Annotated in this window: 101 protein-coding genes (1 of these 101 running past the window's edge); 33 read left to right on the forward strand and 68 right to left on the reverse strand. The window is 41.9% G+C overall.

Features of this window, described 5'->3' with window-relative positions; translation table 11 throughout:
- Window positions 1-684: 684 nt before the first annotated feature.
- The 7 genes from ACO6S0_RS08370 to ACO6S0_RS08400 all read right to left on the reverse strand — a co-directional run bounded on the left by ACO6S0_RS08370 (window position 685) and on the right by ACO6S0_RS08400 (window position 9,236).
- Window positions 685-1,344, reverse strand: a complete 660-nt coding sequence (locus tag ACO6S0_RS08370; RefSeq protein ID WP_422351529.1) for a DUF5675 family protein — start codon at window positions 1,342-1,344, stop codon at window positions 685-687.
- 317 nt (window positions 1,345-1,661) lie between these two features.
- Window positions 1,662-1,847 carry a hypothetical protein gene (locus tag ACO6S0_RS08375; protein ID WP_422351530.1) on the reverse strand — a complete coding sequence of 62 codons (186 nt, stop codon included), beginning with the start codon at window positions 1,845-1,847 and terminating at the stop codon, window positions 1,662-1,664.
- 13 nt (window positions 1,848-1,860) lie between these two features.
- Window positions 1,861-3,813, reverse strand: coding sequence for an AAA family ATPase (locus ACO6S0_RS08380; protein ID WP_422351531.1), 1,953 nt, complete (start codon window positions 3,811-3,813; stop codon window positions 1,861-1,863).
- 228 nt (window positions 3,814-4,041) lie between these two features.
- Window positions 4,042-4,344 carry a hypothetical protein gene (locus ACO6S0_RS08385; protein ID WP_422351532.1) on the reverse strand — a complete coding sequence of 101 codons (303 nt, stop codon included), beginning with the start codon at window positions 4,342-4,344 and terminating at the stop codon, window positions 4,042-4,044.
- 668 nt (window positions 4,345-5,012) lie between these two features.
- Window positions 5,013-6,080, reverse strand: coding sequence for a serine hydrolase domain-containing protein (locus tag ACO6S0_RS08390; RefSeq protein WP_422351533.1), 1,068 nt, complete (start codon window positions 6,078-6,080; stop codon window positions 5,013-5,015).
- Window positions 6,081-6,166: 86 nt separating this feature from the next.
- On the reverse strand, window positions 6,167-6,967 hold the full coding sequence (locus tag ACO6S0_RS08395; RefSeq protein ID WP_422351534.1) for a helix-turn-helix domain-containing protein: 801 nt from the start codon (window positions 6,965-6,967) through the stop codon (window positions 6,167-6,169).
- 286 nt (window positions 6,968-7,253) lie between these two features.
- A complete protein-coding gene (locus tag ACO6S0_RS08400) occupies window positions 7,254-9,236 on the reverse strand; it encodes an alpha/beta hydrolase-fold protein (RefSeq protein ID WP_422351535.1) in 1,983 nt (660 codons plus the stop codon).
- A gap of 228 nt (window positions 9,237-9,464) precedes the next feature.
- Here ACO6S0_RS08400 and ACO6S0_RS08405 point away from each other — a divergent pair, with 228 nt between their 5' ends.
- Both ACO6S0_RS08405 and ACO6S0_RS08410 read left to right on the forward strand, forming a co-directional pair.
- Complete coding sequence (locus tag ACO6S0_RS08405) at window positions 9,465-10,460, forward strand: sensor histidine kinase (protein WP_422351536.1); 996 nt, start codon at window positions 9,465-9,467, stop codon at window positions 10,458-10,460.
- Between the two features lie 6 nt (window positions 10,461-10,466).
- Window positions 10,467-11,165: a LytR/AlgR family response regulator transcription factor gene (locus ACO6S0_RS08410; RefSeq protein WP_422351537.1), complete on the forward strand. Its 699-nt coding sequence runs from the start codon at window positions 10,467-10,469 to the stop codon at window positions 11,163-11,165.
- A gap of 143 nt (window positions 11,166-11,308) precedes the next feature.
- Here ACO6S0_RS08410 and ACO6S0_RS08415 read toward each other — a convergent pair whose 3' ends face one another.
- From ACO6S0_RS08415 to ACO6S0_RS08425, 3 genes are all read right to left on the reverse strand, one after another.
- On the reverse strand, window positions 11,309-11,764 hold the full coding sequence (locus tag ACO6S0_RS08415) for a cold-shock protein (protein ID WP_422351538.1): 456 nt from the start codon (window positions 11,762-11,764) through the stop codon (window positions 11,309-11,311).
- A gap of 111 nt (window positions 11,765-11,875) precedes the next feature.
- A complete protein-coding gene (locus tag ACO6S0_RS08420) occupies window positions 11,876-12,067 on the reverse strand; it encodes a cold-shock protein (protein ID WP_422351539.1) in 192 nt (63 codons plus the stop codon).
- Window positions 12,068-12,367: 300 nt separating this feature from the next.
- Window positions 12,368-13,801, reverse strand: a complete 1,434-nt coding sequence (locus tag ACO6S0_RS08425) for a PQQ-dependent sugar dehydrogenase (protein ID WP_422351540.1) — start codon at window positions 13,799-13,801, stop codon at window positions 12,368-12,370.
- A gap of 443 nt (window positions 13,802-14,244) precedes the next feature.
- Between ACO6S0_RS08425 and ACO6S0_RS08430 the strand changes: the two genes are divergently transcribed.
- The 5 genes from ACO6S0_RS08430 to ACO6S0_RS08450 all read left to right on the forward strand — a co-directional run bounded on the left by ACO6S0_RS08430 (window position 14,245) and on the right by ACO6S0_RS08450 (window position 25,329).
- A complete protein-coding gene (locus tag ACO6S0_RS08430) occupies window positions 14,245-18,237 on the forward strand; it encodes a hybrid sensor histidine kinase/response regulator transcription factor (protein ID WP_422351541.1) in 3,993 nt (1,330 codons plus the stop codon).
- 123 nt (window positions 18,238-18,360) lie between these two features.
- Window positions 18,361-19,419 carry a 6-bladed beta-propeller gene (locus ACO6S0_RS08435; protein ID WP_422351542.1) on the forward strand — a complete coding sequence of 353 codons (1,059 nt, stop codon included), beginning with the start codon at window positions 18,361-18,363 and terminating at the stop codon, window positions 19,417-19,419.
- Window positions 19,420-21,735 carry a PSD1 and planctomycete cytochrome C domain-containing protein gene (locus tag ACO6S0_RS08440; RefSeq protein WP_422351543.1) on the forward strand — a complete coding sequence of 772 codons (2,316 nt, stop codon included), beginning with the start codon at window positions 19,420-19,422 and terminating at the stop codon, window positions 21,733-21,735.
- 9 nt (window positions 21,736-21,744) lie between these two features.
- A complete protein-coding gene (locus ACO6S0_RS08445) occupies window positions 21,745-23,199 on the forward strand; it encodes a DUF1501 domain-containing protein (protein WP_422351544.1) in 1,455 nt (484 codons plus the stop codon).
- Complete coding sequence (locus ACO6S0_RS08450) at window positions 23,200-25,329, forward strand: chitobiase/beta-hexosaminidase C-terminal domain-containing protein (RefSeq protein WP_422351545.1); 2,130 nt, start codon at window positions 23,200-23,202, stop codon at window positions 25,327-25,329. It abuts the gene before it with no gap.
- Between the two features lie 118 nt (window positions 25,330-25,447).
- On the opposite strand, the gene ACO6S0_RS08455 is transcribed toward ACO6S0_RS08450, so the two are convergent.
- Window positions 25,448-26,773: a hypothetical protein gene (locus ACO6S0_RS08455; protein WP_422351546.1), complete on the reverse strand. Its 1,326-nt coding sequence runs from the start codon at window positions 26,771-26,773 to the stop codon at window positions 25,448-25,450.
- Window positions 26,774-27,176: 403 nt separating this feature from the next.
- On the opposite strand from ACO6S0_RS08455, the gene ACO6S0_RS08460 reads away from it, so the two are divergent.
- From ACO6S0_RS08460 to ACO6S0_RS08470, 3 genes are all read left to right on the forward strand, one after another.
- Window positions 27,177-27,950, forward strand: a complete 774-nt coding sequence (locus ACO6S0_RS08460; RefSeq protein ID WP_422351547.1) for a 3-keto-disaccharide hydrolase — start codon at window positions 27,177-27,179, stop codon at window positions 27,948-27,950.
- A gap of 302 nt (window positions 27,951-28,252) precedes the next feature.
- The gene (locus tag ACO6S0_RS08465) at window positions 28,253-28,708 is read left to right on the forward strand and encodes a hypothetical protein (protein WP_422351548.1); all 456 of its coding nucleotides are present in this window, start codon (window positions 28,253-28,255) and stop codon (window positions 28,706-28,708) included.
- A gap of 12 nt (window positions 28,709-28,720) precedes the next feature.
- Window positions 28,721-29,131, forward strand: coding sequence for a hypothetical protein (locus ACO6S0_RS08470; protein WP_422351549.1), 411 nt, complete (start codon window positions 28,721-28,723; stop codon window positions 29,129-29,131).
- A 99-nt stretch (window positions 29,132-29,230) separates the two neighbouring features.
- Here ACO6S0_RS08470 and ACO6S0_RS08475 read toward each other — a convergent pair whose 3' ends face one another.
- From ACO6S0_RS08475 to ACO6S0_RS08500, 6 genes are all read right to left on the reverse strand, one after another.
- Window positions 29,231-29,395, reverse strand: coding sequence for a hypothetical protein (locus ACO6S0_RS08475; protein ID WP_422351550.1), 165 nt, complete (start codon window positions 29,393-29,395; stop codon window positions 29,231-29,233).
- A 56-nt stretch (window positions 29,396-29,451) separates the two neighbouring features.
- The gene (fabD, locus tag ACO6S0_RS08480) at window positions 29,452-30,345 is read right to left on the reverse strand and encodes an ACP S-malonyltransferase (RefSeq protein ID WP_422351551.1); all 894 of its coding nucleotides are present in this window, start codon (window positions 30,343-30,345) and stop codon (window positions 29,452-29,454) included.
- Window positions 30,346-30,521: 176 nt separating this feature from the next.
- Window positions 30,522-32,726 (reverse strand): DUF5916 domain-containing protein, encoded by a 2,205-nt coding sequence (locus tag ACO6S0_RS08485; protein WP_422351552.1) that lies wholly within the window; start codon window positions 32,724-32,726, stop codon window positions 30,522-30,524.
- A gap of 175 nt (window positions 32,727-32,901) precedes the next feature.
- Window positions 32,902-33,732 carry a dienelactone hydrolase family protein gene (locus ACO6S0_RS08490; protein WP_422351553.1) on the reverse strand — a complete coding sequence of 277 codons (831 nt, stop codon included), beginning with the start codon at window positions 33,730-33,732 and terminating at the stop codon, window positions 32,902-32,904.
- A gap of 171 nt (window positions 33,733-33,903) precedes the next feature.
- Window positions 33,904-34,650, reverse strand: coding sequence for a LytR/AlgR family response regulator transcription factor (locus ACO6S0_RS08495; RefSeq protein ID WP_422351554.1), 747 nt, complete (start codon window positions 34,648-34,650; stop codon window positions 33,904-33,906).
- A complete protein-coding gene (locus ACO6S0_RS08500) occupies window positions 34,647-35,699 on the reverse strand; it encodes a sensor histidine kinase (RefSeq protein WP_422351555.1) in 1,053 nt (350 codons plus the stop codon). Before ACO6S0_RS08500 ends, ACO6S0_RS08495 begins: the two co-directional genes overlap by 4 nt.
- 213 nt (window positions 35,700-35,912) lie before the next feature.
- Between ACO6S0_RS08500 and ACO6S0_RS08505 the strand changes: the two genes are divergently transcribed.
- Window positions 35,913-36,578 carry a heparan-alpha-glucosaminide N-acetyltransferase domain-containing protein gene (locus tag ACO6S0_RS08505; protein ID WP_422351556.1) on the forward strand — a complete coding sequence of 222 codons (666 nt, stop codon included), beginning with the start codon at window positions 35,913-35,915 and terminating at the stop codon, window positions 36,576-36,578.
- Entirely contained in the window at window positions 36,562-37,086 is a 525-nt protein-coding gene (locus ACO6S0_RS08510) for a hypothetical protein (protein WP_422351557.1), read from the forward strand. The genes ACO6S0_RS08505 and ACO6S0_RS08510 overlap by 17 nt, the downstream gene beginning before the upstream one ends.
- A 35-nt stretch (window positions 37,087-37,121) precedes the next feature.
- On the opposite strand, the gene ACO6S0_RS08515 is transcribed toward ACO6S0_RS08510, so the two are convergent.
- Entirely contained in the window at window positions 37,122-38,525 is a 1,404-nt protein-coding gene (locus ACO6S0_RS08515) for a Gfo/Idh/MocA family oxidoreductase (protein WP_422351558.1), read from the reverse strand.
- A 214-nt stretch (window positions 38,526-38,739) separates the two neighbouring features.
- Between ACO6S0_RS08515 and ACO6S0_RS08520 the strand changes: the two genes are divergently transcribed.
- Window positions 38,740-39,750 carry a LacI family DNA-binding transcriptional regulator gene (locus ACO6S0_RS08520; RefSeq protein WP_422351559.1) on the forward strand — a complete coding sequence of 337 codons (1,011 nt, stop codon included), beginning with the start codon at window positions 38,740-38,742 and terminating at the stop codon, window positions 39,748-39,750.
- Between the two features lie 3 nt (window positions 39,751-39,753).
- Here the strand turns inward: ACO6S0_RS08520 and ACO6S0_RS08525 are convergent, their stop codons facing one another.
- The 3 genes from ACO6S0_RS08525 to ACO6S0_RS08535 form a co-directional block, all read right to left on the reverse strand.
- Complete coding sequence (locus tag ACO6S0_RS08525) at window positions 39,754-40,809, reverse strand: helix-turn-helix domain-containing protein (RefSeq protein WP_422351560.1); 1,056 nt, start codon at window positions 40,807-40,809, stop codon at window positions 39,754-39,756.
- 22 nt (window positions 40,810-40,831) lie between these two features.
- A complete protein-coding gene (locus ACO6S0_RS08530; RefSeq protein ID WP_422351561.1) occupies window positions 40,832-41,938 on the reverse strand; it encodes a type 1 glutamine amidotransferase domain-containing protein in 1,107 nt (368 codons plus the stop codon).
- A gap of 140 nt (window positions 41,939-42,078) precedes the next feature.
- Complete coding sequence (locus tag ACO6S0_RS08535) at window positions 42,079-43,230, reverse strand: helix-turn-helix domain-containing protein (protein ID WP_422351562.1); 1,152 nt, start codon at window positions 43,228-43,230, stop codon at window positions 42,079-42,081.
- Window positions 43,231-43,377: 147 nt separating this feature from the next.
- On the opposite strand from ACO6S0_RS08535, the gene ACO6S0_RS08540 reads away from it, so the two are divergent.
- On the forward strand, window positions 43,378-43,782 hold the full coding sequence (locus ACO6S0_RS08540) for a hypothetical protein (RefSeq protein WP_422351563.1): 405 nt from the start codon (window positions 43,378-43,380) through the stop codon (window positions 43,780-43,782).
- 28 nt (window positions 43,783-43,810) lie between these two features.
- Here the strand turns inward: ACO6S0_RS08540 and ACO6S0_RS08545 are convergent, their stop codons facing one another.
- Entirely contained in the window at window positions 43,811-44,833 is a 1,023-nt protein-coding gene (locus ACO6S0_RS08545) for a helix-turn-helix domain-containing protein (RefSeq protein WP_422351564.1), read from the reverse strand.
- 89 nt (window positions 44,834-44,922) lie between these two features.
- Here ACO6S0_RS08545 and ACO6S0_RS08550 point away from each other — a divergent pair, with 89 nt between their 5' ends.
- From ACO6S0_RS08550 to ACO6S0_RS08585, 8 genes are all read left to right on the forward strand, one after another.
- A complete protein-coding gene (locus ACO6S0_RS08550; protein WP_422351565.1) occupies window positions 44,923-45,309 on the forward strand; it encodes a transmembrane 220 family protein in 387 nt (128 codons plus the stop codon).
- 38 nt (window positions 45,310-45,347) lie between these two features.
- Entirely contained in the window at window positions 45,348-46,154 is an 807-nt protein-coding gene (locus ACO6S0_RS08555; protein WP_422351566.1) for an EboA domain-containing protein, read from the forward strand.
- Window positions 46,154-47,059: a TatD family hydrolase gene (locus tag ACO6S0_RS08560; RefSeq protein ID WP_422351567.1), complete on the forward strand. Its 906-nt coding sequence runs from the start codon at window positions 46,154-46,156 to the stop codon at window positions 47,057-47,059. The genes ACO6S0_RS08555 and ACO6S0_RS08560 overlap by 1 nt, the downstream gene beginning before the upstream one ends.
- A 3-nt stretch (window positions 47,060-47,062) precedes the next feature.
- Window positions 47,063-47,953: a UbiA-like protein EboC gene (gene eboC, locus ACO6S0_RS08565; RefSeq protein ID WP_422351568.1), complete on the forward strand. Its 891-nt coding sequence runs from the start codon at window positions 47,063-47,065 to the stop codon at window positions 47,951-47,953.
- Between the two features lie 6 nt (window positions 47,954-47,959).
- The gene (locus ACO6S0_RS08570) at window positions 47,960-49,135 is read left to right on the forward strand and encodes a 3-dehydroquinate synthase (protein ID WP_422351569.1); all 1,176 of its coding nucleotides are present in this window, start codon (window positions 47,960-47,962) and stop codon (window positions 49,133-49,135) included.
- Window positions 49,135-50,346 carry a metabolite traffic protein EboE gene (eboE, locus tag ACO6S0_RS08575; protein ID WP_422351570.1) on the forward strand — a complete coding sequence of 404 codons (1,212 nt, stop codon included), beginning with the start codon at window positions 49,135-49,137 and terminating at the stop codon, window positions 50,344-50,346. Before ACO6S0_RS08570 ends, eboE begins: the two co-directional genes overlap by 1 nt.
- Before the next feature lie 13 nt (window positions 50,347-50,359).
- Window positions 50,360-51,745 carry an alkaline phosphatase family protein gene (locus ACO6S0_RS08580; protein WP_422351571.1) on the forward strand — a complete coding sequence of 462 codons (1,386 nt, stop codon included), beginning with the start codon at window positions 50,360-50,362 and terminating at the stop codon, window positions 51,743-51,745.
- Between the two features lie 130 nt (window positions 51,746-51,875).
- Complete coding sequence (locus tag ACO6S0_RS08585) at window positions 51,876-55,226, forward strand: ThuA domain-containing protein (protein ID WP_422351572.1); 3,351 nt, start codon at window positions 51,876-51,878, stop codon at window positions 55,224-55,226.
- Between the two features lie 57 nt (window positions 55,227-55,283).
- Here ACO6S0_RS08585 and ACO6S0_RS08590 read toward each other — a convergent pair whose 3' ends face one another.
- From ACO6S0_RS08590 to ACO6S0_RS08600, 3 genes are all read right to left on the reverse strand, one after another.
- Window positions 55,284-57,386: an elongation factor G gene (locus tag ACO6S0_RS08590; protein WP_422351573.1), complete on the reverse strand. Its 2,103-nt coding sequence runs from the start codon at window positions 57,384-57,386 to the stop codon at window positions 55,284-55,286.
- 284 nt (window positions 57,387-57,670) lie between these two features.
- Window positions 57,671-59,680 carry a serine hydrolase gene (locus ACO6S0_RS08595; protein ID WP_422351574.1) on the reverse strand — a complete coding sequence of 670 codons (2,010 nt, stop codon included), beginning with the start codon at window positions 59,678-59,680 and terminating at the stop codon, window positions 57,671-57,673.
- A gap of 146 nt (window positions 59,681-59,826) precedes the next feature.
- A complete protein-coding gene (locus tag ACO6S0_RS08600; protein ID WP_422351575.1) occupies window positions 59,827-60,732 on the reverse strand; it encodes a hypothetical protein in 906 nt (301 codons plus the stop codon).
- A 512-nt stretch (window positions 60,733-61,244) separates the two neighbouring features.
- Here ACO6S0_RS08600 and ACO6S0_RS08605 point away from each other — a divergent pair.
- Window positions 61,245-61,865, forward strand: a complete 621-nt coding sequence (locus ACO6S0_RS08605; protein WP_422351576.1) for a JAB domain-containing protein — start codon at window positions 61,245-61,247, stop codon at window positions 61,863-61,865.
- A gap of 6 nt (window positions 61,866-61,871) precedes the next feature.
- Here ACO6S0_RS08605 and ACO6S0_RS08610 read toward each other — a convergent pair whose 3' ends face one another.
- The 4 genes from ACO6S0_RS08610 to ACO6S0_RS08625 form a co-directional block, all read right to left on the reverse strand.
- Window positions 61,872-62,048, reverse strand: a complete 177-nt coding sequence (locus tag ACO6S0_RS08610; RefSeq protein WP_422351577.1) for a hypothetical protein — start codon at window positions 62,046-62,048, stop codon at window positions 61,872-61,874.
- 369 nt (window positions 62,049-62,417) lie between these two features.
- On the reverse strand, window positions 62,418-62,696 hold the full coding sequence (locus ACO6S0_RS08615) for a Txe/YoeB family addiction module toxin (protein ID WP_422351578.1): 279 nt from the start codon (window positions 62,694-62,696) through the stop codon (window positions 62,418-62,420).
- Window positions 62,693-62,965, reverse strand: coding sequence for a type II toxin-antitoxin system Phd/YefM family antitoxin (locus tag ACO6S0_RS08620; protein WP_422351579.1), 273 nt, complete (start codon window positions 62,963-62,965; stop codon window positions 62,693-62,695). Before ACO6S0_RS08620 ends, ACO6S0_RS08615 begins: the two co-directional genes overlap by 4 nt.
- Before the next feature lie 105 nt (window positions 62,966-63,070).
- The gene (locus ACO6S0_RS08625; protein WP_422351580.1) at window positions 63,071-63,997 is read right to left on the reverse strand and encodes a ketopantoate reductase family protein; all 927 of its coding nucleotides are present in this window, start codon (window positions 63,995-63,997) and stop codon (window positions 63,071-63,073) included.
- Window positions 63,998-64,124: 127 nt separating this feature from the next.
- Here ACO6S0_RS08625 and ACO6S0_RS08630 point away from each other — a divergent pair, with 127 nt between their 5' ends.
- Window positions 64,125-65,714 carry a hypothetical protein gene (locus ACO6S0_RS08630; protein WP_422351581.1) on the forward strand — a complete coding sequence of 530 codons (1,590 nt, stop codon included), beginning with the start codon at window positions 64,125-64,127 and terminating at the stop codon, window positions 65,712-65,714.
- Between the two features lie 12 nt (window positions 65,715-65,726).
- On the opposite strand, the gene ACO6S0_RS08635 is transcribed toward ACO6S0_RS08630, so the two are convergent.
- The 9 genes from ACO6S0_RS08635 to ACO6S0_RS08675 form a co-directional block, all read right to left on the reverse strand.
- Window positions 65,727-66,218, reverse strand: coding sequence for a DinB family protein (locus ACO6S0_RS08635; RefSeq protein ID WP_422351582.1), 492 nt, complete (start codon window positions 66,216-66,218; stop codon window positions 65,727-65,729).
- Window positions 66,219-66,297: 79 nt separating this feature from the next.
- The gene (locus ACO6S0_RS08640; protein ID WP_422351583.1) at window positions 66,298-67,482 is read right to left on the reverse strand and encodes an exo-beta-N-acetylmuramidase NamZ family protein; all 1,185 of its coding nucleotides are present in this window, start codon (window positions 67,480-67,482) and stop codon (window positions 66,298-66,300) included.
- 111 nt (window positions 67,483-67,593) lie between these two features.
- Window positions 67,594-68,940, reverse strand: a complete 1,347-nt coding sequence (locus tag ACO6S0_RS08645; protein WP_422351584.1) for a RagB/SusD family nutrient uptake outer membrane protein — start codon at window positions 68,938-68,940, stop codon at window positions 67,594-67,596.
- Window positions 68,941-68,956: 16 nt separating this feature from the next.
- A complete protein-coding gene (locus ACO6S0_RS08650) occupies window positions 68,957-72,211 on the reverse strand; it encodes a SusC/RagA family TonB-linked outer membrane protein (protein WP_422351585.1) in 3,255 nt (1,084 codons plus the stop codon).
- Between the two features lie 221 nt (window positions 72,212-72,432).
- Window positions 72,433-73,659 (reverse strand): FecR family protein, encoded by a 1,227-nt coding sequence (locus tag ACO6S0_RS08655; protein WP_422351586.1) that lies wholly within the window; start codon window positions 73,657-73,659, stop codon window positions 72,433-72,435.
- Window positions 73,660-73,834: 175 nt separating this feature from the next.
- On the reverse strand, window positions 73,835-74,434 hold the full coding sequence (locus ACO6S0_RS08660; protein ID WP_422351587.1) for an RNA polymerase sigma factor: 600 nt from the start codon (window positions 74,432-74,434) through the stop codon (window positions 73,835-73,837).
- Between the two features lie 177 nt (window positions 74,435-74,611).
- Entirely contained in the window at window positions 74,612-75,304 is a 693-nt protein-coding gene (locus ACO6S0_RS08665; protein WP_422351588.1) for a protein-L-isoaspartate(D-aspartate) O-methyltransferase, read from the reverse strand.
- A 38-nt stretch (window positions 75,305-75,342) separates the two neighbouring features.
- Window positions 75,343-76,413, reverse strand: a complete 1,071-nt coding sequence (locus tag ACO6S0_RS08670; RefSeq protein WP_422351589.1) for a DUF2911 domain-containing protein — start codon at window positions 76,411-76,413, stop codon at window positions 75,343-75,345.
- A 225-nt stretch (window positions 76,414-76,638) separates the two neighbouring features.
- Entirely contained in the window at window positions 76,639-77,742 is a 1,104-nt protein-coding gene (locus ACO6S0_RS08675; protein ID WP_422351590.1) for a hypothetical protein, read from the reverse strand.
- 129 nt (window positions 77,743-77,871) lie between these two features.
- Here ACO6S0_RS08675 and ACO6S0_RS08680 point away from each other — a divergent pair, with 129 nt between their 5' ends.
- Window positions 77,872-79,116 carry a hypothetical protein gene (locus ACO6S0_RS08680; RefSeq protein ID WP_422351591.1) on the forward strand — a complete coding sequence of 415 codons (1,245 nt, stop codon included), beginning with the start codon at window positions 77,872-77,874 and terminating at the stop codon, window positions 79,114-79,116.
- On the opposite strand, the gene ACO6S0_RS08685 is transcribed toward ACO6S0_RS08680, so the two are convergent.
- A complete protein-coding gene (locus ACO6S0_RS08685; RefSeq protein ID WP_422351592.1) occupies window positions 79,108-79,851 on the reverse strand; it encodes a slipin family protein in 744 nt (247 codons plus the stop codon). The two genes, ACO6S0_RS08680 and ACO6S0_RS08685, sit on opposite strands and share 9 nt — an antisense overlap.
- 145 nt (window positions 79,852-79,996) lie before the next feature.
- Between ACO6S0_RS08685 and ACO6S0_RS08690 the strand changes: the two genes are divergently transcribed.
- On the forward strand, window positions 79,997-80,803 hold the full coding sequence (locus tag ACO6S0_RS08690) for a DUF6597 domain-containing transcriptional factor (RefSeq protein WP_422351593.1): 807 nt from the start codon (window positions 79,997-79,999) through the stop codon (window positions 80,801-80,803).
- Window positions 80,804-80,876: 73 nt separating this feature from the next.
- Entirely contained in the window at window positions 80,877-81,818 is a 942-nt protein-coding gene (locus tag ACO6S0_RS08695) for a nitrilase family protein (protein ID WP_422351594.1), read from the forward strand.
- Between the two features lie 92 nt (window positions 81,819-81,910).
- On the opposite strand, the gene ACO6S0_RS08700 is transcribed toward ACO6S0_RS08695, so the two are convergent.
- The 13 genes from ACO6S0_RS08700 to ACO6S0_RS08760 form a co-directional block, all read right to left on the reverse strand.
- Window positions 81,911-82,774, reverse strand: a complete 864-nt coding sequence (locus ACO6S0_RS08700) for a hypothetical protein (RefSeq protein ID WP_422351595.1) — start codon at window positions 82,772-82,774, stop codon at window positions 81,911-81,913.
- 34 nt (window positions 82,775-82,808) lie between these two features.
- Window positions 82,809-83,630: a DUF2490 domain-containing protein gene (locus ACO6S0_RS08705; protein WP_422351596.1), complete on the reverse strand. Its 822-nt coding sequence runs from the start codon at window positions 83,628-83,630 to the stop codon at window positions 82,809-82,811.
- 1 nt (window position 83,631) lies between these two features.
- Window positions 83,632-85,536, reverse strand: a complete 1,905-nt coding sequence (locus tag ACO6S0_RS08710) for a hypothetical protein (RefSeq protein ID WP_422351597.1) — start codon at window positions 85,534-85,536, stop codon at window positions 83,632-83,634.
- A gap of 130 nt (window positions 85,537-85,666) precedes the next feature.
- On the reverse strand, window positions 85,667-86,800 hold the full coding sequence (locus ACO6S0_RS08715) for an MBL fold metallo-hydrolase (RefSeq protein WP_422351598.1): 1,134 nt from the start codon (window positions 86,798-86,800) through the stop codon (window positions 85,667-85,669).
- Between the two features lie 10 nt (window positions 86,801-86,810).
- Window positions 86,811-87,479 carry an epimerase gene (locus ACO6S0_RS08720; protein WP_422351599.1) on the reverse strand — a complete coding sequence of 223 codons (669 nt, stop codon included), beginning with the start codon at window positions 87,477-87,479 and terminating at the stop codon, window positions 86,811-86,813.
- A gap of 4 nt (window positions 87,480-87,483) precedes the next feature.
- A complete protein-coding gene (locus tag ACO6S0_RS08725; RefSeq protein WP_422351600.1) occupies window positions 87,484-88,392 on the reverse strand; it encodes a helix-turn-helix domain-containing protein in 909 nt (302 codons plus the stop codon).
- 97 nt (window positions 88,393-88,489) lie between these two features.
- Window positions 88,490-89,323, reverse strand: coding sequence for an oxidoreductase (locus ACO6S0_RS08730; RefSeq protein ID WP_422351601.1), 834 nt, complete (start codon window positions 89,321-89,323; stop codon window positions 88,490-88,492).
- Window positions 89,324-89,563: 240 nt separating this feature from the next.
- Window positions 89,564-90,616, reverse strand: coding sequence for a hypothetical protein (locus ACO6S0_RS08735; protein WP_422351602.1), 1,053 nt, complete (start codon window positions 90,614-90,616; stop codon window positions 89,564-89,566).
- Between the two features lie 9 nt (window positions 90,617-90,625).
- Window positions 90,626-91,423 (reverse strand): HNH endonuclease, encoded by a 798-nt coding sequence (locus ACO6S0_RS08740; RefSeq protein WP_422351603.1) that lies wholly within the window; start codon window positions 91,421-91,423, stop codon window positions 90,626-90,628.
- Window positions 91,424-91,733: 310 nt separating this feature from the next.
- A complete protein-coding gene (locus ACO6S0_RS08745) occupies window positions 91,734-93,068 on the reverse strand; it encodes a DUF1302 family protein (protein WP_422351604.1) in 1,335 nt (444 codons plus the stop codon).
- A gap of 2 nt (window positions 93,069-93,070) precedes the next feature.
- Window positions 93,071-93,868, reverse strand: coding sequence for an outer membrane lipoprotein-sorting protein (locus ACO6S0_RS08750; protein ID WP_422351605.1), 798 nt, complete (start codon window positions 93,866-93,868; stop codon window positions 93,071-93,073).
- A 5-nt stretch (window positions 93,869-93,873) separates the two neighbouring features.
- The gene (locus ACO6S0_RS08755; protein ID WP_422351606.1) at window positions 93,874-96,201 is read right to left on the reverse strand and encodes an efflux RND transporter permease subunit; all 2,328 of its coding nucleotides are present in this window, start codon (window positions 96,199-96,201) and stop codon (window positions 93,874-93,876) included.
- A gap of 45 nt (window positions 96,202-96,246) precedes the next feature.
- A complete protein-coding gene (locus ACO6S0_RS08760) occupies window positions 96,247-96,651 on the reverse strand; it encodes a MarR family winged helix-turn-helix transcriptional regulator (RefSeq protein ID WP_422351607.1) in 405 nt (134 codons plus the stop codon).
- Window positions 96,652-96,837: 186 nt separating this feature from the next.
- On the opposite strand from ACO6S0_RS08760, the gene ACO6S0_RS08765 reads away from it, so the two are divergent.
- Window positions 96,838-97,344: a hypothetical protein gene (locus ACO6S0_RS08765; protein WP_422351608.1), complete on the forward strand. Its 507-nt coding sequence runs from the start codon at window positions 96,838-96,840 to the stop codon at window positions 97,342-97,344.
- 59 nt (window positions 97,345-97,403) lie between these two features.
- On the opposite strand, the gene ACO6S0_RS08770 is transcribed toward ACO6S0_RS08765, so the two are convergent.
- On the reverse strand, window positions 97,404-98,582 hold the full coding sequence (locus tag ACO6S0_RS08770) for a PQQ-dependent sugar dehydrogenase (RefSeq protein ID WP_422351609.1): 1,179 nt from the start codon (window positions 98,580-98,582) through the stop codon (window positions 97,404-97,406).
- A gap of 383 nt (window positions 98,583-98,965) precedes the next feature.
- Here ACO6S0_RS08770 and ACO6S0_RS08775 point away from each other — a divergent pair, with 383 nt between their 5' ends.
- Together ACO6S0_RS08775 and ACO6S0_RS08780 are read left to right on the forward strand one after the other, a co-directional pair.
- Window positions 98,966-99,475 (forward strand): hypothetical protein, encoded by a 510-nt coding sequence (locus tag ACO6S0_RS08775; RefSeq protein ID WP_422351610.1) that lies wholly within the window; start codon window positions 98,966-98,968, stop codon window positions 99,473-99,475.
- Window positions 99,476-99,557: 82 nt separating this feature from the next.
- Window positions 99,558-100,292, forward strand: coding sequence for a LytTR family transcriptional regulator DNA-binding domain-containing protein (locus ACO6S0_RS08780; protein WP_422351611.1), 735 nt, complete (start codon window positions 99,558-99,560; stop codon window positions 100,290-100,292).
- 80 nt (window positions 100,293-100,372) lie between these two features.
- Here the strand turns inward: ACO6S0_RS08780 and ACO6S0_RS08785 are convergent, their stop codons facing one another.
- Complete coding sequence (locus ACO6S0_RS08785) at window positions 100,373-100,945, reverse strand: DUF4251 domain-containing protein (RefSeq protein WP_422351612.1); 573 nt, start codon at window positions 100,943-100,945, stop codon at window positions 100,373-100,375.
- A gap of 112 nt (window positions 100,946-101,057) precedes the next feature.
- On the opposite strand from ACO6S0_RS08785, the gene ACO6S0_RS08790 reads away from it, so the two are divergent.
- Window positions 101,058-103,286, forward strand: coding sequence for a DUF5916 domain-containing protein (locus ACO6S0_RS08790; protein WP_422351613.1), 2,229 nt, complete (start codon window positions 101,058-101,060; stop codon window positions 103,284-103,286).
- Between the two features lie 17 nt (window positions 103,287-103,303).
- Here ACO6S0_RS08790 and ACO6S0_RS08795 read toward each other — a convergent pair whose 3' ends face one another.
- On the reverse strand, window positions 103,304-104,494 hold the full coding sequence (locus ACO6S0_RS08795; protein ID WP_422351614.1) for an MFS transporter: 1,191 nt from the start codon (window positions 104,492-104,494) through the stop codon (window positions 103,304-103,306).
- A gap of 80 nt (window positions 104,495-104,574) precedes the next feature.
- Here ACO6S0_RS08795 and ACO6S0_RS08800 point away from each other — a divergent pair, with 80 nt between their 5' ends.
- Window positions 104,575-105,153 (forward strand): Crp/Fnr family transcriptional regulator, encoded by a 579-nt coding sequence (locus ACO6S0_RS08800; protein ID WP_422351615.1) that lies wholly within the window; start codon window positions 104,575-104,577, stop codon window positions 105,151-105,153.
- On the opposite strand, the gene ACO6S0_RS08805 is transcribed toward ACO6S0_RS08800, so the two are convergent.
- Complete coding sequence (locus ACO6S0_RS08805; RefSeq protein ID WP_422351616.1) at window positions 105,150-106,067, reverse strand: EamA family transporter; 918 nt, start codon at window positions 106,065-106,067, stop codon at window positions 105,150-105,152. The genes ACO6S0_RS08800 and ACO6S0_RS08805 overlap by 4 nt on opposite strands.
- A 120-nt stretch (window positions 106,068-106,187) precedes the next feature.
- Window positions 106,188-106,517, reverse strand: coding sequence for a hypothetical protein (locus ACO6S0_RS08810; protein ID WP_422351617.1), 330 nt, complete (start codon window positions 106,515-106,517; stop codon window positions 106,188-106,190).
- Window positions 106,518-106,712: 195 nt separating this feature from the next.
- Between ACO6S0_RS08810 and ACO6S0_RS08815 the strand changes: the two genes are divergently transcribed.
- A complete protein-coding gene (locus ACO6S0_RS08815; protein WP_422351618.1) occupies window positions 106,713-107,225 on the forward strand; it encodes a YceI family protein in 513 nt (170 codons plus the stop codon).
- Window positions 107,226-107,490: 265 nt separating this feature from the next.
- On the opposite strand, the gene ACO6S0_RS08820 is transcribed toward ACO6S0_RS08815, so the two are convergent.
- From ACO6S0_RS08820 to ACO6S0_RS08870, 11 genes are all read right to left on the reverse strand, one after another.
- Window positions 107,491-107,922 (reverse strand): hypothetical protein, encoded by a 432-nt coding sequence (locus ACO6S0_RS08820; protein ID WP_422351619.1) that lies wholly within the window; start codon window positions 107,920-107,922, stop codon window positions 107,491-107,493.
- A 1-nt stretch (window position 107,923) separates the two neighbouring features.
- Window positions 107,924-108,175, reverse strand: a complete 252-nt coding sequence (locus ACO6S0_RS08825; protein ID WP_422351620.1) for an acyl carrier protein — start codon at window positions 108,173-108,175, stop codon at window positions 107,924-107,926.
- A 5-nt stretch (window positions 108,176-108,180) separates the two neighbouring features.
- Window positions 108,181-109,452 (reverse strand): beta-ketoacyl-[acyl-carrier-protein] synthase family protein, encoded by a 1,272-nt coding sequence (locus tag ACO6S0_RS08830; protein ID WP_422351621.1) that lies wholly within the window; start codon window positions 109,450-109,452, stop codon window positions 108,181-108,183.
- Window positions 109,442-109,900 (reverse strand): 3-hydroxyacyl-ACP dehydratase FabZ family protein, encoded by a 459-nt coding sequence (locus ACO6S0_RS08835; protein WP_422351622.1) that lies wholly within the window; start codon window positions 109,898-109,900, stop codon window positions 109,442-109,444. The genes ACO6S0_RS08830 and ACO6S0_RS08835 overlap by 11 nt, the downstream gene beginning before the upstream one ends.
- Before the next feature lie 2 nt (window positions 109,901-109,902).
- Window positions 109,903-110,685: an SDR family oxidoreductase gene (locus tag ACO6S0_RS08840; RefSeq protein WP_422351623.1), complete on the reverse strand. Its 783-nt coding sequence runs from the start codon at window positions 110,683-110,685 to the stop codon at window positions 109,903-109,905.
- Between the two features lie 10 nt (window positions 110,686-110,695).
- Window positions 110,696-111,751: a type III polyketide synthase gene (locus tag ACO6S0_RS08845; RefSeq protein WP_422351624.1), complete on the reverse strand. Its 1,056-nt coding sequence runs from the start codon at window positions 111,749-111,751 to the stop codon at window positions 110,696-110,698.
- Window positions 111,751-112,464, reverse strand: a complete 714-nt coding sequence (locus tag ACO6S0_RS08850; RefSeq protein ID WP_422351625.1) for a methyltransferase domain-containing protein — start codon at window positions 112,462-112,464, stop codon at window positions 111,751-111,753. Before ACO6S0_RS08850 ends, ACO6S0_RS08845 begins: the two co-directional genes overlap by 1 nt.
- Window positions 112,464-113,591: an NAD(P)/FAD-dependent oxidoreductase gene (locus tag ACO6S0_RS08855; protein ID WP_422351626.1), complete on the reverse strand. Its 1,128-nt coding sequence runs from the start codon at window positions 113,589-113,591 to the stop codon at window positions 112,464-112,466. Before ACO6S0_RS08855 ends, ACO6S0_RS08850 begins: the two co-directional genes overlap by 1 nt.
- A gap of 73 nt (window positions 113,592-113,664) precedes the next feature.
- Window positions 113,665-114,360, reverse strand: a complete 696-nt coding sequence (locus tag ACO6S0_RS08860) for an OmpA family protein (protein WP_422351627.1) — start codon at window positions 114,358-114,360, stop codon at window positions 113,665-113,667.
- Between the two features lie 4 nt (window positions 114,361-114,364).
- Complete coding sequence (locus ACO6S0_RS08865; RefSeq protein WP_422351628.1) at window positions 114,365-114,850, reverse strand: lipocalin family protein; 486 nt, start codon at window positions 114,848-114,850, stop codon at window positions 114,365-114,367.
- Window positions 114,851-114,936: 86 nt separating this feature from the next.
- On the reverse strand, window positions 114,937-115,343 hold the 3' end of the coding sequence (locus ACO6S0_RS08870; RefSeq protein ID WP_422351629.1) for an alpha-ketoacid dehydrogenase subunit alpha/beta. The gene runs 1,570 nt beyond the window's last position; the window shows 407 of its 1,977 coding nt (coding positions 1,571-1,977); its start codon lies beyond the right edge, outside the window; its stop codon occupies window positions 114,937-114,939.

Consider the following 115,343-nt stretch of genomic DNA (forward strand, 5'->3'; position numbering starts at 1 on the left):
AAAATAGTATTCATTACATTTTTTAAAAGGATGTTTTTAGCTCAACTTTTCAGGAAATTTGAGGAAGTAAGCTTTGCTTATACCTAAGCAAAGAAACATAACGCGAGAACATTATAGTACAAATGTATTGTTTTGCTTTTGTAGCGGTTTATCCATTTGATAGCTATAATTCTATTATGTAAAATATCCCTCAACATTTCGTCATCTATGGGAATTACGAACAGGGTCGTGAAACTTTTCTTAGCGGTCGGCTGCGCCGCATCTTTTCATTTACTCACGCACTAATTATTTTACGGGTGTTCGTGAATGCTTCGCATTTGTACCTATAATTTGCCGTTATGTAAAATAGCCGCTCGGCCAACAGCACATTGCTTTCATAAAAAGTAAATGCCCTTTCATTTATTTTTATACGCAATTATTCATGCCATATCTATTTTTTAAATCGGTATTCATCAATGCTTCGCATGTCTCAGCCACTTGGCCAGCGCCATTAAAAGCTCAGCTTTTCGTTCTTATTGAAACCTCTGGTTTATTTGAAAATTTGGAAAAGAAAAATTTCAGGAACTTTTCGTCAGCTTGTCGCAAAAGCTAAAATTTTCTCTACGAGCAAAATTCTTAGCACTTGCTAAACTTAATTTTGTACTGAATAATGCCTAGGATAGATGATTAAATTGACCAATATAGTTAATTCTCCCTTCGAAATTTACCTCCTTTTTCCCATGGACCATCGAAATACTTATATTCCTTGACGCCTCCAAACAAAGGAAACCTCTGATGCATATCCTTGTCGATTGACAGCAAATAAATATGTTTGAGGTCTCTATCATATTCAGTATACTTATGTGGTGTATAGGTATCTAACCAATTTTCCCCATCTTGATGCTCCCAAATACTACCTCTCTCACTTATGAACTTTGTTCTACCATGGTTGTATTCAATTTGGACTTTTATTTTAACGTCTGGTGTGGAGTTTGGACTATCAGTACCATAAAAAGCTCTTTTAATTTTGTTATAGGCCTGGGCACTATTTGCCAAACTATTCTTAGCGTTATAAACTTTTTCTCCAACTAAAACGCATCCTTGAATTTGGGATGGATAATTCCCTATGTGAATTTGAATCCCTGTTCTGTTTGGAACATTTTTAAGTTGTAATCGCCATTTGTCATTTTTATCATATCGCAAAAAAGCATCGTATATTCCCGATGGAATTGAACTTATGTAACTTCTATTTTGTTGCCATGGAAGTTCCAAAGTGTGACATATGAACATATTCTTAATAAAAAGCTCTCCTGTCACAGAATTAGTATTATAAGAGGTTCTTTTAATTTTCAGTACCCAGTTCATATAAATTTTTTAATTTTAAGTTTTTACTTCTATTTTCTTTTTTCTTGACCTTGCGTCGCCGAAGCTTTGCGAAGGCACGTAAAAAAGAAACAAAAAATCCATCGGCCGCCAAAGGCTTGCCGACGGCGTGGCAAGAAGAAAATATGCTTCACTTCTCTCTTTGTGTTCTGCGGCTTCACCGCTAAAATGCTACGCATTTAAACACAAAGCCCAGGGCAATGGCTCTTTGTGTTACCCACAAATTCACTCCCCTGCCGGCCCGCATTTTCTTCCCTCATAAGCCTCTGAATTACTCTTAACTACATAAAAACCAATAACTAAACTTTAGATATTTCATAAGTCATGTGACCACTTTGTTCCTTAACAGAAATGGTCCCTTCTTTAAGCAGCATTTCATATATTTCTAAAGGCACAAATTCCTTTACACCTTCAAGAGTTGTCCTACCTTCTTGTATTGAAGCTCCATTAAGAGAGTTATCCACTATTTTATAATTGTACATCATTGACAGCTAAATCTTAATCATAAAGTTTATTTATTTCAACAAATACTTTTTCAAAATTGTCTAAAGTATCAGACGAGAAAAATTCTTTTTTGACACCAAGTTTTAAAAGTTCATTTGCAGGGCGATAATGATTAAACCTATCCTTCCCTATTTGCTTATTTATTTGCATAATAATTGTAGGGAGGGCGCCATCTAAATCTGAAACTTTGATATCCTTATGTTCTGAAAAAGCAGAATTAAAAAGATTTAAATAGTCTTGTTTGAAAAATAAATCTTCCAAATCAGCCTGCTTATAACCTTCTAAGAACTCATTGAAAAATCTAATTTTACTTTTATGAATAATTTTCAAAGCAATCATCTTATCCAATTTCGCTTTTCCTTTTGGATCTGTATAAGAATCTAAAAGACAGGCTATTTCTAGTTTAGAACCTCGTAATAGCGATATAAATGTCGCTACCTTATCTAAGCCCCCAGTAGGAACTACAGTTATGTTGCTTTTTAAGTGTTCTCTGCCTTCTTTTTCTAGAATTCCAGATATTGCGGTAAGAATGATTAAATCTGAAACTCCCTCAACGAGTAAATTCTTCTTACTAATGAATAAGTTTTGAGCAATATCATATCCTAGTGCTGCTTGCAATGGAAAAAGCGTATTAGGGTCTTTCTCCTGGATGCTATCTGATATTACGGACCCATTTTCGGTTTCAAGCACCGTCCTAATTCTTTCCAGTTTATCTGAAGGTATTGAGAATGGAGAGTGAGTTGTATAGATAATTTGATAATTTTCAGATAGGTCTTCAATAAACTTCAACATATCACTTTGAGCAGACGCATGTAAGTTTAAACCTGGTTCATCCAGGAGTAATATGTATTGTGAATCCTTATCTTCTTGGATTTTCTTAAACCATACCAAGAATGAAAAGAACCAATTAAATCCCCTGCTCCGATTCTTGAGAGGTAAGGAAACCCTAGTTCTTTGATTTTTCACCCTAATATCAAGAATGTGCTCGACTATTTTTACATCTAGGATTTCCTCTTGTTGATTACGATTAATAATGGTTCGTTTTTCCGTTTCTTCTTTAGCTTCAATTTTGAATTCAATTCCCAAGTTATTATTCGTCGACCAATATTTAAATAGTTCATCACTAATTATTGCTTCCGTAGCTTCTAATTCCGCTACATAGTCTTCGAAAGAGGTTGCGTCTAAAATATCTTGTGCGTTTAAATCAGCTAATTCCAAAAGTGCTTTTGCCGTTTTAAATTCTTCCTCTTCAATTTCTTCTTTTTCAAGTTTTTCTATGACAATTCTTGACGGTAAAGCATAGTACTCGTCGTAATAAAGGAATTTAGGGAGTGCAGGTTTTATTATTATCCTAGCGATATATTCCGCTATTGGATTATTCCATTCCCATTTATTACTCACATATGGTTTTAATTTTTCTAATCCAGATTTAATTCCATCATCTTTATATTCATTAATGATAGCATCCAAATCTTTGGTATTTTTTACTTTAATCAACTTGTCGTTTAAGGTCTTACTACCAATTCCTAACTCTTTTGTTTTATTCTCAATAAACACAGAGTTGTTGGCTTTCATATTATTCCAATAATCGGTGTTTTTATAATCAGTAGTCAGCGATACTTCCTTTATTGTAAAAACCCCTTCTCCTACTTCTAAATCAATCTTCTTGGATAGTTCATTATCGATTGAATAAATACAGTTTACAGCATTTGGCATTACACCACTTTTATCCATTTTCTTTTTTTCCCTTCTTGGATAGTCGTGGGTCTTATTAAATTTGAACTTCTTGTCATTTTGAAAATAGTTGGTTTTAGCTATGGATTCCAAAACAGAAGTCTTTCCAGATTCGTTCATCCCTACCAAAATTGTTATGTCATCCTCGACCTTGAATGTTTGATTAGATTCAAAGCTCTTGTATTTATGTACGGTTACTTCTTTTAATTTCATTTGACTTATTTTCTGACTACTATTTTTTTTGGGGGAGATAAACGTAGGAAGTCAATTCTTTGGAGTTCTTAAATATAGAGATTGGGGTTCAAAACACACTATATAAAAACCTTAGAAATTCTGGGGTTTTTCCGCAATTTTAAATCAAAAGAAATAATTTTTGAATTCAAACAAAAAGTCCTTCCAAGATAAATTAGAAGGACTTTTGATTGTTTTAATAGTGATATGTCAGGCTTTGAGTACAGAAAGTCTAGAAGACAATCTCAATAAAAAATTCACATGAACACCTGTTTGAGATACACAATCGAAAATTTGCCTTTTGGATAAACCCAAGACTTCGTTTTCGATACTGCCTGATAGCATGCCATGCAAACCATCTATATGGCCTTCCAAAGAATTTACATCGAAATAGTCATCAATTGTGGCAATGATTTCAAGAATTGCCTTCTTCTGTTTTGAATTTGCTAGGGAGAGTTCCTTTTGTAATTGTTGGTACCATTCTTCATGGTTTTTGTTTTTTCTTGTAGACATAAAGAAAATTTTAAAAGCGGAGCCACCCCGTCAGCCCTGTCTACACAGTCTAGGACTGGAAGCGGTACTTTCGCGGCCGCTGGACTTGTAAGCGACTCCTTATCGATAAATAATTGTTTTAGAATTTTCCTAAAACTGTGTAGACGCAATAAATATACAAATGTTTATCATAAACAGTAGCACTTCTTATCCATTCCATACACTTTCACCTCCCCCACTCTCCTACTTCGCTTTTCAAGCTTCGAAGGATTCGTTTACGGTTCGGCAAAACAGTATTCCATTACCTTTTAAAAGAATAATTTAGAAGAACTTTTATGAGGTTTTGAGGAGTAAGCTTTGCTTTTCCAAAGCAAAGAAACATAACGCAAGAACATTATAGTACAAATGCCTTTGAATTGTTTTTAGCGGTTGGCATTCGATAGCTATAATTCTATTATGTAAAATATCCCTTGTGTCTGCGTCCTGTAGCGAATTCTCAACAGGGTCATGAAACATTGCCCAGCGGTCGGCTACGCGGCATGTTTTCATTCCAGCTATGCATTCCATACACCTGCCTACCGGTTTATGTGCCTTTGGCACGCAAGCAGGCTTTTACCTCCCCACTCCCCTTCTTCGCGCTGCGAACTTCGAAGGATTCGTTTGCGGGTTCGGCAAAATGGTATGTCCTTTTATTCCGTTAGGGTTTCAATTGCAGGAACTATAAACGCATTTAGGATTTCATCTGAATAATCATGCGCATTTCTATTCCCGTAGTTTGTGGTTGTTATAACCACGGTCAATCCCAATTCTGGGTTAACCAAAACCCTGTTTCCGCCATTCCCGGACATAAAGTAGGATTTGTATTTTTTGTCCTTACCAAAGTTTTTTATCCAAAATAGGTATCCATATTCAGCATCATAGGCTTCAAGTTTGGTAGTTGTTGCTTTTTCCATCCAAGCCGATGAAATCAGTTGCTTCCCATTCCATTGGCCTTTGTTTAGGCATAGTTGGGCCAATTTCAACAAATCCCGGCTCCTGTATTCGCTGCCCCCAGCAGTATTTAATACGCCCAATGGGGTGTAGTGCAAGTTATAATCGGTAATATCCAATGGTTTTAAAAGGTTTTCCACTGCAAAATCAGCCAAATTACTTTTTAGGGCACTTTGCAAAATCTCGGCAACCAAAGCAGATCCAGCGCTACAATAGCTAAAGGCACGTTCATAAGGTCGGTCTTTGGGCTTTGGCCCCCAAGGATACGAATACACTGGAAGGTCCAAATAAAATTTAGCCCAATCTTCTATGATGTACATGCGTTCTTCATTGCCCCTGGAGAAGCGATTGCTATCATTACATTCCACAATGGAACTCATGGTCAAGAGGTCTTCAATAGTGATTGCTTCTTTGCGTTTGTCTGGGTTTTGTGCGGGTAGTTTGTGTTGCAAATAATCGAAAATCTTATCGGTTTCTGAAGTGATATGCCCTTTATCTATGGCGATGCCAGTTAATAAAGTGGCCATGGTTTTGGTGACAGAACGCGTGTTATGCTTGGAATTGACATGATGATCGTTGTAATAGTTTTCAAATATGACATTGCCATCTTTGGCTACCAATATGCTGGTAATACGTTCAAACTTACCGGAAGCGACCGTACTATCCATTTCATGGAACAGGGTGCTATTGGTGTTGGAGAAATTGAGTTGTGCGTTACCGTGAATAACGCATAAAAGGGAAACTACGGTTACTAGTGTATATTTCATTATCGCATTTTTTAATTAATGAATCATCAAACATAGCGCATGCGATACTTCCATAATAGAATGAAATTAACATTGTAAATTTTGGTTCATTTTTTTCGATATGCGCTTGGACTCGTATTGAAGAAGGCCTTAAATACGCGGTTAAAATGACTCTGGTCGGAAAAACCTGTTTGGTGTGCTATTTCTGTCAATGAATTGTTTGAATCTAGAAGCAATGGCATGGCTTTTTTGATTTTATGCAGCCTAATATATTCGCCCAGGCTCATGGAAAGGTATTTTGAAGCAGCTCGTGAGATATGCACGGGATGAATGCTAAGCTCATTTGATAAATATTCAAGGCTAAGATTGGACGTATCATAGTGTAGCAATTCTTTTAAATCTTCTACCCAGTGCGGGCTGGTCTTAGCATTAATTTCCTTTAAATCCGATAACGATTCACAGATTTGAAGGACCAAAACTTCCACAGACAAATCACTATAAGCATCTGTAATTAAAAATTCATGGTACAGTTTTGCAAAAAGTAAATGCAGTTTTGGATTTTCAATACGCTGACTGCCTTCCAATAAATGTATTCCTATTCCATTTTCCTTGAGCCATTTTCGTTCAAACTCCAGATGAAAACCACCGGCTTCAGTAGAATGCTTGGAGCCATAGTGGGCCTCTTGCCAATTATTGAACATTAGGCTTCCGGCAGGACACAGGGAGTTTACTTTTTTATTGGTATCCATCATGTTACCATGCAGTACATACATGAAATAAGGATTTTCATGATAGTGCCAATCTGTACGCTTGTCCGTATTATAATTGTATTGGGAGAGTAGAATCCCATTGTATGAAACCTCTAAATCTTTGCTACCATAATAATTGCCTTTGGCCAATATTTTCATGCTGAGTGTTTAGCGTTACTCCTATAAAGACTTGATTTTATTTCCGTAGTGACAATATCTTACTTTCTATCCTTTAATCACCTAATATTTCGGTGGTTTCCAAGTAAATATAGGACTCTTTCCATTGCATTATGGCCTATTTGCCCTTTAAATCCCCTTCATCTCCCCTACGTGCCTTCTTCACTTTACAAACTTTAACGCCTTGGGAATTCTACTAAAAAAAAGACCCCAGAACAGGTCTAGGGTCGTTGGCATCATTTTGGATTATGTATCTAGAAAGTACAGTTCACTCTTTGGCAAATGCAGGTACAATGGTTTCAAAAATGGGCTGCATAATTTTGTCATCATCTCTATCAAAACCTGAGATGACCATGGTCAAATCCAGTTCTTCCACGACCATAACACGTTGTCCACCCCCGCCCCAGGCCAAGGTCATATCATAACTTTTGTTTCCTACCTGTACCGGAGTATAGTACCAGAAGTAACCGTAGCGGTAATTTTTGGGCATCCAATCTAGTGCAGGGTCTACAACATCGCTGGTGGCTTTTTTCAAATATGCTTCAGAAATAAACTGTTCCCCATTTAATTTCCCTTTGTGTTGCACTAAATATCCAAACTTGAGCATGTCACGGGGCATAATTTGGGCTTGCCATCCCGCCTGCGGTAAACCACTGACATGATTGGACCATTCGTAATTGGTAATACCGAGTTTGTCCAGAAATTCATTTTTGATGAAATCCTCCGCAGTACCCGGTACCACCGCATCAATAACGGTCATCACCATCATGGGGTTAAAATTGCCGTATAAATAGGTTTGCGTTTCATCGGTAATTGGGGCACTATGTTCCAGAAGTGTCTGCACCAATCCCTGCCCTTTTAGTTTTATCGTATCATTTTCGACTTCTTCCCATGCTTCTTCATCAATGGTCAATCCCCCATGCATGGTCAAAGCTTTATGAAGGGTGATTTTCTCCGCTCCCTTTATAAATTTAGTAGAATCTAGATCTTTCAAGAAATGAACCAAAGGTTTGTCTAGGTCTTCCATGGTCAGATACCCAAGTTGTATCGCTCTTCCCAAAATCAAGCTCGTATATCCTTTTACGGCAGAAGCTTGTCCGTGCGCCAAATTAATACGTCCTTTTTTATAATAGGATTCAAAAACAAGTTGGTCTTTGTGCGAAATAAGTAAGGCATCGTAGTCGCCATAATTGTCGTTGAAAATTTCTTGGGCGACCTTTAGTATGGCGTTCTTTTTCTCAGCAGTTAATGCTAATTCGCCCACAGCTATACCATCATTTCTGTCTTCAGGAGCTGTGCTCACAAAGGGATTGTTAAGCTGGGGCATATCCCAAAAAGAGACCTCATAGTTGTCCTCCGCAATATGGGACATTGCCGATGCCAACCAAGCGACACTTTCCACGGCAATCCTAGGAAACGCGGTTTGGTGATCCCCTTTAATGGTTCTATTATCAAATTCTACCACCAATTGCTTTCGTTCATCCAATAAGGCCTTAAATTCCTCCGTAGTCACTTCTCTTTCATCTTCTAAAGTACCGTGGGCAATAAATACATTGGCATGTGATTTTTCGCTTTTATCGGCTTCAGCTGCTACCAGTTTAGCGTTGATTGTAGCTAGATGGGGCATGGTGCTTTTGCTCAATGGACTGCCAAGAATATAGTTGTCAAAGGTATCGGGCTGTGTGAGCAGAATATACGCCCCGAATCCTCCGCCAAGCGAATAACCAAAGTAACTACGGCTGTTGGGATCGGTGCGGTAGTTTTTATCCACATACTTGATTACATCGTTCTGTATAAATTTCAAATGGCTTTCGGCTTGGCCAAATTTTAGTTTGGGGTGATTGGCGTTCGTGGTTTCCCAAAAAGAATAATCTGCAAATCGGCTAACGTGCGCACCATATTGTTTCCTTAAATCTGCTGCGGCGTCCTTCTGCCAAGAAATACCTACCAGAATAACATCCTCCAACAAATACTCTGTGGCTCCTGATAACATTTCAAGATGCCAAATGGCATCTGTATAATAAAGAACAGGATATGTTTTAGAGGTATTCTCGGCATAGTCTTCGGGCACTTCTATATAAAGTTCGTAGTTCTTTTCTGAGTTGGTATCTTTTATGAGGACAACCTGTATCTGTGATGATACGAAGGAAGTACTGTTTTTTGGTTTAGTAGTTTTTCCGCCATTCTGCTGGGCAGTGGCAGAATTTACAAGTATTATTACTGTAAGCGCAAATAATCTAATGACTTTCATGTTCTTATTCATTTTGTTGATGATGTAAACTAACCTTTAGCAAACAGCTAAATCGCCTTTAAAATTAAGTTTTAGCCCATCTTTGTTCTTAAGAATTGTGTCAACGGATCAATTAAATGATGAAATCATTTCATCATTGATATGCAGCATTTATACAGAATTTATGAAAGCTTGGGTTTCAAGGGAGTATCTTTATTCCGTAATTAAATGTCTGCCAAAAGGATACTAATGAAAAAGTCTTTGCGGAATACCCTACTTATTAACATCGGTGCCTTTGTATTGGTGCTCATCCTTGAGCTATTAGGTGGATGGATGCTCGTAGATAAACATGACTCGCTTTATTCCTTTTATTTATGGGGGCTTGGTTTTACCATTAGTATTATGACCGTTATATGGATCAATCATTTTATTCTTATCCCCTATTTTTTTGATAAGAAAAAATATCTTTTATATGGACTCCTGCTTATTGGAGCCATATTTCTTGGAGTCAGTCTAAAAATATATCCGAAATTTAATTGGATTGGTATTACTAAAATGTCTTCTTTTCTTATTTATACTACAGGTACTGGTATGGCGGCTTTCTTTTTAAGGAGAAGTGTGCTCATGCAAAGACAAAAGGAAGAAAAGGAAAATTTACAAAAAGACATGGAACTCACTTATTTAAAGGAACAGGTGAACCCACATTTTTTGTTTAATTCCTTGAATAGCATTTACGCCCTTTCAAGGCAGCAATCCACAGAAACTCCTGAGGTGGTCATGCAGCTTTCAGAATTAATGCGATATCAATTGGAAAGTGCTAAAAAAGACACCGTGCTACTAAAGGAAGAACTAGAATTTATAGAGAACTATTTACTGCTTGAAGAAAAAAGATTGAGTAAACGCTGTACTATTGAGTTTTCTATTGATGGGGATGTATTGGGGTTGAAGATGGCGCCGATGTTGCTCATCCCTTTTGTGGAAAATGCTATTAAACATGGCGCCCAGAGCACGAATGAGCAAAGTATGATTGCAGTTTCTGCCTTAATCAAAACGAATACGCTTTATTTTCAAATCACGAATTCCAAGCCGAAAATGCAGGTCGCGACTAAAAGAAAAGGTCTAGGATTGGAAAATGTCAAGAGGCGTTTAAAGCTGTTATATCCCAACTCCCATAGTTTGGAAATTAGGGATGTGGAAAAAGCATATCATGTAAATTTATCCATTCAACTAAAAAACGCCCAGTAGCAACGAATGATAAAAATTGGTATCATAGATGACGAAGTACTTGCCCGTAAGGTGTTGGAAGAGTATTGTTCCAAAATCAACAACTTCCAACTGGTATTAAGTACTGGTAATCCATTGGAGTTTATCAATTTCCTACAGCAAAACGAGGTGGACCTTATCTTTCTTGATATTGAGATGCCAGAACTTAACGGCATGGAGATCTTGCGTTCAATGATAAATCCGCCTAAAGTCATATTGACCACTGCTTATTCGGAGTATGCATTGGAAAGTTATAATTATGGGGTGGTGGATTATTTATTAAAACCCATAAAAATTGAACGGTTTTTAAAGGCAATACATAAGATAGAGTCTTCAAAGCTAAAGGAGTTTAAAAAGAACAACTCCACGGAAGAACTTCAAATAAAACATGACGGAGTGCCCGTGAACATTTCATTTAAATCCATTCTGTACATCCAGAGTTTTGGAAACTATTTAAAAATCTTTACCGATTCAAGAATGTACCTGATTTCTGAAACACTGATCAATATCACTACCCTATTATCTGACAATTTCCAACGTACGCATAAATCGTACATCGCCAATTTGGGTAGAGTTACCAAGGCAACACGGAGCTATGTACTAATTGAAGATCATAAAGTTCCCGTAAGTGCAATGTACAAGATCGTTGTTTTTAAAAAATTGGAAGTTTTGAACAAAAACGTATGATGAGCAGGTTCCTTATCGTAAAGTTACTTGGCGGTAGATTGGAGATTACGCATCCTCTAAATTGGACAACAAGTTTAAATATTGCTATTTATAAAACTCTGCTTACTTAAAGCTGACTGGTGTAAGCGAAAATCGGCCATAGCCTAGGATTGCAAACTAACACGTACCGCATTCATTCCTTTTAGTCCTTTTTCCAATTCAAAGGTGACCTTGTCGTTTTCTTTAATCTCATCTATTAAACCAGACACGTGCACAAAATGTTTTTCTTGGGTTTCAACGTCCATTATGAATCCAAAACCCTTGGAATCATCAAAAAAAGCAACTTTACCTTTACGAACTGAATCAAATTCTTCTTCCGATTCCTCTTTTTGCGGAATACCCAGTACAATATCTTCTGCATTGATTTCCTCTTTTTCAGAAGGCTCAGTTGGTGTATCGGTAAGATTGCCATATTGATCCACATAAGCAAACGGAATCCCTCCTTCTCCTTCTTTGGATTCGGTTTTACGAGCTTCCTTCCTCTTTTGTTTTTCCTCGCGTTTTTTTTGCCGTTTCTTTTCTTTTTCCCGTTTACTGAATGTTTGTTGAGATTTTGCCATGTATAGGTTTATTCCTTTAATTTAATCGTTTTAATTATTAAAGACGCATTTTTTTGAAATAAAAAAGCCCATCTATTACAGATGGGCTTTAAAACTTTAGATTTTATGAATTTAGATGACCTTTACGTTTACTGCATTCAATCCTTTTCTTCCTTGCTCTAAATCAAACTCAACTTGGTCACCTTCGCGAATTTCGTCGATTAACCCAGAAACATGTACAAAGTGCTCTTTGTCTGCACCTTCTTCGTTAATGAAACCAAAACCTTTGGTGTCGTTGAAGAACTTTACTGTTCCGTTACTCATTACTATTATTTAAAAATTAAGGTACAAAGGTGGGGCTAATTACCCAGTAAACAGTAATTTATCTCAAATTCTTACTTGGATTTAATGCTACAATACAACTGGATGCCTCAGAATTCTTGATGAATCGCATACTTTTTTACAACCGTTTTCAGCTTATTTAGGTCTTGTCCAAGACAAATTCGATAACTAAAAACCAAAACAATCGTTTTGTCTTTTCCATTTGGCCTAATTCATTTCTTCTTATTTAATCAAGAATACATTATTGTTAATGGAACTAGATGATCACAATAGTTAAAATAATTACTGCTCCGGTACCAGACGTATAAGTCTACCAGGGCCCTCTACCGCTACGTACAGATAGCCGTCTGTTCCCATTTGTACATCTCGCACCCTACCTATACCTTCCAACAGTTGTTCATGGCCTACCACCTCGTTGCCATTCATTTGCAAACGATGGAGATATTCAAATTTGAGCGAGCTAACGAACAGATCATTTTTCCAGTTTCCATAAAACTCGCTGGACACAAATGTCATTCCACAGGGAGCAATGGATGGAGTCCAGTAGTATACGGGTTGTTCCATACCCGCTAGCTCGGTAAGGTCAGTGAATGTGGTTCCGTCGTAATTTATGCCATATGAAATAACCGGCCAACCATTGTTTTCACCCGCTTCCAAAATATTGATCTCATCACCACCCTGGGGTCCATGCTCGCCCTCCCAAAGCGCTCCTGTCTCCGGATGCAGGGTCATCCCCTGGGGATTGCGCGTTCCGTAGGTAAATATTGAAGTGATCGCTCCGGAGGTATTATAAAAAGGGTTGTCCGTTGGGATTTGACCATCGTCATGGATGCGGTGTATTTTCCCGTGGGCATTGTCCAATTCTTGGGGGTAAGCGTCCCTATTTCCACGATCGCCAACGGAAACATATAGGTAACCGTTGTTATCAAATACCAATCTTGATCCATAATGATGGGAACTATTGATATACGGAAGTGCCGTAAATATGTTTTCCACATCAACCAAGTTGTTGCCCTCCAACCTACCTCTTGCCACGGCGGTGGTCCGCTCGGAGACATTAGATGGGTTAATGCGCGAATAGGACAGATACACTAAGGCATTACTTTCAAAATCAGGGTGTATAATCACATCCAACAATCCACCCTGCCCTTGCGAAGCAACAGAAGGGGCACCACTAATTTCTATCAATTGCTTATCATTAGTTACCAAATACAGTCCTCCCCCGCGTTCGGTCACCAATATTTCACCATTGGGCAATTGCTCTATACCCCAAGGAATACCGGGAATCTCGTCCGTTAGGGTCTCCAACCGAAAAGTTAGGTCATCGGAAGTGATCACGCCCGATAAATCGGGGTTTTCTTCCTCCAACATTGCTTTGGTTTTTCCGTCAATCTCTGTAAGGATATAGTTGGATAAATCCTCAATTTGTTGCGCACTTAGAGCAGATCCATAAGCTGGCATGCCATTGTCTTCATATCCATCAGCTATGGATTCCATGACATCTTCCACCGCATTGCCATAGGTCCAATCGCGTTCCACAAATGAGCCTAGGTCTTGTCCGTGGCATCCACCACATTGATTTCGGTAAATAAGGGCTGTATCCCCCTCAATTGCTTCATTGTCCGAATCGTTATTTTCTTCTTCGGGCAATACAGGTTCCAGTGAGTTGTTACAGCTCAACAACATGGACAAAAAAAGCAAAAACAGCAATGTCATTGATGTTGTGAAGCATTTGTAAAGGAACTTTAATTTGAAAGTTAGGTCAGAAAAGCGATTCGAGGTGATTGAGGCCATAATTATCCATTTAAATGGGGTGATATGAAAATTTATAGCTTGAATTACCAAAGACAGGGCTAATTTATAGTGTCCTAGTAATTAGCGCATTAACGTTACATTATATGTAACGTCGTTAATGACAATAAAGTATTGGGATGATACACCAAAAAGTGCTTATTACTAGCAGATTACGGTAAAGTGCTTGTGAAATTTCAGTATAAAATAGCCATTCACATTATAAACGCAATAACGCTTGAGTGAACCAACCCCAACCTTAAACATGAGCCTGGTTTCTTTATAAATTGGTATTTTAACCGGTCGATAGCTTAAAGCCCAAACGCTTTCTATGCTATGGCGCCCGAATGGGATCAACAACCTTTTAAATGAACTTTTTCGCATACTTTCTGGACAAATTCCTGATTGGAGACCACTTCAAAAAAGCAGTTTTTGAACTTCTTTCGAACAAGAACCTCAAGATATGTATCCCGTTTTTTCTGTTCTTATGTCTTGGTTCTGTTTCTGCCCAAAAGTTTGTGGGGGATTTTGAAGTCACCCACTTTAAATTACCCATTGAGACTTCTACAAATGCAATCTTGGAAGACTCTTATGGTTTCGTATGGATAAGTTCAACCAACGGCTTATGGCGCTATGATGGGAGTACGTATAAAAACTACATAAAAAACGAAAATGACCATACGAGTATCACGGATAACCATATTTCATATCTGTACGAAGACCAGCAAAAAACGCTGTGGATAGGCACCTACGGCGGCGGGCTGTTAAAATACGATCGTAACTGTGATTGTTTTCAGCGGTTTATACACAATGAGCAAAACCCAAAAAGCCTAAGTTTCAATGAAATAAAGGTCATCTATGAAACTAGGGACAATGATTTTTATGTTGGGACAGATGGTGGTGGCCTTAACCTTATGGATCGCTCAACAAACACTTTCAAATCCTATCAGTATAGCGCAACGGACTCCTTGACCATAAGCCACAACAATGTACTGGCCCTAGAGGAGGACACGGAAGGGAATCTTTTTGTAGGTACATGGAAAGGGCTGAACATTTTTAATAAAGACACCCAAAAGGTTAGACGTATTTTCAATGACACCCCAAAAGAATCCCAAAATCACTTTGAGTTGGCCTTCTTTAATGGCAAACTAATTACCACATATAATGGGGGTTCCATTTATGAAGCTGAAAACAATTTCTCCCGAATCAACCTATCCAACAACTGGTTAAGCAGAGTCAAAAAGGAGAATAATGGGATATGCTGGTTTACCAGTGGTGACCGCGTCCATATTACCGACCCCAATTTTGATGTGCTCCAAACCTTGGACTTGGGCAATTTGTTTTATCCCGAGGGAGATTTTGCCCTGAACAACATTTACCATAAAAAAAATAAGAACGTAACCTGGGTTTTGGATGCTTCGGGGAATTTTTTCCTTATCGAGAAAAAAACCACTGCTTTTAAACCGTTCGCAAAAGAAGTCACACAAGCTTCCGTAGCCAAAACCAGTATAAATTATTGGTTCACCCAAGGCGATAACATTTTCATCTTCAATTCGGAAAATGGGGAACTGAAAAGATTGCAAACAAAATTCAGTGGTAGGCCCATTGTTGCAACCAATCAAAATCAAAATGTATGGGTTGTCGACCCCAAAAACTATTATCAGTTCTCCCCTATGGGTGACTTGGTCCAACAAAAACCAAGAAAGTCGATGCCCAGTGCTGCCTTATTATCAAACAAAGGTGAGTTATGGGTCGGGGAAATTTTGGGGGTTACCCACTACCTTCCCGATTCCGACAAGATGATCCATTTTGAATGTGACCCAAACATTCCCAGTGGGATTGGCTATTTTCATCATGCTTCGATCATATTTGAAGATTCAAAGGGGGACATCTGGATAGGGACACAGGGAGATGGATTGAAAAAATACAATCCAGACAGGAATGAGTTTGTTCACTATAGGCACAAAATTGGTGACAAATCTACCGTCAGCAACAATTTTGTCAATGAAATCTTTGAGGACAACAAAAATACCCTTTGGATTGGAACGAGTGCCGGGTTATGCAAATTGGATCATACCGCCAACACCTTCACGCAAATTGAAAATCCACTGATCAAGGATAAAATCATCAATTCAATTGAACAGGATTCTCAAGGAAATTTTTGGGTCGGCACGCTAAATGGCTTGGTCAAATACAACGAAGCCAACAACGAAGTCCGCATCTTAAACGAACAGGACGGACTTCTTTCCCATAAAATATTGTCTTCAAGTTTGGCATTGGATTCTGGAGAGCTCATTTTCTCCACCAATAAAGGCACAATGATATTCGACCCTGAAAAAGTGAAGGCCAGTAGTGTGGAATCTCCACTATATATCTCAAAACTGTGGGTAAACAATGAGCTGGTCAAACCCCATAGCAAATACATCACCAAAAATATTGAGGTGGAGGAAAGAATCGAATTGAACTATGATGATAGGAAATTCGAATTTGAATTTCAGGTCATCAACTACAACAACAATGGGCGCTGTAAGTTTGCCTATAAATTAGATGGTTATGACGAGGATTGGACCCAAGCCCATACGAATCAAAAGGCCACCTACACGAATATTCCATCCGGCAGCTATTCGTTTTTGGTCAAAGCAAGCAATGAAGATGGTATTTGGAGTGACAGCACCACCAAAATTGACGTCTTAATAAAACCTCCGTTTTGGGAATTGTTATGGGTACGGGTGCTGGGATCCATCCTCCTTCTATCCCTTTTTGGTATTATGATATGGCTCATTATCAAAAGAGAACGGACCCGATCTAAATTTGAAATAGAAAAACAGCGCGTTTTGCAATTTGAAGAAGTTGCAAAAATGAAATTGAAATTTTTCACCAACATCTCCCATGAATTGCGCACCCCGTTAACACTAATAGCATCTCCTCTGGACAAATACATCAGGGAAAAAACAAAACCGAACAACAATGTTCTGGAGATGATGTACCGCAACAGCACCCGTCTTTTGGAGCTTGTGAATCAGATTCTTGATTTTAGAAAATTGGAAAACAATCAAAAGCTTCATATTTCCCCTCAAAAGGATCTTTCCGTTTTCAACAACATAAATGTATCCTCTGCTTATTGGTCCAAAGAGAAAAAAATCAACTACGAGTACTTGCACCCAACAGATTTTGGAACCTTGTTTTTTGATATCGATATCATTGAAAAAGTAGCGACCAACCTTCTTTCCAATGCATTTAAATACACCCCTGAGGGAGGCACGATTAAGTTATCCATAAGATTGGTTGACGTGAATACTGATTCAGAAGGGAAAGTGACTTCGGGCGACATGGAAATCAACGTCATCGACAATGGAATTGGAATACCCTTGGAGTATCGGGATAAAGTATTTGAGCGATTTTATCAATTGGATGAAAACCCAGAATTTGGATATAGCAGTGGAATTGGACTGGCCCTTACAGCAGAACTGGTAAAGCTCCATAAAGGTTCCATACACCTATTGGATGGTACAGAAAAGGGCTGTCATTTCAGGGTAAAAATCCCAGTGGGATACAAGAATTACGAAACGGAAAATTCGATACTTACCAATGGCCTTTCCCATATTGATTCCAGTAAAACACTGATATTAATTGTTGAGGACAATCAGGACATTAGAAAATATATAAAGGACGAACTAAAAGAACAATATCAGATTCTTGAGGCCACAAATGGTAAAGAAGGGTTGCAAATGGCCATAGCCACCTTACCGGATATTATTATTAGTGATATCATGATGCCGGAAACCGATGGCATTCAACTGGCGAATCAACTAAAGAGTAATGAGTTAACGGCCCATATTCCCTTTTTATTCTTGACCGCAAAAACAGGCGCGGAAAATAAAATTACGGGCTTATCAACTGGGGCGGACGACTACATCCAAAAACCATTCTATATTTCAGAAATACAACTTAAAATCAAAAATCTACTGGAGGGTAGAAAGCTGTTGCTCAAAAAACTTAAGAAAGACCTTGCCAACAATTCAGAACCTGAATATGACAGGCAGGATAGATATCTGGATAAGGTCAACTCCATAATTGATGAAAACATGGAGGACGCCAATTTTTCGGTGGACCGACTTAGTGCTGAACTGGGCATTGGGCGCTCCCAATTATATCGAAAAATCCAGGCTATAACCGGCAAATCCATCATTGAATACATCAACTTCCACAAGCTATCCACCGCCATGAATTTGATTAAAGAGGGCGATTATTCTTTGAAAGAAATCTCATTTAGAGTAGGTTACAATGATAACCGATATTTCAGCAAATCGTTTAAGAAGGAGTTTGGGAACCCTCCTTCGCATTTCCTTCCCAAAAAATAAAAATACCCCGGAGAGGCATTTTTTCCACCACTTTGGACAATAATTCCACCCCAAAACATGGAATGCTCAATAACTTGGGCGGTAAAATAATACCATACCCATACTTTTTAAGAACCACTTAAAATGAAGCATTCAAGAAGGTCTTTTATAAAAACAACTGCATTGTCCACCGCGGCACTTTCAATTCCAACACAAGGGTTTACCATTTTGTCAAAACCTGAGTTGCATGAACAGATAATTGGTCACGGAGATTTTAAGTATAGGGTTCATAAATCATGGGGGAACTTGGACCCCAATACCACACCCGTCCTAAACTGCCATGAAATGGTTTTGGACTCCAAAGGGAGGTTGATCATGATCACGGATGAGACCAAAAACAATATCATTATATATGATAAATCTGGCAAACTGCTAAAAACGTGGGGGCATGAATACAAGTCAGGACATGGATTGACGCTTTTTAAAGAAGGTGCTGAAGATGTGTTGTTCATAACGGACCCAAGTAGCGGCAGAGTCTCGAAAACCACCGTGGATGGTACTTTTTTGATGGAATTGCCAGACCCTAGAAAAATTGGTGTTTACAAAGAAAAGGACAACTACCGCCCTACTGAAACGGCGATTGCTCCCAACGGGGATATTTATGTGTCCGATGGCTATGGATCCGATTGGATTTTACAATTTGACCACAAAGGGGAGTTTATTAGAAAATTTGGTGGAAATGGCCATAATGACGAACAATTGAACAATGCACACGGGGTGGCCATAGATGATAGAGATCCAAACAATATCACCTTACTGTGCACCTCTAGAATGCATAATTCCTTTAAGAGATTCACATTGGATGGAAAATACTTGTCAACCATCTTTCTTCCGGGGGCCTATGTGTGCAGACCAGTAATTGATGGGGAAAATATCTACTCTGGGGTATGCTGGTCCAGATTAAAGTATTTGGAGCGGATGCCAGATTCTGGCTTTGTAACCATCTTGGATAAACAGGACAAAGTGGTGTCCAACCCTGGAGGCACAAAACCGGTTTATAAAAACGGAGCACTCGAAATGATCCTTCAGGACACGCCTCTTTTCAACCACTGTCATGATGTGTGCGTGGATGAGGATAAAAACTTATATATCTGTCAGTGGAACGCAAACAAATCTTATCCCATTAAACTAGAGCGAATATAAATGAAGACCCAGAATTTTATAGGTGTATTGTTACTATTGGCTATCTATACTTCCTGCAGGGACAATGCCTCGGACTATGGCAGTGTTGCCGAGAAGAAAATTCCCAAGGTAATTGACTACAATTTTGATATACGCCCCATACTTTCAGATAAATGTTTTGCCTGCCATGGACCAGATGCGAATAAAAGGGAAGCAGATTTAAGATTGGACACAAAAGAAGGGGCCTATGCGGCCCTAAAAGACCACGCCAACAAATTTGCCATCGTCAGTGGAAAACCGGAAGAATCTGAAGTGTATTTAAGAATCATCTCGCCAGATTCTACCCAATTGATGCCTCCTTTGGAAACCAACCTGAAGCTTAACGATCATGAATTGCAGCTCATCAAAAAATGGATTGAACAAGGGGCCGAATATAAAAGGCATTGGGCATTTACACCACCAACACTTCCTGAAAAACCAGCAGTAAAAAATAGTGAGTGGCCAACATCCGATCTGGATTTTTTCGTCTTAAAAAAAATAGAGGACCTTGGGCTCAAACCCAATGAACGTGCAGATAAAGCACGTCTTTTAAAAAGGTTGTCATTTGATTTAATTGGCCTCCCCCCTACTTTGGAAATGCAGGATGCGTTCTTAAATGACAGTTCAGCGGATGCTTATGAAAAAATGGTAGATCAGCTTTTGAGCAACAAGCATTATGGCGAAAAAATGGCCGTGCATTGGTTGGACATTGCACGGTATGCAGACTCGCATGGCTACCAAGATGATGGTTTGAGAACCATGTGGCCTTGGAGAGATTGGGTGATACACGCATTCAACGAGAACTATTCATTTGACACTTTTTTAACTTGGCAATTGGCTGGAGATTTACTTCCGGAAAAAAACATTGAGGCCATTTTGGCCACTGGATTTAATAGAAACCATAAAATTACCCAAGAAGGCGGGGTCATAGATGAAGAATATCGAATTGAATATGTCACGGACCGCACAAATACCTTTGGTAAGGCCTTTTTGGGACTCACTTTTGAATGCGCTAAATGCCATGACCACAAATACGATCCTATTTCCCAAAAGGACTATTACAGTACATTCGCCTTTTTTGACAAAGTACCTGAAAAAGGACTTTATGGTACCATTGATGCCTCGTTTGCAGACCCTCCTAACATGAAGATCACCAACAAATTGATTGACAGTGTTCTTTCGTTTGTAAACAATAAGTCTCCCTATCCTGTTGATGTCATGGTCATGAAGGATTCAGTAGGTATTAGAACCACCCACATTCTAGACCGTGGGGTTTATGATGCCAAGGGAGAGGAGGTTTCCTTTGATACGCCAGAATCGATATTGGCATTTGACACAAAAAAATACGACCCGAACAGACTGGGATTGACCCAATGGTTATTGAGCCCGGAACATCCCCTGACCAGCCGTGTCTTTGTAAACAGGATTTGGCAAGAGTTTTTCGGAAAGGGAATCGTTAAAACCTCGGGAGATTTTGGTATGCAAGGAGACCTACCCACCCATCCCGAACTTTTGGACTGGTTGGCTGTGGATTTTCAGAAGGACTGGGATGTTAAAAGATTAGTGAAGAACATTGTAATGTCTTCCACCTATACACAATCCACAGTTGTTTCCAATAAGAAATTAAGGAAGGACCCCGAAAACAAATTCTATTCCCGCATGTCCCGGTTACGGTTAAATGCTGAAATGAGTCGCGATATGGTTTTGGCCAGTAGCGGCTTATTGAACACCGAAATCGGTGGGGAAAGTGTAAAACCTTACCAACCTGAAGGAATATGGGAACAGGCAACATCAGGGAGGGGATTGCTTCGGGAGTATGTTCAAGATCACAATGAGGCCATATATCGCAGGGGAATGTACACCTTTGTCAAACGCACGGTACCACCGCCAACTATGCTAACATTTGATGCCTCAAATAGGGATCAATGCGAGGTTAGAAGGTTAACCACAAGTACCCCTTTGCAAGCTTTGATCATTTTAAATGACCCTACTGTGCTCGAATCTGCAAGGGTGCTGGCCGAAAAATTGAGCAAGCTGGAACTCAGCGAAGAAAAAAAGATAACACAAGCGTTCAAGCGCGTTGTTTGCAGAATGCCCAAAAATGAGGAACGGGAATTATTGGTGGACTACCTGAAAGAACAAAAGGAGCATTTTACCAAAAATCCGGCACTTGCAGAGGAATTTATAAACGTTGGGGAATACCCTGCCCAAAAAAATAGGGATGCCATCTATGTGGCTTCCTTAATGCAGGTTATCCATACCATGTACAACTTGGAAGAAACAATGACCAGAAGTTAATTCGCTGAAATGGAAAAAGAATTTTTTGAAAACAGACTAAATATCAATCGCAGGCACTTTCTCGGAAAAACAGCTTTAGGTCTGGGAAGTGCGGCACTGGGCTCTTTATTGCTTCCGGATTTGTTCAAAGGCGGGCAGAATGATTCAGATGAACTGCCCTTGGGCATCAAACACTTTGCCTCCAAAGCAAAGCGGATTATCATGCTTACCCAAAATGGGGCACCTTCACAATTGGAAAGCTTTGATTATAAGCCTTTGCTCAATAAGATGTTCAATGAGGACTTACCGGATTCCATCCGAAAAGGGCAAAGAGTTACAGGGATGACATCCAACCAGGAGCGGTTCCCTTTAGTTGGATCAAAGTTTAAATTCCAACAGTACGGTAAGGCTGGAACATGGGTTAGTGAGATATTTCCACATATTGGAGAGATAGCTGACGATATCTGCGTGATCAAGACCATGCATACCGAGGCAATAAACCATGATCCCGCGTTGACCTTCATCCAAACGGGTGCACAACAGGGCAACAGGCCCAGCATGGGCGCATGGATGAGTTACGGTCTGGGAAGTGAAAACCAAAACCTTCCCGCATATTGTGTGCTATTATCCAGAGGTAAAGGAAATGGCCAAGGCGTATACTCCAAACTATGGTCCAACGGTTTTCTGGATAGTATCCATCAAGGGGTGCAGTTCAGTGCAAGTGAGGATCCCATACTTTACCTGAACAACCCTGACGGAATCGATATGAAAAGTCGGCGAACTATGTTAGATCATTTGGCGGCTTTAAATGAACAAGGATATCAAGAGTTTGGCGATCCGGAGATTCACACAAAAATTAAGCAGTATGAAATGGCCTATCGCATGCAAACTGCGGTTCCAGAGGTGACCGACATGTCCAAAGAACCAGATCACATTATAAAAATGTATGGCTCGGATTGTATGATTCCGGGAACTTATGCCGCCAACTGTCTTCTAGCTCGAAAATTATCAGAGTCCGGGGTTCGGTTTGTACAGCTGTACCATCAGGGTTGGGATCAGCACGGAAATCTTCCCAATGAAATGGCCATTCAAGCTAAGGATGTTGACCAAGCATCCGCAGCACTGATCAAAGATTTGAAACAAAGAGGACTATTGGATGAAACCTTGGTAATTTGGGGCGGTGAGTTCGGTAGAACCAATTATTGCCAAGGAAAACTTACCGAGGACAATTATGGACGGGACCACCATCCAAGATGTTTCAGTATTTGGATGGCAGGTGGAGGCGTGAAATCTGGGATTACCCATGGAGAAACTGACGAATTTGGTTATAACATCATCAAAGACCCAGTCCATGTGCACGACCTTCAGGCCACAATTTTACATCTCATGGGAATCAACCACGAAAAGCTTACCTATAAATATTTGGGTCGAAGGTTTAGATTGACCGATGTTCATGGCCACGTTGTTAACGATATAATTGCATAAATGCTAAGATTTAAAAGAATAAGCAGGGCAATAGTTTTTAGCCTATTGACCTTGACCACAATATTGCTGATTTTTGAGAAGCATGTGGTGATTCCCTATTGGTTGGAACCTTTGGGCCGATTACATCCATTGACCCTACACTTTCCTGTTGCCTTTATTGTTCTTCTGGTGATTTTAAATCTACTCAAAAAAAGCTTGGATAAATCATCGTTTGAAAAAATGCATGCGTTTTTACTGTCGGTAACAGCATTGACCACCGCCATTGCAGTTATCATGGGCTTCTTTTTGCATTTGGAAGGTTATGGGTCCACATCCATGGCCATACACAAATGGACCGGGCTTGCCCTGGGCTATTTATGCTATGTCCTGTTATTGACCGATTATAGCACTTGGCTACATAAAGGCGTACTTTACATCTCCTTTGTAACGGTAATCGTAGCTGGTCATTATGGGGCCAATCTAACCCATGGTTCAGATTTTATTACCCAACCGCTCGCAGAAGCCAAAGAGCAGGAATTTGATGCCACCCAACCCTTATTCTCCAACATGGTTCAACCGATATTAAAATCTAAATGTGTCAGTTGCCATAACCCGGATAAACATAAAGGTGGACTGGACCTGTCTTCGTTGGCAAGTATAGAAAAAGGTGGTGACAATGGCCCACTGTGGTTGGCCAATAATGTTGATGAAAGTGCTATTATTCAACGAGCGTTGCTCCCAATTGAACATGAGGATCATATGCCTCCTGAAGGCAAAAAGCAACTGAGTGCGCAAGATCTTGCTTTGTTAAAGGCTTGGATAGCCCATGGGGCAAATCCAGAAGTTGCACTAGCAGAAATTTCGGATCAGGACAGCCTTCACGTGGTTGCTTCCCATATTATTGAAAAATTCAATAGCGGGCCCAAGTATAATTTTGGTTTTGCCGACAAGAAAACCCTTGAACAATTGAACAGCCCTTTTAGAAACGTGATTCAAAAATCGATTTCCTCACCAGCGGTTGAGGCTACCATTTTTGGAAGAAGTACGTTCAAAATTGATTATTTAAAGGAGCTATCAAAAATCAAAGAGCAGTTGACCCATCTAAACTTATCCAATTTACCCATATCGGATAATGATTTAAAGCACATTGCCCAATTTGAGAATTTGGAACATCTTAATTTGAACAATACAGACATTACCAATGAAAGTATTCAGCTCTTTTCGTCATTCAAAAATCTCGCTTCGCTTTCACTATCCGGTACTTCCATAAATGGGGAAGTTTTGGACGATTTAAAGTCCATAGAAACTTTGAGCAAGGTTTATTTGTGGAACACTTCCATTACAGATACCATGTTGGTTCCATACAGGGAGAGCATGCCAGAAATAAATTTTGAGTTAGGGTATGTTCCTTCAGCGGAGGACAAAAGCAAGCTTACCCCACCTATGTTACCCGAGAAAAAACACTATGTAGTGGACAATGAAAAAATAATTCTTGAACATAAGTTTAAAGGCGTGCAGGTGAGATACACTACGGATGGGTCTGAACCAGATAGCTTATCCACAGTTTATTCAGGACCATTTCCCTTAGGGGATTCAAAAATCGTAAAGACCTACGCACATAAAGAAGGTTGGGAAGACAGTGAGGTGCAAACTTTTGAATTTATCAATAAAGGGCATGTTCCGGTAGATGTAAAATTAAAGTATAATCCACCCCCTAATTTATCTGGGAAAGGAGCTTTAACGCTCATAGATGACATTAAGGGAAATGACTGGATTGATCCTCTTCAATGGATCGGGTTCAGTGAAAAACCCCTACATGCCACTATGGATTTTGGAGCTAACCCACCAGAAACCGAAAAAATTGTTGTCAGCTATGGAGTAAGAGAGTATGGGGAGATAGTACCTCCTAAAAATATTGAGGTTTGGTCTGGAAACAATAAAGACTCCTTGACACTTCTACTGAAAAAAAATGTGTCTTTTGTAAAAAGTGATGCCAAGGGAAGAAAGCTGAAATCTGTAGAGCTTTCCTTCAAAAAAGTTTCCCATAGGTTTTATGCCATAAAAGTGGAAGCTTACGACAAGTTGCCCAATTGGCACAAAAAAAATGGAAAACCTGGATGGGTAGCTGTAGATCAGATACTTTTCCATTGAAACTCTTTTTTAGAGTGCATAATCTTTGTAAAGAAATCAACCGAACAACATTCTAAAGTATACTTGTTTTGTTTTTATACCTGTTTTCCACCCATGTATTTTTTTGTCTTGATGCCTATCATTGCTTAACAATAGGTTGAAAAAAATCTCCTATTTTTTTGAAATTAAATGCTTTGGATAGAGTGGCAACAAAAAAAGGCCTTGGATTAATCGCCGTATTTGTAACTTCAGCTTGTAATGTAATACCAGTTTTCGAATCAGTTACCCATGCTCTGCCAGAAAAAAACAAGTCACTGTGTTGTTGAATTGTAGAACTTGTTAATCCAGGTTCGAAAATTCTGTTATAATTGGAAGAATAGCCAACGGAACCATGCACTCTTACACTAATTTTCTCATTTTCTAATGACAGGAACAATCCCAAAATTCCAGCATTAAATGAATATTCATTAAAAGTTTGCGTAAATAAGGGTCTTATTGGACCCCTAATCCCCTCTTCGCCATCGAATCTTTCATCAATTATTTCTTGAAAACTTTTGCCAATAACCAAAGAATCAACCGTTCCCATATTTAGGTTTTCAAAACTTAAAGTTGACCGCCTATAAACGAACTCTAAGGAAGGTGAATAATATAAATTTACATTGCGTTCTTTGTTTTTGGATTGAAACCACCTCATTTTAATCAACGGGCTTATATACGCACCTATATTATCCGTAACTCTTTTATTTGTGTAAAAATCTGTTTTCAAAACCCGGAGAGTTGTTGTATCGGTAAGAGCTTCGAATTTTTTTTCTCTTCTTATGGTTCCAGCAGAATCTGTTTGCGTAAATGCCCTATTGCCATAGATGCTCAGATAAAAACCAACATTTCGATTTTTACCTGCCTCTGGTTCCGAATAAATGTTGGTAGCAAAAAACAAATCTTTTGCTTTAATCCCTTCAACTAAATCAAAATTTGTTCCAACATATGCTAAGTACTTGTAGCCATCCAATGCTTCTTCAAAAGAATCCAATTGTATCTCTAGTTGTTGATTTTTTGCGTTATTAACTTTTGTAAGAACAGTATCGTTCTTGGATATTTCAATATTCAAAAACAACTTTCGTTGTCTATCTGGAATAGTATCCTTTAGTATTCTGAGAAAAATTTCTTTGCCCTTTTCCATATTGGAAAGTTTAAGCTTCTCAAAATATAGTTTATACCCAGATTCAATGATAGTTGTTTTTTCCTTGTCAACCTTAATGTCAAACACATATGCTTTCAAACTATCTGTTTTTAGATTTTTTGTTTCAAACTCTAATTTTAAGGGTATTATCAAATCCTTTTCCGCTCTTCTAACATCAATACGGGACGTATCAAAACCAACTTTCAATTTAATTTCTTGACCGATTAAATGATGTGACAAAAAAAAGCTGCTTAACAGTAAAAAAGTTATAAGGCATCTTCTCATAATTATATAGATTTAGTTAATCCAATCTTATAGTAGTTTTAAATCGAAAGCTTAAAGTGACTGGCATCTAAATAGGGATATAGGAGTTTATATGGATTCATTAACTACAGAAAGGGAGAAAGTGAATACGAAAGCCTTTTTAGAAAACTTTGAAACCAACCACTTTATACATCGACTTCCCTTAATATTTTCCTATGCTAAACCTGAATAACCTGTCACTAATAACTGTGATAAAATAAAGGGTCTTAAACCTGCAATTGAATACCCACTTATAGGTATTTTTTGGGATAAGAACTGCAAATATTTGGTATCAAGCAGTAGGGAGCTTCGGAGCAGAACAAAAAAGTGGGAATTTGTGAACGGAGATCATAAGCGGAATTCATACATTTAGAAAAACAAAAAAATGATTCGCAACGCCTTCATAGTTTTCCTACTCTTCTTACTCTGTTTAGTTTCCTGCAAAACCGAGAGAAAAACTGAAAACTCCACTTGGCGGACAAAAAAGTTGGCTGCTGAAAACCAGGTGCACAATCAATTGTTGAATGTGGAAAAAGAACAGGGTTGGGAACTACTTTTTGATGGCAAGACCTTGGAGGGGTGGCATCTTTATAACAAGGCCGACTCCACCCAATATTCCGCTTGGGAAGTACGTGATGGCAATCTTTTTTGCAACGCCACGGATGAAAGCAAAGTCTTTGGGGATTTGGTGACGGATAAAGCATACGAAAACTACGAATTGGTATTTGACTGGCAAATGGCCCTAAGAGGTAATGGTGGGGTGTTCATCAATGTGCAAGAGACTCCTGAATATACGGCCACCTATCAGACTGGACCGGAATATCAACTATTGGAACCTGCTCATATGGACACCAAAACTCCCCTCAAAAGGCCGGGTTGTCTATGGAGTTTATCCCCCCAAATAAATAAGGTGGAAGCCAATCCTGTAGGACAGTGGAATACTGCCAGAATTGTTCAACAAGATGGCAGACTAGAGTTCTATCTAAACGGAAAACTCACAGCCAAAGAAGATTTGACCTCCCAGAACTGGAAAAACAAGGTAGCCGAATCAAGATTTAAGAATGTCCCTGGTTTTGGCAAAGCTACCAGCGGAAAGATTGCCCTACAAAATTGGTATTTTGAGGCCTGGTTCCGCAATATGAAGATTCGAGAGCTTTAAGAACCAGTGATTACGTAAAATAGACAGCGATATTTCTGCTAAACCTCTTTGCACACCGCCAGCTACAAATGACAGCTTTTTTAAATAGTTTTTTCCGTATCACTAGCTGGTAACCAGACTGATTGAGGAGGTTTGAATAAACTCTGATGGTCGAAACGTGAACTATTTCGATTGCAAATGTAGTACTTTTCCTTCTTTTTTGTATATTGAACACTCCCCCCGACCCTACAAGGTGTCAAATTATCCCCCAAAACCTTGTTACCCCCCATTAACAAATTGGATAACCAACAAAAATCAATTAAATGGCATTATCAATTAAATTCATCAATCTTTCGAAAACAGATTTTAATCGCTCCCTGTACGGGGAGGATTTGGCTGACTTTGTAAACAATGTTAAACTACCGGACACGGTAATGAAGCACGGCTCCACCCAAATCATGGAAATAGATAATGATATGGGCTTTGCCGGTCATTTTTATTCCAAATTTTGGTGCTGTTGGATCGATCCTACCACTGGGGCTAGATTTGGGGTTCACATTGGTTGTGGCGGGCAGCCTTTCAACGTTGGTTGGCAACCGGTATGGCAGGTTATGGGGGATCATTCCTCCAGCAATGCCCCGGCACGGTGGGTTGCTTCAGGCAAAGACCCTGCTGAACCGTACAACTGGCCAACTTCCATAGGCTATAACATTGGCGGAAGTCCAGTGGCAAGTCACACTGCCCTTGCAGTTACAGTAACCATCCAATCACTCACCTAAAACCAGCATCTTATGCCACCACCAACATTATTTATGGCTGTTATTCCGGGAGGTCCCAATGGCAGCAAAGATTATGTATTGCGTATTCTGAATATTCAGAATCCAGAAAAATATAAATTCGATTTTGCCGGCGCATCAGAAACGGAGCAATATGCAAACATGGAACTTTTTGCACAGTCCATGGAGGACGGTGTAGACGTTCTTAGAAGTAAACTTTTTGATTTGGTTGAAATAGATAAGGAGAATTGGCCGGAATGGGATGCGTCAGATTTTATTCAACTGTTTTTTAATGAAACGGAACAACTGGTTTATCAAACCACCATTGTTGCTGGCGAAGTAGGTGGCATAGTGGATATTGAGGAAGGAGAATCGGTCCTTGATGTACTTACGGCTGCTGGAGAGGCGTTGCTGACCTTATTGTAAGCGTTTTTAGAATGTTCCCCTGTTGATGGATTTCAAAAAAATCTATAAATCATTGTATCCCAACTTCAGATTGGAATTAAATTCTTGTGATACATATGCTTAGCTTGCCGCCAAACAATCCAATAAGGTTACAAAATGTTCGGATGGCTCGTTAAGTCCCAAATGTCCATTCCTGCCCAATCCCAAAATACATAAGTCAATGGGGCCTTGCTTGTCCAAAATGGTTTGTATTCGCAAACACTCTTCTTCCAAGTTCTCTGCCAAAGGCAAATTGGACTACTAAATAAAAAGTAAGAAGAATAGCTGTAGTAAGCAGAAATTTAAAGGACAGGTTCCTTTGCGACAGTAGGGTTTGTTTTTACTTTCTTATCAATTTGGTGAACAAGGCCGCTTAAAAATTTGCCCGGCCCGATTTCTGTAAATTCTGTGGCACCGTCCTCAATCATGTGAAGGATACCATGTCGCCACATTACAGGAGAAGTCAGTTGGTCTATGAGGTTTTTCTTTATTTCCACTATGCTGCTCACTGGGCGACCCGCAATGTTCTGGTAGACTGGACAATTGGGTTCTTTAAATTCCGTTTTTTCAATAGCTTGGGTAAACTCATCCACTGCCGGTTCCATAAAGGGGGAATGAAATGCCCCGTTTACGGTCAGTTTTACCACTCTCTCTGCTCCATGCTTCAATTTTTGACTTGCTTCATCCAAGGCCTTCATTTCACCAGAAATCACTACCTGTTGCAGTGTGTTGTAATTTGCAGGTACCACAATGCCATCTACTTGTTTACATACATTTTTTACAATCACATCATAAAGACCCACTACCACAACCATGCCTGTATTCTCGAGGTTGCACAACGATTGCATGGCAGAAGCGCGGGCACTGATAAGCTTTATAGCGGACTCAAAATCCAATGCTGAAGCTGCGGCCAAAGCTGATATCTCACCCAGGGAATGACCTGCAACCATGTCCGGTTGAAATTTGGCCCCAAGGATTTTGGACTGGATATAGGAATGCAGAAAAATAGCAGGTTGGGCATGTTTCGTTTGCTTCAAGTCTTTAGCAGACCCATAAAACATAACGTTGGTAATGGAATAGCCCAAAAGCTCGTTGGCGTGTTCGAAGTAATCCCTCGCCAAAGCCGAACTCTCGTACAACTCCTTTCCCATACCGGGAAATTGCGTTCCTTGTCCTGGAAATAAATATGCGTGCATGGATTCAATTAGTACCTACAAGATTGAAGATACCAGTGAAAATTGGAAATATATTCGATAAATGTCTGATAAACATGTTGTAACGAAGCCTCTTTTGAAATAAGAATCCATTCCTGTCCTAAAATATAGGATTGACAAATCCCATGCATAAGGAAATAAAATCTGGAACAGAACATTTACCAGTTAAACCAATGGGTGAATTTTAGCGTGAGGGACCAACGCTGCCCAACACGAGGATCCAGTAATTGCGTATTGGTATATACCAAGAACAGGTCAGATGCCGGTTTATAACGCCACTGAAACCGTGAATTCAGATTAAAGTTTCTGGATTGTTCATTGTACTGAAACAAAGTCGCAAAGAACAAGGTATTGGTAAACGTGACATCCACCTCTGATCCTATAAGCCAAAATTCGGTATCGTTCCAAGGTGCAGGCAAACTAATGTGGTTATAGCTAAGATTCGCATTGAGGCTCACATGGGGTTGAAAACGATATCCCAATTCCCCATTGAGGTTAATGCGTGTTCCATCCAGATAATAACCTCCAAAATAGCCCCCAGCAGTATAGGTGAACATGCTTTGCGGTTTGGAAGCATAGTCAAACCGAAGGGCATTCCAGTGATGCTTGGTTCCCGTTTCCAAGGAGTCCTTGCCTGAACGTGTAGGATCAAACGGAGCCAACAACTCTACATATTCATTTACAAATCCAAGCTCAAAACTGCTGCGGTTTCGGAAACTCAACAAATATTCCAGTTCGGTAAAGTTATCGGTACGCTCCCATTTTTGATTTAGGAAATAACTACTATTGATTTTTGGACCATGGCTCACCAGCCTTCCCCCATCATTTTTTGGAAAAAAAGTATGGCCTATAAACGCATTTATATTGATAAAGTCTTTCCGAGGAACGAATCCAACTTCTGCGGTATAGTTTTCTCCAACCGATTGTTCCTGTACGCCCCAGTTCCAGATTCGGCTCTTGTATTCCAAATGGGCGGCCTGGGTAATCCCATTTCCGTTCACACGACCTGGGGCAAACGATTTCAGCATAAAGGCCTTACCTGTCCATAAGTTATTGGAAGAGGCCAAATTGTATTCCACTCCCAAATTCCGATTGAACTTAGGGAACAACGTCCGCAATGAATCTGCTTCCTGTGGATAGCGGAGCGATTCCTTGTCCACAAAAAGAAAACCAAGGCTAGATCGGCTGAACATCTTACGTTGTAAAGAGACCACAGCAAAATTCTGACTGGGCCTACCCTCTTCGTCCACCTTAGCCGTCTGCATATCCATGACACCCAAGCGCCATTTTTCATTTAAGTTTCCGCTCAATCGGGCTCCTGCTCTAATAGGCACTCCCAATCCAATACGCCTCGAGAAAAACGGACGGATTGTTGGATAACCAAAATTGGCGAACAAGTCCGCGTTTTCTAGGAAAAATTGGCGTCGTTCAGGAAAAAACAACTCGAAACGGTCCAAATTGGTAACTTGACGGTCCACTTCCACCTGGGAAAAATCAGGATTTACGGTCAGGTCTAGATTTAAGGATGAACTTAGACTGATCTTTACATCACCCCCTACCCTTTTTTCAAAGTCGTCTGCTTCATCAAAATCTTGAACCACTTCTCCCAGCACATACGGAATTACTGAAATGTTCGTTTTTGGGGCTGGTGGAGGTGCATCCCATACCAGCACACCGGTATAGGCCAGGGAGGCCGTAGGGAATTGTCTTGGTATAGGGGTCCAGCTAGATTTTTCGCTGGATTTTAAGTCCAATCTACTAAAGTTGATGCCCCATTCGGTAACGCCATCTTCATAGCGAATGGATTTAAAGGGAATGGCCATTTCCACCACCCATTTATCCGGGTCCTGTTTTACTTCGGAAATCCATTTGGTGTCCCAATTCAAATCTACCATTCCCCCGTCAAACATGGTTCCGTCCCATTGCGCTCCAGAGGCATTGGACCCAAAGGAAAAGCCCGTGGTTTGATTGTTAAAGGGATCCATGAACAACAAAAAATTATCATTCTTTCCAAAGGAAAAATCCCTTCTAAGCGATTCCACAAAATATTGGCCATGAACGCTGTTGAAGAAGGTGGCCGCTAGATAAATATTCTTATCGTTATACGTCATCCTAATCTCCGAAGGTTCATTCGCCTTTCCCGTATCCATGGGCAACACCATAAAGAAATTGTTTGCCACATCTGTGTCTTGCCAAGCTTGCTCGTCCGCCACGCCATCTATTACAATGGGTTGCGTTGTTTTGCGGATATGATATCGAAAATCAGCGTTCTTCTTTTGGGCATGTACCTGAAAAATAAAGAACAAGACAAAAAAAGGGAGGCCTACATTCCGAAGAAATAAAAAATTGCTTTTGGATTCCATGGTTGATTGGGCATGAAATTAGGGTTTTCAAAGGCCAATTCCGCGAAATTTTATCTGAATGACGTCATAGCGGGCCTAAAAAGCAAATAAGATACTTTTCCCGTAAGAACGTCATGATGTCTGAATAAAAAATATGGGAGAAAATTGTATACTCCACTACATGAGCTAGAGAACTTTAAAAAACCTCGTCAAGCAACTGTTGCAGGCTGGCCCAAGATTTTTGGTCCGCCTCCTCATTGTACTCCAAGGGCAATTGGAACTTTTCGCCGTTGGCATCCGCGTCTTTGGAAGTAAAACTATGTTTTACACCTGGATAAGAAATGTATTCGTACTTGGCTCCAATGGAATCCATAGCTGAGGTAAAAGCCGTAATCGACTCGGTGCTGATAAACGGATCATCTGCCCCGTTGCAAACCAGCACTTGGGCTTTTAGGTCCTTGGTTGGCATTACAGGTAGGGAAACCCCGCTATGGAAAGCAGCTACAGCATCAAGGTCAGCCCCGCTATTGGCCATGGTCAAGGCCACACTTCCTCCAAAACAATACCCGATAGCAGCCAACTTTTCTGTATCTACGGATTCATGTTGTTTTAACAATTCGACAGCTGCGTTAAATCTTGCCTTGGCTTCAGGTAAATTGCCCATAACGCTCATCGCAAACTTTCCGGCATCATCGGGATGGTCGGCTTGCTTCCCATCTCCATACATATCCACCGCCAAAGCCGTGTATCCAAGCTCGGCCAACATATTCGCCCGTTCCCGGACATAATCGTTATGACCCCACCATTCATGTACTATTAGTATCCCTGGGCGCTTTTCCGTACTATTCTCATCAAAGGCAATATACCCTTTCAAGTTGGTGGAATCTGAGGCATAGGCAACTTCAGCTCCCTTTACTTTTACGGCTAACGGTGTTGGCTCAGGAGTGCTTTCAGTTTTGGCTTTTTGCTTGCATGAAAAGCTGAGCAATAAGGCAAAAAATAGAACGGAAGTGGATAGTGATTTCATCGTGAATTGTTTTTGATTCTATAAATGTAGTGATTGCCTTTTTTGGAGGCAAATCAACCCAAATTGGCATCATTAAGAGTTCACAGAATATTGGGAATCAGGTTTAGAGTAATTCTTTTCTGGTTATTCTTATAACTCTTCTCTTCTCTTTAAAAACTTGTGTGAACCTTCTCAAATCGAGTTCGGGTTTTCATTTTTTAGATTGAAAACATGGTCTGCCAAAATCCGTTCCTTCGCAATTTTAAGATAACTACGGCCTATGGGAATATTCTTGGTGCCAACTTCTACATTATGTCTTTCCATGGACATGACTTTATCAATGGCAACCACATAGGATTTATGAACCCTAAGAAAATTGCTTTTTGGCAGTTCCGCAATAATCCCAGATAGCGATTGATAAACGATGTAATGTCCTGAAAATGTGTTTATTTTGATGTAATCTTTCAAGCTTTCAATGAATAGTATTTCTTTGAACAGAATCTTCACCATTTTCTTGTTTGCCCGAATAAAAAAATAGGTGTTCTCAACCTCTCTTCTACTCGGTGCGCTGTCCTTTCTGGCCATCAACCTTTCGGAAACCTTATTCACAGCTTTCATAAACCGCTCCAAACGAATGGGCTTTACCAGATAATCAACCACATTGAACTCATAACTTTCCAAGGCATATTCCCGGTAGGCTGTGGTAATAACGACCAACGGTTGTTTTTGCATACTTCCCAGAAATTCAAGGCCGCTTAAATGGGGCATGTTGATGTCCAGGAATATTACATCTATCTCTTCTTGTTCCAAGTCCGTAAGTGCATCCGTGGCCTTGGTATAGGTATTTACGACGCAAACATTGTCCAGTTTTTTGATGTATGACTCCAAAATACTGATAGCCAAAGGCTCATCATCTATAATCAAGCAATTGATTTTCATCCCAAAGGTATTTTTAGTATAACATGGTATTGATGGTTCTCTGGATACGTCTGAAGTTCATAGGTTTCTCCGTACAAAAGTTCAAGTCTTCGTCTCGTATTGGCAATTCCAATGCCATCCTTGGTTTTCTCAGTGTCGGTTGGGCCAAATTCATTGGTCAAATAAAAGACCAGTAAATCTCCCTCCCTTTCATATTTCATTTTTATCCAAATACTGCCATCACTTAGTTGTCCATGTTTAAAGCAATTTTCAACGAAAGGCAAAAACAGCAAGGGAGGCAATTTTACACCATCCAATTGCCCCTCGGTTTGGATATCACAATTTAATTGATACCCATGTCTGATCCGTTCCAGCTCAATATAGTTCTTTATGTATTTGATTTCTTTGGCCAAGGGGATTTTTTTCATGTTTATGTCGTAGATGACGTACTCCATGATCTCAGATAACTTAAGAACGACCTCAGCCGCTTTTTTGGACCGCTGTAGGGTTAGTGCATAAAGGTTATTTAGGGTATTGAAAAAAAAGTGGGGTTGTATCCTGGCTTTTAAAAATTTAAGTTCGGTTTCAGATTGTAGGGCCAATAAATGCTTGCTCTTGTTCAATTGAACCACATATTCCACGGTAAACTTTATGGCAGTGACCAACCCAATCACATATATTTCGCCCAAAACCACGGTAACAATATGGTTGAACCCGAAGGGTTCATGAATTCCTTCAGCCTCCCTCCAGATGACTTCACAAACCCACCAATACGACAGCCCTACTCGAACAAAATAATGGCAACCAAGGGCAAGCATCAATAATAGGACATAGGCTTTATATCTTTTGGATAGAATAAATTTTGGGACGAGATAGTAGATGTTGAAGTACACCATGATCATATGCAACGGGAACTCCACCATATTGGATTTGAAGGAGTACCAATAATCATGAAAATAACTACCCCATCGGATGGAATTGAACAAAAAATAGACCACCCAAAATATGATATGGTACCGGATGGGAATAGTGGTCTTTACCCTGTTCTCTATGTTCCAAAATGCACTCAATACTGAACTTTTGCACGGATTAAGGTGGATGGAAATTAGACGTTTTTGTCCAATCTACAAACTTGGTAATCACCCCATTTAAAGTGGGAACACGCTGATAAGGGAAAACCATGTGATTGACCTCTATAAGCACACCGTTCAGATAAAAAATAATTTAGATTTTTTAAAAAAATATACCTTCAATTTGATAATTATAGTTGGAAATCACATTTTATGCGCCTTGCATCCATAGATATTTTACGGGCACTTACTATGGTCTTAATGATTTGGGTAAACGACTTTTGGACACTTTCCAATGTCCCCAAATGGCTTATGCATGCCACAGCCAATGAAGATTATCTGGGTTTTTCTGATATTATTTTCCCGTTGTTTTTGTTTATCGTAGGGCTAAGCATTCCCTTTGCTGTTAAGAACAGAATGGACAAGGGAAAATCAAAGTCATCCATTGCCGTACATATTCTCATTCGTTCGTTTTCCCTTTTATTAATAGGATTCTACCTCATGAACTACGAGGTGGCTTTTGACAAAGGTATTTTAATTGGAAAAGATTTCTGGACCATTTTAATGACGCTGGCCATTGTCCTCGTTTGGGTTGACTGGGAAAAAACATCGACCCCAAAAAAATACCATCCACATTTTAGGGTGTTGGGTACCGTCCTGCTGATTTTTCTGGCAATTATTTACAAGGGTGGAGCTACAGGTCAGGACTGGATGCAGGTTCACTGGTGGGGTATTTTGGGGCTTATTGGCTGGGCTTATCTTTCCAACTCCCTATTTTTTTTTGTATTCCAAGGGAAATCTGACCGTAATTCTTCTTCTTTGGATACTGTTCAATACATTATGTGTCCTCTTTCAACAGGGAATGGTGGAAGGGCCTGAAGGGTTTTTACGATATTTCTCAGTGCTATATCGAGGTACTATTCCTGCTTTTACAGCAGCTGGAGTGTTGACCACCTTACTGTTCCAAAAATATTCCGCTACCCGATTAAATTCCGCTTATCTGGTCTTGGCCCTCCTTGGGATTGTAAACATTGTCCTGGGATTGGTTACTAGACCGATTTGGGGAATTTCCAAATTGCAGGGCACGCCATCCTGGTTGGCTATTTGCACCGGGATTGGGGTTTTGTCCTTCATTTTGTTTCATTATTTGGCCGATGTCAAGAAAAAAACCAAATGGGCAACCTTTATTTCCCCTGCGGGAACCGCCACCCTTACCTGTTACATGATTCCATACATGGTGTATCCGATTCGCAGTTTGCTGGGCTCTAGACTCCCCGACATTTTCAACAACGGATATGTGGGACTATTGGTGTCTTTTGTTTTTGCGCTTCTTGTGGTGGCATTTACAGGTTGGATGGAACGAAGAGGGTATAAACTAAAACTCTAGAATACAATTGATTTACCCCACTCCTACTCATTCCATTACAACCTTTTTTCCCGGGGTTCTAGATCCGTTAACTCCGCTATTTTAATAGGGCGACCACTTTCAATACTCTTTCTAGCCCCTATACCAATAAGAATGGACATAGCCCCGTCCCTTACCCCAGCGGCTCTATCAAACGGGTCTTGAGTGTTTGGAAGTTTGAAGATTTTTTCATGAAGTCGCTTATCTCCTCCTCCATGACCTCCTCGCTCCATGGGTACTTGAACGGTTTCATGGTCTTTCCATAAATGATGGAGAATCATGGGTTTGTACCCTTCCACTTCCTTAAGGTTTTGGGTCATCTCCAAGGCGTGAAGCTCTTCTTGACTCAACGGATTTTCCTTGCGATAAGGAATATCGTGCCAGGCCTCTATCCTACCCTTGGTTCCATTGAACGCCACCCGCCATCCTTCAAAAGGGGAATAGGTCGTTAACGAATAATTGACCACGGTTCCATTGGCATATTTTATCTGGGAAGACATCTTATCATAGATGTTTATCTCTTCACGATACAGACAGTTGTCCCGTACATAACCATCGTGCTTTTCGTTGTTGACATACAGATTCATGTCCATTTTACTTTGGGTGATATCCCAATGAAAATCACAGTTCTCCACATGTTTACAATCCCTGCAATTGTTTCCTCTAAATGTATTGGCACTGCCATAATACTCCAAATCTCCGTAAGCGAACACTTCCGCGGGATCCGAATCCAACCACCAATTCAATAAATCAAAATGATGGGTTGCCTTGTGCACCCACAAAGTTCCCCCAGTCTGACGCAGTCCGTGCCACCTCCTAAAATAGGATGCTCCATGGTAGGTATTCAAGTACCAGTTAAAATCTACCGAGGTTATTTTACCAATGATCTTCTCGCTAAGCAATTCCTTTATCTTGGTGTTGTAAGGTATCCAGCGATAATTAAATCCGACGATTACCTTATTGTTGTGTTTCCTTTCAGCATCTATGATCTGTTGGCATTTGTCCTCATCGGTGGTCATTGGTTTTTCTGTCAACACATCACACCCCAGCTCAAGCCCTCGGATAATGTATTCGTGATGCGTGGAGTCCGTTGTGGTAACGATTACTAGATCTGGTTGGTTTTGTTGAACCATTTGATCAAAACTGGAATAAGTATTGCACTTTACACCCATGTAGTCTTTGGCAAAAGCCAACCGGCCGGGATTAAGGTCGCATAAACCTACAAACTCCAAGGTATCAGAATAGGCATCCACCAATCGTTTCCCCCAAAAAGTAATACCTCTTATTCCCGTTCCCACCAACACAATTTTGAGCTTTCTTCCCATAAATGCAAAGTTCAATGGTGATGCTTCTACCATAGTTCCAGCGGCCAACATGGACACTGCCGTTAAAAATTTTCTTCTGGTTTGTTTGTCCTTCATGGCGGTTTCGGTTTAGTGGATTATATATTGAATTCTGACTTCAGTAACTAGGTAAAGATGATCATCTTTTGAACCAGGAACCTGTGTCTATCCAGAAATTTTGTGCAATCGATTGCACAATTATAACAATTTACTGTGCGTAATCAAAATATTTTTACCATCTTGCCCCCAACATAAGCGTTCATTTCATTTTTGAACTATTGGATTCTATCAAATGGCAAATAAAACAACCATCTATGATATTGCAAACCAGCTAAATCTAACTGCAGCGACGGTTTCCAGGGCATTAAATAATAACCCTAGAATTAGCAAAGGCACAAAAAAATTGGTGTTGGAAACCGCTAGGGAAATGAATTATGAGCCCAACAAGTTGGCCTTGGCCCTAAAAAAAGGAAAAAGCAATAATGTTGGAGTGGTTGTCCCCTATATCAACCACAGTTTTTTTTCCACCATTATAAGAGGAATTGAGGAAGAGCTCCATCCCAAAGGATACCATGTAATCATCAGTCAATCGCATGAAGAGGAGGACCGGGAAGGGCAAACCATAAAGAGCTTACTAAATGCTCAAGTAGAGGGCATTTTGATTTCGGTCTCCCGATCCACAAGAAATACAGAACACCTGAACGAGGTGGTACAAAAAGGTATACCGTTGGTCTTCTTTGACCGAAAGAAAGATATTAACGGGGTTAGTTCTGTAATCTTCGATGATTATCAGGGGGGATATCAGGCTACTAAGCATTTAATTGAATTGGGATGTTCCCGCATCGCTCATTTTTCGGGTGATAGGTCCTTGGAAATATACCAGGACAGGTATCAAGGTTATGTAAACGCGCTTAAAGACCACGGGAAAGAGCCCGACCAAGATTTGGTTTTTGAAATTCGCAGTACGGCAGAGGACGGCATACAGGCCATTAAAAACCTGATGGTACTTAAAAATCCACCAGATGCCATTTTCTCATCCACGGATTATGGAGCACTGGGTGCAATCACATGGTTAAAGAATAATGGCTTTAAAATACCAGCCGACATCCGTGTGGTTGGATTCAGTAACGAACCTTTTACCGAGTTTATGGACCCTCCCATAAGTTCCATGGACCAATCTCCTTTGGAAATGGGAAGGAAGGCCGCTCAAATGTTCTTGGAGCAAGTAGGACAAAATTCCAAAAGAAAAGAAAAAAGAATAGTCCTCCCTCCTAACCTCATTGTCAGGGAATCTTCCTCGTAGCTTTTAAGCCAAATGTGCTTTCCTGAAGGCTGATGGTGTAAGCCCTTCAAATTTTTTGAAGGCGCTGTTAAAAGAGGACAGGCTACTAAAACCGGAATCAAACGCTATGCTGGATATCGTGAAATTTTCGTTGTTCTTATCCACAAGCAGTTTCTTGGCCTCTTGAATCCTGTAGAAATTAACAAAGTCATTGAAATTCTGCCTGGCATATTGGTTGATGACTTCAGAAGTTTTTTGCGTACTGACGTTCGCCAACTTGCTTAAACTGGATAGGGAAATATTGGATTCCAAATACAACTTATTATCAACCAAATGATGGGTCAATTGATGAAATAGGCCCAAATCGTTGTTCCCTTTAAAAACATTTCCGTCCATATCCGTCACCTTGAGTTGAAATGCTTTAAAACTCAAGAAATAGACCACCATGGAGTACATAATTGGCCCAACGATATAAGGAACCGCGTCTTCCACAATGTTCAACACATAGGAAATCCAAATAATGATCAAGCCTATATGCAACAAACCCAACCAGCTGAAAATGGCCTTTTGGGATTTGGTCCTATGCTCTTTGGAGTGGCTCTTTGCCATTTTCTTGTAAATCCGACTGGAGATGAAGATGTAAAAGGCAAAATGCAGATAAATAAAAATGAGTACGCTCCCAAATATGATAATGACCTCTTTATTATTTGTCTCAAACCAAGCTTTGTTCACAAAAAAACTGGCCAGAAAAACCAGCGCAAAAGGAATCAATTCCAAAGCATAGAATTTCGGCAATGTAAAACCCGAGCGTGTCATTCCGTTAACATACCAGCGCAACATGGGGCCAATACCCAATAAAAAAGCCAAGCCTGCGAAAATAAACGCAGGCTCAAGATCATTTCCAAAATATAACAGCACTGATTTGCCTATTCTAAATGCCATCAGCATCAGAATTAAGGCCAACAAGGAATTGGGCAAGGTTCTTTTCTTTTTAAAGAACAGCAGATACAAAGCGAACATGGTACCATGCAAAAGGCCGGCACTGCTAATAATTACAAGAAGTATATCTAAAAATCCCAAACGACCAATTTCTCAAATGTAGCTATATTTTCGCGCTTTTGGCTTCGCATTTTTTGGCGTGGGAAACCAACCCAATAAGTGCAGCGAACTGCCCAAGCTCCCCTTTCATGGCCGCAATTATTCCATGTTTGGCGATCAAGACCCGGTCCAGTGGTTTGTTCTGCTCAACCAATACCTTTTCCATCAATTGCTTGGCAGGTTGTTTTCCTGCCTCATGGAATTTTAGAAGCACTTGCACTGCATTCTCCTCCGCTGTGATTTCCCGCTTTTTTGGAGTATAGCCCATTTGCTGAATCATTTGTTCTGCAACACTCCAGGTAGACCATGGATTTTGTCCAGTTATCAGATTTTGGTCCTGACTAACATTGTCCAAATACATAACCCCTTCATTGAATTGGGCACCTCGTTCCACCATTTTATCCTGCAGCAAAAAAGGAAAGATGGTCTTGGCATCAGAAATTAGAAGCAATTCCTCTTTATTGGTAAAACCGCTTACTGTTTTGTTATCCAAAATATGCTGTCCATTGTCCAAGGTTACATTGACCAACGCCGCTGGACCGTGGCAAACCGCCCCGATAACTTTGTTGGATTGATAATAGTTTCTGACCAGTTTTTGTATGGCTGTATTGTTTGGAAAATCAAACATGGCCCCTTTCCCTCCTGCAAAGAAGACCGCTTGATATTCCTCTGCAATCACTTGGTCCATGGGGATGGTATGGCTTGCTTTATGTTGGGCAATGGAATCGTTCAAAAAGGCGAAGTCGAAGACTCCCATATCCTCATCGTCAATAACCACAGGTGGTTTTCCGCCTTCTGGACTGGCAATATCCACCTCAAAACCGTTGGCTTGAAAAGTATAGTATGCCCTTGCCAATTCCGTCAATTCATAACCAGTGGTTTTGTCACTGTTCCCCATGGTATCAGCACTGGTCACCACAGCAAGTATTTTACCCCAATAAGGCACAGGGTCATTCACCAAATATGCCAATTCAGTTGCAGAAACGGATGCCAGCGAAACATCTCTGGGTGGTATCAAGCTTTTGAACCAAAACCCAAAGGATACAACCACAATAATTAAACTAAGAATAAAGAGGGATACCCATTTCAGTATTCGATACTTTTTAAACATAACTTTTGATTTAGAATTACGATGCTAAATAAGGGCAGGAAGGCAACAAAAGCTGTCGAAATGATAATTCCGTTAGAACAAAATATAATTCGCTAGGACCCCAAAGCAGAGTAATCTGGAATATGAATACTCTTTTAACGCTACACTTTTGCGTTGGCTGTGGATTTCAAAAATTGGGACGGGGTAGTTCCCGAAAACTTTTTGAACACTTTGTTGAAGGTGTTTTTGTTGCTGAAACCAGCATCAAGGGCAATGGCCAAAATGGTCAGGTGACTGTATTTGGGATTGGCCAATCTGCTCCTTACCTCCTTGTACCGATATTCATTCAAAAATTCGTAAAACGTCTTGCCCAGTTCCTCATTCAAAATCTGGGAAATTACATGTTTGGGTAGACCAAGGTCTTTGGATAGCTTGGATAAGTTTAGATCATGAAGAAGGTAGGGCTTTTCATCATCCATATAAGATACAATTTGGGAAAGATGCTCCTTTAAATCGGATTCCAGAAGTTTGGAGCTTTTGTATTTCACCCTTGGATTGTCCAAAAGCACTTCCCTATAAACTTTGTGGTTCCTAATGGTAAGAACCACCAAAAAGTGGATAAAGAGGGTGCAACAAAACAAGCTCATATAGTATGCCTTGACATCAATATGTCCCTGCTGCAAAAACCAGACAACAGCTAAAAAATCAACCAGCCAAAAAAGGAGAAACCCGACAGTAATTTTCCTTAGCCATTCCATTCTAAAGACATCCTTCTTCATCTTGGATTCCTTGGAACTTTTGTTGAGTAGGTTTAAGGCTAGCATGACATAGATAAAGCTTTGCACGATTTGGGTTACAGTAAATATTATAGTACCCAAATCCAATGCCCGTTGACCTGAAATTATCTGGGATTCAATCAACTGGATTTTGGCTGGCCGAGACAGCATAAAAAATGGTACCATAAACAAAAGCGCCAACAAAAATGGAAGTCCATGAAGGAGGTCAGTAACCTTAAACCCCAACTTTTCAGTTAAAACGGATTTTACATAAAACAAGAACAGGGGACCCAACAAAAAGAGCAACGGGAGGCTTATGTTTACCAAATGGGGCACATTTAAATGCAAGCTGGAATGGATGATCACATAATTAAGCAAGTTGATGGTGACAACTGCTACCAACGCAATGAGGTAGTATTTTGATTTCCTTCTAGTGGAGCCTGTCAGCAAAAGGATAGCTAAGAACAGTCCCTGCAAAATCCCAAAAAGTAATAGAACGGACCAAATGTCAAACCTAATTGCGGATAAATGCTCCATGCTTCACTAATATAATTTAGAAACACAAAGGTAAGACCTTAGTTATCAAGTGTTCAAAATAACTATTTAAAAGAGTCACTCTCAATTTAAGGATACGCTTTGTACACAAAATTGGTTTAATCTTGATCCATTCAAAACTAAAAAGAAATGGACGATATATCAATACTAAGAACTGCGCTCAAAACAAATGGATTTTTCTCCTTGGCGACTGCTACGCTTACCTTATTGTTGGGGAACTCAGTCACGGCGTTCAGTGAAATGGCAAATGGACAACCTATGGCGTTGGCTATCCAATTGTTCATTTTTGCAGCCGTTGTTTTGTTTGCCGCCTACAGAAAAAAAGTGCCTATAATACTCGTTTGGATCATCATAGTATTGGACATTTTATACGTACTACTTGGATTCTATAATCTATCCTTGGTGGCATCGGAAACAAGCTTGGGAGGAAAAATGCTTATGGTCATAACCAATGTAATGGTGGCCTTGTTTGCTACCTTCCAAACTTTGGGAATTATTAGGTTTCGAAAATCCTTGACAGCATCCAAGTCTTAGTTGGCTTTCAAAAAAAGGCAGTAGTGTTCTAAAGAACCAAATCCAGGTGTTTTTGTCGATACTGGTTAGGGGTGCACTTTTCATGTTTTTTAAACACGGACGAAAAGTACTGACTTGTGGTAAAACCTGTTCGATAAGCCACTTCGGTTATAGTGAGTTCTTCCTCTTCCAAGAGCATTTTCTTGGATAACTCCAAGCGTCGCATCATCAAATAGCGCATGGGTGTTAGGTTGGTGATTTGTTTGCAATGGTACGTAAACCGTGTAACGCCCACCCCTGCAGACTGGGACATTTCCTCAATGGTCCAGTTTTCCGCAAGGCTGTTTTCCAACTCTTTTAGAAAAAAATTCACACTTCTGGAACTCTCGGTAAGTGACTCGTTCAGAATAATATCGTCCGTATCCACCAAATCTAGAATCAAAATCAATAGATAGTTGATGAGCAACCTTATTTTTGAGGCGTTGCTACCTGATTCGTCGGCATCAATGGCCTTCCCTAGTGCAATAAAACAATCACGAACTTCCCTATTGGTTTTTAGAATCGACTGGTCATTCTGCCTCAGAATGGTGGTTAACCTATTTAAATCATCCGGTGTTAAGGTAACCCAATCAGGCCACTGCCATTCCTGATGCGGTCTGCGAACGCCTAAGTCCAGAATAACCCAGTAAAATTTACCCATCCCCACGAAGGGATTTCCCACCTTATGCACCTCCCATGGCCTGGTAATGGTCAAATAATTTGGTTTTAGAAGGACTTCCTTGTCTTCCTGTGCGTAGGGCATACTTCCAGATTCCAAGAAGTGGAATTCAATACCTTCGTTCCGATGCCAATCCAATCCCCAATCCTGCGGCTCATGGGCATCCCAATATCCAATGCTGTTTAATCCTAAAGTGTTGTCATCCAATCGGTCACCTGGATAGGTGTGTCTTGACAACATCCTAGATTTGATTTTCTGCCGCTTAGCGGCATCTACCAACGGCAAACATTTATCTGCATGATACACAATTCCGTCTGCCTCGTAGGGCTGAATCTCATGTATACTTTCTTTCATTGAAAAGATTTAAACAAAATGGGATGAAAAGTAGTTATTTTTATAAGTTCAATCAAGTATAAGAGATATAAGCATCCAAAACAAGTTTCATGGGAATTCCAACTAAAACATTTTCACTTCGAAAAATTTTCAATCTGTTTTTGTTTGTACTTTTCACAGCTTTCGCTTACGTACAATTAAATGATAAGGATGGAGTGCTTTGGTTTTCTATTTATGGCGTGGTGGCTTTGGTTCATCTGTATGTTGTTTTTAAGACCCTCAATCGTAGTATTCTATTGCTATTTATGATTGGACTGGCCATATATAGTGCGGTGCACATCCCCTATTTTGTGGACTGGATACAAGTGCAAAACAAATCTGAACTTTTTGGTGAAATGGTCTATGAAAAACCATACCTTGAAGGTACCCGGGAATTTTTGGGTTTGGTCATAGCTTTGGTTTCCATAGTTTATCAATGGAGACAATCCAAAAAATGAAAAGAAATCTATACTAAAAACAATGTGGGAAGGATAAAATGGGAGATGGAAAGTTAGATTTTACCAACTGCGTTTTAAACAAATTGTCTCCTAAAGAGCAAGATTGGTTGAACTTAAAAAGGGCGGCTGTTAAAGAGAGTGCAAGGAAGTTCCCCATTTTCTTTAGCCAGGCTTCACGTTTTATTGCCAATGATGTCCCGGAATGGAATACCGACGAAATTCAAATATTGGAGAGCATTTATCCTGGATTTGGAAGCGCGGTTTGGACCAAACGGGACATGGCAAGGACAGTATTGGTGTGCGCCCTGAACACAAACAAAGATGCACAGGTATTACGAGGCTTTTTTGAAATTGCAGAGATGAATGAACTGGTGGCCCTCTACAAAAGTTTGTTCCTGTTGGACAACGCGGCCGACTTTGCGTCGCAGGTAAAAGAGGGGGTCCGCACCAATATGGTGAATGTGTTTGATGCCATTTGTCTTGGGAATCCATTTGCAGCGGCTTATCTGGAAGACCCGGCATGGAACCAATTGGTCTTAAAGGCCATTTTTATGGAAAGACCTTTGTATAAAATCCAAAATATAGACCAACGAAGGAATAAGGAATTGGCCGATATGCTCCAAGATTATATCCAGGAGCGCTGGGCGGCAAAGCGAACGGTTTCTCCTGAGGTTTGGCGACTTGTACATCAGTACTTACGAGAAGATGTCAAGCAACTAATTTTGGAAAAGGAACTTGAAGCATTTGAAAAAAGTGCCATAGAAACCATTTTAGATTCAAAAGCCACTGCAGGAGAGGAGTTTTGGAACAACATAGGAAAAATGAACGAAATAAATTTAAACTAATGCACTATATAGACCCCCATATACATATGGTCTCAAGGACCACGGACGATTATGAAGCGATGAGGGAAGCGGGTATTGTTGCCGTGATTGAACCTGCATTTTGGCTGGGACAGCCACGGACCACCGTGGGATCCTTCAAGGATTACTATAGCATGCTGGTTGGATGGGAACGTTTTAGGGCTTCGCAATTTGGAATCAAGCACTATTGTACCATCGGGCTCAATTCCAAGGAAGCGAACAATGAGGAGTTGGCGGAGCAGGTCATGGAAATTCTACCCCAATTTTTGGCCAAGGAAGGTGTTGTGGCCGTTGGTGAAATCGGTTATGATGACCAATCCGAAGCCGAGGATAAATACTTTAGGTTGCAATTGGAACTCGCAAAGGAATTTGAACTTCCCGTTATGATCCATACCCCGCATCGTGATAAGAAAAATGGAACCCTACGGAGTATGGATGTCATCCAGGAACACGGTATTCCAGAACATATGGTGGTGATTGACCATAACAATGAAGAAACCGTAAAACATGTGTTGGATAGAGGTTTTTGGGCTGCTTTTACCATCTATCCGAAAACTAAGATGAGCAAGATGCGTATGGTGCATATTGTAAATACCTACGGTTCTGAAAAGATCATCGTGGACAGCTCAGCCGATTGGGGCGTAAGCGATCCACTTTCAGTACCAAGAACTGCATCCTTAATGAGAGAGAATGGCATCGCCGAACATCATATCCACCTTACTTGCTACCAAAATGCGCTGACCGTTTACGGGCAAAGTGGGCAATTCAATGAATCTGATTGGAAACAGGACTTGGTCGTAAAACAAGCTGATTTGCACCAAGGAAATAGTGTATTAAGAGGTCAGGAGGCCAAGGAAATTAATTTCAAAAACAGCATGGGGGAGTAATACATGCAATGGTCCGGGTATATACAGTTGATCAGACCTGCCAATATTGTAACTGCCATTGCAGATATCATTGCTGGGGTTGCCATAGCCGGCCTATTTACCATTGATGTTTGGAATCAGAAGATCATCTTGGATTTAGGCCTGTTACTTCTTTCCACTTCTTGTTTATACGGGGGCGGAATTGTCTTCAATGACGTTTTTGACATAGAGGAGGACAAAATCCATAGACCGGAAAGAGTTATTCCTTCAGGTAAGGTTAGTCTTCAACAGGCCTCGCGATTTGGAACCTTGCTTTTTATCATTGGAATCCTGGCTGCTTTCGGGGTATCTATTTTAAGTGGCGGAATAGCTGCGAGCATTGCACTTTTAGCCTTGCTCTATGATAAATACAGCAAACACCATTTGGTTTTAGGGCCTCTGAATATGGGAGCATGCAGGGGTACTAATCTTCTGTTGGGCATGAGTATTGTCCAGCCCATTCCCTCGCAATTTCTTTGGATTGGTTTATTACCCATAATCTTTGTGGCGGCCATCACCCTAACCGCACAAAAGGAAAGCCAAGGAAAGAACAAAAAATCTATAATGGTTGCCATGGTATTGGACGCAACCATAGTGGCAGGCATCTTGCTATTAAGCCGATACTTTAACTTTTCATTAAAATCAGCATCCATATTTATAGTACTTTGGTATGGGGTAAACTTTTTGGCAAAACTTAAAGCAATTCGACATAACCATCCTACAGCCATTAAAAAAGCAGTAAAGACTGGGGTTTTATCCCTTATCCCTCTAAACGCAGGTTATGTGGCTGGTTTTGGTTCTGTTTACTTCGGATTGGCCACGCTTTGCCTTTTGCCATTATCCATATACCTGGCCAAGAAATTTGCGGTGACCTAAGTTGTCATGAAGAAAGAGATTATGAAAAAGGAAAGAACATTAGAACAGAAGTTTCAAGTAAATTTTCAATTTAAAGTGTTGTTTACGCACAACATTTTTGATGTGGAAAATACTATCCTCCAGAAACTATTGTCGGAAAATGCTTTGAACAAGAGCAAAGCCCTTGTGGTTGTGGATAGTGGAGTCAAGCAAGCCCACCCTACTTTGTTTCAGGCTGTACAAGATTACTTTAAGCACTACGGCAAGTCTATTGCCCTTCAGGGAGAAATATTGGAAATTCCAGGTGGGGAAGTCGCCAAAAATGACGAAACCTTGATCAAATCCATTTTGAACAAAGTAAACCAATTTGGGATTGACAGGCATTCCTATGTCATCGCCATAGGCGGAGGTGCAGTTTTGGATGCGGTAGGTTTTGCTGCGGCCATTGCACATCGAGGGGTTAGGCACATTAGGATTCCCACTACGGTTTTGTCCCAAAACGATTCTGGAATTGGGGTTAAAAATGGGATTAATACGTATGGAAAGAAGAATTTTACAGGCTGTTTTGCCAGTCCGTATGCGGTTATCAATGATTCCACTTTCCTCTCCACATTGGACGATCGTGATTGGAGAGCTGGCATTGCAGAAGCCATCAAGGTTGCTCTTATCAAGGATGCAGATTTCTTCGAGTGGATAGAAACGATGGTAGATGCCTTGGCCAATCGGGATGTGGAAGCAATGGACGAGCTCATCTATCGATGTGCGGATTTACATATGCAGCATATCCGAAGCTCAGGTGATGCCTTTGAGCAAGGATCGTCACGACCTCTGGATTTTGGACATTGGGCTGCCCATAAATTGGAACAATTATCCAGTTTTTCGTTGCGTCATGGGGAAGCTGTGGCAATAGGTATTGCGTTGGACAGCACCTATTCCCAACTCAAAGGACATCTTGACCAATCATCTCTTTCCCGTATTATGAGTCTGATGATCAAATTGGGATTTGATTTGTATCACCCACAGTTATCGGAGCAGGTCATCCAAGGACTGGAAGAATTTAGGGAGCATCTGGGTGGGCAACTTACCATTATGCTTTTGGATGGCATAGGCCATGGCTTCGAAGTCCATGAAATGGACAAGGAAATGGTCTTGGAGGCCATGAATTATGCGAAACAGTACAGTGCACAAAAACTGGAGGTGTAATGCAAATTGAACACAATGCCCATTTAACGTACTGTACCAATATCCATCCTGGGGAAAGTTGGGAGGAAGTTTTTGCCAGTTTACAAACCTATGCTTTACAGATAAAAAAGAAGGTTGCCAACAATCAAGCTTTCGGTTTAGGATTACGTTTATCCCGACGAAGTGCGGAAGAATTGATTCAAGGAAAGCATTTGGACCAGTTTAAGTCTTGGTTGGAAAACCACAATTTATATGTGTTTACCATGAATGGATTCCCCTATGGGGATTTTCATCATGTGGCGGTTAAAGATCAGGTCCATACCCCTGATTGGACTACCGCGGATCGGGTGGTGTACACCAAAAGTCTGGTGAAAATTCTCGCCCATCTGCTTCCAGAAGGTGTGGAAGGTGGAATTTCAACCTCCCCCCTCTCCTATAAATATTGGTTCAATTCCGAAGAGCAGATTGAAGAGGTGAAAAACAAAGCTGTCTTATCCCTAATCGCTGTGGTTGAAGAACTGGTCCAGATTAAAAACCAATGGGGAAAAACCATCCATATTGATATTGAACCGGAACCGGACGGAGTTTTGGAAAACACCCAAGAGGTCATTTCCTTTTATCAGGACCATTTGCTCAAAAAAGGTGCAGAGGCGTTGCAGGAAAAACTTAAATGTTCACAATCCGAAGCGCGGGAGCATATTTTGGAGCATCTTCAAGTATGCTATGATGTCTGCCATTTTTCATTGGCCTATGAAGAACCAAAGGAGGTAATGGCACAATTTCGGGAACACGGAATCAAGGTCGGAAAAATACAAATTAGTGCCGCCCTTAAAAGTAGACGTTCGCCAGAGGTTTCCATCAAAGAACAGCAAGATTGCCTACAACAATTTGACGAACCTGTTTACCTGCACCAAGCGGTAGTGCAGAAAAAGGATGGGATGCTGGACCATTATCCCGATCTTCAGGAGGGCATAACGGCTATGGGAGATGAAAATTTTCAGGAACTCCGGGCACATTTCCACATCCCCATTTTTATTCCGGAATTTCAGGTGTTGGAATCCACCCAAAATGATATTGTCAAGGCCCTGGATCTATGGAAAGAAGGTCAATACAGCACCCATCTAGAGGTTGAAACCTATACCTGGACCATTTTACCGGAGCATTTGCAAACGGACATAACAAGTTCCATCGTAAGGGAATTGCAATGGGTCTTGAACCAATTGGAAGCATAAAAAGTAGAAGCGCATGAAGCAAACCGTGGTCATCAATGTTGTGGGACTCTCTTCTTCCCTACTCCAACACCAAGATTTGTTTTTGACGCAATGGATTAAAAGCAAACGGCTATCTAAGATAAAACCGGTGCTTCCGGCAGTAACCTGTACTGCCCAGTCCACCTATCTGACTGGGAAACTCCCTAATGAACATGGTATTGTGGCCAACGGTTGGTATTTTAAGGATGAATGTGAGATCAAACTTTGGCGGCAATCCAACCACTTGGTGCAAGCCCCCAAGATTTGGGATATGGCCAAGGAGAAAAATTCGGATTTTACCTGCTCCAACATGTTTTGGTGGTACAATATGTATTCCAATTCCGATTTTAATGTGACTCCTAGACCCCAGTATAGGGCAGATGGACAAAAGATTCCCGACTGCTATTCCAATCCCCCCGAGCTAAGGGACAAACTGCAAAAGGAACTGGGCACTTTTCCATTGTTCAATTTTTGGGGACCGACGGCCAATATCAAATCTACACAGTGGATTGCAAACGCCTCCAAGTTGGTGCATACCTGGCATGAACCCACCTTACAACTCATTTATCTACCACATTTGGACTATGTGCTGCAAAAGCACAATGACCAGGATATCATTTATCAGCATCTAAAGGAGTTGGACACGGTTCTGAAAGACCTTATTGGGTTTTATGAGGAAAAAGGAATTGATCCCATTGTGCTTTCAGGATATGGCATCACTCCGGTTAAAGAGCCAATGCACATTAACCGATTACTACGAAAAAATGGGTACATAAAGGTTAGGGAAGAAAATGGATTGGAAATTTTAGATCCGGGAGTCAGTGAAGCTTTCGCCATGGCCGATCATCAAATTGCCCATGTTTATGTAAATACCAAGCATAAAGTGGAGGAAGTAAAAAAACTGCTTGAAAATTGTCCAGAAATAGAACTGGTTCTGGATGCTGATAGCAAAATGGACTATCATCTAGATCATGAACGGTCGGGAGACCTGGTGGTAATTGCTAAAAAAGAACATTGGTTTACCTACTACTATTGGCTGAACGATGCCAAAGCACCTGATTTCGCAAGAACAGTGGACATCCACAAAAAACCTGGTTATGACCCAGTGGAAATGTTTACAGATCCCAACAAAAAAATGATGCTGGCGCGAATTGGATGGAAATTGCTCAAGAAAAAACTTGGGTTCAGGAGCTCGTTCAATGTGATACCTTTGGATGCCAATTTGATCAAGGGATCTCACGGAGCCATTAATATTCCAGAGACATATTATCCAGTTTTTATACATAATGCTGACCAAGGGAAGCCGAATAGCGAAGCCCTACTTCCCACCGAAGTATATGGTCATATTTGGAGGAATATCTTCGGAACTGCCAATGGATAGAAATTGACTTTGCCCATTATATTATGTTGGTCTGAATTGTATAAAATATTTCAACGGGCAATTATACACAGGAAAGAGGCTATAAATGCTTAATTTTCCTTGTTTAAAATAAATTTCGAACGGTAAGACTATGAGCGTGACAAAATATGTGGTAGCAATTCTAGCACTCCTCACCGCAATTTCATGTGGCAACAGACAAAAAGAAATATTGGTGTTCAGCAAAACTGCCGGGTTCAGGCATGAATCCATTGAGGCGGGAATTGCGGCCCTCCAAAAATTGGGATTGGAAAATGACCTTAAGGTGGTGACCACCGAGGACGCCTCATACATCGTGGAAGATTCCCTGAAAAATTATGACGCTGTGGTCTTTCTAAATACCACAGGTGACATTTTGAGTGCCACGCAGGAAGCTGATTTTGAACGCTATATACAGGCTGGAGGCGGTTTTGTGGGTATTCATGCCGCAACCGATACCGAATACGATTGGCCGTGGTACAACAAAATGGTGGGGGCCTACTTTATGGGTCATCCGGCAGTGCAGCCTGCCACCTTAGAGGTTATTAATCACACCCACCCTAGCACCAAAATATTGGATAGCACTTGGGTCAAGGAAGATGAGTGGTACAATTTCAAAAACATCAACACCGATGTCAATGTGTTGATCAATATTGATGAAAGTAGCTATGAAGGGGGAGAAAATGGGGATAACCACCCCATTTCCTGGTATCATGAATACGATGGCGGAAGAGCTTTTTACACAGCTATGGGCCATACTGATGAAACATTTACTGACGAGACTTTTTTAAAGCACCTTATGGGCGGAATAGATTATGCCACTGGTGGCGGTTCGTTGGATTACAGCAAGGCCAAGACAGAAAGAGTCCCTCTTGAGAACAGATTTACCAAAACAATCCTGGATTTTAACCTGGATGAACCCATGGAACTGGAAGAACTTCCAGGTAGAGGAATTCTATTTATTGAACGCCGGGGGAGTCTTAAATTGTACGACTTCAAAACTGCAACCACCAAGGTAATTGCCAAATTGGACCTATTTTATGGCAATGAGGACGGTCTTTTGGGATTGGCAGTGGATCCAAATTATGAAAAGAACAACTGGATTTATCTCTTTTATTCCTCTGCAGAAAAGGTGGAGCAACATGTTTCCCGCTTTACCCTTAAAGATGATGTCCTGGATCTGGATTCCGAAAAAATCTTGTTGCAGATTCCGCTGATACGCGAATGCTGCCACAGTGGCGGTGGCTTGGAATTTGGACCCGACGGTAATTTATTCATCGGTTTAGGAGACAACACCAATCCATTTGAATCTCAAGGGTTTGCACCAATTGATGAGCAAGAAGGAAGGGCACTTTGGGATGCCCAAAAATCCGCTGCCAACACCAACGACCTACGAGGTAAAATCTTGCGGATAAAACCCGAGGATGATGGCACTTATTCCATTCCAAAAGGGAACCTCTTTCCTGAAGGAACACCCAATACCCGACCTGAAATCTACGTAATGGGCTGCCGAAACCCGTTCCGGTTCCATATTGATTCCAAAACTGGTTATGTGTACTGGGGTGATGTGGGACCCGATGCTGGAAAGGGAGTCGAAGACCGTGGACCAAAGGGCATGGGTGAATTTGACCAAGCCAGAAAAGCAGGTTTTTGGGGATGGCCCTATACCCGTGGTAACAATCAACTGTACAACGATTACGACTTTGCCAAGAAAGAATCCGGGCCTAAGTTTGATCCCAACAATTTGGTCAATGATTCGCCGAACAACACTGGAATGAAGGAGCTTCCCCCTGCCCAGGAATCCATGATCTGGTATTCTTATGACCGTTCGGAAGAGTTTCCTTGGCTGGGCGAAGGAGGGGTAAATCCAATGGCAGGGGTGGTGTACCACTCCACGGATTATCCCAATGCCACCGAAAGTACTTTCCCCAAATATTTTGAGAACAAACTGTTTGTTTACGAATGGATGCGGGATTGGATCTATGTGGTGACGTTGGATGAAGACCAGAACTATGTAAAAGCAGACCCCTTTATGCCAAGCACTGAGTTTTCCCACCCAATGGACATGATCTTTGGTTCTGATGGAAAAATGTATATGCTGGAATACGGGCAAAAATGGAACTCCAGAAATTTGGACGCACGGTTAAGCCAAATATCCTACATTGAAGGAAATTTAAAGCCTGTAGCACAAATTACTTCCAGTGCGGAAATTGGTGCCGCTCCCCTATCCGTGGAGTTTTCCGGTTCGTCTTCCATTGATTATGATGGGGATGGACTAAGCTACGAATGGTCATTTTCAAACAGTTCTCAAGTAGAGTCCACCGAGGAATCTCCCGTTCACACCTTTCAGGAAGCCGGGTTGTACAATGTGCAGCTGAAGGTGACCGACCCCTTTGGTAACGCTGATGTGACCAACACCAAAATTTTGGTGGGCAATACCGCTCCAGAGCTCCAAATTCAGATTGAGCCCAAGGATTCTATGTATTTCAATAACAAAAAATTGACCTATAAGGTGGTGGTGAATGATGCGGAGGATGGAAATTCCGATAATGGGACTATCCCTGCAGATCAGATCAAGGTGACCTTTAGCTATATTCCCGAAGGTGAGGATATGATCAAGGCCACCCTGGGACACCAACAAAATGTGGTTCCTGATGGGAAAGTACTCATGGACGCCACCGATTGTGCGGCCTGTCATGCTGTAGATGTAAAAGTTAACGGTCCTAGCTATATGGAAGTTGCCGAGAAATATACCTCTGACGACCGCAATTATCTCATAGATCGGGTTAAAAAAGGAGGTTCCGGGGTTTGGGGCGAATCCCTGATGTCTGCCCACCCACAATTGGATATTGAGGAAATCGGGAAGATGGTGGACTACATCCTTTCCCTAAGTCCGGATAAAAAAGTGGAGGAAACCTTATTGCCACTTTCAGGCACCGTACGCTTTAGGGAACACATGCAGGGTAACAGCGGCGGAAAATATGTGTTGATGGCCTCTTATTTGGACCAAGGCAATGAGAAGGTCCCGAATTCTGAACTGGCCACAAGTTCGCAGGTGATTTTTACAACTTCCAAATTGGAAGCGGAAGCAGCTGACAAACTCAGTGATGATGTTGGGGAGTGGGAAGCCGGAGGTGCAGAGCTGGTAGGCTCCATTAAGCACGACAGTTTTATCGGTTTTGAAAACATTCATCTGAATGGCCTAAAGAGTATTAGTTTTTCAGCCTTCTATATTTCCGGCTACAACTATAAGGGGGTTCTGGAGATTCGGGAAGATTCTCCTGAAGGTACGGTTATCGGCAGTACGGCTCTAGGGTATTACCATGAGTCTGACGAAGGTTTTAGGAGTTACGAAATTCCGGTGAAACCCACAGCTAAGCAAAGCGCACTCTATCTGGTTTTCAAAAATCCAGTGGATGAGAAACAATTTGTAGCCAATGCCAATTGGATAATTCTTAACTATTAGATATATCGGAATCTGAGCTAGGGTTTGGCACAACTCCTATATATAAAGCTATGGTTATTAAACCTTCACCAAACTTTGCTGGATATTATCGGGAACCGCCTCAAAAGAAGAAAACACGGAATTGAAAGTAGCCTTGCCCTGTGTTAAAGAACGTAGATTTGTAGAATAACCGTAAAGCTCAACCTCCGGGGTATTGCATTTTAAAATCTGATACCGGTCCGCATTGTCTATTCCGAGAATGACGGATCTCCGCGATTGTAGATCGGTCATTACACTACCTACCATTTCTTCAGGTACTTTTACGGTCAACTCTCGAATGGGTTCCAGTAATTTGGGTTTGGCATTTAAAAATGCCGCCTTAAAGGCGTGCGCGCCAGCTATTTTAAAAGCTATGTCGTTCGAATCCACAGAGTGCATCCTGCCGTCATATACCATCACCCGTACATCCCTTATGTATGAACCGGTCAACGGTCCAGATTCCATTACTTCTAGAATTCCCTTTTTGATGGACGGCAAATACCGCAGGTCTATCACTCCACCCACAATGCAGTTGTAGAACACCAATTTACCGCCCCAAGGAAGTGCCATTTCCTCTTTTCCCCTAATATTGAACCCCTCGGGCTCCGGTATTCCCTCATACCACGGTTCAATTTTAAGGTGTACCTGCGCAAACTGCCCAGCCCCACCTGATTGTTTTTTATGTCTATAATTGGCAGTGGACGACCTCTTTATGGTTTCCCTGTACGCAATCTTGGGTTGTTTAAATTCAGCTTTGACCCCATAATTGTTTTCAAGCGTCCATCCAATAGTTGCCAAGTGAAGCTCACCCTGGCAGCCCAAAATCTGTTGTTTTAACTCCTTGGAATAGGTAACCACCACTGTAGGGTCTTGGCTATGTATTTTCTTTAGGGCATCACTCAGCTTTTCTTCATCCGCCTGTTTTTGGGCAACCACAGACTTACGGGTTCTAGGCTCTGGGTAGATTATGGGTCTTATGGTCACCTGATGGCCCTGTTTGTACAGTGTATCATTGGTTTCGGTATGTTTCAATTTTAGAGTGGCTCCTATATCGCCAACCATCAGTTTTGAAACCGGTTCCCGTTTCTTTCCATCCATAATAAAGAGCTGGTGTAAGATTTCCATTTCTCCGGTGCGGGAGTTAACAAGTTTGTCATTGGCATGGATGATACCTGATTTTACCTTAAAGAAGGTTAATTGCCCCAAATTGGGCATGTGCACCGTTTTAAAAACAAACAGTACTGTTGGTGCCTCCGTTGTTCGCAAAACAGTTTTTCCCTCCACACTTTGCTCCGGTTTTAGATCGGCAGCTGCAGGAGCTACATTGTCAATAAAGCCCATTAACCTGCCACTGCCCATATCTTGAAGTGCAGATACACAGAAAACCGGAAAAAGTTCATGGTTAAGCATACCTGCCTTGATACCCTGGCGCATTTCGTCTTCGCTAAGGGTACCCTTTTCAAAGAATAGTTCCATCAGTTCCTCATCGTTCTCTGCTGCTTTTTCTACCAGCTCATTGTGCAATTGGTCTGCCAATGCTTTTTGATCCTCTGGTATGGGCAATTTTTCAGGCTTTCCGCCTTGTGCTGGAAATTTGTAGAGTTTCATTTTCAACACATCAAGAATGCATTGCGCCCCAGCAATGACCAGAGGGTATTGGATTTTAACGGCATTGTTGCCAACCAATTCCTTGATTTCCTTAAAACTATCCTCAAAACTGGCATTCTTATGGTCTATTTGATTTACCACAAACAATGTGGGTTTGTTGTAAAGGTCAATTTGGTTCCAAATAATCTGTGTGCCTATCTCTACCCCGTGCCTGGCATTGATCACTGTGACAACCGTATCTGCCACCCTGATGGAAGAAAGTATTTCCCCAATAAAGTCATCCAGGCCAGGGGTGTCAATGATGTTAATCTTGTAATTGCGCCATTCGGTGTGCAAAGGGGTTGCAAAAACAGAAGCACCTCTCTGGTGCTCTATTTCATGATAATCCGATACCGTATTTTTACCTTCCACAGTGCCCCGTCTATTGAGCAATCCTGCCTCAAAAAGCATGGTTTCGGCCAAGGTGGTCTTCCCACTGTTGTTGGCTCCCACAAATACGATGTTCTTTATATGTTTATCATCATATACTTTCATAACCCTAAGTGTTTAGCTCATAAAAATCCCAAAATGTTTGTTCTTAAAACATGATATTTAACACCTCTTTATCTGAAACAAAGCGTGCTACCGACCTAACAAGAAGATATTGAAAAGTTTGAAGCTATTAGATTCACTATCAAGATAATAAATATCTGATCAGCATGCAATCGGCATCATTTTTTCAGTAGGTCGTCTTGGTTGAATTGAGATTTGCTAAGATTTCCTAACGGGCAAGTAAATCCAATTTCTAGCTTGTATGGCTTTAAAACTTGAAATCGCTACTATTTTCCTTCTTTTTTCCCCTCGCCAAAGATTTGCCAGGCATCTATGGTAAGCTCGCTTCCAGTATCAGAATTGGTATAAATGATATAGCCCATTTTCAACTTGTCGTAAATTTCAAATTGGCATTTGAAATCCCCGTTGTTTCCGCCATGGTAAAACGTGTTGCCATAATCCGTTTCCCGAATAAAAATACCTAGACCTGCACCCTCTTTCTTGTCCGCGTTATTCCAATATTCGGGATCTGAGTCAGTGTGAATCTCCAAAAATTCAGAATACGTACTTGGTTTCAACCCTTTTCTCTCCAGAATGGTAAGGGCATATTTGGCAAATGCTTTAGCCTCCGTATGCATGCTAAACGCCATGCCAGCGTATTGTGGAATGCCCCAATTGGTAGGATGACCTCCCACATGTCCATCGGATACCACCTTGCGTAGGGCCTCACTATCACTAAATTCCATATGGTACAGTTCGTTGGGCGCTATCAATTCCTCATCAAGAATTTGCTCAATGGTTTTGCCGGTAATTTTAACCACCACACGCTTTAGATATTCAAATCCTTCCCCGGAATAGCCATATTTTTCACCGGGTTCAGCAATCATCTCAATTCCCCAATTAGGCAGACCACTACGATGGATCAGTACGTGTCTGGCCGTCATCTTTTTATATGCTGGGTACTCCTCTAGCTGCTCAAATGGAAGATATTCATGTAAAGGCCTATCCATATCAATGATGTTGCGATCCGCCAACCGTAGCACCACATAAGCAAAAACAGGTTTGGTGATAGAGGCGGCCTCAAACAAGGTCTTATCGTCCACGGGTTCCTTGGTCACCGAATTCTTTACCCCATAGGTTTTATGATACACCACTTTTCCATCTTTGATCAAAGCCAATGAGACACCCGGAATATTGTAATGCTCTTGGTAGCCCTCAATGATCTGGTCGACCTGTTTTTTCGATGCTTCATTGAAATCATGCAGCAACCCTACTTCGGGAATCATATTGGGTTCTGGAAGCATCTTGACCTCCAAAGTAGGAATTGGATCATGGCCATCCTTGCCCAATGAAAAAGTTACGGGCGCTGTTGGTGCCATTCTGTGGAATCGGTAATCAACCTGCACAATTTTGGTTGGTACTTCTATTTGATAACCCCCAACAGGCAAGGGCACGGAAAAATTCCCTGTTGAATCCACCACGGTCTGAACCCACATGTCCTCATTGTCCAGACTGCTCATTCTAATACTAATGGGAACGGAAGTTTCATTCACTCCAAAGGCGTCCACCTTGCCTTTCACCAAGCCAATTTCAGTAGCATCAGCAATAAAAATTACATTGCCCAATCGATCCGGGTTTGCCACCTTTTGTGTTCCCTTGCCCCAAGAAAACCAGGTAAAGCTTTCGTCTTCATCTTTGTCAACCACCACTACATCCATTCCCAAGGACATGCCTTCTTCAATTTTCCGGTCCAGTTTTACCTTCCACTCAACGGTTTTTCCCGTATCGGTTACATTTTTTGCCATCTCCACCTTGTCCCAAGCAGTTCTTGCCCCGTAAGCATTGCGATCATTCCCGTATTCACTGTACTGGGTTACCGGCGATCCTGTTTTTAAGCTTTTCTCGTTGATATACAACTCCAAACCATCCTGATTGTCCCAAAAAGACAACTCAGGGGACTCTACGACCAGGGATTCATCTGCAATTTCCATGGCAATATAGATCTCCCTCTGATCGGCATTATAGCCAATTCTAAAATTGCCCTGAAAGTCTTCATTGTTGTTGGGAGCTTTGCCCAATTCCGCATTTTTGATTGGGTAGGAGTGAATATCCGAAGGCCATTCCGAAAGATTCCCGTCCAAAGTGATGTTGTCCATGGGAACGGCATAAGCAATGGCAGCATTGGTGTCTATTATAGTTGCCTCCTTTGAATTTTGACAAGAGAACAGTAAAAAAATGGCCGGTAAAAAAGTGCAAAAAAGAACGTGGGTCTGGAAAGAGGAATGGGATTTTTTCATGATGTGGTCTATTAGTTGTTAAACTAATGAGTCCCTAAAAATCAAACTGTTACAGTATAACAACAATTCTTTCCAAGGAGGAGGCCCAAATCAATTAAACCCCAGATCGGAAACTGCCCAAACACCAAGCCATGCACACGGTCCTCCTACCACTCACAGGACTCGTTCGTTTCCTGGTAGTCCGATAATTTTAGAGTGGGTATAGACTGCCCATCCCCTACTTTAATGCACCACAAGTCCGGATTTCGGTTGGCACTCAGGTAGTCCAGCGCTTCAAAAGTGCTGACATCCAAATGGCTCAGTACGTTGCTGAAGCAGGATAAATAGCTGAGCTGTGGTTTGTCTCCAAATTCAATCTGGGTAAGTTGATTATCCCCAACGTCTATGGTCTCCAAAAGGGTATTTTGGGTAAGATCCAACTGGGTGAGCTTGTTGGTGGGCATGTACAGACTTTCCAACTGGGTAGCAGCACTCACATCAATGGACACTAGATCATTATGACTTATAAGCAGGTTGACCACACCAGGATTCTCAAAGGTAAATTCCTTAAAATTGTTAAAGGAAAGGTTTAACCATTGTAGGCTGGTTGCCGCTGACAGCCCTGTCACCTCCTCCAGGTCGTTTACTTTTAAGTCCAGCTTGATCAAGGCCTTGTTTTGGCTCAAATCAATTACGGTGAGGTCGTTACCGGATAAATCCAAGGTGTCCAAAAGTACATTCTGGCTTAGATCGATCGTGGACAAGCGGTTGCCAAGGGCAAAAAATCGTTTTAGCTTGGGAAAGCCTTCTATTCCGGTAAGGTCGTGGATTTCTTCTGCTTCGGTTTGGCTGGATACATCTAGGTACTCCACCTGCGCGGCATCGGATTTGAGGACTCTTTCATTGACCACCCCATCAGAGTCAATGCCCAAGCTGATCAGCTTGGATTCAAACTGGGCATCTGGGATGTGTATCTCGGTTGCGGGATCAATGTTGTTGGTGTCATCGTTATTGGAACATGAGGAAAGGAGTGCCAAAAGCACTAGCGAAAAGCTGGAAATTTTAAAATCCATAAGGAAATCTTGATTGTTTTTTGATTTGATAAATAAGCAAACAACCTAGCAATAACCGTACCCTAAATGCAATAATTTTCCGCTAAGCTAGCAATGAGGGGGTTAGCTTTTTTGGCAGTAGGTGCCATCCATGTCCTTTTGGCAGCCACGGACAACCTAGCTCTTGGAAACCAAAGGGAACACCCCCTGCAACTTGGGCATCCGAAGCCATAGGGCCAGCCAAAGCAGGATTCCAAAAATTACGGGAAATGTCACTTCGAGATGTCATCCTGAGCGCCCGCCGCCCAGAGTCTTTTGCGGAGGGCAGGCAGTTGAAGGAGCATAGAGAAGTCCTAAAAACCGTTTGTCCAAAGTAGGTCTCGACTGCCTGCCCGTTCCGGTCAAGGTCGGCGCTCGACCTGACAAATGTTTTGTGGAACCCAAGTTAAGGTGCAATTAAGTTGTATATAGTTTGTATCTTTTTGCCGCTATTGACCTCTCGCAGCATGCCCCGCAAATTTTATATATAGCATATGAACGTCCATCTTACCAAAGAACAGAAGATTAAGGTCTTAAATTCTGTTGATGTGTACCATGTAATGCAGCAGATATTACTGCGCGAAAACAAGATCCGCCGCAACCAAGAACATTTTTGGGTGGTGGGGCTCAATGGCAAGAACAAGATCCAGTTTATTGAGTTGATCGCCCTGGGTGCCGTGAATAGGGTAAATGTTGACCCGCCCGATGTGTTTAGAATGGCCATTTACAAACTGGCCACTAAAGTTATTTTTGTACACAACCATCCCAGTGGCTCAGTAGAAATCTCCAAAGGAGACCAAGAGGTTACGGACCGTTTGTTTAAGGTGGGCAAGCTGATCAATATTGAGGTGGCGGACCACCTGATCATTACCGAGGAGGACTATGCCAGCTTTGCGGACGAGGGCATTATGGATGAAATAAAAAACTCCGGCCTATTTGAGATCATGGGGCCAGAACGAAAGGAACTTGAACAATGGAAGATCGATACGGAAAAGAAAAGGGCTAGAAATGAAAGCCTAAAGGAGGTGGCCAAGAAAATGAAAGCCAAAGGTTATGATGATGCTACTATAAAAGAACTTACGGGGTTGAGTGATGATGATGTGGGGAGGTTGTAGGATATTTTATTCTATTTTCTTTAATTCGTTGGTTGACGGGTCAACGTAAAAAGTCATTTGGCTTGAGTATGGCAATTTTACTTCTTTCCCATACCACTTACCCCAAATTTCTCCATTTTCTTTTATTTCAACATTTTCTTTTTTTTCTACGTACCAATAGATGCAATCTCTATATTCATCCAAGTACTTAGGTTGAACACGCGTTAAAAATTCGGAATAAATGTCATCAAAATTTTTTCCTACTTTGGAGTATAACCACCTTTTTACTAATGAAGTGCTAAATATGAATAATGGTAGTTTTTGTCCCTCATAGATTCTTTTTGAGGAAGGTCTTCAAAGTCAATACTTTTTTTTGAATTCCTATTGTCTGAATAATCTCCATTCGATTTAAGTCTCGAACGAGAGCCAGAAGTTTTACGTATCAGCCATTTACTCATTTCTTTGTTTTAATGATTTCTAACGTTTTGGTTTTGATTTCTAAACGCAATCATATTTTATATGAATAATTGAATGTAGCTCAAAATCATAATTAAACCTCAAAGTATCATCCAATTATTTATCATCATAATGAAACCTGCATTGAATGATAATGCATTGTTGGTCAACACCCTTTTTGCCCATTACTTTATACACCAGTCTATGCTCTCCGGTAATTCTTCTAGACCAAAAACCTTTTAACCCATGCCGTAAAGGCTCGGGCTTGCCCAACCCTTTAAAAGGGTTTTGTTTAATAGATCGTAAAAGTGCCTTTATTTTGATGGCGGTGTCGGTATCGGTTTCCAGCCAATACCCAAAATCTTCCCATCCGTGGGCGGTAAAATTAATGTTCATTCAGGGGTGGCTTCAATTTCGTCTTCGGTGTATTGGAACAAATCCCCATTATTTATTTGCTCCATAGATTCCCTAAGCCTTTCCCTATTGGCCCTTGTGGATAATAAATGTTCCGTTTCCTTCAATGCATTGTACTCACTGATCGGCATAATCACCACGGCATCCTCTTCCTTGCTTCGCGGCACAACAATGATCTCCAAGGATTTGGAGACGAAGTCAAAATGCTTCTTCATGTTTTTTCGCAAAGCGGATATGGTTATGGCTCTCATGAAAACGGATTGAAATGTACAATATATTGTACATGTAAACGTACAAAATATATACCAGAAAAACAAGTACAGGGTTTTTCAGAGCACTAGTGCAGAACCAACATACTAACCTCTTCTTTGGATTTCTGTATACAATTTCTGGTAAGTTGTCACCTCAACACTTAAGTGTTGTGCAGCAGTAACCACATAACCTACTAAACTCTCTACTTCAGTATCGGCCTTTTTGTTTTGGAAATCGGAGTGCAAGGAAGAAGTTGCCGTACCGGGCAGGCTTTCCAGTTTGGCAAGCACTTCTTCGGGCATATTGCTGGAGATGGCGATGCCCTTGGCTTGCGCTACTTGGGCTACTTCATTTACCAGAGCGGTAAGGGTGTTGCGTTTATCGGTATCGGCAAGAATGGGGCCTACGGAAGCATCAAAATAGGTGGTGGCCGTGGCCATTACCGAGATAAAGACAAACTTTTCCCAGATCACCTTTTCAATATGCGGGGTAAGGGTTACCGCTACCCCAGCCATTCGTAGTAGGTTCTCCAGGGTGTACAGTCGGGCATCGGAACCGCCCTCCACACCAAAGAACAGCTTCTTAATGTTGCCCAGGTTTTCCACCACTCCGGGTCGGGAGAGTCGGGCAATGATATACACACAGCCATCGCACACCAGGTTGTTGGGCAATAATTTTTGGATGCGATCCCTACAGTCCACCCCATTGAGCAAGGGCAGGATTACCGTTTGTGGGCCAATACAGGGAGCCAATTGCCGTACGGTTTGCTCAAGGTCATAACTTTTGGTGCAGACAATAATATAGTCCACCTCGCCAATTTCTCTGGCATTGTCCGAGGCCATTTTGGGAACAGCCACAAATTGCTCTTCGCCCTCAACAACTGTTAAGCCCGCCTCTTGGATTTTCTCCAGATGGGCACCCCGCGCCAAAAAGCTTATCTCCACCCTTGGGCTGTCCTCAAATTGTTTGGCTAGCAGGCCTCCAAAGAAGCCGCCCACCCCTCCTATTCCGGCAATCAAGATTTTGGTCATCTGTACTGTTTTTTACGGTAAGGTAGCGCTTATCGAAAATATCAAAAAGTCAAAAGATTCTTTCAAACTTTATCACGATAATCCTTAGTTTAGCCGTTTTTTAAAATTAAACCCATTTATCCTTTCCATGAAGTCCCAAATTACCAGTCTACTGCTTGTTCTTCTAATTTTTGTTTCCTGCTCTAAAGACAGCTCCGATGGCGGTGCCCCGGGCACGGTCAACATTACCTCTATTTCCAATAAGGACATCATTGCGGAGCCGACTAAAATTACGGCAAATATCGAAGGTGGGGACATCCAAGGAAGCACCATTGAAGTTTTTCTGGACGAGAACAGCATCCATGTTGCGGAAAGCAAAGCCTCCATTGCGTTGGATTTTGACCCCGAGGATTATGAAACCGGACCCCATGTGCTAAAAATAACCGTGACCGGGAAAAATGGAGAAACGGAAACCACCGAACGCAACTTTGAAGTACACCGAAAATTGGTCACTATAAATCTCCCGGAGAACACGGTAAGCCAATACATCATAAATGCTGTTGTTTTTGCTTCTAAAATGGATGGTAGTCTACTGTCTGCACAGCGATTTACCAATGAAGACCGAGTGCTTGTGGTCACCTCGCCAGAGGAGTTTGGGATGGACGAAGAATTTATGCTATCCTTTGCCTTAACGGACAACGGATCGGCCACAAGCATGTCCACCCATGCAAACTTTACACGTAACAACCCTGGAACCATCAATTTGACCCAACCACACCGAGGAGAAGATGTTGACGTAAAAACCTATCCTATAAGCGGTTTTAGCGAACATAATAGAATATGGTCCAATAATGTAACGGATCCATCTAAATCCGGATATAGACTTGATCTTGATACCAACGAGGGTACTTTTACCGTCCACCTGATTGAAGACCCCAACTTTGATGTAGGTGATCCAGAGATAATCTATATGTATGGGTATGGTGACACGGGCAATCGCCAATATTTGACCCTTCATCCTCCTCTTGCAAGTGATTTTGTACTGGACAAAGCCGATTTTGTAACCGATGGACTTGAACAGCGTAACATGACATTAAATTCGTCCAATGGTTTTGAGAACAACTCTTTTTTCATGAACGTTTATGGTTACTGGAAAGAAAAGGATTTTGAGATCAACAATTTCCATTTAATGGAAAATAAGAGCAGTTCTGTTTACCCTGGTACCCAAATTGACTATACATTGAATACCAACTTTTATGATTATAGGTATTGGATGACCTTCTCCAACTATTATGCAGCTGGTACCGGTGCACTTAAAGACAGCTATACAATTCCGGAGAATACACTGGATTTCACCTATGCTAACAATGTTGTGGATTTTGAAGTTACCGGAACCGACCATATTATCGGTAGGATACGCATGAATAATGGAGGAACTTATCCTGTTTATGTTTGGGACATCACCTTTGACAGTAAATCCATTTCTAGTATTCCGTTGCCCCAGTTGCCTCCTGAAATGTATGAATCCAATCTCCTCTTACGGTACGAAAACAATTTGTTGAAAATTAAATCTACTGAATTGGTGTCGTATGAAGGAATTTCCGATTACGACGAATATGTGCAAAAAGTACTCCAGGACGATAAAGACCCCTTGCAGATTACCGGAGGCCAGGAACTGATCTATAACAGCACCACGCCGTTTCTTGAAGGGCCTATTGAGGATTTTCCATTCCACTAGAGGGTAAGTATCCTATAAATACCTTTTTTTAATAATGTTGATGTGGTGCAGCTCATGCCCAATAATGGTTCGTAAAAAATCGGAAAGGGCTACCTTCTGATCTTTTGCCTTGCCCTTGATTTGCAATTGCTCTGTGGAAAGGGAACATACAAAACTGTGGCTGGCCTTTCGCACGTTTTTATAATCCGTAAGCAGTTCTTGGAAAGATTGTTCATCAAACCTAGCGTTTTGCACCAATGCTTCTTGATCATACCCCCAAAGTTGCAGTTGTTGGTTACGGCTCAACCAAAAGGCACGGCTCATTTTGATCCGCTCATGATCTACAATATGTCCCAACACCTGCTTGATGCTCCATTTACCCGGCACATATCGGAAAGTGGACTTTTCCTCACTGATCGTTTCCAAAAATGAGAGCGTGGCCGTTGATGCAAAAAGGGTCTGGCAATCGGAATTGCCAGCCAGATCCAGATAATACGGAAATCCATCTTGAGGTGAATAGGTCATGGTTTGTATTGGGATTATTGTGATTCTTACCATTGGAAAGATACAGCCTTTGCCCCTACCGACCAACCATGATCATTTATCAATACAACTTGATGGCATTAAAGCTTTTCTTATAATCATCCAGGGCTTCAAAAGCATCCAGCGCCTCTACCGAATCATTGCGTTCCACCCATTTTCTGAGTTTGTCCGTACCGTTGATCAAATCTATAGGGTTTTGGTCATAATTGTATTCGTAGGGTGGTTGTTTCCATTTAAAATCCTCCCCAAGCACATGGTACAACTCCCGGATCACAAACTGCCCTACCCGCCAGGGTTTAAAGGTCTTCCTATCCGTCACATGGATTTGGAACCCACCACAGACCGTATTCCCATGCTTTTGAAAAGTAGGTAGAAAGGTAATGGGCCTCAGCTTAAAACCTTCCAATTTGGATGCCTTTATACTTCGGGAAATTCGCTTTTCATATAAAGCATAAGGTTCAATTTTTGGGTGTCCCACAATTTCCAAAGGCTGCGAGGTACCTCGGCCTTCACTTAGCTGGGTACCCTCCAGAAAAACCGTTGCCGGAAAGGTGATGGTGCTCTCAGGCCGTGCAATATTGGGCGATGGTAAAAACCAAGGCAGGCCGGTATCCTCAAAATACATGGCTCTATGCCAATATTTCATTTGAATGACCTCAAGCTTTGCTTTCTTTTTGGCCCACAGCTTTTGGTGCATCAGCCCCACCTCACCTATGGTGAGTGCATGGCGAATGGGTAAGGGATGCAGGCCCACAAAGGAAACAAAATCAGCTTCCACCAGATTCCCCTCCATATCTTCCCCATTAATGGGGTTGGGACGATCCAGTACGATCACCTGAATATCCTTGTCGGCACATTTCTCCAACAAAAGCGTAAGCGTATAGATGTAGGTGTAGATCCTACAGCCCACATCCTGAAGATCCACAAAGATATGATCAATGTCCTCCAACATTTCATCCGTGGGAATGCGCGTTTCCGAATAGAGGGAATAAACCGGAATCTGAAAATAGGGATGTATGGTATGGTCGGTCTCTACCATATTGTCCTGCACATCGGTAGAAAAACCATGTTGGGGGCCAAACAGTTTTATAAACCGGGGGCCAAACATTTCCTTAAACCGAATGGTGGCATGGGTATAAGTGCTATCCACGGATGCGTTATGGCATAGCAGGGCCACCTTGCCCTTAAATTGTTGCTGAAGGCTTTTGTCCTGGGTCAGAACATCAAGACCTGATAAAACTTTCATTTGTTCGTTGTTTGGTTGAATTCGAATTTAGAGCAGTCAGGAATTGTACGGGGACAACTGGATTGTTGCCCCCGCACAGTAACTAAACTAACTACTCAAAACTTATCTTTCTTAAATCGAAGGGTTTGCCGGTGTGTTCGGATTGTTCTCCCTTTCAATGGTCGGGTATGGATAAAAATTCCTGTTTCGCTCGTTGGTGGTATTGGCCGCCTGTGGAACGGAGAAATCCGGATAAAATCGCTTGTGATCTCCCCAACGCAATCCGGTCAAGAACAATTCTATGGCCCTGTTCCCATAGATTTCATCCATTACTTCGGATTGGTTTCCTGCATCTCCTCCCCAAGCCGGAAGGTTGGCATTCACCCCCAATGGGTCATCTGTTTTTTGACGTACCAGATTGATTTGCGTCACCGCATTGCCCAATTGGTTCTGTCTGGCATATGCTTCTGCCTTGTTCAGCATCATTTCCCCAGGTAGATAGATGGGGAATGGAGCCGTATTGGTGGCCGCAAAGCCCAACATTTCGCTAATGGCCTGCCCTCCGGCATCGGCATTGGCAAAGCCAGCATCAGCACCTAAGTAAAAGGCAATACGCCCGTCTCCCACTTCTGGAACAAAAGCGCCCAGTAGACCAAAATTGGTCTGTGGCTTTAAATCCGTAGAGTTTACGGTTCTGTTCCAAATGGGATTTTGGTTGTTGGCATCGAAGATCCACATGGAATTGGTGGCATCGCTATCGTTCAAAACTGCATCTGCTGCAGCAATGGATTCCGCATAATTCCCAGCCCACAAATGGTATCTGGACAAGTGCGCATTGATGACCTTGGTCAAACTCAAATCCGTCCACAAAACAGCGGATGCGAAATCGTCAGAAACTGCGGTTCCCGCCAATTCATCCCGGGCTTCCTGCAAAAGTGCTATGCTTTCCGCCAAAACAGCAGCCCGATCACTAAAAGGTGCCGCGCCATCGGCAGAATTGTTGATGGGCACTTCCTCAAACATCTGTACCATGGCTCCCAAACACATGGCCTTGAACAGATTGCCATAGGCCAGAAGTCCACTACGGGTACCTGCAGTGAGTTCCACAGTATTGGCACCCTCAATCAAAGACTCGGCCATACCCTTGGCTCTTAGCAAATTCACCCAGGGGTTGGTTATACCACCACTTTCCGCTGGTAGTTCGGCACCCCCTTTGGCCAACTCATTAATATTCAAAAAGGTGTTGGTGACACCCAGCTCCCTAGTGGTAATCCCAGGGGCTTCAACCACTTGTCGCAAGGCTGTTACGGAATAATATTGTCTAATTCCCGTGGCCAAGGCAAAGAGTCCGTCCTTGGTTTGCAAGACCACATCTTCTGTTGGGTTATTGGGATTCTCAAATTCTGTGTCACAGGCCACAAGGAAACCCGCAACGACTAGAAAAGCACCTACTATAGTATATATCTTGATATTTTTCATCTTTCAATTTTTTGGATTAGAATGTAGCTGTTATACCAAACCTGATGACCGCTGGGATGGGAATCAATCCCATAATCCCTCCTCTAGACCCATTGCTTTGGGCATCAATGTTCACCTCTGGATCATAACTGGAAAAGTCATCAATGGAGAACAGGTTCCGTCCGGTCAAGGAGAATTGGAAACTTTCCACTCCCGTAAATGGCTCTCGCAACAAATAGCCCAAGGAAATCTCCCTAAGCTTGATGTAGGAACCATCTTCAATATAGGATTCCGCGATACCGAAATTGGCACTTCCAGTTCCCCTTACTGCATCACCCCGCAATTCTGCGGCTGTGGCAGGACCACCTCCAAAGCGATAGAACATCCGCTGATCCCAGCTCAAAATATCCACTCCTTGAACGGCATCCAACTGCATTCTAAAGGAGAAATCTTTATACTTCAACTCATTGATCAAGGAAGCGATGAAATCCGGATTGGGATCCCCAATCACCTTACTTAGGTTGGCGCCACTAGGTTGTCCGTTAGTGTCCCTTTCCGGAACAGGATTCCCGTCAGCATCAAAACTCCCTTTCTCCCGTTGTGGCAATCCTTCAGGAGTCAAGAGTAAACTTCCATCTGGATTCCTAGCATAGAAGCCTTGGTAGAACACTCCTAAAGGCTGTCCGTTCTTTGCAACGGAGAATCCGAAGTTTCCTATACCAAACTGCTCCCCGGCAATATCGTTCACCTCATTTCTATTGGATGAATAGGTTCCGGTTATGGACCAGCTAAAATTGTTGGTCTGGATTGGTGTAGCCGTAATCATAGCCTCAAACCCTCGGTTGGTCATGGTTCCAATATTTTCGACCCTTGATCCTGCCCCTGTACTTGGGGACAAGGTTCTGGCCAACAAAAGATCTTCAATGTCTTGCTTGTAATAAGTGAGCTCCAACCCCACTCTATTGTCAAACAAGGCCATGTCCACACCAAATTCCAGCTCCGTTTGACGTTCCGGTTTTAAATCCGGATTTCCCAAGCGGGTTGGTGCAATTAAACCGGAATTTCCATCAATACTGATGGCGGCATAATTGGACAAGCGGTCAAAAGGTCCAATGGCAGTAAGGTTACCGGCCTGCCCCCAGGCACCTCTCAGCTTAAAGCTGTTGAATACGTTGGACAAATTATCTATCCAAAAATCCTCTTCCGAAATTAGATAGGACGCACTCGCCTTTGGATAAAATTGGTTGCGCTCGTCTGCACCAAATACTGAAGATCCGTCCAATCGGATAGCTCCAGTTAAGAACAGTTTGTTGTCCAACCCAAAAGTCTGCTGCAAGAAACCTCCCCAGAAGGTTCGCTCACTGCGGTTTTCATTGGTGGTGATGGAAGCTGCCCCATTGGTGGTTCGCACACCTAAAGCCAATCCTGTTCCTTGTATGGAACGTAGGATATTTTCATCGGCCTGCCAAGAGAAACCAGCCGTGGTGGTTGATTTCAGGTTGTCTGAAATCAATTTATCATAAGAAGCATTCAAATCGCTGTTGAAAAGCTTGGCACTTATAGTGGTGGTACTGGCACTCCCCAACGGCACAGTTGTGGTTCCAATGGGAACATACCTTGTTCCTCTGGATTCTGCGTTATCATACCCCAAGGTGTAATTGATCTTAAGGTCATTTGTCGGGGACAAATTGATTTGCAGATCACTGATCGTTCTGTTGTTGGTCTGTTGAAAATCGAAGGTTTCTATATACTCCAGAATGTTGGGGTAAAAGGTCATCTGGGGATAGTTCCCGTTTTCATCAGGTGCTGGATTTATGGTGTTGTTCGTAAAAAGAATGGTCTGCAAAACCCCAAAGCCGTACCCTCCGTTGGGAACGTCGTTACTGTGGCTTGTGGAAAAGTACATTCCCGCGGATGCAGATGCCCAGTCATTAAATTTTTGATTGATGCGTATTCTCCCACCTTCCCTTTCGTAATCAGTGGATTTCATGATTCCCTCGTTCTTTAAGTACGAAAGCGAGGCAAAATAATCGGTGTTTTCGTTACCTCCGGAGATAGAGACATAATTGTCTGTTCCGGTGGAGTTTTGGAAAACCATGTCCTGATAATCATAACGGGTAACCGATTCTGTACTGAGGTCTGTGATATCCGTGGAAGTCCAGTCCAAGGGCTCATCATTAAACTCCCTTTTTTTCCTCAGATAATTTAGATTGACACTGGTGGCCACCTTGATTACGGGTTTCCCTGACCTTCCTTTTTTGGTAAAAATCTGAACCACCCCGTTGCTCGCTCTGGAACCGTAGATGGCTGCAGCAGCGGCTCCCTTGATGACCTCTACCCTATCAATGTCCTGAGGGTTGATGTCCGAAAGTCGGTTTTGAACCACACTGGTCACATCCAAAACATCGGTGGAGTTATTGTTTACAATAACCCCATCAATAATGTACAACGGATCAGAACTACCATTCACCGTACTAGCACTCCGCAACCTTACACTGATACCTGCCGCAGGATCCCCTGAGTTTTGGGACACCTGAATCCCTGCGAGCTTACCGGAAAGCGCTCCCGTAATGTCAACGGCACCAGAAGCAGCAATATCGGTTCCCTCAACACTTGAAATGGTATTTCCAATTTGCTTTTTGGCGGTCAAAGCCCCTACACCAGTAATCACCACTTGATCCAAGCCCAATATATCGGTGCCTAAAGTAATATCGTTCGTAACCTCAGTTTGAGAACCCAAAGTCACTGTAAGTTCTTGGGTGGTGAAGCCCAACGACCTAAAAATAAGTACGTAGTCGCCTGGATCAAGGTCTGCCTGCAACACGTAATTTCCTGAAAAATCCGTAATCGCTCCCTGATTGGTTCCCTCAATCTGTACCGTAACCCCTGGAAGCGGATCCCCAATTTCGTCAGTGACCGTACCGGAGAGGCTGTACGTTTGCTGTAACTCCAATTTTGGGGCTGGAGCCTTGGGCGTTGGCGCACCATTTTGGTTCCTTGTCAATACGATTTGGCGGTCGATTATTTTATAAAGGACGTTGCCATGTGGAAAGAGCTTCCCGAGCACCTTGCGTATCTCTTGTCTTCTGACCTGAATGTCAATTTTCCGATCCAAATTCAGTTCCTCTCGGCTATAGAAGAACTTAAAATCGGTTTTGGATTCTATCTCCTCAATTATCATAGAAATGGGAGCATCTTTTAAATCTAGATCAATCTTGACTTTTTGCGAGTAATTCGGTTCTGCCTTTAGCTGAAAAAGGGCCACCATGAAAAACAAGAGTGAAAATTTCATTTTGAGGTCTAGTTTCGGTAAGACGCGGGAACATCTCACCAATGAGTTCATTAGTTTTTTCATAATTTTGTTTGATTTTTGTTGATTCTTACGACTTAGATCAAATCTTAATCGGGAAGTGCGGGAACACTTTCCGATTTTTTGGTTCTTACGGTGTTCAATTCATAGATAGCAGTTTTAGTTGTTTTTTGTCAGCTCTTTTCTTGTGCGCTGAAATAACGCTACAAAATTTCTTGTTCCTTGTTGATTATAATAGTGTTCGTATCCCGATTGATGGCATAGGTAAACGGAGTATGCTCCTGAAAAATTCGTAGTATTTGATCCAATGATTCTTTGGAGAAGGTTCCTGTGAATTTCTTTGTATCCAACTCGTGGTATTCATTGGTAATGGTTACATCAAAATGCCTCTGCAGTTCTTTTAAGATCAACTCAAAGCGATCATCCACAAAAAAGAGTTCTCCTTTGGTCCAAGCGGTATATTTCTGAACATTCACCTGATCTACAGCTATAGCTCCTTCTTTAAAAACAGCTCGCCCACCAGGAACCAGTGTGATGGGTTTTTGCCCTTCGGCATTGTTTGATTTGTATACGCCTACACTACCCTCCACCAATACTGTGGATGTGTTGTTTTCATTTTTGTAACTGGAAACATTGAATTCCGTACCATAAACACTGGTGTTCATGTCGTCCGTAATTACCGTGAAAGGTCTAGCTTCGTCCCTTTCCACAGAAAAATAGGCTTCTCCATCCAGATAAACATCCCGGGGTTTGTCCTTTAAAAAGCTTACTGGATATCTGAGTTTTGACCCCGAATTTAAAAAGACATGGGACCCATCTGAAAGTACCAATTCAAATTTTTTGCCGTAGGGAACGGACAGCTGGTTATAGGTAAGTCTTTCTGTTTCTTGCTTGCTTTCGTTGTTGTACAAAAGTACATTCTGCTTTTGGTTCACCACCTGGCTTCCTTTGGTGTTGGTTATAATTCCTGAAGAAGTATCGTCCAAAACCTTAATGGTACCGTCCTCCAACTCCAAGGTAATAACTGGGGTATCCGACTCTATCACCTGGCCCTGCTTGTTAAACAGTCCGCTTTGATACACCATATAGGAAGTACCTAACAAACCGATAAAAACAGCGGCTATTTTTAGCACAAAGCTTTTCCTCCGTCCACTAGGCCTTCGGGCTATAAATATCCTGTTCTCTCCATCCTTTCTCCGTTGGATAACATTCTGCCACATGGTATCAAAATCTTCATCAGCCAGATTTTCCTCTTCAAAATCCATAAGCTGTATGAACCGTATGGCATTTTGGACAAGTTCTTTTTTCTCTGGATTGGCGGTCATCCAATTCTGCCAAAAATTGGATGTCATTTCATCTGGGTTCAGCACCCATTTTTGAAAGTACTCGTCTTTGATGAAATCTTCTTCGGTGTAGTTGGCGTACTTCATTTAATCTTGAATCAAGCAGAAAGAATCTGTTGTTTTCTAAGAAGAGAGCGAAAATGCGGTTAGTACCCCATGGAAAATGAATTTTTTTTAGAAATAAAAAACAAATGCCTGTTTTACAGATAACTAGTTCAAGTTAATTGAAGTAAAAAATGAGTGATTTAATTAGATGGGATAATCAGTTCTGCAAAGCGGACACTATCAGTAAAGGTATAGCCCCCATATATTTTCTAAGAAAATGTATCGCCCTTCCCATGAGTTTATACGTCCCTTTGCTGCTCAACGACATGATTTCCGCAATCTCAGCATAACTTAAAAGTGCATAATATTTAAGGTAGATGATTTCCCTTTGGCGATCCGTAAGCTTTTTGACAGCCTCCTTTAAGTGTTGTTTTTGAAGATCAAATTCTTGTTTTTCTGCCAAGCTATGTGCCTTGGCTTGTACCATAGGTTCAGAAGTAATTGTAAATTTTGCGTTGTCGTACAGCTTTCTGCCGCGGACGGTTTCTGAAATCACTTTTCGCCTTAACGATTTAATGAGATACGATTTAATGGACTTTACGTTTCCCAAGCGATGCTTGGCATCCCAGATTTCAATGAAAAGATTTTGAATACAGTCTTTGACCAAGTTTTTGTCCTTGACCAACTTTAGGCCATAATTGTAAAGCAGAGGAACATTGTCCCGATAAATCTGTGCAAATGCTGCTTCGCTTCCAGATTGGAATTCTTTCCATAACTGGGAATCTTCAAATTTAGGCTCACCACTGGGTTTGGACACATGCGGACTTTTTGCGCCCTCAGTCGTAAGTTTGGGTCGATGCACTGATTTTAAAGGCAAAACAACAGGTAGTAGTTAGTTTTATCGCTGTAAGTTATAAAATTATCCCTTCAATCAATGGCTTATGTTTGATTGAAATTAAACCACGTTGAATGGATTAATTTGCGCTGAGGTATATCACTCCTCCCGTGTAAAAGGGACAAAGCGCACCGCCATCACATTTCTTTTGACCACTTTATTTTTCTTTTTGGTCACCAGTACCAATTGCCGCACTTGATTGTGAGGCCCGACCGGAATGATCATCTTGCCCCCCACCTTAAGCTGGTCAATAAGAGGCTGGGGAATGTATTCAGCTCCCGCTGTCACCATGATTGCATCAAAAGGTGCCTTATCTGGCCAGCCATTATAGCCATCTCCCCTTCTTATAACAATATTGGAATAGTTCAAATTGTGTAATCGCTCCGTAGCCCTTTGGGCTAGCTCCTCAACAATCTCAATGGTATATACAGAATCCACAATCTTGGCAAGCACCGCTGCCTGATATCCTGATCCGGTACCAATTTCCAATACCCTATCGTCCTTCCTTAATCGTAGTGCTTGGGTCATATAGGCCACAATATAGGGTTGGGAAATGGTCTGTCCATTTCCGATAGGCAAAGGATTGTCATTATAGGCATAAGCTTTCAAACCCTCTGGAACAAATAGGTGTCGGGGCACGTTTAAAAGGGCGTAAAGTGTGGCCAAGTTATCTATGCCTCTAGCCTTTATCTGGGTTTCTACCATCTGCTTTCTTTGGGCCGTATAGTGGTTTTGTCCAAACAACATATGAGACATCAGAAAAGAAAACAAGATGGCAACTGCCCTACTCATGGCCAACAAGATGAATTGATAGCCAATAAGTTACAAAACTATTGCTCCAGAATCAACTTGTTGGACAGGTACATATAGCGGGTGTAATTTTTAGATCGCTCCCCAGCATATTCATAGGCCTTTCCAAAATGAAAAGTCGCTTTTTCCTGGTCATTGGCTTTGATGTAATATTCCCCCATGGCCAAATTGGCAATCCAGTTGTCGGGTTCCTTTTGAAGCATCTCCGACAAGAGCTCAAAGGTCTTTTTTGCATCGCCCTCCAACAGCATAAAACTCAGTGGATAATAATAAAAATAAGGAAATCCTTTACCCAGAGAAAGGGCTTGCTGCTCATATTCCTTACTCCCTTTGATTTTGCCCTGTTTAGCCAACAATTGGGATTTGAGCATGGTGTTTCGGAACTCGGCCCCTATTTCTAGGGACTTATCTACATAAGACAACGCTTCTGTAACATTAGCAGGATCTTCGGCCACTGTCAGTTGGGCTATTTTTACGTAATCGTCCACGGTTTTTTCCTCTTTGGCCTTTAGGTCCACCAGCACATTGGCATTGACATCCACGGAGATTTCAATTCCACAGCTTATCCTGGACCACTTTAATTCCAAATAGGCGGACTGGGGTTGCAAATCGTTGAATTCGTATCGCAGATTTTCCTGATACGGACTTGTCGAAGGAGTTGCCGTCACCCGAAGGGCATCCTCTTCTTTTTTATAATTGAAGCTCCCCCAGTTTTCGGAATTCTTTGAAAAAATGAAAATCCACTCGTTTTCCTTAACAAAAATATGCAGTCCGTACTTTCCTTTGGCCAGTGGTTGACCCTGGATTTTCACATCGTGGGTAAACTCCACCGTTGTGTTTTGATTGGAACCCGCTCTCCATGGATATTCCACCCCATCAACAACAAAATTGTAGGGAACAATGCCCCCAAAAACCTTCCGTTTTTTGGCATAAGGACTATGGTAGACTACAGTTACATCCGTGGTGCCAATACGTTGGGTAATGCTTGCCCGTTGGCTCACCTTCGTGGCCACCAGCATATCTTGGGCCTGAACAGCCATAACACACATTAGGAATAGATGGCAGTTGATAATTATAGATTTCAATTTCATGATTGTTCGTTTTGTATGATTGCTATTTTAATTTGAATTCGATATTAAATTCAATTTATACAACTGATATTCTGCTATTTATTCTTTTGTCAGGTCGAGCGCAGTCGAGACCTACTTAAAAATGGGTTCATAAAGACTTCTCGACTGCGCTCGAAGTGACATAGTTTACAATTGCACAAGTATATGCTACATATTAATCGGTTCGTAGGTCGAACCCATGTTATGTCACTTTATTTTTAGACCAGAGGAATCGGCAAACCTCCCAGTAACAAGCCATCCACCGAAATCCTCGGAGACAGCCAACAAGAGGGTGTTCTTTCCTTTCTTTAAATCGAGATAAACAGCATCAAAAAGCCCAATGGTGCCCAGATATCTATAATCCCGGCTTCGAAAGCGATTGTTTCCCTTGTAGATGGGTTTGCTGTTCAAAAAAGCCACCACCCTGTCGCTGTAGCCAAAATCGAAAAGTTTGATTTGATCTTTGTCCGAAGTAATGGTCAACTTGGCAATAACCGTATTCCCCGGAACATCGCCATCAAGCTTAACGACCCTGGCTATATTTGCAGCAACACCTTCTTCCACATATATCTTTTTATTCCATTTGAGTCGGGATATTAAGCCATCCAAATTATCCAGATTGTCCAACTCCTTTTCCTCGAATTTGCCAGACACGGTCCATTCCTCGATTACATTTTCAATGGGTTCTCGAGTTCCGGGATTGAAATTCTCAATGACTGGTGTTTGGTGGTCTATTTTGATATTGGCTATATGAAACCCTCGAACCAGTCCACCTGTAAAGCTGATTGCCCCTGCTTTTGGCTCGTGAAACAGTTGCCAAGATAGATGAGGGGTTTCTGAATGGTCCAAAAATACCTGTGCCCTTAGGTCATTGACCACAATTTTCACATGGGTCCAGGTGTTGAAGTTGTATTTATGTGGAAAGGAATATTTGGGACCAAAGTAAAACTGCCAATTGGCAAGTCCGTTGGTAACGGGTGTAGCCTGGTTGGCATCTGGGTTACCGGATTGGTGCGGTCGGATATAAAACTGCTCGGCATCATCCCCGTTAATCCTGAAATAGACCCCTGGGAAACCTCGGTCTTCGGTGATATAGATGTCATATTCAATGGTACCATTCAAAAAGGAAACATCTTTAAGACCAACGGTACCGCCTTTGAAGTAAATGGTCTCCTCTCCTTTAAATTGTTCGAACATAAAGGAACTGGAATTGATTTTCAAGTGGACCGTATCCAAGGGAACGACCTCCTGTCCGAGGATAACAATGAAATTAAAAAGTAAAAAAGCGGGTAAAAGGAATGTTTTGATCATGATTGTATGTTTTTTGATGTTCCAAAGCTCCTTTAAGCACGCCAAAATCCAAAAACAAGTTGGTTCAAGTTCATTCATTCTGGTTCAGACAGCGAATTTTTTGTGATCTTTACACCACAAATCCCAATCATGTATCCGGAAGAAAAATTGGTGCGGAAATGTTTGCTGCAAATTGAGGAAAGCCTAGGTTGGGGCCCTTCGCAAGATTGGCATAACGATGTGTTTATTGAGCTCAGTGAGCGTATTCAACAACGAACCAAGGTCCTATTGAGTCCGGTTACTTTAAAACGGGTTTGGGGAAGAATCGATTACCAAAGTGCTCCCAGTAAAACTACATTAAACACTTTGGCCCAGTTTGCAGGATTTGAAAATTGGAGGGATTTTAAAGGGACGGCACCACTCAAACCAAAATATCCACTGCTAAAGGTGGTCAATGCCAATCTTGGAGTGATCATGTTGAGCGCCTCCATCATGACGATCATCTTTATCTCATTTTTCTCTTTAAAGGGGTCCAGTGATGAAAACGGGGTTATTGACCCTGAATCCATCGTGTTTAAAAGTAAGCCCATAGCCAAAGGACTTCCCAACTCCGTGGTTTTTGATTTGGATTTAGGTGATATCGATTCAGACAGCATCCACATTCAACAGTATTGGGATCCCACCAAAACCATAAGTCTTAAACCTGGACAGACCCAAGCCACGGGTCAATATTATTCTCCAGGCTATTTTAGGGCCAAACTTTTGGTGGATGGTAAGCCCATTAAGCAACACGATCTCTTTATTAAATCCGAAGGGTGGTTGGGTACTTTGGATTACCAACCCATTCCCAAGTATATACCATCTGAGGAAGTAAATGACGGAACACTCTCGTTTCCCAAAGTCATCCATAACGAAGTAATCAAAAATGAACAACCCATAAACACCACCTACCATATGGTCCAGGATTTTGACTCGATTTCTGGAGATAATTTTGTGCTTAGCTCTTCCCTCCAAAATGTGTATCGGGATAAATGGGCCGTATGTCAGAAAAGCTATGTGATTGTATTGGGGACGAAGGGTGCGATGGTGTTTTCTTTTTCCATACCTGGCTGCAGTTCTGAATTGGGTGTGATGATGAATGATGTATATCTAAGCGGAAAAGAACATGACCTTTCCGGATTGGGTCTTGATTTATCCCAAGCTCATGATATAAGAATTCAGGTCAAGGATAAGCAGGTCGAGATTTTTGCGGAAGACAGGTCCCTTTTCACAGGCAGCTATAACCAAAGCATTGGACGGGTTGTTGGGGTTAGGTATCGATTCTTGGGTCTTGGAGAAGTGTTTTATAGCCAGCTTCAGGACATTGATGGCAATATCCAGCTTGACTTACTCTGAATGACCCGTCTTTCTGGGCAGCACCTCTTCTGGAAAAGGGAAAAGAATGGTGGAATTTTTCTCCGCGGCAATATTGGAAAGGGTTTGATACAATCTCAATTTGATGGCCGAAGGCGACTGATCTATTTGTAATCCTGCCTCCAATAGTTTGGCAGCTGCCTGCTCCTCAGCTTCGGCCAAAATAATCCGCGCCCTACGCGAACGTTCCGCCTCTGCTTGGTTGGCCATCATTCGTTTCATATTTTCAGGAAGCTGGATATCTTTAATTTTAACATCTATGATTTCAATGCCCCAATGATGGGTTTCCGTTTCCACAATATTCTTGATGTTTTTTCCCATTTCCTCTCTTTTGGACAAAATGGTGTCCAATTCTACCTTTCCGCAAACATCCCTTAACGCTGCCTGGGAAAGTTGGGTAATCGCAAAATCGTACTCCTCTACCTCCAACACCGCTTTTTCCGGATTGTTGATCTTAAAAAATACCACCCCATCAATGCTCGAGGGCACGTTATCTTCCGTCATCACCTCTTGGGATGCTATGTTGATGGTTATTACACGTATATCTACCACCTGAATGGTTTCAACCAAGGGAATAATCCAACGGAAACCAGGTTGCAGGGTTTTTACATATTTCCCAAATCGAAATTTTAGGGCGCGCTTGTACTCAAAAACAATCCGTATGCCTGCCAAGAGAAAAACACCTAATACAATACTGAAGAATAATGGCAAGTTCATTTTTCGTTGCTTTTGATTTATGGACCCTGCCGGAAAGTCCCTCTATAAGTTACGAAAAAATGCTGTAGAATAAAACCCAAACCACTGAATATCAATCACAAAACAATTTATTCCACTTGAATGTTTATTTTAACTTTGCGATACCATGCAAGTAGCACCATCCAAACATCTAGCAGGAGTAATCAAACATTACCTATTTATTGATGGAGTCCAGGGTGCCGAAGGTTTGCAACAGCTTCGCTTTTTTACTGATGGCAATGCCCATTTGGTCTTTAGACTGAGGGAAACCATGCTTTCTCAAGGTGCACTTGAAAATCAAGAAGGCCCTTTTATCGTTGGAGGCATAAAAACGAACAAGAACTTTGCCGTGCTTGGGGATTTTTCGGTAATCATAGTGGTATTCCAGCCCACTGGACTTTATCAGCTGACCGGAATCCCCTCTTATGAATTGGGCCAGGAAATCATAAACGGAACCTTCATTTTGGATGCATCAATTGCCACACTTCAAGAGCAATTGGAATCCTGTTACAAGTCCAAACAGCAGGTAGACCTATTGGATGCTTATTTTCTGGACTACATCCAAAAAGGCATCCACCCCATGGATTATCGATTTTCAGCAGTCGTAAAATCTATTCTAAACGCACGGGGTCAATCCAAAGTTGGGCAACTGTCCAAAGGCTCCGTATATACCGAAAGAAGTTTGCAGCGGGCTTTTAAAAAGTATATGGGGATACCTCCCAGAGAGTACCTTCGGATTGTTCGGTTTCATAACTTTTTGGGGTTCCTGAACCTAGAATCCGATTGCGCCACACTTACTTCCATAGGGCTAACAGCTGGCTATTATGACCAATCCCATTCCATTCGGGATTTCAAGGATTTTACCTCCCTAACTCCCAAGGATTACATGGCCAAAACGAATCGTTTGGCAACGAACCTTGTTTCCCTGTCGTAGTATTTTTTGTCGGGTCCGTACAATTTTGGGTTGGGTCAGCAATCTAATTTTACGGTTTAAATAATTCAATACAATGAAAGACCTAAACCTTGCCGTTGCACAATTTCAGCCTAAAGATGGGGATAAAGCGTATAATTTATCTCGGATTCGAAAGCTTACCGAAAAGGCAAAGTCCAAAGGAGCGGATATCATTAGCTTCCATGAGATGTGCATTACCGCCTATACGTTTACCAAAGATCTTTCCCTAGAAGAAATGTTCGATCTGGCGGAAGAAGTTCCCAACGGGCCTTCAACTTTGGAACTGATCAAGATTGTCACTGAATTTGACATTGCCATTCTAGCTGGTTTGGTTGAAAAGACAGCGGACAAGATTTTCAACACCTATATCTGCGTTACCAAAAACGGTATTGTTGGGAGGTATAGAAAACTACATCCTTTTATAAATAAACGTTTGGCCGCAGGCGAGGAATACTGTGTTTTTGATCTAATGGGATGGAAATTCGGAATTCTGATATGTTATGACAACAACGTCATTGAAAATGTGAGGGCCACCAGCCTTTTGGGCGCCGAACTAATTTTTGCACCACATGTTACCTGCTGTACACCCTCCAATATGCCCGGGCGTGGCTATGTGGACGACCGATTGTGGCAAAATAGGCTTAAAGCCCCCGAAACCTTACGGGCAGAATTTGACGGACCCAAGGGTCGCGGTTGGTTAATGCGATGGCTTCCGGCCAGGGCGTATGACAATGGAGTGTATTATGCGTTTTCAAATCCCATTGGATACGATGGTGAACATTTAAAGAATGGCAACTCCATGATTTTGGATCCGTACGGAGAGGTATTATCAGAAATTAAATCGTTTGAAGATGATATCACAGTGGCCCGAATCACCCAAGATAAAATCCCACTTTCTGGCGGTTGGAGGTATAAAAATGCACGTAGGCCAGAACTTTATAGAGATATCATTGGTCAACCTCATCAATCCAAAACCAGTCCAGTATGGCTAAAATGAAAAATCACTAGCCTACAATTAACTTTTTAAACTATTGGGATTATTATTTCCTTTTAAAGGAAAACTGCAGGATGGATGTTTAGAGGAAGGTCTTAAGGCTTGTTGGTTACGACCAACTCGTCATTTTCCCAAACGCCGCTGGCCACAATATCACCTTTTTCACCGTAGAAGGCTCCTTCGCCCATGCGTTCATCGTCTTTCCATAGACCGACAAACTTTTCTCCATTGGGCCAGTGGTATGTTCCTTTACCTGAGCGCTTGTCATTCACGTAGGATCCTGTGTAATGCTGTCCATCTGGCCAGTAAAATGCTCCTTCGCCATGGCGCTGATTATCCTTCCATTCGCCTACGTAACGGCTACCCGTGTTTAGTATAGCTACACCATAGCCATTGGCTTTACCATCTTTGACTTGACCAACGTAGTGCATTAAACTTCCCTTACTATTGGTAAACGTAAGATACTCCCCAGATGCCTTTCTGCGCAATTTTTTTTGCATACGCGCTATTTGAACCTTGGACTTTTCCAAAGCAAAATTAAGAGAGTCATATTGGTGAATCTCCTTTGGTGCCGATTCAAGAATTGTAGTCAACGAATCCAATTGACGCTGCAAATCCAATACTTCGTCATTCTGCTTGGGCTGCATTTTAAGAGCCATCATTTTCTGCGTCAAAGCGATTCGCAATTTCAATTCTGACTCTTCGGCCAATAGATGTTCCTCGTACTTTTCTTGATAGGCCTTTAAGGCTTGGGAGTAGTCATCCCCATCTATGATCATGGCATCAATTTCGGATAAATTGGGCTCATCAATTTCCGTAGCATTTGCCATTTCGGCAATCTCCTGGTTTTTAAGGTTCAATTGCTCTTGCAGATTCTTGGTTTTCAGAAAATAAAAACCGCCCAACAAAAAGGTAAGGCCAAAAAGGATGTAGGTGAGTTGATTTAGTCTTTTTTTCATGATGGATTTGAATGACTTCCTAACATATACGTTGCTAATCGTCAAAATGGATCTCCGGAAGCTTATTTTTTACTTTTCTGATATCCGGTGAGAAGTAAACATGGAATCGCATGGTCCAACTTTGCTTGTAGATTCCCCCATTGTCAAGGGTCTGTCCTTGAGAGTACATCAGTCCGCCTGCAATGGTCAAACGGGGGGTCAAAATGTAGCCCAAAGTGGTAGTTAGACGCAGGTCCTCCAAAGGACTGGCCACTACCGCCTTGCCACTTTGCATAATAAGCTCTGCCTCTGGGGAAACGTATAGGGTTTTGGGTTCCAACTTATAGTTGTTCAAGGGGATTTTGGCCCTAAACATATAACGCCAACGGTTTCTAAATATGTATTCGCTGTTTTCGGCAAAGTCTTGTGTCCAACGGTGCTCTATTCTTAACCTATGATAAATCATGGAATTGTAGAGCGGCATGGCAAATTGGTACTGGTGCCAAATCCTGAATTCAGGAACCACAGGGCGATCATCGGAATCCTCATCCGTATTAAAGTTGACCCTAAGCACACCTCCCAAGCTAAAATTCACCTTTTTGGAGTAGATATATCCAATGGCGTGTCGGTTATAAATCTGTCCTATCTGACCTATAAAGGGAGTGTCCTCGGTTTCCTCAAAACGAAAATGTGTCTGGGCATCCCAAAACAAACGTTTTGAGATTCGGATATTGCCATAAGTGTTGAACCAAACCTTGGTTGAAGGGTCTTTATACTTGGATTCGGAAGGTAAAACCTGCTCATCCTGGGCGTGTAGGTTGAAAGCTATCAACATAAAGGCCGCAACCCATCCGGAGTGTTTGCTAAAGTACTTCATGCTAGTTTTCCAGAGGTTGAAGGTTGAACAATTCCAAAATGGTATTCGGGTTCTTTTCTTTACGAAGCTTACGCTCCAATTTATGGGTGTCTTCTTCCCTTAGTTCCAACATCCGTTTATGAAGTGCTGTCAACAGCTGATTCAGATTGTTGGCCTTAACGCAATCCAGTTCGCCGCTAGCTTCATTCACCAAAAAAGGAATCAAGACATTTCTATAGGCCGAAGTGATTCTTTTCTTTACTTCCTCCTCCATCAAATTGGCCATAAAAGGATTCCAAACCGCATCTTTATAGGCTTCCTGAATTTCCAATTCCCTTTCCGGAAGAGCTGCTAGATTTTGGGATAAATTCTTGAGAGTTTCCAGACAAGGAACCAAGTGCTTGGCTTCTTCCAATTTTCCTTCGGTAGCCGCTGAACTTGAATAGGCATTTAACTTGTTCTCCGCAATTGACTTTATATGCAGTATGGCGGTTCCATAGGTTCCAGAAGTATCCAACGAATCCACCATTTGGTTTAGGCTATTGATTTGGGCTATCATCTGCTCTTCCAAGGCCACAAATTCCTGTTGCTGCTGCTCGTTCTTTACTTTTTCGTACAGAGTGGTGGCAATTTGGTCCAAACTGACTTTGGCATAAGATGACATTTGAGCTAAAGTTTCCATCACCTCGCCCTCAAAATTGAAGTCATTGGCATTAGGCCCTTCAAAAGTTCTTTCTGGTTCGCCTATGTTTAATGTAGTTGATGGTTTACCATTTGGAAACAAACGCTGTGCAATTAAATCCCGATCTAAATAATCCAAGATTCCCAACTCAGTAAAGTGTACAACCTTATCCAATGGGTCCAAGAAAGATGCCTTGATTTTTTCGACTGCCGAATACAAGAACTGGGCTTCACTATCTGAACGCCTTAGCAAATTCAGCTGGGTGTTTTCCAATAACCCCTTAGCCACTTTGGAAGCATGTCCATACTCTTTTTGGATAGCCTCAAGTCCATTTCTTTCCAAGGAATCCAAGGGATGGTAAGGAACCTTTACCTTAAATAGGGGCAAAAATTGGGACTTGCCCAATTGTGATAGGATATCATCCAATTTTTTATAGTGCGCAGCATTCTCCGCCAGAAGCTTGTTGATTCCATCCCTTAATCCGTCAACTTGCTCCCTTTCCAAATGAAGCTTTAAAATTTTGGAGAACCGCTTATCCAGATTAATGGTTCTAGCGGCCTTGAACGGACCCTGGAAAACAGCAATCGTGTTGTTATCCAATCGTATTTGGGTAAGTACACCCTCGTCAAAAGACCAAGTCTCCGTGCTTTCATCCCCAAACAAGGTCCAGCTATCATGTGCCAGCCCATCTCTTAAAAAGCGACCGACCAGGGTACTTTGCTTGCCCTCAATTCTAAAACTCTGTTGAGGCACACCGTTATTGTAGGTTATCTGGCTTCGGAACAGGGTTTCCTGAACTTCTGAATCTTCAATTTGCTGTTCGGAAATAATCCAGAGCCCATCTGGTCTTCCCATTTGAATATCTCCTTGGGCCTGATGCTGGATCCCATCCACATTGACCCGATATTGAAATCCGACAACTTCGGTTTTTTGGTCTGATTCAAATTCTCCAAACTGGAAGTTCCATGGGCCGTTGGGAAATCCGTTTTCAAAAGCACCGGTAAAGGAGAAGGTTTTATCTTTTTGCTCCAAAAGGGCGTCCAAATTGGAACGCTTCATACTAAAAGGACCTTGGAGTAAGGTGTCTCCGTCAATAATCTGATAGGTGTAATCTACCTCACCCACAAAGCTGGCTACTTGAAAAGGGCCTGTATACCTCAGTTTTTCTTGAGCATGGATTGACCAAGAAAACAGTAGCCCCAAAAGTAAAACCGCCAAGAATTTTGGTTGTCTGGTTGGTCTCACGCGAATAGGTATTTTGTTGTTTAGTGTTCTCGCGATCTATATCCCATAAAGCGCGATGCCCTATATACGTGAAGTAAAGCTACTTTGGATTGCGACTTTTGGATTTTAATTCAATCCACACAATTCTGCTCTACCACCACCGCTTAACTTCTTGGTTTTTAATCAAATTCAGCTCAATCACGGAACCGATTTCCGGAGCAATCAACGGAATACCCAAACTTTTGGCCTTTTTGGTGACACGCTCAATGGGATCAGTCCACGAATGCAAAGCCAACTTAAATCCACCCCAATGAATGGGCATTATGGTTTCTGCTCCTAAGTCTAATCCCGCCTGCGCGGTCTCTTCCGGAAACATGTGAATATCTGGCCACATTTTGTTGTATTGCCCACATTCCAACATAGCAAAATTGAAGGGGCCGTAGGCCTCCCCTATTTCCTTAAAATGGGTGGAATAGCCACTGTCCCCGCTAAAGAAAATCCGTTCTGTCTCTGACTTAATTACCCATGAAGCCCATAAGGTACTTTGGCCATTGTTCATCTTTCGACCCGAAAAATGCTGGGCTGGGGTACAAACAAAATCCAGTCCATCCAGGGAAGTTTCCTTCCACCAATCCAACTCCTCAATCTTGTCCTTGGCAACACCCCATGCCTCCAAATGTACTCCAACGCCCAAGGGAACGTAAAAGCGGTCAACTTTATCCTTCAGTTTTTTAATGGATTCGTAATCCAAGTGATCATAATGATCATGGGAAATCAAAACCGCATTAATTTTGGGAAGTTTTTCTATGGCAATAGGAAGTTCTTTGTTAAATCGATTGGCACCCAATAAAGGATGAGGTGCTGGTACATCACCCAACATAGGGTCTATTAGGATATTTTTACCACTCATCTGCAGCAGGAAGGCCGAGTGCCCAAACCAAATCAACTGCGTACCTTTTGTTTGGGAAACTATTTCAAGGGAATCCACTTTGTGCAATGGAGGTTCTATTTCTGGTCTTCCGTTTTCCACTTTCTGAAAAAAGAACTTACGTGCAATGGACAGCATCTCACCAAAACTAGCTTCTTTGGGTACATCCTTTGCATTCTTAAACGATCCGTCCTTAAACTGTGGTGAATATGCATATCGTTTTTGACGCTCTTCGGATACGTCTCCCCCAAAGGAGGGATAAAAGTTGACGAAAGCCAAATAGGCAACTACCAAAAGAGCAATTAGTATTCCAATGGATAACAACATTCGTTTTAAAATCTTTATTAGTTTTTTCAACTCATTATAATTAAGGGTTCTGGACGAGAGCGTTGATAGCTCTATTTTCCAAATGTTTCATTTTTTGGGAATCGAACAGCGTATAAATCATCGCCTGCCCAATTTTTGTTGTGGTCGTAATGTTTTTGGACTTTTTCATTAAAGGAAAAAAAGGTCTGGTAATTACATAAAAGGCATTGTACCATCCCGTACGTGATTTAATCCCTTTTTCAGGAATAATGCCTCCTGGCCTGAAAGCATAGGCGTCCGCAAACCCTTTGCTCAAGATGTAATTTTCGGTTTTCCCTTTTACCCTGGCCCACATGGAGCGGCCTTTTTCACTGCTATCCGTTCCAGTACCTGAAACATAATTGAAGACCATATCTGGATTCAAATCAAAAAGGACATCTGCAAACTTTTTGGTCATGGCAAATGTGATATGGCTGTACGTCTCCTCATTCAACCCCAAGACAGAGACGCCCATGCAATAAAAGCAAGCGTCGTATCCCACCAATTGATCTTTGACCGATTCCAATCCCATGAAATCCTTCAACAAAATTTCCTTAAGCTTTGGGTGCGCCAACCCAAGTGGGTTACGATTGATGACCAGAACTTCGGATATACACTCATCTTCAAGGCATTCCAATAGTACACCTTTGCCCACCATGCCTGTGGCACCGGTAATTATTACTTTTTTCATTGTATTAATTCTGTGTTCGGTATTGTGCGGGACTCATGCCCGTTTTTGACTTGAAAAGTTTGCTGAAATGCTGCGGATATTCAAATCCCAGATCATAGGCGATCTCGCTTATGGAATCAGTTGAACCAAGCAAGCGGTTTTTGGCCCTGTTCACCACAAACCCATGGATATGGTCCTTGGCACTTTTGCCCGTTTCCTTTCTAAGCAGATCACTTAAGTAATTGGGTGACATATGAAGCTCCTCCCCGCAGTATTTTACGGAAGGAATTCCTATTTCTGAAGCTTTGCCGGAATTGAAGTATTCTTTTAACAGGGATTCAAATTGGCTTACGTGATCTTGGTTTAAGTTGGTTCTAACATAAAACTGCCGATCATAGTATCGAGTGCAATAGTTCAACAACAACTCTATGTTGGAAACAATAAGTTTTTGACTGTGCTTATCTATGTTCTGCTGGTATTCCAAAACAATTTTCACTACTAAATCACTCACCATAAGCTGTTCCTCCTCGGAAAGATGCAAAGCTTCGTTGACCTCGTAATCAAAAAAGGAGTATTGGCTTATGGTTTTCCCAAGTTCTGACTTTCGAATCAGATCTGGGTGGAACAACAGCATCCATCCTTTGGAGTCAGCACAAATATTTTCTGAGGTACCGTGAATGACTTGTTGCGGTTTCATAAACACCATGGTGCCGTCTGAAAAGTCATAGGAATTCCGGCCATATTGAATGGATCCTTCAACCCCGTCTTTCAGGGATACCATATAGAGCTCCGATGAAAAGCGAAACCCTTCAAAGTCCATATTGCTAGGAAAATCCTTCATGTAAACTACAGACACAAGCGGGTGTTTGGGTTTGGAAAAACCCATGATTTGATGGATTTTTTCAATGCTTTCTATGTGGATGATATCACTCATGGCTTTTCTAAATTACGTATTTCCTAGGGTTTTAAACCGCCGCCCGAACAGTGCCCGGGCGACAGCTTCAACCAAATATTAATCAAACAAACAGGTATTATGCGCTTTTGGCTGCATTGCCCATTATTCTTATAATGGTTTTATCAAAGAAGCGATCACTGAACCACTTTCTAAAGAACAAGGTCTGGGCGGCCATTTTTCCAGCTGCGTATCTGGTTTTTGGTTTATTTACCTTCACTGCTTTGGATATAACTTCCGCAATCACCCCTGGAGGGGAACTTTTACCGGGACTGTAGGTGTCCTCCACTGCTGCAGTAATCAAATTGGCCAGTTCCGAATAAGCGCCATTTTTTGAGCGGGAAAAGTTATCGTTCATCACATCACCAAACTCCGTTCTTATGGCGCCCGGTTCCACAATTACAACATCAATTCCAAACTTCTCTACTTCCAAACGGAGACAATCGCTCCAGCCTTCCAAGGCGTGTTTTGTGGCATGGTACCAAGCACCAAGAGGACTGTATATTTTCCCACCAATGGAGCTTATATTAATAATGGTTCCACTTTTTTGATTTCGCATGCTCGGAAGCACAGCTTTTGTTACTTCCGCCAAACCAAAAATGTTGACTTCAAACTGACGTTTGGCATCTTCGTATGAAACATCTTCCACGGCGCCCCAAATGGCAAATCCGGCATTGTTGACCAGTACGTCTACCCTGTTTTCCTTTTTTAGAATGTTGGCAATTACCGCCTTTACCTGATCATGCTGGGTGACGTCCATGGACATGGCATTTCCGCCAGCCTTGATCAAATCCTGCATGTTTTCCACTCTGCGGGCCAAACCATAAACGGTATGCCCTTCCTGAATTAATTGTAGGGCCGTGGCCTTACCTATGCCAGATGATGCCCCTGTGACGATGATTACTTTTTTCATGATATATGTTTTAATGAAATGGTTTTCTTTTTAATTACAGGGCAAAAGTAAAGGCACTGTTTTCCAGCCGCGTATACATTTTACAGAATGATGTATACAAATTACTGTTGGAATCGGATGCTAGGTGAAAATGGAAAGTGGAAGGTGGAAAGCGGAAAATTGAACTTGAATTACAATTTATGCTTCAACAAAGATTAATTATTTGGATTAATGGAGTTGAGCTGGTACTGGGATTTAGGATTAGAAACTACTATCCAATCTGAGTATTGGATTCTTTTCTCTGGATAAATTAGGGTTCTGAACACTTGAGTTTCCTATATAATGGATACTGAACAATCCATTTTTTTCCTTTTCTGAAACTCCCAAACCTTTATCTTCCCTGACCTGGAATTTAATTCTGGTCTTCTCCTGCAAACTTTGAGCTATTTTGGTTGCTTTTTCTCGATTGCCGGGCTTGTAATAAAGGATTGTAGGTACATCGGAAAAGAAGGACAATTTTTTATTCTTATCAGGCAAAACATTGACATGAAATCCCTCATCGACCAGGGAAGTTGCTATTTTGTTCTTGACAATCACATCTGGCCGATACGAATATAGTTTGATGTTATATTTACTATTTCTCTTAGTGTTTTCATCTACTCTTTCATACCCAATTTCAATGGAGTTGTCCTTATATTTGTATCCCATGAAAAAAGGTTTGACCTCATAAATCTCCAGCCCATTTTTTCTAAGGTTTTGCACTAGGGTATCCACAACCGACCTCCGAACCAGCTTACCGTAATATACTGTGTTGTTTCGCTTTTCCCTGTTTTGCCCAGGGGTCTTCCGTACTAGGTTATATTGGGCAAAATTGAGACCGTTCACGGTTCTTTCAACAATGCCACCATCCGCCCTTCGTTTAAAGTAGTAAACATCTATACTGTCCGAAACCAAGGTTAACATGGACAAAGTATCCACCTGCCGACTGAGATGCGTCAATGCATTTTTGGTTCTGGTGTTTTGGGTAGTGCTCAAAATTTGATTAAGCTCCTCCTTGATGGTCTCCAACTCTTGATGGGTATAGTCCTTCTGATTATTGAGCTCTGACTGCACGCTTCTTAGCTCTGACTCGTGTTCAATGTTCTTTTTTTCATTTTCAACCGTAATCTCTTCATTTTCGGTGATTACTTCATTGTTCTTGGTAAACACAAATAGGACTACCCCCAAAAGTGCCAGGACGGTCAATACGTTCCAAATTCTAAGGGTTCGGTTCTTAGCCTCAATCTTTCTTAATTTTTCATCTATTTCCTCCATGTGTTACCTTTATTTGGACTTTATTTTATCGAAATCCTCTGAAAGGATACGGTGCTGGTCCAGGGTCAATTTGCCCTTTGGGGATTCGGATATAAATTGTTGATACTTTTGCTCGATCATATAACTCATTTCCCAACGATCTTTGGCCACCATAAAATGGGAGTAAAACGACTTAATTGGAATTGCCGGAACTATTCTCAATAATTGATAGGGATTTAACTGCTCCTTGGTTTCATAGGTTGCCACGAGAATGATAAAAATGACCAAAGCCACAAGAATGGCACTTCCAAACATGACCAAATCAAACTTTCTCTTTTTTTTGTAGTACTCCAGATTCTTGATCAGGAATCTTTTACCGGCAGGTCCCGCAAACTTGGATGGTTCCGGATGGTTATGGACATGGATTACATTTTCGACATGGACCTTAGTGGAAATTTCAATTTTGCTCCTTGCATTTTCAGCCAATCCATCACTTACCGGAAATTTCCTTTTACCCTGAACGTGATTCTGCTTCCAGTTCGTCAAGAGCTCTCTTGTATATGTAGCAAGATTGCCAGGATTATCAATTATCTTATGATGATTGGGACATAATAAAATCAAATTGTCATAAGAGCTCCTTTGTTTATCCGTCATTTCGGGATCAAATCGAGGTCCCTGTTTACTCGCAGCTGATATATGGCAAATTTCCCCCAATACCGTATCTCCATCCTCCGCGATCATACTCTCCGTACAGTCAGGAGCAGCACATTCATTTCCGCTAAGGGAAAACAGTTTTTTGATATCGGTTATCGAATAGTTTCTAGCCATGGGGTTTAAATTCCATCCAAATCGGAAATCAACTACTTCAAAACTTTTCCTAAATCCAAAAAGTGAACATTACGATAAATACAGAAATGCACCACCTTTCTTAGGGACAGGTTAAGTTTGATTTGAAGTGCTTCTGCAAAGCACCTCTGGGGGAAGTTCAATCAAGGGTAAACCCTTAGATTAAATATACTGATTTTATCTTACAATAGATTGCATAAAAACCTTAGATTTTTTGTGGAATTTCAACAAAATGAACTGGTTACGGTTGTTTTGATGGTGGGTTACATCAAACTTGAACATCTAAAAGCCGTTATATCCCCCACTTCACCCCAAAAGAAATCCTACTACGGTCCTTAAACTGCCCAAAGAGTTGGGATTCCTTCCCATAAAAGGCATGGGCATTTAGCAATAGTTGGGTATTGGTGTTGAGCCAATAGCTTAGTCTTGGAGTCACATATCCATCACCGTGGTTGGTGCTATGCACCCAAAGTATCTCGGCCTTAAGGCTGTCGTTCAAAAATTCCCTACTTCCCAACAAGGTCAGGTTGGTTTCCCAACGTTCCCGATTAAAGGGACTAATGAATTCCATTACCCATTCATTGAATAGTTGTCCGCTTACTACGTACTCCCCTTTAATAAAGTCCACCCCTAAAGCCGTTCTAAAGAAATCGGACTCCTCTACCCCCCTGACAGCATTAGGATTATCCGAAACAAAGTTTTGCCCAAATACATAGGCCAACTCTCCCCTAAAGGTTGAGGAGCCAAATACCTTATTAAAGGTTCCGCCCAATAATTGTTGCCGTTCGTATTCTGGATCAATGGAAACGGTAGGAGTGCCATCAACCATCTCAAAGTTGGAATGGAAGGCGGGAAGGTCATCGTAGTAATACAAGTAATTCAGGGATAAGTCCCAGCCTTTGGTAAATGCCGTAAGCTTCACTCCAAAATCGGAATCCATGAAAAACCGTCTAGGTTTGTTAGGAGTGTTCAATTGCGAAGCAACGCCTACGGGAGGGCTTGGAAACAGACTCTTGGTAAAGAATGGTGCATCCAAATCTTGGGTAATATGATAAGTGTTATCAGGTATCCAAACCACTTGCACGCCAATATCCTTGATATCGAACTCGGCCTTTACCGACCAAAGTGGAATACGACTATCCTCGAAATCATCAAGAATAAACTCCCTGAAATTCTGTGGGTTCACCACATCCAGCAATTTGATGCCATCCGTCTCGCCCCAGACTATCTGCTGTTTGCCCAAGGTTAAACCCAAACCTTCAAGCCGTGTATGGTAATACAGTTCCCGAAGCTCAAAATTGGTATGCTTGTCCAAAAATAACCGTTGGTTAAAATTCCCAACGGTATGCTGATCGGGGATGCCCGCTTCTAGATTATCCATGAACTCGCTATACATCTGCCCGCGGAAAACCAGCTTAGAGCGTCTGTTGAATTTATACGTTACCTCTGGTTTAATGATCCATTCCGACTTCTGCAATTTACCGGAATCAAATTCGTAAGAGGTTTCCGTTGCAACCACCAAGCTGGGGTTCAACTTGTCCCAAAACGTTTTCCTGGGCTGCTCCTGCGCCAAGCCTAAAAGACCCAGCAGCAGGAACAACTTCGGAAGTATTTTTGAAATTTTCATAACTACAGCCCGTCAACCAATGCCTCTTCCGTAAAATAATCATCACTTAAGTCAGTGCTGTAGTCAATATCCTCAAAGCGGAATACGGTTTTGTGTTTGGTCTTGTGATTCTGCACATCAATTCGGTGCAAAGTCCAAATTCCCTGTACTTTTCTGATATCAGTTACGTGTACCGTCTTTAATGGATTGCCAGCAATGTCCCAACTCTCGGACTTACGCATCATCCATATATTGGCATCCACCCAGAATTTGCCCTTGCTGTAGCCCAATTCCTTGGTGGTGGCCTCATCCTTTGGGGTAGCTTCAAGTACATAGCACTCTTGCCCATCTACTTGATCTATACCCAGAGTCTTATAATTATAGTCGTCCCTGCTTATTTTGGTTTCAAGCTTAATGTCCTCGTAGGTCAAATCTGTTCCCAAGAAGTAATCCCCCCGATTGGAAGCTGAGATTCTTCTTGTTTTTCGAAGCGCGGGAAGGTACAGCCATTGATCATCGTCCACTTCGGCATCGGGGTAATCATAGGTCAAAAAAGCCGTCCCTTTTACACTTGTGGGCGTTTCATAGAAGATGATTAAGCGACGTTCTTCCCCAAAATATTTTCGGAGTGCCGTGGTTTCCCTTACCCGAGTCTTGCCCCGTTTGTCCGTAAGTTCCATGATGAGTTTTCGCTTTACGGAATTCCCTTCATTCCGTGCATAGGTTTTCTCCGCAATGGATTGTCCATCCGGTAAACTTTGTCCTTGAACAAATCCGATAGCCAACAAAAAGGCCATCATTGTTATCGTGTTGAATTTCATAATGTTTAATTTTTATGTGTGATGAAAAATTTTGGTTTTGCCAATAGAATGATGGCGGGTAAGATGGTCATACTACCAATGAAGCTGACCATAACGGCCACGGCCACGAGGAATCCAAATCGGTTTAAAGGTGGTACGGCACTGGTCATGAGCACGCCAAAACCGAGGGTCAATGCCAAAAAGTTGAACAACAGGGCCCTTCCGGCTGATTTAAAGAATTCCTGAAATGCCTGTTGTAGGGAAAGTCCTTTTTCCGCTAGGAGATATTTAAATCGGTCCACGGTATGCACTGCAAAATCGACCCCTACCCCTATGGCGATGGCAGCAAACATGGAAGTACCTACGGCCAACCATATATCGAGCACGCCCATGACGGTGTAGATGAACAATACCGAAATCAATACAGGCACAATGGTAAGTACACCGCCCGCCATGGACCGAAAGCTCAATGCAGCGACAATTAGAACAACCAGCAGCGCAACTATAGCTCCTGTAAAGTGATTTTGTCCCAGTTTGCCTATCCAGTGCACATCAAGGGCCACTTTTCCACTTTGGGTTGCCTTGATGGTGGGTGTATTGAAATTCGAATCTAGATAATCTTGTGTTTTCTCCACGATGATCTTTTCATCTAGGTACTCCCCTGAGTTTATCCTGAATCTAACATTGGCCAAACGGTAATCATAATCCACATAATTATCAAAGTCTGTTGGGTCCCCGCTAGCGGAATACAAAAGGAAAAACTGACTAATCAAAGCTTCGTCATCAGGGATAGTGTAATAATACGCATTATCCTCATTTACAGATTGATGCATCTTTTTAACAAAATCAACAATTGAAGTACTACCCTGTACTTTGGGTAGCGTTTCCACATGACGCTGCAAAGCCTCAATTTTTTTGAGATTGTGGGGCTTAAAAATGTCCTCCGTTTCCGGGGTCTCAATCAAGACGTCCAAATAACTGGTGCCTTCAGTTTTGGAATTGATTACTGCGTCCGCCTGAACAATGGGTTCGGTACTTTGGAAATTGGCAATTCTATCTTCATTCACTTTGAGCTTAAGCGCACCAAAAATTCCCAAGGCAACAATCAATATTGCTGATATAAGTATGGCTCGGGGCCTCTTATACACAAAATTTCCCAATCCCGTCATCAATTTGCCAAAGCCATCAATGGTGTTGGCAGATTTAAACGCCTTGCTTTTTTGTGGTTTTAATAGCATCAAGGCTGATGGTATCATGAACAATGCGTATACAAGAGCCGTTGCGACCCCAATTCCACCAAATACACCAAAGAATGCCATTGGAGGCATATAGGAGGAAAATACAATGGACATAAACCCAGCAATGGTGGTGATGGAGGTAATGGTAATGGGACGCCACATGCTCAACATGGTGTTGACCACCAATTCCTTTTGACTCAACCCTGGATGTTTGGCTGCCAATTCATAGTACTCTCCCATAATGTGGATACCATCCGCTACGGCAATGGCTATAAGGACCACGGGCAGTCCGTTGGTGATGACGTAGAAGTCCACTCCAAAAAAGGCCATCAACCCCAATGCAATTCCAACCGAGGCCAGGACCATTAGATTTGGAATGACCACTCCCCTAACCGTTCTGTAGGCAAAAATGAGAATGAAGGCAATGACCAAACCTGCAAAGGGATTGGTTCGCATAGCGTCTTCATCAATGTATTTGATAAGGTAACCGCTTACGGCACCTTCCCCTGCCAAATAGAAGTCGTGGTTGTCGTGCTGGTAGTCTGCCAGTAGCGCCTGGAGGGAATTGTACACTTCATGCTGTTTTAGATCATAACTGTCCAGCATCTCAGCGATGATCAAAGTGGTGGTTTTATCCTTGGAAACCAGACTGCCCTTGTACAATTCAAAATTGTCTATGGCCTTGGAAACAGCTTTGGCATTGGAGTCGTTAAGTTCCCCGGATTCAAAGAACGGCTCCACCAAGATTCCAAAGTCCGTTCCCACCACATTGTTCTCTGTGGATAGACTCCGTACCTGGTCAGGATCAATGCCAGGGATTTTCTTTAGCTTTTCGCTAAGATCATCCACAATTCCAAGGGATGTCGGATTGAATATCCCATGGTCATTTTTAACTGCAATGACCATGGGGTCTTTTAAACCAAAAGTTTCCTTGATAGCGTTACGCTGAATCAAAACAGAATCTTGGGGTGGTAAAAAAGCTTCGTAACGGGTGTCCTTGGTCAACTTGGGTAAAGAGACCACAGAAACAACGAACGCCGCAAAGCTTAGAATCAGAATGGGTTTGTAGTGTGATGTAACCCAATTAAAAAATGCTTGTGCCCTTTTTGTTTTCATTTTGATGATTTTAATGTAGTATATACAACTTTATAGTTAAAAATTTTATATTCTCATTTTGGTTTCCAAATTCCTAAGCCCATCCAATCCAGAACTTCCCAATACCCCTACCAACTCGTCCATAATACCGAGCCAAACAGGCGTAAGTTTGTCTACCATTTTATATCCTTCATCTGTGAGCTCCACGGTGGGTCTATAATCCGAGCTTCGTGACACGAAACCCCTTTTTTCCAATAGCTTTATATTTCTACTGACTGTGGATTTTTCCAAATACAGATATTTTCCAATCCTGCCCTGCTCCACTTTCTTCATTTTACTCATAGCGAACAATATTGTCATCTGGTTTTCGGTAATATCAAAGTCCGTGAGGCGTTGCCTAAAATGGCTGTCCACCATTCTTGATATCTTTCTTAACCTTGATCCAATACATTCGCTATAATCATACTTCATGGGGCAAATATAAACCATTATATGTTGCATATACCACTTTTAACTTTTTAATAACACCTGCTACCCCAACCTCTTTATTCCTCATTCGTCAATCCAAATGGCCCATCCGTCAATTGGGTACAGCTTTCATGCCTAATACCGCGTAGTTTGATGATACTTTATCAACATTAAAATTATTTACTAGTTATGAAAGTAGTTCCCATTCCATTGCTTCTAGCGCTTTTTACATTCATCTCTTGCTCAGACCAAGAGACACAGCAAAAACTAGTGGACACGCAACGCAAGCTTGTAGAAACCGAACAACAACTGCTTGAAGCGATCCATACAAACCATTCCAAAACCGAGTTGATCAAAATGTATGCCGAGACAGGGAAAAATGTAATCCATTCCTCAAATGACAAATACACCATTAGAATTGACCGGACCCAGGAAGGAAAGTTGCGGTATGCAAGTTGGATGCAGCCCAAGACGCCTCTGGAAAAGCCGGATATAGTTCTTTTCAACGGAGAAATTGAAAAAACTGGATCTTGGGGAGTGGCAAAATATAAGTTCAGTGGGGACAATCAGTCCTTTATTGTAGAAACCATTCCCGTTAAGCGAAGATCAAAGCTCAGCCATATTTTTCTAGAAGTCTTGGAGGGTAAAACACAAAAGTTCTACGGTAAAATGAAGGATTTGAAGCTACCCAACTAAGCCTATTCCATTAATTGGAGAAAAATATCGAACCTAAACTTGTACCATTTTTGATCATACTAAACCCCTACATAAGATACGCGATAAATGGCATCTCCATAGTCGTCCGATATAAGCAGGGAACCATCTTCCAAAAACAGTAAATCCACGGGTCTTCCAAATTGTTCTTGGGTATCCTGATTCAACCAGCCATCAATAAAAGGTTCATAGCTTACTGCTTCATTTCCATTAAGGGTGACCATGGTTATGCGGTACCCCACTTTGGAAGAGCGGTTCCACGACCCATGTTCTGCCATAAAAACCTGCCCTTTATATTGACTGGGAAACATGTCCCCTGTATTAAACTTAACCCCCAATGGAGCCACATGAGCTCCCAAGGGCTGTACCGGTGCTACAAAATCAGCGCAAGGGTGCCCCTCTCCAAATTCAGGGTCGGCAATAATACCTCCATGGCAGTGGGGATATCCAAAATGTTGACCTATTTCCGAAGCCCGATTGAGCTCGCAAGGGGGAACGTCATCTCCCATCATATCCCGACCATTGTCCGTGAACCAGAGATCTTTGGTTTCCGGATGCCAGGTAAACCCAACCGTATTTCTTACGCCTTTGGCATAAATTTCACGATTGCTACCGTCGGGATCCATACGGGTAATGGTATTGAACCTTTCATCTTCGTCAGTTCTATCACAAATATTGCAAGGAGCACCAACCGGAACATAGAGCTTGCCGTCAGGGCCAAAAGCGATGTACTTCCAACCATGGTGGAATTCTGTTGGATAGTCGTCATAAATAACCTCCGGCTCGGGTAAACTGTCCAAATTCCGCTCAATATCATTATACTTCAGCAAACGATTCACCTCAGCAACATATAAATCCCCATCCTTAAAAGCGATACCATTGGGCACTTCCAAAGTGGAGTCCAACACCTTCACATTTTCCGCCCAGAAGTCACCATCCAAGTCTTGAAGCGCATACACGGTTTTGTCATTGCGCGTACTTACAAACAGCGTTCCATCATCACCCATGGCCATGGAACGAGCTCCATCCACCCCTTCGGCGTAGACCTCTATCTTGAACCCTTCCGGAAGATTTAAACTATCCAAAGGAAGGCTTGTAGCGTGAACTCGCTCTTTGGGTTCAATCCTGGTCTCTTCTTTTACTTTTTCTTTTTCCTTTTTACCATTGCATGCCACGACCAGAAGGCCTAGCATAAAAATCAACATTTTTATTGGTCTCATTTTTCTGATTGATATAGATTTATGATTTAATGCTTTTGTAACTATTTGCTTCAAGTGATTTCAATATCATTTACGGCTTGTTTTAACTGGATGCTACGTTCCTTAGGCCCTTGACTTGAATAGGATTCCTACTCCAATTATTAACCATAATACAGTTTGCATGAAGTTGAATGTTCCCGAAAATACGTAAAATTCATGGTATGGATAAAGTGGTTTTTGGTTTTACAACCAATAAGGTGCAGTCGTTGTAAAATCCTTGCAAACTCCATGGTCGCATGTCGATTTCATGACAGTCACAAACAATTTCAGGACAAATCCCCATTTTCTTGTCCCAATAACCCAAAATTAGCTGGTCTTTTGTGTATTCATCAAAAACAAAAACAATGGACAGAAAAACGTTTCTCAAAAGAAATTTAGTCTTGGGCGGTGTTCTTGCGCTAAGCCCAACTTCAATGTTACCCTCCTCAAACCAGGGCCAAAAGGAACTCTTCGGGGAAGAACTAATCACTGAATTTGTATTTGCCGCCCATCGAAGTTTGGAGGAAACCCAAAAGATACTTGAGAAACATCCCCTCTTGCTCAACTGTGCCAATCAGTTCATCAAAGGGGATTTTGAAACGGCCGTTGGGGGCGCCAGCCATATGGGAAGAAGGGATATTGTGGATTACCTGGTATCCAAGGGAGCTCGATTGGACATCTTTAACTACGCCTTTCTTGGATATGACGATTTTGTAAAGAAAATGATTGCAGATCATCCCCATCTATTGAGAGCACCGGGACCACATGGGTTCACGCTCCTGCACCATGCCGAAGTTGGAAAGCGATTGGAACTGGCCGAATGGTTACAGTCCAAAGGTTTGACGGAAAAAATGTTCAAGGGAATCTTTAACTAAAATCCACGGCAAGTCCCTTTAATATGTCGCAACAAGGTTTATTTATCTTTGTTGAAGAACCTCTTACCTTTTAACATTGGATATGCAAATCAAATGGAGTGAAAAAAAGTTTTACGTGATTTCCATTGGCATTTTAGTTGTCATGTTTGCGCTCACCTTGCTCCAAAACTTCATTCGGTATCGCAATCACAGCAGTTACAGTATTTGGGTTTCCATAGTTTATCTTTTGATTTCCATTATCCTATTTATTCCGGTAATCATACTCACCGTTCGCCTGCAGCGCTACTTAAAGAACAGATTTAGAAAAGGGTATTGGCTCCTTATTATACTTTCCGCATTGGGTATACTGGGGCTGTTTTATCTGGTATCCAATGTGATACTTCACAGTCTAGGTTATTTTGACCACTTTGTGGACATGGAATATGCCCGATACTATTTTGGTCGTGAAGCCCTTTACCATTTGATATTGATAATGGGAGCAGCCATATTTGTACAGTTTTCCAAGTCAGATACCAAAACCATTACAGTATACAAGGGACGCAAAAAGATTACCATGACCTTGTCACTTGTTCACTGGATTGAGGCCGAGGGACATTATTTGAATTTTTACACCGAAACAGATTCCTTTATCAAAAGAGAGCGACTGGTGTCGTTAGCGGAACAATTGGAGCCTGAGTTTATCCGTATTCACCGAAAGTATATGGTGAACCGAAGTGAAATCAGTGCTACGGAAAAAGACAAACGGGATGAATTTTTGGTATTAAAATCAGGAAAAAGACTAAAAATTGGGCAGTCCTTTAAGCCCATAGCCTGGTAGGCTCAGCTATGGCCAAAGAAAATCCATTCGTCCAAAGTTCTTATCGGACAAATAAAGTACCTCTTTAAATTGTTGCGCGTTTAATTCAGTTCGGCTTCCTCATCAAGGGCCGAAACTTCCCCAGTATACGTAATGGTCTGTCTGTGGGTGCTGTTCACATTCACGGTACCACCCATTCCTGGAAAAATCTTGGCAAACACGGTATAGGATTCCGAATCATTATCCACAGTGAAATTCAGGCTGTAACCTTGTGTCTTGGAATCTTCAACAAGCTCCAAATCCTTGGCAGGCCCATCAAACTGAATGGCATTGTTGGTGTTGCCGTATCCCGTGACCATGTTCCGCTCGCCATAATACGGTAAATAAGCAGATACGCTATCTCCTATCACTCGCAAATAGGCAGGGCTTCCCAATAGATTGATTTGGCCTGCAGTATTCCCTGGTGCCAACAAGCCCGAGTTGGCAATACTGGCCATAGTATTGGTCAACAGGGGTCGCGCCCATTCGGCAGTGAACTCCAACCTTCCATTTTCCACCAAATCTTGCAAGGCCAGTTTATCTGCCTCGCTGACTTGAACAGTTTTGTTGGCGGCACCACAACCCAGCAATAGGATCATAAAGAGGCACCCAACTACATTTTTTATCATTTTCATCTTCTCAACTTTTTATGATTCAATAAGATACGAATACAATTTCTTATTTCAACAGTTCACAAAAATTATTCCAAGATTAGCGGTATATTTACTTTCAACCAGACCTCATTTTATGAACCCTAAATGCTCAAAAGTCCTTGTACTTTTTTTGACCTTCCTGTCTTTTTCCACTGTTTTTGCACAAACAACCCAACCCTTGGACTCTCTTGGTGATAGACCAGAGTTCCGAGCATTCAATTTGGCGGAAGATCCGGTTGTGGATGGGGAAATCATCAATGACCCCATTTGGCAAATGGTTCCGGCCATAGACAATTTGATCCAATTAAGGCCCAACTATGGTCAACCTGTTTCCGAGAAAACAGTCATTCGTGTGGCCTACAGCAAAAGTACATTTTATGTGGCCGTGGTCTGTCATGATTCAGAGCCGGAAAAAATAGTGGTGTCGGATTCCAGAAGGGATGCAGACCTAAACGACGAAGACAGCTTTTTATTCATCATTGACACTTATCACGATCGCCAGAACGGCTTTTTGTTCGGAACCAATGCGCAAGGTATGGAGTATGACGCGCAAATTGACAATGAAGGTAAAGGTAACTTTAATGCCAATAGACAGCAAGGTGGTGTTATTGGGGGTACCAATATTAACTGGGATGCCTCGTGGACGGTTAAAACTCAAATTGGGGATTACGGTTGGAGTGCTGAATTTGCCATTCCCCTTCGTTCCCTCCGTTTTGCATCTGGCACCAACAAGACCTGGGGGCTGAATTTTAGAAGAAACATTAGTAAGAATACGGAAACTGCTTACTGGACCTCTTTACCCCTTGGATTTGATATGAAAAGACTTTCTTTGGCTGGTAAACTTACCGGTCTCAGCTTAAAAAATCCAGGTAACCTCAAACTTATTCCCTATGTTCTGGGTCAAGTTTCCAATAACCAGGCCGTAGATCCCAGTGAAACAGATACCAATTTTGAGGCTGGGGCGGATATCAAATACAGCATTACCCCTAGTTTAACGTTGGACCTTACTTACAACACCGACTTTGCCCAAGTGGAAGTGGATGACCAGCAAGTGAATCTGGATCGTTTCAATCTGTTCTTTCCTGAAAAACGAGCCTTTTTCTTGGAGAATGCGGGGCAGTTTAGCGTGGGAAGTCCTGGCGAAGTGGATTTGTTCTTTAGCCGAAGAATAGGAATTGGTGCAGCCGGGGATTTGGTTCCGATTATCGGCGGAGCCCGATTATCTGGAAAAGTGGGTCAGACCAATGTTGGGTTCTTAAGTATGTTTACTGATGACGTGGAAGCTGCAGGCATAGAGAAAAATAATTATACGGTTGGACGTGTCAACCATGATTTTCAAGGGACTCGTTCTTCCTTGGGAGGCATTTTCATCAACCGCGCCGGATTGGGATCCATGGACGATGATTACAACAGGGTCTTTGCCATGGATGGCAAATGGGGCATTGGAAACAAAGCTGAAGTCACCGGATTTGTGGCCAAGAGTTCCACACCAGGAATAGAGGAAAACGATCATGCATTCAAACTACTGGCTAACTATAATTGGAACGGCTGGGATTTAAGAGCTGGTTACACAGAGGTTGGTGAAGGGTTTAATCCCGAAGTTGGCTTTTTACAACGTACCGCCTTCCGTAAACCAGAGTTTTTGATTTGGAAAGCCCAGCGATTAAAAAACATGGGCAATCTTCTGGAAATACGACCCCATGTGTCCTACAGGGGCTATTGGAATTTTGACGACCAATTAATCACTGGTTTTTTGCATGTGGACAACCACTGGGAATTCAAAAGTGGTTTTGAAGTGCACACGGGAATCAATTTTACCACCGAAAGAGTGTTGCAGGAATTCACCCTGTCCGATGTAACCGTTCCCGTGGGGAATTACAAAAACAAAGAATTACAGCTGGTATTGATCACTAATCCAAACAACGCATTTTCCTTGAGTTCCAGAACATTTATAGGAGGTTATTTTAATGGTGACAGGATAACCAATAGTGGTACAGCGAATTATAGAATTGGGGACCGCTTTGTTTCCTCCTTGACATTTAGCCATAGTGATATACAGCTGGATACTGGGGATTTCACTGCCTTGGTAGGTGGCTTACGCCTATCCTACTCCTTTACGCCGAGAATATTCCTCCAAAGCTTGATCCAACGCAACAATGTTTCAGAAATAACCTCGGTAAATGCACGTTTTGGATGGCTACAGAATGCAAATACAGGTCTTTTTGTCGTGTTCAACATTGTTAAGGATGACAATGATATGGACCTCTTGAACAATCAGGTTGTAACGGTCAAATACACACATCGATTTGACATATTGAATTAAGAAACGCCACGCTGTATTTAGTGGCTTGTGCTCCGCATTCGAAATAGTAGGTAGAGGATTCCCAAAAATGCCAATCCTGCACAAACGTAAAGTGTAATTGGGATTCGGCCAGGAATTTCATGGTAATACCATCCTGAAAGTAAGGCCCCCAGGCCAATGCCCGCCTCTAGGGCTATGAACATGGTGGCAATGGCTTTTCCTTTTTGCCCGGGTAAACTCAAATCTATGGTCCACGCGTTGATTCCCGGAGATACAATACCCATACCCAGACCATAGATTCCTGCTCCAACTAGAAAGCCTGTGGCGGACTCCATCGCACCAATCATGACCAAGGCGATGCATAGCAATATTAAACCAAGCAGGATGACTTTGATTCTTCCGTAACGGTCTGAGAGTTTCCCAGCGATAACCCTGACCAAAAGCGAAGTCAAAGTGAACACGATAAAGAAAACACCTTTGTTCTCAAAACCTATCTGCTCCGTCCAATCCGGAATCAATGTGAGTATTACACCAAAGGCTACATAAGCCAAAAAGGTGATTAGGGCCGCTGGAAAAGCTTCTTTGGCTACAATGTCCTGCTTGGAAATACGTAGAAGTTTAGGGCTGAACCTTTTTTTGACGGTTAAGGTTTCGCTTAAATTTAAAATGAGCAAAGAGGCCAAAAACGCCATTACCGAAGAACTATAAAAAAGGACTTCATACGAGAAATGGAGTTTAATTAAACTGCCTAGGGCTGGCCCCAAGGCCAAACCTGTACTAAAAGCAATGCCCTGTATACCCATGGCCTCCCCTAGTCTGTTGGGAGGAACAACATCAGAAACATAGGTGGATGCCGCCGTGGGTGTAAATCCAGTTGAGAAACCGTGAAAAAGCCGAAGCAAAAGGAATCCGTACACTGTGGTCAAAACAGGATAAAGACCTCCGCAAACCACACAGACCAAGGCTCCAAACAACATCACCGGTTTTCGTCCAATGGTGTCTGTAAGTTTGCCACTAAACGGTCTGGACAATCCCGCGGTAAGCGTAAAAAGGGCAATGATCAATCCAATGTATTGGGCTCCGCCCAAGTCGCTCAGATATGATGGGAGCTCTGGAATCAACATATTGTAGCTTGCCGAAAAAAACAGGGAACCCAAGCAAACCATAATAAATTTTGGATTGTACAAGGATTGTTTTTTGACGATTAATTCTCCCTTTACAGTTGTCATCGCGATAGCTTATGCCTAATTTTAATGCAAAGAAAAATCTTGAGGTAATCACCTAAAAGGACATTTGTCCTCCCTGGAAAATGATTCGAACCAATCCTGAGTTAGCAACCTATATTCAAAGCTTATGGGCCTTGGAAGGAAGCCAAATCCTAAAAGAGGATTTTGGCCCTAAAGAGGTAATCATTGAGCAAGACCGCAGGTACGGAAAAGTCCACCTGATTCGTGAGGGGATTGCCAAATGCTATATCTCAGATGAAAATGGGAAAGAGTTTATCCAGGAATTTTTGGGCGAGGGCATGGAGTTTGGGGAACTGGAGGTTTTTGACAATCATACTACCATTTGCTCCGTAGAATCCATTACCGCACTAAAGACCTACGCGCTCCCCCATAGCGCCTATCATACATTGTTGGATACGGACCCGAAGTTCAATAGATTGATCATGAAAGCCCTGGCCAACAAAATACGGTTTAAGGCTCCTCGGCATTCCTATCAACATTCCTATCCCATTGAGGACAATCTGATTCGATTAAAGCAACTTTTTCCTGAGTTTACGAAAGTCATATCGAAGAAAGATATCGCCAACTATATTGGCATTACCCCAAGAAGTTTGAACAGGGCATTAAAGGAGCTTAAGGAAAAATCAGATTTCTTTAACTAGCGTTTAAAGCGCTCAAAAATCGCCAAGGTCTTTTTAGTGTTGATAAAATAGACCCCCGTAAGCAATATAGCAGCGGCCAAAACCGATTGCATACTGATTTGTTCATTCAGAAAATACCACCCTAGAAGCAAGGCCACAATGGGATTTACATAGGTGGAGGTGGCCACCTTTTCAGGAGAGACCGACTTGAGTAAATAATTGAATGAGGTAAAAGCTACGATACTTCCAAAAATGACCAATAACACCATGGCCAGTTGCACCTCACCACTCCAAACTAATGGAGATGTCCATGTTTCTCCCAATCCCAAACTCATCAGGGCCAAAATGAATCCTCCCATAAGCATCTGGTATCCCGTGTTCACAAAATAACTGGTGGGCAAATCCGCTTTTCCTACAAACAGACTGCCGTAGGCCCAACTCAGCATTCCAGCAAAAATGGCAATCATACCCATGACAGAGCCTTCTTTGGTTATCACCTCCTTTTGACTGACCAATAGATAAATCCCCAGTATGCCAAGCACTACACCCACCACGGACATGGGTTTAATCTTTTTGCCTTGCAACAAGCGCATCAAAATTAAAACAACCAAAGGTTGGGCGGAGATTTCCAAGGCGGCAAATCCGGAATCTACGTAGCGAAGTGCCCAAACCACTACCCCGTTCCCAATACCCAAAAAGAGAAAACCGGCAATTATGGTATTGCCCAACTGCTTTTTAGTAATGGCCACAGAAATGCCCATAAGCCTTGCTATTCCAAAAATGAGGAGTCCCGCCACCACAAAGCGATAGGCTGCCAACATAAACGGAGGGATCTCCATTACTGCCATCTTATTGAGCATGTAGGTGGAACCCCAGATGACATAAATTGCAAAAAATGCAAGTATGATCAGGGTGGTGTTTGAAGTTTTTCCCATAGCGCCTAGGTCGGAAATTGTACTACAATATTACAGCTATTTGGGACAGTGAAAAACTAATTTTCATAGAAGTTTAATCGGGAAAAATTAAGTGGGAAAAAGCTTTTGGAGGGACTACTTTTAAGAATATTGGTCGGTGGCCAAGAGATAGGCCGCGATATCCTGCTCCAGCTTTTTGAAACGCTCCAAATGCAATTGGATATCTGCCTTTAAACTTTTGGCCTCTCCTCTTTTTTGTTTGATCAAGTCCATGATCCTGTTTTGTTGTCCTGTGTACGTTTTAAAACTTTGCTTCAGTTCATAGAGTTTCTCAAAACAGCTATAATCGCGAGGTTCGCAGGTATAGGAATTAATTTTTTTGGCAAGCCGCTGAATGATGTTGTTGTTTCGTTCCATGCGAACCAACAAATCTTGAATGGAATCCTTGCAATTTTTGGTCAAGTTTGCCATACCATTTTGTTTACCATTTTAGACCTCTCCAAATGCTCCCATTAAGTTAGTAATTATCTTACATTTTTCCACCAATAAATCTATCATTTGCCATAATTTAACATTGGGGAGGGATTGAAACCTTACCAGTGGATGAGTACTCAAACCCAAAGGACATTGATAAGGTTTTTGCTATTTTTAGACTAAAAGCCTGTTATGCGATTGATTCCCTTTCTTTTTGTATTGACCTTCGGCATTCAAGGAATGTTCTTGAACGCCCAGAGCAAACAGATTCAAAATGCGGAGATTCGTTTTGAGTTTGTTTCCAAAGAAGTGAAGGGCACCATCGCTGGATTTGAATCCGAGTCCGTAATTGATTGGGACAATCCTGAAAATTCTGTTTTTAAAGGCAGGGTGCAATCCAAAACCCTGGATACCAATAATGGTCTGCGGAATTGGTCTTTGCGAAGCGGCAAGTACTTTGATGCCAAAGACCATCCCTATATTACTTTTGAAAGCACCAAAGTCACTCAGGATGGAAATCAATGGGTGGTAAAGGGCAATCTTACCATTAAGTCCACCACTAAATCAGTATCCATAATTTTCAAAAAGGAAGACACAAAGCTAGTGGGAACATTTTCGTTGTATTCTATAGATCATGGGATAAAAATCAAAAAGCAGCGGGAGGATAATTTGGTGAAGGTGTGGTTGAAGTTCGACCTAGACTAGCTTTGGGATCGGAGACGAGAACCAAGTGCCAAGTGCCAAGATTCTAGATTAATAACTTGAACTTGATTTTTGAACTTTAACTTGTTGATAGATTATTGGATTTTTGGACTCAAGACCAAAGACCAGAGACTAAAGACCAAAAACCAAGGACTAAAAACTCAAGAATCCTGAACTGGAACTTTAGCCAATCCGTTTTCAACTTTTAATTTTTCATTTTCAATTGGCCAGACCCAAGACCAAAGACCAGAGACTCAAGATTCAAGATTCAAGACTCCTTTCTAAAAAGAGCATGATAAATTTTCCCTACCAGCCAATTCCCAAGCGGGAAATAGAGCGCAAAGAACAGGGCCATTCCCAAACTAAAATTACGAATGTTGAAAAGCTGATCTAAAATGTTATCGGGATAGGCATATGAAGTTTGAAGTGCATACCCGCTAAATTCCAACAGCCCCATGGCTACAAGGCCGTAGGCATATTGCATGTGGAACGGAAGTCCCCGAAGGATCAATGAAATAGGAACCATATACAAAATATAACAGGTTATCACCTGCCACCAATAGGTAAACTTGGCAATTTGTACCTGCTCCCCAAACCAGTCCATTCCTATACCCCAAATGAAGTAAACCACACAGTACATCAGCAACAGGCGTTTATCCACATTTACTTTTTGCAAGATAAAATTCCAGAGTTCCTTCATCTTATTTGGCTTCTAATTTGGTTTGAATAATTCGCTGTGCATCGGCCATGGTCTGCATTCCGTCCATATCCTCGTTCTCTAACATAATGTCGAATGCGTCCTCCACATCCAAAACAATATCCACCAGATTGGCAGAGTTGATGTTCAGCTCCTCTAAAAAATTACTTTCCATTTGAATGGCTTCCGAAGAAACATCATCTGGGAGATAATTGCTCACAATTTCCTTAAGTTTTACAAAGTGTTCCTTTTCCATAAACATTAACTGGTGTGGGATTTAAAAATAACACAGGCATTGACATCTCCAAAGCCAAAGCTGGCTTTTGCAATAATTTTCGGTTGTACATCCAAGCTTGTTTGCGGAATCCTTGAAGGATCCACAATCTTTTCAATTTCTGGATGCAAATCCTCACAATTCTGGTTTCCAAAAACTTGCCCTGATTTAAATTGAAGCAAGCTGCCAACACATTCAATACTTCCTGCCGCTGCCAAACAGTGCCCAAATAGCCCCTTAAAGGAGTTGACATAGGGAAAATCCTCACCGCTACGTCCCAATGCTTTACTCCAATTTTGGATTTCCAAAGGATCTTTGGTTGTGGCGGTCAAGTGTCCGTTGATTACATCTATTTGATCGGAGGTTATTCCTGCCTCCTGTACGGCTGAACGAATACATCTAATTACCGCTTCGCTATTGGGAGCCGTCATAGTTCCCCCATTTCGTTGGCCGCCGCTGTTAATGGAACCGCCCAAAAGTTCCCCATATATTTTGGCACCCCTGGCCTTGGCGCTTTCCAAGGATTCCAAAACCAATGCCCCCGCCCCACTACCTGGTACAAATCCGCTGGCTGTGGCACTCATGGGTCTACTTGCTTTTTTTGGGTTATCGTTGTAGTTTCTGGGTAAAATTCGCATCGCATCAAATCCGCCCCAAACATAGGGGCCACTATCACTGCAGCTCCCTACCAACATTCGCTTTGCTTTTTTGGATTTTATTCGTTCATAGCCCATAAGAATGGCCTCGGTTCCTGTGGTACATGCTGAGGAGTTGGTGGTGACTTGGTTCCCACATCCCAACATTCCACCCAAATAGGCGCTTATTCCGCTAGCCATGGTCTGGATGACCGACGTACTTCCCAATCGTCTTACATTACCCTCGTCCACCTGATAAATGGCTTCCCTGAACTTATCCACTCCCAAAATTCCAGTACCGAAAATAATTCCGCTTTCCCAATCCGTCGTTTCTATATCGGCTAATAACCCAGCATCTAGCCATGCATCCTTCCCTGCCATAACCCCGTAAACCACCCCTGAGGCATTTAATCCCTTGAGCTGAACGTTGGTAAAGTAATCATTTAGATGAATACTTTCAAGATTCGGTTTGCCAGCAATTTGACATGAAAATTTTAGTTTTTCCAGTTCAGGATGAAAACGGATACCACTCTTGCCTTGCTGCAGCGCATGTCCGAAGGCTGCAAGTCCAATTCCATTGGGTGCGCAAACCCCCATTCCTGTGACCACTACCCTAACCGCCATGCTTTATCATTTTAAACATCCCTGCCAAGGTTCCCTTGCAAACCATTTCTCCGTTAGCATTGAACATCCAAACCTGGCATTTGAGCTTGTTAAACCGGAAATACTCTTTTTTCGAGGTTACTTTGACTGTTTCTCCAGGGAAAACGGGCAACAAAAATTCCATTTCCGAACTTGTAAAGGCCACTTGTAATGATTTGAATCGGCTATCCACATGTTCTGGACCCAAAAGATGGATTCCCATGCAAACCAAGCCTATTTGTGCACAACATTCCGTTAGGATAACCCCCGGAGTAACCGGATTACTTTTAAAATGCCCTTGATAGAAGTGCGAGTCTGGCTGAAAACAATAGCTTCCTTTCACCCCATCTGAATCTACATGTTGAAGCTCATCCACAAAATGAAAAGGTGGGCTGTAGGGAAGATGGTCCAAAATATCTTGATAGGTCATAACTATTGCAAACTTTCCCCGCCATCAACCTTAATGACAGTACCCGTGATCCATTGCGCCTCCTTGGTGGTCAACAGGTAGGCCACATTGGCCACATCTTTGGGAGTGGTCAATCGTTGGTTAGGATTTCTTCGTATGGATGCTTGGATTAATTTTTCACTATTGGGAATCAACCTTAACGAAGGAGTATCTGTTACTCCAGCTTGAATGCAGTTTGCTTTAATCCCAAATGGAGCAAACTCCAAAGCAATATTACGCGTAATGGCTTCCAAGGCGGCCTTCGCGGCACCTACGGCCGCATAGTTCTTCAAAGCCCTGGTGCTACCTTCACTTGTAAAAGCAATCACCCTAGCATCTTGATTAAAAAGTTGGGTTTGGTGCAAAACTTTTACCCAGTCAAATAGGCTTATTGCCATGGCATCCATGGTTAATTGGAAATCTTTCCTGGACAATCCCCCCTCTGAGGCATCCAACATCGGTTTTACATTCCCTTTGGCAATGCTATGCACCAAAACCGAAATTTTGCCAGCTCCCAAGAGGGGTTTTACTTCTTCCACTATCTCCTTCCGACTGGCAACATCAACAGCATCCTTGTTAAAACTATGGACTATCGCCCCATTGGACACCATCACCTGGAATGCCTCTTGCACAGAAGGCATATTGGCCCTTCTATCCCTATGAATCAGGATTAGGTTGAACCCTTCACTGGCCAATTTTTGGGCCGTGGCCAATCCCAATCCACTACTCCCCCCAAGTATTAGAGCCCATTTAACGGAATCTCCCATTTATCTTTGTTTACCATTCCAACAACACCCTTTGTGCCGAAAATCCTGGCCCAAAGCTCAGTATTAGCCCCTGTTCCCCAGGTTTTAGCTCTTTTTTCAGAAACCGTTCCAAGACATAGAGGACGGTAACGCTACTCATATTGCCATAACTTTTCAGTACTTCTCTGGTATCATCGATATTCTTTCCCAATTTACCAAACAATTCTTCCACCGTACTCACTATTTTTTTTCCTCCTGGATGAAAAATGAGATGATTGACCTTATCCAAGTTGGAATTGAATTTGGCCAAGAACGGATGGATGATTCGTGGAAAGTGCTCTGCTATCACTTCTGGAACGGTAGGGTCCAAAATCATTTTTAAGCCTGAATTGGTCAAATCAAAGCCCATCAAATGTGTGGCATTGCTGAAATGGTACATTTCTTCCCCCATAATTCTGGGGCCTATTGCATCTTGTTCAGAAGAGAGTAAAACACAAGAGGCACCGTCACCGAAAATGGCCGCACTGACCATGTTTGCCATGGAAAAATCGTCCAACTGAAACGTAGCAGTTGGACTCTCAACAGCAATTACCGCAGCCCGTTTGCCTGGGTTGGACCGTAGAAAGTTGGCCGCATAAATAAGCCCGGAAACACCTGCAGCACATCCCATTTCGGTTACCGGAAGACGAACGATATCCTGTCTTAATCCCAAGGCATTGACCAGATACGCATCCAATGACGGAATCATGATTCCCGTGCAACTTACGGTAATAATAAAATCCAGGGATTTGGGGTTCCAAGCTAGCTTGGTAAGCGCTTTTTGAAGCACTTTTTCTCCCAATTCCTTGACCTCCCTTACATAAATCCCGTTTTTCTCCTCAAAGGAGGTTGCCGTAAAAACCGCTTCAATATCCATTATCCCATATCGACGTTCAACCCCCGCTCCTTCAAAAATTTTGATGACCTTTCTTCGAAACCGTTCATCTTGACCGCCCAGCCATTGATCCACAAAGGGGATTATGTCCAAGGTATCCCGACTATACTTGGGCAACTGTTTTGATACTCCAGAAATTCGTACTTCCGCCATTATTCAGTATGTCGATTGAAATCCATGACCCATACATATCGAAATGCCCATTTCCATCGAATCTTGTGTGAAACATTCGGTATTTTTTTTGCCAACCCCAGCAGTTCTGCTTTCGTAAAACCTTTACTTATGGAAACCAAACCATCGTACTTAGCCACATGGGTTCTCAAAAAAATGGCACTAAACATCTTGAACAGCACATAGGATATTTTGCTTCTTTGAAGATCATTAATGACCACACCTACTTTTGCCAAACCTACAAACCTGTTCAGAAAGGCCTCAATCCGTTCCTCTTCAAAATGATGCATCGTCAAGGTATTGATCAATATGTCACATTCGAAGTCCGAATCTGCCTGCAATATGTCCATTTTATGGAAGCTGACATGGGGCAAGCCCTTGCATTTTTCTCGCGCTATGGTCAAAACATCATCTCTTAAATCAATTCCCTTCATTGTATGGGAAACCCCTTTTTCACAAAGGAAATGGGATAATTTGAACAGCATATTGCCATCTCCACATCCCATATCCAGAATCGTATACGATTTATTGGGGTCTTTTTTGACCAATTCCCAAACTGCATTGAGTGTGATGGACTCACCGCCCAACCATTTATTGCAAAAATTGATGTCCTTATATGCATTTTGGAGCAGCTGAAATTGCATGTTGGGGTCATCCATCAGTTCATCCATCCTGCTTCTTACCGTCAATTTCATCAATTTAAAATTGGATTACCGTGAGTACTTTTGATTAGGGTTTGTAGCATTGGTTTGGAGTTGGCGATGGATTGCATTCCAAAATTAAACCATCTGGTATGCAACATTATTCTTTGCAGTCGACCTCCAAGCCAAATTCTTTTTTTGAAGTGTTTGTTCCATTGTTTTTGATACGCTTCTTCCATCCCATTTCTATCAATGATTTGGTCTTTAAGAAAATACCCTACCTGTTCCGAAGCCAATTTAGCGGCATGTACGGCCATGGCCATACCATTTCCGCATAGCGGATGGATCATTCCTGCCGAATCTCCACACATCAGCATATGATCCGCAATCGCCAGTTTCTTTCCGAAGGAAATCTGAGCAATACTCAAAGGGTGATCAAAAATCGGTCTAGCATTTTCCAAAAACTGTTTTAAGTATGGATTTCTGCACAGCACCTGCCTGTTGAATTGATGGATGTCCCCCAACTTTTTGAAACTATCGTAGCGAACCAAATAGCATAGATTCAACATCCCATCCTCTACCTGGGACAGCCCGGCATATCCCCCTTGAAAATTATGGAGAGAAACCAGGTTTTTAGGGTGCCCATCGTATTGGTAATGGCATTTTACACCCAGCCATGGTGACTTTTGATGCCTGCCTCTCAATTGAAATCTTTCATCCAAATTGGAGCGCTTTCCAAAGGCTCCCAGCACCACTTTGGCCTTTATCATAGGCTTTGATGCCAGTGAAACTTCAAATTCATCCCCATGATAGTTCACTGCGGTAACCGTAGAGAACATGAACTCCACCTTGTTTCTTAGCGCTAACTGATACAAATGATTATCCAGGGTATATCTGCTCACTCCGAATCCGCCTAGAGGCAATTTCACAGCAATTGACTTTCCTCGTTGCGTACTCAGCTGAAGGGTGTTGATTTCCGGGAGGGATAATTTGGTAAAATCCATTCCCAATTGTTCTAGATAGGGTTTCACCTCATTGGAAACATATTCCCCACAGACCTTGTGTCTTGGATAGGTCTTTTTCTCCACCACGATCACCTGAATTCCCTTGGAAGCCAAGTCCACTGCTGCGGTCAATCCAGCCACACCTCCTCCAATGATAAGCACGTCCGCGTTCTTCACCTTATGAAGATAGGTTTTTTGCAAAAAAAAATCCCGACCATTGGCCGGGATTCAAATTATTTAGGCAAGAATACTAGTTCTTGGTGCTTTCATAAGCTTCTTCCTTAAGTTCCTCACTAGCCATGATGGCCAATTCCACTCTACGGTTTTTGGCTTTGCCTTCAGCAGTTTCATTGCTTTCACGAGGCTGGGTTTCTCCATACCATTTGGTGGTAAACCTACCGGAGGAAATTCCTTTGCTCACCAAATAATTGGTCACGGATTCCGCTCTTTGCTGGGATAGGTTCCAGTTGTACTCATCGCTTCCCGCGCTATCTGTATGGCCTTCCACCAAAATGATGGATTTGGGATACTCCTTAAAAATACCCGCCAATTTATCCAAGGTAGTGGCAGAAGTTCCTTTCACATCAGATTTGTTGGTATCAAAGTAAACCCCAGCATCTTCATTGAAGGTAACGTTGATTCCTTCACCAACACGCTTTACCTCGGCACCTGGAATTTCTTCCTCAATCCGTTCTGCTTGCCTGTCCATTCGGTTACCTATGTAACCACCGGCAGCTCCACCTACAACAGCACCAATAATGGCTCCTAATGCCGTATTTCCTTTTTTACCGACATTGTTACCAATAATTCCACCAATTACCGCACCTCCAGCAGCACCAATGGCTGCACCTTTTTGGGTGTTATTTGCATTTTTGACGGCATTACAGCCCACCACAAGACCAAAAGCCAATATAATGGCGGTACTTCTAATTACTATATTTTTCATCTGATTATTTTTTTGAGAATTCATAAACTATGGTGACAAGTTCACCTTCAACCGAAACATTGGACTTAAGTATCATGGCCTGCTCGGAAAGACTGGCAATGTTCAGACGGTAGCCTACACCGCCAGAGATGTCCTTCCTATTTTCGTCAATAAACTTAAACTGGAGCTGGCTGCTATAATTTTGGGAAGGTTCCACTACCGACCATCTGAAAAATCGGTCTCCGCCTTGACAAAGACTGCTTTGGGAAATGGTGTACCTTCCTGTACTGTTGTTGTCCCTAAAAAACCAGTCGCTGCCCTCAAAGCAGATATCCTCAGCATCGTTGAAAATGACGGATTTGAAATTACCTGTGTTGTTCTCGTACGAAATGTTGTCCAAAGCCCAAGAACCGCTGAAGAGATTTCTTTGCGTCCTTGCACTTTTGGAAACGGAGCATGACGAGAACATAAGTCCCGCCAGTGCCATAAAAATCAATGATTTTCTTACCATAAGATTAGGAGTTTAATTTTGAGTATATACGGATGAGACACCATATTAACTCTTTTAAGTTGTTAAAAAAATGTTAAACATATATTTCAGTAGGTATATAGTTCCAAAAGTGCTGCTTCAAATCTTTGTTTGGGCAAATAGTCCTCCTCCAGTGCCTTTGCAAATGGGACGGGGGTTTCTAAACTACCTACCCGCCTTATAGGAGCATCCAAAAACTCAAAGCAATTTTCCATGATCATGGCAGCAATGTCGCTGGCAATACCGCCAAATAATGTGTCTTCCTGTAAAATAATCAGTTTTGATGTCTTTTTCACCGATTCATAAACGGTATCGACATCCAGAGGTTGAAGTGTACGCAAATCTATGACATCTGCATTAATTTCCGGGTGTTTTTCCAAAATTTCCAATGCCCAATGCACTCCGGCCCCATAGGTGACCACGCTTAAATCCTTTCCGTTCCTCAATAAGTTAGCCTTACCAAATGGTAACGTGT

The sequence above is a fragment of the Flagellimonas sp. genome, assembly GCF_965233845.1.
Classification (GTDB): domain Bacteria; phylum Bacteroidota; class Bacteroidia; order Flavobacteriales; family Flavobacteriaceae; genus Flagellimonas.

Coding starts and splice junctions, on each gene's coding strand:
- ACO6S0_RS08650 (WP_422351585.1), bottom strand. CDS start 72,211: ATGAAATTTTCACTCTTGTTTTTCATGGTGGCCCTTTTTCAGCTAAAG.
- ACO6S0_RS08845 (WP_422351624.1), bottom strand. CDS start 111,751: ATGGCGGAAGTACGAATTTCTGGAGTATCAAAACAGTTGCCCAAGTAT.
- ACO6S0_RS08640 (WP_422351583.1), bottom strand. CDS start 67,482: ATGAAAGTTTTATCAGGTCTTGATGTTCTGACCCAGGACAAAAGCCTT.
- ACO6S0_RS08795 (WP_422351614.1), bottom strand. CDS start 104,494: ATGACAACTGTAAAGGGAGAATTAATCGTCAAAAAACAATCCTTGTAC.
- ACO6S0_RS08455 (WP_422351546.1), bottom strand. CDS start 26,773: ATGAGAAGATGCCTTATAACTTTTTTACTGTTAAGCAGCTTTTTTTTG.
- ACO6S0_RS08810 (WP_422351617.1), bottom strand. CDS start 106,517: ATGGCAAACTTGACCAAAAATTGCAAGGATTCCATTCAAGATTTGTTG.
- ACO6S0_RS08865 (WP_422351628.1), bottom strand. CDS start 114,850: ATGGTAAGAAAATCATTGATTTTTATGGCACTGGCGGGACTTATGTTC.
- ACO6S0_RS08470 (WP_422351549.1), top strand. CDS start 28,721: ATGCCACCACCAACATTATTTATGGCTGTTATTCCGGGAGGTCCCAAT.
- ACO6S0_RS08520 (WP_422351559.1), top strand. CDS start 38,740: ATGGCAAATAAAACAACCATCTATGATATTGCAAACCAGCTAAATCTA.
- ACO6S0_RS08770 (WP_422351609.1), bottom strand. CDS start 98,582: ATGAGACCAATAAAAATGTTGATTTTTATGCTAGGCCTTCTGGTCGTG.
- ACO6S0_RS08615 (WP_422351578.1), bottom strand. CDS start 62,696: ATGAACATTAATTTTACCGCCCACGGATGGGAAGATTTTGGGTATTGG.
- ACO6S0_RS08550 (WP_422351565.1), top strand. CDS start 44,923: ATGGGAATTCCAACTAAAACATTTTCACTTCGAAAAATTTTCAATCTG.
- ACO6S0_RS08490 (WP_422351553.1), bottom strand. CDS start 33,732: ATGAAATCACTATCCACTTCCGTTCTATTTTTTGCCTTATTGCTCAGC.
- ACO6S0_RS08740 (WP_422351603.1), bottom strand. CDS start 91,423: ATGGCTAGAAACTATTCGATAACCGATATCAAAAAACTGTTTTCCCTT.
- ACO6S0_RS08545 (WP_422351564.1), bottom strand. CDS start 44,833: ATGAAAGAAAGTATACATGAGATTCAGCCCTACGAGGCAGACGGAATT.
- ACO6S0_RS08605 (WP_422351576.1), top strand. CDS start 61,245: ATGAACGTCCATCTTACCAAAGAACAGAAGATTAAGGTCTTAAATTCT.
- ACO6S0_RS08620 (WP_422351579.1), bottom strand. CDS start 62,965: ATGAGAGCCATAACCATATCCGCTTTGCGAAAAAACATGAAGAAGCAT.
- ACO6S0_RS08405 (WP_422351536.1), top strand. CDS start 9,465: ATGAAAAAGTCTTTGCGGAATACCCTACTTATTAACATCGGTGCCTTT.
- ACO6S0_RS08680 (WP_422351591.1), top strand. CDS start 77,872: ATGTATCCGGAAGAAAAATTGGTGCGGAAATGTTTGCTGCAAATTGAG.
- ACO6S0_RS08450 (WP_422351545.1), top strand. CDS start 23,200: ATGCTAAGATTTAAAAGAATAAGCAGGGCAATAGTTTTTAGCCTATTG.
- ACO6S0_RS08700 (WP_422351595.1), bottom strand. CDS start 82,774: ATGAAAAAAAGACTAAATCAACTCACCTACATCCTTTTTGGCCTTACC.
- ACO6S0_RS08380 (WP_422351531.1), bottom strand. CDS start 3,813: ATGAAATTAAAAGAAGTAACCGTACATAAATACAAGAGCTTTGAATCT.
- ACO6S0_RS08670 (WP_422351589.1), bottom strand. CDS start 76,413: ATGAAATTGAAATCTATAATTATCAACTGCCATCTATTCCTAATGTGT.
- ACO6S0_RS08850 (WP_422351625.1), bottom strand. CDS start 112,464: ATGAAATTGACGGTAAGAAGCAGGATGGATGAACTGATGGATGACCCC.
- ACO6S0_RS08830 (WP_422351621.1), bottom strand. CDS start 109,452: ATGGCGGTTAGGGTAGTGGTCACAGGAATGGGGGTTTGCGCACCCAAT.
- ACO6S0_RS08835 (WP_422351622.1), bottom strand. CDS start 109,900: ATGACCTATCAAGATATTTTGGACCATCTTCCCTACAGCCCACCTTTT.
- ACO6S0_RS08690 (WP_422351593.1), top strand. CDS start 79,997: ATGCAAGTAGCACCATCCAAACATCTAGCAGGAGTAATCAAACATTAC.
- ACO6S0_RS08585 (WP_422351572.1), top strand. CDS start 51,876: ATGAGCGTGACAAAATATGTGGTAGCAATTCTAGCACTCCTCACCGCA.
- ACO6S0_RS08495 (WP_422351554.1), bottom strand. CDS start 34,650: ATGAAAATCAATTGCTTGATTATAGATGATGAGCCTTTGGCTATCAGT.
- ACO6S0_RS08785 (WP_422351612.1), bottom strand. CDS start 100,945: ATGAAAATGATAAAAAATGTAGTTGGGTGCCTCTTTATGATCCTATTG.
- ACO6S0_RS08780 (WP_422351611.1), top strand. CDS start 99,558: ATGCAAATCAAATGGAGTGAAAAAAAGTTTTACGTGATTTCCATTGGC.
- ACO6S0_RS08415 (WP_422351538.1), bottom strand. CDS start 11,764: ATGGCAAAATCTCAACAAACATTCAGTAAACGGGAAAAAGAAAAGAAA.
- ACO6S0_RS08750 (WP_422351605.1), bottom strand. CDS start 93,868: ATGAAATTCAACACGATAACAATGATGGCCTTTTTGTTGGCTATCGGA.
- ACO6S0_RS08485 (WP_422351552.1), bottom strand. CDS start 32,726: ATGGAATCCAAAAGCAATTTTTTATTTCTTCGGAATGTAGGCCTCCCT.
- ACO6S0_RS08725 (WP_422351600.1), bottom strand. CDS start 88,392: ATGAGTGATATCATCCACATAGAAAGCATTGAAAAAATCCATCAAATC.
- ACO6S0_RS08400 (WP_422351535.1), bottom strand. CDS start 9,236: ATGAAAGTCATTAGATTATTTGCGCTTACAGTAATAATACTTGTAAAT.
- ACO6S0_RS08860 (WP_422351627.1), bottom strand. CDS start 114,360: ATGAAAAATATAGTAATTAGAAGTACCGCCATTATATTGGCTTTTGGT.
- ACO6S0_RS08445 (WP_422351544.1), top strand. CDS start 21,745: ATGGAAAAAGAATTTTTTGAAAACAGACTAAATATCAATCGCAGGCAC.
- ACO6S0_RS08720 (WP_422351599.1), bottom strand. CDS start 87,479: ATGAAAAAAGTAATAATTACCGGTGCCACAGGCATGGTGGGCAAAGGT.
- ACO6S0_RS08460 (WP_422351547.1), top strand. CDS start 27,177: ATGATTCGCAACGCCTTCATAGTTTTCCTACTCTTCTTACTCTGTTTA.
- ACO6S0_RS08425 (WP_422351540.1), bottom strand. CDS start 13,801: ATGACATTGCTGTTTTTGCTTTTTTTGTCCATGTTGTTGAGCTGTAAC.
- ACO6S0_RS08730 (WP_422351601.1), bottom strand. CDS start 89,323: ATGAAAAAAGTAATCATCGTCACAGGGGCATCATCTGGCATAGGTAAG.
- ACO6S0_RS08820 (WP_422351619.1), bottom strand. CDS start 107,922: ATGAAGGAACTCTGGAATTTTATCTTGCAAAAAGTAAATGTGGATAAA.
- ACO6S0_RS08790 (WP_422351613.1), top strand. CDS start 101,058: ATGAACCCTAAATGCTCAAAAGTCCTTGTACTTTTTTTGACCTTCCTG.
- ACO6S0_RS08815 (WP_422351618.1), top strand. CDS start 106,713: ATGCGATTGATTCCCTTTCTTTTTGTATTGACCTTCGGCATTCAAGGA.
- ACO6S0_RS08805 (WP_422351616.1), bottom strand. CDS start 106,067: ATGGGAAAAACTTCAAACACCACCCTGATCATACTTGCATTTTTTGCA.
- ACO6S0_RS08375 (WP_422351530.1), bottom strand. CDS start 1,847: ATGATGTACAATTATAAAATAGTGGATAACTCTCTTAATGGAGCTTCA.
- ACO6S0_RS08775 (WP_422351610.1), top strand. CDS start 98,966: ATGGACAGAAAAACGTTTCTCAAAAGAAATTTAGTCTTGGGCGGTGTT.
- ACO6S0_RS08695 (WP_422351594.1), top strand. CDS start 80,877: ATGAAAGACCTAAACCTTGCCGTTGCACAATTTCAGCCTAAAGATGGG.
- ACO6S0_RS08760 (WP_422351607.1), bottom strand. CDS start 96,651: ATGAAGTATGATTATAGCGAATGTATTGGATCAAGGTTAAGAAAGATA.
- ACO6S0_RS08825 (WP_422351620.1), bottom strand. CDS start 108,175: ATGGAAAAGGAACACTTTGTAAAACTTAAGGAAATTGTGAGCAATTAT.
- ACO6S0_RS08370 (WP_422351529.1), bottom strand. CDS start 1,344: ATGAACTGGGTACTGAAAATTAAAAGAACCTCTTATAATACTAATTCT.
- ACO6S0_RS08385 (WP_422351532.1), bottom strand. CDS start 4,344: ATGTCTACAAGAAAAAACAAAAACCATGAAGAATGGTACCAACAATTA.
- ACO6S0_RS08735 (WP_422351602.1), bottom strand. CDS start 90,616: ATGGAGGAAATAGATGAAAAATTAAGAAAGATTGAGGCTAAGAACCGA.
- ACO6S0_RS08590 (WP_422351573.1), bottom strand. CDS start 57,386: ATGAAAGTATATGATGATAAACATATAAAGAACATCGTATTTGTGGGA.
- ACO6S0_RS08530 (WP_422351561.1), bottom strand. CDS start 41,938: ATGTTTAAAAAGTATCGAATACTGAAATGGGTATCCCTCTTTATTCTT.
- ACO6S0_RS08595 (WP_422351574.1), bottom strand. CDS start 59,680: ATGAAAAAATCCCATTCCTCTTTCCAGACCCACGTTCTTTTTTGCACT.
- ACO6S0_RS08745 (WP_422351604.1), bottom strand. CDS start 93,068: ATGAAAATTTCAAAAATACTTCCGAAGTTGTTCCTGCTGCTGGGTCTT.
- ACO6S0_RS08430 (WP_422351541.1), top strand. CDS start 14,245: ATGAACTTTTTCGCATACTTTCTGGACAAATTCCTGATTGGAGACCAC.
- eboE (WP_422351570.1), top strand. CDS start 49,135: ATGCAAATTGAACACAATGCCCATTTAACGTACTGTACCAATATCCAT.
- eboC (WP_422351568.1), top strand. CDS start 47,063: ATGCAATGGTCCGGGTATATACAGTTGATCAGACCTGCCAATATTGTA.
- ACO6S0_RS08560 (WP_422351567.1), top strand. CDS start 46,154: ATGCACTATATAGACCCCCATATACATATGGTCTCAAGGACCACGGAC.
- ACO6S0_RS08410 (WP_422351537.1), top strand. CDS start 10,467: ATGATAAAAATTGGTATCATAGATGACGAAGTACTTGCCCGTAAGGTG.
- ACO6S0_RS08630 (WP_422351581.1), top strand. CDS start 64,125: ATGAAGTCCCAAATTACCAGTCTACTGCTTGTTCTTCTAATTTTTGTT.
- ACO6S0_RS08665 (WP_422351588.1), bottom strand. CDS start 75,304: ATGAGTAGGGCAGTTGCCATCTTGTTTTCTTTTCTGATGTCTCATATG.
- ACO6S0_RS08655 (WP_422351586.1), bottom strand. CDS start 73,659: ATGAAGTACGCCAACTACACCGAAGAAGATTTCATCAAAGACGAGTAC.
- ACO6S0_RS08765 (WP_422351608.1), top strand. CDS start 96,838: ATGAAAGTAGTTCCCATTCCATTGCTTCTAGCGCTTTTTACATTCATC.
- ACO6S0_RS08440 (WP_422351543.1), top strand. CDS start 19,420: ATGAAGACCCAGAATTTTATAGGTGTATTGTTACTATTGGCTATCTAT.
- ACO6S0_RS08645 (WP_422351584.1), bottom strand. CDS start 68,940: ATGAAAAATATCAAGATATATACTATAGTAGGTGCTTTTCTAGTCGTT.
- ACO6S0_RS08505 (WP_422351556.1), top strand. CDS start 35,913: ATGCGCCTTGCATCCATAGATATTTTACGGGCACTTACTATGGTCTTA.
- ACO6S0_RS08510 (WP_422351557.1), top strand. CDS start 36,562: ATGGTGGAAGGGCCTGAAGGGTTTTTACGATATTTCTCAGTGCTATAT.
- ACO6S0_RS08600 (WP_422351575.1), bottom strand. CDS start 60,732: ATGGATTTTAAAATTTCCAGCTTTTCGCTAGTGCTTTTGGCACTCCTT.
- ACO6S0_RS08395 (WP_422351534.1), bottom strand. CDS start 6,967: ATGAAAATATTGGCCAAAGGCAATTATTATGGTAGCAAAGATTTAGAG.
- ACO6S0_RS08755 (WP_422351606.1), bottom strand. CDS start 96,201: ATGAAAACAAAAAGGGCACAAGCATTTTTTAATTGGGTTACATCACAC.
- ACO6S0_RS08705 (WP_422351596.1), bottom strand. CDS start 83,630: ATGAAGTACTTTAGCAAACACTCCGGATGGGTTGCGGCCTTTATGTTG.
- ACO6S0_RS08625 (WP_422351580.1), bottom strand. CDS start 63,997: ATGACCAAAATCTTGATTGCCGGAATAGGAGGGGTGGGCGGCTTCTTT.
- ACO6S0_RS08580 (WP_422351571.1), top strand. CDS start 50,360: ATGAAGCAAACCGTGGTCATCAATGTTGTGGGACTCTCTTCTTCCCTA.
- ACO6S0_RS08535 (WP_422351562.1), bottom strand. CDS start 43,230: ATGGAGCATTTATCCGCAATTAGGTTTGACATTTGGTCCGTTCTATTA.
- ACO6S0_RS08570 (WP_422351569.1), top strand. CDS start 47,960: ATGAAGAAAGAGATTATGAAAAAGGAAAGAACATTAGAACAGAAGTTT.
- ACO6S0_RS08555 (WP_422351566.1), top strand. CDS start 45,348: ATGGGAGATGGAAAGTTAGATTTTACCAACTGCGTTTTAAACAAATTG.
- ACO6S0_RS08390 (WP_422351533.1), bottom strand. CDS start 6,080: ATGAAATATACACTAGTAACCGTAGTTTCCCTTTTATGCGTTATTCAC.
- ACO6S0_RS08800 (WP_422351615.1), top strand. CDS start 104,575: ATGATTCGAACCAATCCTGAGTTAGCAACCTATATTCAAAGCTTATGG.
- ACO6S0_RS08515 (WP_422351558.1), bottom strand. CDS start 38,525: ATGAAGGACAAACAAACCAGAAGAAAATTTTTAACGGCAGTGTCCATG.
- ACO6S0_RS08685 (WP_422351592.1), bottom strand. CDS start 79,851: ATGAACTTGCCATTATTCTTCAGTATTGTATTAGGTGTTTTTCTCTTG.
- ACO6S0_RS08840 (WP_422351623.1), bottom strand. CDS start 110,685: ATGGGAGATTCCGTTAAATGGGCTCTAATACTTGGGGGGAGTAGTGGA.
- ACO6S0_RS08540 (WP_422351563.1), top strand. CDS start 43,378: ATGGACGATATATCAATACTAAGAACTGCGCTCAAAACAAATGGATTT.
- ACO6S0_RS08635 (WP_422351582.1), bottom strand. CDS start 66,218: ATGACCTATTCACCTCAAGATGGATTTCCGTATTATCTGGATCTGGCT.
- fabD (WP_422351551.1), bottom strand. CDS start 30,345: ATGCACGCATATTTATTTCCAGGACAAGGAACGCAATTTCCCGGTATG.
- ACO6S0_RS08675 (WP_422351590.1), bottom strand. CDS start 77,742: ATGATCAAAACATTCCTTTTACCCGCTTTTTTACTTTTTAATTTCATT.
- ACO6S0_RS08420 (WP_422351539.1), bottom strand. CDS start 12,067: ATGAGTAACGGAACAGTAAAGTTCTTCAACGACACCAAAGGTTTTGGT.
- ACO6S0_RS08435 (WP_422351542.1), top strand. CDS start 18,361: ATGAAGCATTCAAGAAGGTCTTTTATAAAAACAACTGCATTGTCCACC.
- ACO6S0_RS08465 (WP_422351548.1), top strand. CDS start 28,253: ATGGCATTATCAATTAAATTCATCAATCTTTCGAAAACAGATTTTAAT.